This is a genomic window from Priestia sp. ST2, from assembly GCF_055810735.1.
The window spans coordinates 1-111854 of record NZ_JBVVNT010000005.1 but is presented as its reverse complement, the minus strand read 5'-3'; the positions used below and the strand labels follow the sequence as shown (position 1 = coordinate 111854).

127 protein-coding genes, 1 other RNA gene and 2 riboswitches (1 of these 130 running past the window's edge) are annotated in these 111854 nt (G+C 38.5%); of the genes, 84 read left to right on the top strand and 44 right to left on the bottom strand.

The window, feature by feature from the left end; genetic code table 11:
• Positions 1–248, top strand: the 3' portion of a protein-coding gene (gene smpB, locus AC0KUU_RS22025) for an SsrA-binding protein SmpB (RefSeq protein ID WP_034648422.1). 220 nt of this gene lie to the left of the window's left edge; 248 of the gene's 468 nt are visible here — the last part of the coding sequence; its start codon lies off the left edge, out of view; its stop codon occupies positions 246–248.
• Between the two features lie 137 nt (positions 249–385).
• Positions 386–747, top strand: a transfer-messenger RNA (tmRNA) gene (ssrA, locus tag AC0KUU_RS22020).
• Between the two features lie 155 nt (positions 748–902).
• Here the strand turns inward: ssrA and modB are convergent.
• The 4 genes from modB to fdhF form a co-directional block, all read right to left on the bottom strand.
• Complete coding sequence (gene modB, locus AC0KUU_RS22015; protein ID WP_043977308.1) at positions 903–1559, bottom strand: molybdate ABC transporter permease subunit; 657 nt, start codon at positions 1557–1559, stop codon at positions 903–905.
• A gap of 7 nt (positions 1560–1566) precedes the next feature.
• Complete coding sequence (gene modA / locus AC0KUU_RS22010; protein ID WP_034648423.1) at positions 1567–2364, bottom strand: molybdate ABC transporter substrate-binding protein; 798 nt, start codon at positions 2362–2364, stop codon at positions 1567–1569.
• 124 nt (positions 2365–2488) lie between these two features.
• Positions 2489–2968, bottom strand: a complete 480-nt coding sequence (locus AC0KUU_RS22005; protein ID WP_013085382.1) for a helical membrane plugin domain-containing protein — start codon at positions 2966–2968, stop codon at positions 2489–2491.
• A gap of 11 nt (positions 2969–2979) precedes the next feature.
• On the bottom strand, positions 2980–5919 hold the full coding sequence (gene fdhF, locus AC0KUU_RS22000) for a formate dehydrogenase subunit alpha (RefSeq protein WP_097824878.1): 2940 nt from the start codon (positions 5917–5919) through the stop codon (positions 2980–2982).
• Between the two features lie 364 nt (positions 5920–6283).
• On the opposite strand from fdhF, the gene AC0KUU_RS21995 reads away from it, so the two are divergent.
• From AC0KUU_RS21995 to moaA, 3 genes are all read left to right on the top strand, one after another.
• A complete protein-coding gene (locus tag AC0KUU_RS21995; protein WP_013085380.1) occupies positions 6284–6628 on the top strand; it encodes a Na-translocating system protein MpsC family protein in 345 nt (114 codons plus the stop codon).
• Positions 6629–6694: 66 nt separating this feature from the next.
• Positions 6695–7441 carry a formate dehydrogenase accessory sulfurtransferase FdhD gene (gene fdhD / locus AC0KUU_RS21990; RefSeq protein WP_370506938.1) on the top strand — a complete coding sequence of 249 codons (747 nt, stop codon included), beginning with the start codon at positions 6695–6697 and terminating at the stop codon, positions 7439–7441.
• Positions 7442–7487: 46 nt separating this feature from the next.
• Entirely contained in the window at positions 7488–8504 is a 1017-nt protein-coding gene (moaA, locus tag AC0KUU_RS21985) for a GTP 3',8-cyclase MoaA (protein ID WP_098967033.1), read from the top strand.
• A 12-nt stretch (positions 8505–8516) separates the two neighbouring features.
• Here the strand turns inward: moaA and mobA are convergent, their stop codons facing one another.
• On the bottom strand, positions 8517–9086 hold the full coding sequence (mobA, locus tag AC0KUU_RS21980; RefSeq protein WP_098333930.1) for a molybdenum cofactor guanylyltransferase: 570 nt from the start codon (positions 9084–9086) through the stop codon (positions 8517–8519).
• A 161-nt stretch (positions 9087–9247) separates the two neighbouring features.
• Here mobA and AC0KUU_RS21975 point away from each other — a divergent pair, with 161 nt between their 5' ends.
• From AC0KUU_RS21975 to moaD, 5 genes are read left to right on the top strand one after another with little or no spacing between them, the layout of a single operon-like run.
• Positions 9248–10264, top strand: a complete 1017-nt coding sequence (locus AC0KUU_RS21975) for a molybdopterin-synthase adenylyltransferase MoeB (protein ID WP_043977293.1) — start codon at positions 9248–9250, stop codon at positions 10262–10264.
• A 17-nt stretch (positions 10265–10281) separates the two neighbouring features.
• Positions 10282–11547, top strand: coding sequence for a molybdopterin molybdotransferase MoeA (locus tag AC0KUU_RS21970; RefSeq protein WP_322552533.1), 1266 nt, complete (start codon positions 10282–10284; stop codon positions 11545–11547).
• A complete protein-coding gene (gene mobB, locus AC0KUU_RS21965) occupies positions 11535–12062 on the top strand; it encodes a molybdopterin-guanine dinucleotide biosynthesis protein B (protein ID WP_237075057.1) in 528 nt (175 codons plus the stop codon). Before AC0KUU_RS21970 ends, mobB begins: the two co-directional genes overlap by 13 nt.
• Positions 12059–12523: a molybdenum cofactor biosynthesis protein MoaE gene (locus tag AC0KUU_RS21960; protein ID WP_013059682.1), complete on the top strand. Its 465-nt coding sequence runs from the start codon at positions 12059–12061 to the stop codon at positions 12521–12523. Before mobB ends, AC0KUU_RS21960 begins: the two co-directional genes overlap by 4 nt.
• 2 nt (positions 12524–12525) lie before the next feature.
• Entirely contained in the window at positions 12526–12759 is a 234-nt protein-coding gene (gene moaD / locus AC0KUU_RS21955) for a molybdopterin converting factor subunit 1 (RefSeq protein WP_013085372.1), read from the top strand.
• Between the two features lie 33 nt (positions 12760–12792).
• On the opposite strand, the gene AC0KUU_RS21950 is transcribed toward moaD, so the two are convergent.
• The 4 genes from AC0KUU_RS21950 to AC0KUU_RS21935 all read right to left on the bottom strand — a co-directional run bounded on the left by AC0KUU_RS21950 (position 12793) and on the right by AC0KUU_RS21935 (position 14996).
• Complete coding sequence (locus tag AC0KUU_RS21950; RefSeq protein WP_013059680.1) at positions 12793–13434, bottom strand: nitroreductase family protein; 642 nt, start codon at positions 13432–13434, stop codon at positions 12793–12795.
• Positions 13435–13461: 27 nt separating this feature from the next.
• The gene (locus tag AC0KUU_RS21945; RefSeq protein ID WP_013085370.1) at positions 13462–13899 is read right to left on the bottom strand and encodes a MarR family winged helix-turn-helix transcriptional regulator; all 438 of its coding nucleotides are present in this window, start codon (positions 13897–13899) and stop codon (positions 13462–13464) included.
• A gap of 68 nt (positions 13900–13967) precedes the next feature.
• Positions 13968–14207: a hypothetical protein gene (locus tag AC0KUU_RS21940; RefSeq protein ID WP_372482337.1), complete on the bottom strand. Its 240-nt coding sequence runs from the start codon at positions 14205–14207 to the stop codon at positions 13968–13970.
• Between the two features lie 162 nt (positions 14208–14369).
• Positions 14370–14996, bottom strand: coding sequence for an undecaprenyl-diphosphatase (locus AC0KUU_RS21935; RefSeq protein ID WP_043977288.1), 627 nt, complete (start codon positions 14994–14996; stop codon positions 14370–14372).
• Between the two features lie 162 nt (positions 14997–15158).
• Here AC0KUU_RS21935 and AC0KUU_RS21930 point away from each other — a divergent pair, with 162 nt between their 5' ends.
• From AC0KUU_RS21930 to AC0KUU_RS21920, 3 genes are all read left to right on the top strand, one after another.
• On the top strand, positions 15159–16286 hold the full coding sequence (locus AC0KUU_RS21930; protein WP_034648446.1) for an MGDG synthase family glycosyltransferase: 1128 nt from the start codon (positions 15159–15161) through the stop codon (positions 16284–16286).
• A gap of 158 nt (positions 16287–16444) precedes the next feature.
• Positions 16445–17170: a response regulator transcription factor gene (locus AC0KUU_RS21925; protein WP_162215074.1), complete on the top strand. Its 726-nt coding sequence runs from the start codon at positions 16445–16447 to the stop codon at positions 17168–17170.
• On the top strand, positions 17148–18503 hold the full coding sequence (locus AC0KUU_RS21920; RefSeq protein ID WP_097824871.1) for a sensor histidine kinase: 1356 nt from the start codon (positions 17148–17150) through the stop codon (positions 18501–18503). The genes AC0KUU_RS21925 and AC0KUU_RS21920 overlap by 23 nt, the downstream gene beginning before the upstream one ends.
• A gap of 30 nt (positions 18504–18533) precedes the next feature.
• On the opposite strand, the gene AC0KUU_RS21915 is transcribed toward AC0KUU_RS21920, so the two are convergent.
• On the bottom strand, positions 18534–19247 hold the full coding sequence (locus tag AC0KUU_RS21915) for an FTR1 family iron permease (RefSeq protein WP_043977283.1): 714 nt from the start codon (positions 19245–19247) through the stop codon (positions 18534–18536).
• Between the two features lie 218 nt (positions 19248–19465).
• On the opposite strand from AC0KUU_RS21915, the gene AC0KUU_RS21910 reads away from it, so the two are divergent.
• The 3 genes from AC0KUU_RS21910 to AC0KUU_RS21900 all read left to right on the top strand — a co-directional run bounded on the left by AC0KUU_RS21910 (position 19466) and on the right by AC0KUU_RS21900 (position 21768).
• Positions 19466–20095, top strand: coding sequence for an FMN-dependent NADH-azoreductase (locus AC0KUU_RS21910; RefSeq protein ID WP_473453060.1), 630 nt, complete (start codon positions 19466–19468; stop codon positions 20093–20095).
• Positions 20096–20306: 211 nt separating this feature from the next.
• Positions 20307–21200, top strand: coding sequence for a LysR substrate-binding domain-containing protein (locus AC0KUU_RS21905; RefSeq protein WP_230183992.1), 894 nt, complete (start codon positions 20307–20309; stop codon positions 21198–21200).
• 136 nt (positions 21201–21336) lie between these two features.
• A complete protein-coding gene (locus AC0KUU_RS21900) occupies positions 21337–21768 on the top strand; it encodes a carboxymuconolactone decarboxylase family protein (protein ID WP_016765843.1) in 432 nt (143 codons plus the stop codon).
• Between the two features lie 37 nt (positions 21769–21805).
• Here AC0KUU_RS21900 and AC0KUU_RS21895 read toward each other — a convergent pair whose 3' ends face one another.
• Together AC0KUU_RS21895 and AC0KUU_RS21890 are read right to left on the bottom strand one after the other, a co-directional pair.
• A complete protein-coding gene (locus AC0KUU_RS21895; protein ID WP_162215072.1) occupies positions 21806–23008 on the bottom strand; it encodes an MFS transporter in 1203 nt (400 codons plus the stop codon).
• A 129-nt stretch (positions 23009–23137) separates the two neighbouring features.
• On the bottom strand, positions 23138–23932 hold the full coding sequence (locus tag AC0KUU_RS21890) for an SDR family oxidoreductase (protein ID WP_322552531.1): 795 nt from the start codon (positions 23930–23932) through the stop codon (positions 23138–23140).
• Positions 23933–24103: 171 nt separating this feature from the next.
• On the opposite strand from AC0KUU_RS21890, the gene AC0KUU_RS21885 reads away from it, so the two are divergent.
• On the top strand, positions 24104–24688 hold the full coding sequence (locus AC0KUU_RS21885) for a DUF502 domain-containing protein (RefSeq protein ID WP_043977273.1): 585 nt from the start codon (positions 24104–24106) through the stop codon (positions 24686–24688).
• Between the two features lie 24 nt (positions 24689–24712).
• On the opposite strand, the gene AC0KUU_RS21880 is transcribed toward AC0KUU_RS21885, so the two are convergent.
• A complete protein-coding gene (locus AC0KUU_RS21880; protein ID WP_013085359.1) occupies positions 24713–25585 on the bottom strand; it encodes a TetR/AcrR family transcriptional regulator in 873 nt (290 codons plus the stop codon).
• 269 nt (positions 25586–25854) lie between these two features.
• On the opposite strand from AC0KUU_RS21880, the gene AC0KUU_RS21875 reads away from it, so the two are divergent.
• Both AC0KUU_RS21875 and AC0KUU_RS21870 read left to right on the top strand, forming a co-directional pair.
• Positions 25855–28965 (top strand): efflux RND transporter permease subunit, encoded by a 3111-nt coding sequence (locus tag AC0KUU_RS21875; protein WP_043977269.1) that lies wholly within the window; start codon positions 25855–25857, stop codon positions 28963–28965.
• A gap of 36 nt (positions 28966–29001) precedes the next feature.
• Positions 29002–29139: a hypothetical protein gene (locus AC0KUU_RS21870; protein ID WP_014457868.1), complete on the top strand. Its 138-nt coding sequence runs from the start codon at positions 29002–29004 to the stop codon at positions 29137–29139.
• A 33-nt stretch (positions 29140–29172) separates the two neighbouring features.
• Here the strand turns inward: AC0KUU_RS21870 and AC0KUU_RS21865 are convergent, their stop codons facing one another.
• Together AC0KUU_RS21865 and AC0KUU_RS21860 are read right to left on the bottom strand one after the other, a co-directional pair.
• The gene (locus tag AC0KUU_RS21865; protein ID WP_013085357.1) at positions 29173–29346 is read right to left on the bottom strand and encodes a YozQ family protein; all 174 of its coding nucleotides are present in this window, start codon (positions 29344–29346) and stop codon (positions 29173–29175) included.
• A gap of 111 nt (positions 29347–29457) precedes the next feature.
• On the bottom strand, positions 29458–30444 hold the full coding sequence (locus AC0KUU_RS21860) for an ABC transporter substrate-binding protein (RefSeq protein ID WP_034648466.1): 987 nt from the start codon (positions 30442–30444) through the stop codon (positions 29458–29460).
• A 177-nt stretch (positions 30445–30621) separates the two neighbouring features.
• On the opposite strand from AC0KUU_RS21860, the gene AC0KUU_RS21855 reads away from it, so the two are divergent.
• The 6 genes from AC0KUU_RS21855 (at position 30622) to AC0KUU_RS21830 (ending at position 35624) form a co-directional block, all read left to right on the top strand.
• Positions 30622–31626: a FecCD family ABC transporter permease gene (locus tag AC0KUU_RS21855; RefSeq protein WP_043977266.1), complete on the top strand. Its 1005-nt coding sequence runs from the start codon at positions 30622–30624 to the stop codon at positions 31624–31626.
• Complete coding sequence (locus tag AC0KUU_RS21850) at positions 31623–32672, top strand: FecCD family ABC transporter permease (protein ID WP_043977265.1); 1050 nt, start codon at positions 31623–31625, stop codon at positions 32670–32672. Before AC0KUU_RS21855 ends, AC0KUU_RS21850 begins: the two co-directional genes overlap by 4 nt.
• Before the next feature lie 26 nt (positions 32673–32698).
• Positions 32699–33526 (top strand): ABC transporter ATP-binding protein, encoded by an 828-nt coding sequence (locus AC0KUU_RS21845; protein WP_013059664.1) that lies wholly within the window; start codon positions 32699–32701, stop codon positions 33524–33526.
• Positions 33516–34283, top strand: a complete 768-nt coding sequence (locus tag AC0KUU_RS21840) for an IucA/IucC family C-terminal-domain containing protein (RefSeq protein WP_322552530.1) — start codon at positions 33516–33518, stop codon at positions 34281–34283. The genes AC0KUU_RS21845 and AC0KUU_RS21840 overlap by 11 nt, the downstream gene beginning before the upstream one ends.
• On the top strand, positions 34276–34533 hold the full coding sequence (locus AC0KUU_RS21835) for a YusU family protein (protein ID WP_322552529.1): 258 nt from the start codon (positions 34276–34278) through the stop codon (positions 34531–34533). The genes AC0KUU_RS21840 and AC0KUU_RS21835 overlap by 8 nt, the downstream gene beginning before the upstream one ends.
• A 173-nt stretch (positions 34534–34706) precedes the next feature.
• Positions 34707–35624, top strand: a complete 918-nt coding sequence (locus AC0KUU_RS21830; protein WP_043977260.1) for a proline dehydrogenase family protein — start codon at positions 34707–34709, stop codon at positions 35622–35624.
• Positions 35625–35703: 79 nt separating this feature from the next.
• Here the strand turns inward: AC0KUU_RS21830 and AC0KUU_RS21825 are convergent, their stop codons facing one another.
• Positions 35704–35853, bottom strand: coding sequence for a YuzL family protein (locus AC0KUU_RS21825; protein ID WP_013059660.1), 150 nt, complete (start codon positions 35851–35853; stop codon positions 35704–35706).
• A 184-nt stretch (positions 35854–36037) separates the two neighbouring features.
• Between AC0KUU_RS21825 and AC0KUU_RS21820 the strand changes: the two genes are divergently transcribed.
• From AC0KUU_RS21820 to AC0KUU_RS21715, 22 genes are all read left to right on the top strand, one after another.
• Positions 36038–38419 carry a 3-hydroxyacyl-CoA dehydrogenase/enoyl-CoA hydratase family protein gene (locus tag AC0KUU_RS21820; RefSeq protein WP_322552538.1) on the top strand — a complete coding sequence of 794 codons (2382 nt, stop codon included), beginning with the start codon at positions 36038–36040 and terminating at the stop codon, positions 38417–38419.
• Between the two features lie 12 nt (positions 38420–38431).
• On the top strand, positions 38432–39610 hold the full coding sequence (locus AC0KUU_RS21815; protein WP_028409611.1) for an acetyl-CoA C-acetyltransferase: 1179 nt from the start codon (positions 38432–38434) through the stop codon (positions 39608–39610).
• A 23-nt stretch (positions 39611–39633) separates the two neighbouring features.
• Entirely contained in the window at positions 39634–41418 is a 1785-nt protein-coding gene (locus AC0KUU_RS21810) for an acyl-CoA dehydrogenase family protein (protein ID WP_043977255.1), read from the top strand.
• 115 nt (positions 41419–41533) lie between these two features.
• The gene (locus tag AC0KUU_RS21805) at positions 41534–41890 is read left to right on the top strand and encodes an arsenate reductase family protein (protein ID WP_013059656.1); all 357 of its coding nucleotides are present in this window, start codon (positions 41534–41536) and stop codon (positions 41888–41890) included.
• A 135-nt stretch (positions 41891–42025) separates the two neighbouring features.
• Entirely contained in the window at positions 42026–42409 is a 384-nt protein-coding gene (gcvH, locus tag AC0KUU_RS21800) for a glycine cleavage system protein GcvH (protein ID WP_013059655.1), read from the top strand.
• Between the two features lie 79 nt (positions 42410–42488).
• On the top strand, positions 42489–42734 hold the full coding sequence (locus AC0KUU_RS21795) for a YusG family protein (protein WP_013059654.1): 246 nt from the start codon (positions 42489–42491) through the stop codon (positions 42732–42734).
• Positions 42735–42915: 181 nt separating this feature from the next.
• Positions 42916–43266, top strand: a complete 351-nt coding sequence (locus tag AC0KUU_RS21790; protein ID WP_025752660.1) for a toprim domain-containing protein — start codon at positions 42916–42918, stop codon at positions 43264–43266.
• A 14-nt stretch (positions 43267–43280) separates the two neighbouring features.
• Positions 43281–43580 carry a thioredoxin family protein gene (locus tag AC0KUU_RS21785; RefSeq protein ID WP_043977253.1) on the top strand — a complete coding sequence of 100 codons (300 nt, stop codon included), beginning with the start codon at positions 43281–43283 and terminating at the stop codon, positions 43578–43580.
• 180 nt (positions 43581–43760) lie between these two features.
• Positions 43761–43868, top strand: a riboswitch (SAM riboswitch).
• Positions 43869–43999: 131 nt separating this feature from the next.
• Complete coding sequence (locus tag AC0KUU_RS21780; protein ID WP_043977252.1) at positions 44000–45025, top strand: methionine ABC transporter ATP-binding protein; 1026 nt, start codon at positions 44000–44002, stop codon at positions 45023–45025.
• Positions 45018–45686 carry a methionine ABC transporter permease gene (locus tag AC0KUU_RS21775; RefSeq protein WP_013085342.1) on the top strand — a complete coding sequence of 223 codons (669 nt, stop codon included), beginning with the start codon at positions 45018–45020 and terminating at the stop codon, positions 45684–45686. Before AC0KUU_RS21780 ends, AC0KUU_RS21775 begins: the two co-directional genes overlap by 8 nt.
• 17 nt (positions 45687–45703) lie before the next feature.
• A complete protein-coding gene (locus AC0KUU_RS21770; protein WP_014457885.1) occupies positions 45704–46540 on the top strand; it encodes a MetQ/NlpA family ABC transporter substrate-binding protein in 837 nt (278 codons plus the stop codon).
• Between the two features lie 122 nt (positions 46541–46662).
• Positions 46663–47028: a carboxymuconolactone decarboxylase family protein gene (locus tag AC0KUU_RS21765; RefSeq protein WP_013059648.1), complete on the top strand. Its 366-nt coding sequence runs from the start codon at positions 46663–46665 to the stop codon at positions 47026–47028.
• 239 nt (positions 47029–47267) lie between these two features.
• The gene (gene sufC / locus AC0KUU_RS21760; protein WP_013059647.1) at positions 47268–48053 is read left to right on the top strand and encodes a Fe-S cluster assembly ATPase SufC; all 786 of its coding nucleotides are present in this window, start codon (positions 47268–47270) and stop codon (positions 48051–48053) included.
• 17 nt (positions 48054–48070) lie between these two features.
• Positions 48071–49378 carry a Fe-S cluster assembly protein SufD gene (gene sufD / locus AC0KUU_RS21755; protein WP_043977250.1) on the top strand — a complete coding sequence of 436 codons (1308 nt, stop codon included), beginning with the start codon at positions 48071–48073 and terminating at the stop codon, positions 49376–49378.
• Positions 49378–50598 (top strand): cysteine desulfurase, encoded by a 1221-nt coding sequence (locus AC0KUU_RS21750; RefSeq protein WP_322552528.1) that lies wholly within the window; start codon positions 49378–49380, stop codon positions 50596–50598. Before sufD ends, AC0KUU_RS21750 begins: the two co-directional genes overlap by 1 nt.
• Positions 50588–51022, top strand: a complete 435-nt coding sequence (gene sufU / locus AC0KUU_RS21745) for a Fe-S cluster assembly sulfur transfer protein SufU (RefSeq protein WP_013085338.1) — start codon at positions 50588–50590, stop codon at positions 51020–51022. Before AC0KUU_RS21750 ends, sufU begins: the two co-directional genes overlap by 11 nt.
• Positions 51023–51067: 45 nt before the next feature.
• A complete protein-coding gene (gene sufB / locus AC0KUU_RS21740) occupies positions 51068–52465 on the top strand; it encodes a Fe-S cluster assembly protein SufB (protein ID WP_322552527.1) in 1398 nt (465 codons plus the stop codon).
• A 102-nt stretch (positions 52466–52567) separates the two neighbouring features.
• The gene (locus tag AC0KUU_RS21735; protein WP_013059642.1) at positions 52568–53422 is read left to right on the top strand and encodes a DUF72 domain-containing protein; all 855 of its coding nucleotides are present in this window, start codon (positions 52568–52570) and stop codon (positions 53420–53422) included.
• A 131-nt stretch (positions 53423–53553) separates the two neighbouring features.
• Positions 53554–53856 carry a YunC family protein gene (locus AC0KUU_RS21730; RefSeq protein ID WP_013059641.1) on the top strand — a complete coding sequence of 101 codons (303 nt, stop codon included), beginning with the start codon at positions 53554–53556 and terminating at the stop codon, positions 53854–53856.
• 89 nt (positions 53857–53945) lie between these two features.
• The gene (gene yunB / locus AC0KUU_RS21725; protein WP_013085335.1) at positions 53946–54698 is read left to right on the top strand and encodes a sporulation protein YunB; all 753 of its coding nucleotides are present in this window, start codon (positions 53946–53948) and stop codon (positions 54696–54698) included.
• 248 nt (positions 54699–54946) lie between these two features.
• A complete protein-coding gene (locus AC0KUU_RS21720) occupies positions 54947–56461 on the top strand; it encodes a sodium-dependent transporter (RefSeq protein WP_043977246.1) in 1515 nt (504 codons plus the stop codon).
• Entirely contained in the window at positions 56461–56577 is a 117-nt protein-coding gene (locus tag AC0KUU_RS21715) for a methionine/alanine import family NSS transporter small subunit (RefSeq protein ID WP_016765823.1), read from the top strand. Before AC0KUU_RS21720 ends, AC0KUU_RS21715 begins: the two co-directional genes overlap by 1 nt.
• Positions 56578–56607: 30 nt before the next feature.
• Here AC0KUU_RS21715 and AC0KUU_RS21710 read toward each other — a convergent pair whose 3' ends face one another.
• Complete coding sequence (locus tag AC0KUU_RS21710) at positions 56608–57609, bottom strand: M23 family metallopeptidase (RefSeq protein ID WP_043977245.1); 1002 nt, start codon at positions 57607–57609, stop codon at positions 56608–56610.
• A 316-nt stretch (positions 57610–57925) separates the two neighbouring features.
• Here AC0KUU_RS21710 and lipA point away from each other — a divergent pair, with 316 nt between their 5' ends.
• Positions 57926–58825 (top strand): lipoyl synthase, encoded by a 900-nt coding sequence (gene lipA, locus AC0KUU_RS21705; protein ID WP_013059637.1) that lies wholly within the window; start codon positions 57926–57928, stop codon positions 58823–58825.
• A gap of 341 nt (positions 58826–59166) precedes the next feature.
• On the opposite strand, the gene AC0KUU_RS21700 is transcribed toward lipA, so the two are convergent.
• On the bottom strand, positions 59167–59808 hold the full coding sequence (locus AC0KUU_RS21700; RefSeq protein ID WP_162215064.1) for a YhcN/YlaJ family sporulation lipoprotein: 642 nt from the start codon (positions 59806–59808) through the stop codon (positions 59167–59169).
• Between the two features lie 196 nt (positions 59809–60004).
• Here AC0KUU_RS21700 and AC0KUU_RS21695 point away from each other — a divergent pair, with 196 nt between their 5' ends.
• Positions 60005–60280, top strand: coding sequence for a YutD family protein (locus AC0KUU_RS21695; RefSeq protein ID WP_013059635.1), 276 nt, complete (start codon positions 60005–60007; stop codon positions 60278–60280).
• 48 nt (positions 60281–60328) lie between these two features.
• Here AC0KUU_RS21695 and AC0KUU_RS21690 read toward each other — a convergent pair whose 3' ends face one another.
• The gene (locus AC0KUU_RS21690) at positions 60329–60595 is read right to left on the bottom strand and encodes a DUF3055 domain-containing protein (protein WP_013059634.1); all 267 of its coding nucleotides are present in this window, start codon (positions 60593–60595) and stop codon (positions 60329–60331) included.
• Between the two features lie 162 nt (positions 60596–60757).
• Between AC0KUU_RS21690 and AC0KUU_RS21685 the strand changes: the two genes are divergently transcribed.
• Together AC0KUU_RS21685 and AC0KUU_RS21680 are read left to right on the top strand one after the other, a co-directional pair.
• Positions 60758–61195 (top strand): DUF86 domain-containing protein, encoded by a 438-nt coding sequence (locus AC0KUU_RS21685; RefSeq protein WP_208757463.1) that lies wholly within the window; start codon positions 60758–60760, stop codon positions 61193–61195.
• A gap of 74 nt (positions 61196–61269) precedes the next feature.
• Positions 61270–62040, top strand: coding sequence for a TIGR01457 family HAD-type hydrolase (locus tag AC0KUU_RS21680; RefSeq protein ID WP_013059632.1), 771 nt, complete (start codon positions 61270–61272; stop codon positions 62038–62040).
• 36 nt (positions 62041–62076) lie between these two features.
• Here AC0KUU_RS21680 and AC0KUU_RS21675 read toward each other — a convergent pair whose 3' ends face one another.
• A complete protein-coding gene (locus AC0KUU_RS21675; RefSeq protein WP_013059631.1) occupies positions 62077–62577 on the bottom strand; it encodes a phosphatidylglycerophosphatase A family protein in 501 nt (166 codons plus the stop codon).
• Between the two features lie 176 nt (positions 62578–62753).
• On the opposite strand from AC0KUU_RS21675, the gene yutH reads away from it, so the two are divergent.
• The 5 genes from yutH (at position 62754) to thrB (ending at position 68374) form a co-directional block, all read left to right on the top strand.
• Complete coding sequence (yutH, locus tag AC0KUU_RS21670; protein WP_013059630.1) at positions 62754–63755, top strand: spore coat putative kinase YutH; 1002 nt, start codon at positions 62754–62756, stop codon at positions 63753–63755.
• 117 nt (positions 63756–63872) lie between these two features.
• The gene (locus tag AC0KUU_RS21665) at positions 63873–64862 is read left to right on the top strand and encodes a 2-hydroxyacid dehydrogenase (protein WP_322552526.1); all 990 of its coding nucleotides are present in this window, start codon (positions 63873–63875) and stop codon (positions 64860–64862) included.
• Positions 64863–65103: 241 nt separating this feature from the next.
• The gene (locus AC0KUU_RS21660; RefSeq protein ID WP_013059628.1) at positions 65104–66405 is read left to right on the top strand and encodes a homoserine dehydrogenase; all 1302 of its coding nucleotides are present in this window, start codon (positions 65104–65106) and stop codon (positions 66403–66405) included.
• A complete protein-coding gene (gene thrC / locus AC0KUU_RS21655; protein ID WP_025752680.1) occupies positions 66405–67466 on the top strand; it encodes a threonine synthase in 1062 nt (353 codons plus the stop codon). The genes AC0KUU_RS21660 and thrC overlap by 1 nt, the downstream gene beginning before the upstream one ends.
• Positions 67460–68374: a homoserine kinase gene (gene thrB / locus AC0KUU_RS21650; protein ID WP_162215061.1), complete on the top strand. Its 915-nt coding sequence runs from the start codon at positions 67460–67462 to the stop codon at positions 68372–68374. Before thrC ends, thrB begins: the two co-directional genes overlap by 7 nt.
• An 89-nt stretch (positions 68375–68463) precedes the next feature.
• Here thrB and AC0KUU_RS21645 read toward each other — a convergent pair whose 3' ends face one another.
• Complete coding sequence (locus AC0KUU_RS21645) at positions 68464–68694, bottom strand: NifU family protein (RefSeq protein WP_013059625.1); 231 nt, start codon at positions 68692–68694, stop codon at positions 68464–68466.
• A gap of 193 nt (positions 68695–68887) precedes the next feature.
• Between AC0KUU_RS21645 and AC0KUU_RS21640 the strand changes: the two genes are divergently transcribed.
• Complete coding sequence (locus AC0KUU_RS21640) at positions 68888–69214, top strand: YuzD family protein (RefSeq protein ID WP_097824853.1); 327 nt, start codon at positions 68888–68890, stop codon at positions 69212–69214.
• Positions 69215–69257: 43 nt separating this feature from the next.
• Here the strand turns inward: AC0KUU_RS21640 and AC0KUU_RS21635 are convergent, their stop codons facing one another.
• Entirely contained in the window at positions 69258–70322 is a 1065-nt protein-coding gene (locus AC0KUU_RS21635) for an NAD(P)/FAD-dependent oxidoreductase (protein ID WP_097824959.1), read from the bottom strand.
• A 382-nt stretch (positions 70323–70704) separates the two neighbouring features.
• On the opposite strand from AC0KUU_RS21635, the gene AC0KUU_RS21630 reads away from it, so the two are divergent.
• From AC0KUU_RS21630 to AC0KUU_RS21615, 4 genes are all read left to right on the top strand, one after another.
• Positions 70705–70944 (top strand): YuzB family protein, encoded by a 240-nt coding sequence (locus AC0KUU_RS21630; RefSeq protein ID WP_025752683.1) that lies wholly within the window; start codon positions 70705–70707, stop codon positions 70942–70944.
• Between the two features lie 301 nt (positions 70945–71245).
• On the top strand, positions 71246–72100 hold the full coding sequence (gene dapF / locus AC0KUU_RS21625; protein WP_322552525.1) for a diaminopimelate epimerase: 855 nt from the start codon (positions 71246–71248) through the stop codon (positions 72098–72100).
• A 74-nt stretch (positions 72101–72174) separates the two neighbouring features.
• Positions 72175–72540 carry a HesB/IscA family protein gene (locus tag AC0KUU_RS21620; RefSeq protein WP_043977231.1) on the top strand — a complete coding sequence of 122 codons (366 nt, stop codon included), beginning with the start codon at positions 72175–72177 and terminating at the stop codon, positions 72538–72540.
• Positions 72541–72689: 149 nt separating this feature from the next.
• Complete coding sequence (locus AC0KUU_RS21615; RefSeq protein WP_322552524.1) at positions 72690–73208, top strand: hypothetical protein; 519 nt, start codon at positions 72690–72692, stop codon at positions 73206–73208.
• Positions 73209–73235: 27 nt separating this feature from the next.
• On the opposite strand, the gene AC0KUU_RS21610 is transcribed toward AC0KUU_RS21615, so the two are convergent.
• Entirely contained in the window at positions 73236–74228 is a 993-nt protein-coding gene (locus AC0KUU_RS21610) for an NAD(P)/FAD-dependent oxidoreductase (RefSeq protein WP_013085323.1), read from the bottom strand.
• 493 nt (positions 74229–74721) lie between these two features.
• Between AC0KUU_RS21610 and AC0KUU_RS21605 the strand changes: the two genes are divergently transcribed.
• The 3 genes from AC0KUU_RS21605 to AC0KUU_RS21595 all read left to right on the top strand — a co-directional run bounded on the left by AC0KUU_RS21605 (position 74722) and on the right by AC0KUU_RS21595 (position 77111).
• Complete coding sequence (locus tag AC0KUU_RS21605) at positions 74722–75936, top strand: NAD(P)/FAD-dependent oxidoreductase (RefSeq protein ID WP_322552523.1); 1215 nt, start codon at positions 74722–74724, stop codon at positions 75934–75936.
• Between the two features lie 122 nt (positions 75937–76058).
• Positions 76059–76382 (top strand): YuiB family protein, encoded by a 324-nt coding sequence (locus AC0KUU_RS21600; protein ID WP_074681648.1) that lies wholly within the window; start codon positions 76059–76061, stop codon positions 76380–76382.
• 81 nt (positions 76383–76463) lie between these two features.
• Positions 76464–77111, top strand: coding sequence for a 3D domain-containing protein (locus AC0KUU_RS21595; protein WP_322552522.1), 648 nt, complete (start codon positions 76464–76466; stop codon positions 77109–77111).
• A gap of 42 nt (positions 77112–77153) precedes the next feature.
• Here the strand turns inward: AC0KUU_RS21595 and AC0KUU_RS21590 are convergent, their stop codons facing one another.
• Positions 77154–77630 (bottom strand): divergent PAP2 family protein, encoded by a 477-nt coding sequence (locus AC0KUU_RS21590; protein WP_013059614.1) that lies wholly within the window; start codon positions 77628–77630, stop codon positions 77154–77156.
• Between the two features lie 245 nt (positions 77631–77875).
• Between AC0KUU_RS21590 and AC0KUU_RS21585 the strand changes: the two genes are divergently transcribed.
• Together AC0KUU_RS21585 and AC0KUU_RS21580 are read left to right on the top strand one after the other, a co-directional pair.
• Positions 77876–79369 (top strand): leucyl aminopeptidase, encoded by a 1494-nt coding sequence (locus AC0KUU_RS21585; RefSeq protein WP_043977222.1) that lies wholly within the window; start codon positions 77876–77878, stop codon positions 79367–79369.
• Between the two features lie 267 nt (positions 79370–79636).
• The gene (locus AC0KUU_RS21580) at positions 79637–80956 is read left to right on the top strand and encodes a Na+/H+ antiporter family protein (protein WP_162215060.1); all 1320 of its coding nucleotides are present in this window, start codon (positions 79637–79639) and stop codon (positions 80954–80956) included.
• A gap of 51 nt (positions 80957–81007) precedes the next feature.
• Here AC0KUU_RS21580 and AC0KUU_RS21575 read toward each other — a convergent pair whose 3' ends face one another.
• The 3 genes from AC0KUU_RS21575 to AC0KUU_RS21565 form a co-directional block, all read right to left on the bottom strand.
• Entirely contained in the window at positions 81008–81199 is a 192-nt protein-coding gene (locus AC0KUU_RS21575; RefSeq protein ID WP_013059611.1) for a hypothetical protein, read from the bottom strand.
• A gap of 116 nt (positions 81200–81315) precedes the next feature.
• A complete protein-coding gene (locus tag AC0KUU_RS21570) occupies positions 81316–81852 on the bottom strand; it encodes an HD domain-containing protein (protein ID WP_028409590.1) in 537 nt (178 codons plus the stop codon).
• Positions 81853–82028: 176 nt separating this feature from the next.
• The gene (locus AC0KUU_RS21565) at positions 82029–82397 is read right to left on the bottom strand and encodes a YuzC family spore coat inner layer protein (RefSeq protein ID WP_162215059.1); all 369 of its coding nucleotides are present in this window, start codon (positions 82395–82397) and stop codon (positions 82029–82031) included.
• A gap of 106 nt (positions 82398–82503) precedes the next feature.
• Here AC0KUU_RS21565 and AC0KUU_RS21560 point away from each other — a divergent pair, with 106 nt between their 5' ends.
• Together AC0KUU_RS21560 and kapD are read left to right on the top strand one after the other, a co-directional pair.
• The gene (locus AC0KUU_RS21560) at positions 82504–82887 is read left to right on the top strand and encodes a hotdog fold thioesterase (protein ID WP_013059608.1); all 384 of its coding nucleotides are present in this window, start codon (positions 82504–82506) and stop codon (positions 82885–82887) included.
• 348 nt (positions 82888–83235) lie between these two features.
• Positions 83236–83850 carry a 3'-5' exonuclease KapD gene (kapD, locus tag AC0KUU_RS21555; protein WP_013059607.1) on the top strand — a complete coding sequence of 205 codons (615 nt, stop codon included), beginning with the start codon at positions 83236–83238 and terminating at the stop codon, positions 83848–83850.
• 36 nt (positions 83851–83886) lie between these two features.
• Here kapD and kapB read toward each other — a convergent pair whose 3' ends face one another.
• The gene (gene kapB / locus AC0KUU_RS21550; RefSeq protein ID WP_013059606.1) at positions 83887–84267 is read right to left on the bottom strand and encodes a kinase-associated lipoprotein KapB; all 381 of its coding nucleotides are present in this window, start codon (positions 84265–84267) and stop codon (positions 83887–83889) included.
• An 85-nt stretch (positions 84268–84352) separates the two neighbouring features.
• Here kapB and AC0KUU_RS21545 point away from each other — a divergent pair, with 85 nt between their 5' ends.
• Positions 84353–84550 carry a hypothetical protein gene (locus AC0KUU_RS21545; RefSeq protein WP_078082210.1) on the top strand — a complete coding sequence of 66 codons (198 nt, stop codon included), beginning with the start codon at positions 84353–84355 and terminating at the stop codon, positions 84548–84550.
• A gap of 103 nt (positions 84551–84653) precedes the next feature.
• Positions 84654–85178, top strand: coding sequence for a superoxide dismutase family protein (locus AC0KUU_RS21540; RefSeq protein WP_013059604.1), 525 nt, complete (start codon positions 84654–84656; stop codon positions 85176–85178).
• A 35-nt stretch (positions 85179–85213) separates the two neighbouring features.
• Here AC0KUU_RS21540 and AC0KUU_RS21535 read toward each other — a convergent pair whose 3' ends face one another.
• Both AC0KUU_RS21535 and AC0KUU_RS21530 read right to left on the bottom strand, forming a co-directional pair.
• Complete coding sequence (locus AC0KUU_RS21535; protein ID WP_322552521.1) at positions 85214–86386, bottom strand: MalY/PatB family protein; 1173 nt, start codon at positions 86384–86386, stop codon at positions 85214–85216.
• Positions 86387–86554: 168 nt separating this feature from the next.
• The gene (locus AC0KUU_RS21530) at positions 86555–87403 is read right to left on the bottom strand and encodes an alpha/beta fold hydrolase (protein ID WP_013059602.1); all 849 of its coding nucleotides are present in this window, start codon (positions 87401–87403) and stop codon (positions 86555–86557) included.
• Between the two features lie 158 nt (positions 87404–87561).
• Here AC0KUU_RS21530 and AC0KUU_RS21525 point away from each other — a divergent pair, with 158 nt between their 5' ends.
• The 3 genes from AC0KUU_RS21525 (at position 87562) to yugI (ending at position 89831) form a co-directional block, all read left to right on the top strand.
• Positions 87562–88062, top strand: coding sequence for an Lrp/AsnC family transcriptional regulator (locus tag AC0KUU_RS21525; protein ID WP_013059601.1), 501 nt, complete (start codon positions 87562–87564; stop codon positions 88060–88062).
• A complete protein-coding gene (locus AC0KUU_RS21520) occupies positions 88062–89222 on the top strand; it encodes an aminotransferase (protein ID WP_043977208.1) in 1161 nt (386 codons plus the stop codon). The genes AC0KUU_RS21525 and AC0KUU_RS21520 overlap by 1 nt, the downstream gene beginning before the upstream one ends.
• 207 nt (positions 89223–89429) lie before the next feature.
• Positions 89430–89831: a S1 domain-containing post-transcriptional regulator GSP13 gene (gene yugI, locus AC0KUU_RS21515; RefSeq protein ID WP_013059599.1), complete on the top strand. Its 402-nt coding sequence runs from the start codon at positions 89430–89432 to the stop codon at positions 89829–89831.
• A 36-nt stretch (positions 89832–89867) separates the two neighbouring features.
• On the opposite strand, the gene AC0KUU_RS21510 is transcribed toward yugI, so the two are convergent.
• Positions 89868–90098: a DUF378 domain-containing protein gene (locus AC0KUU_RS21510; RefSeq protein WP_013059598.1), complete on the bottom strand. Its 231-nt coding sequence runs from the start codon at positions 90096–90098 to the stop codon at positions 89868–89870.
• Positions 90099–90318: 220 nt separating this feature from the next.
• Here AC0KUU_RS21510 and AC0KUU_RS21505 point away from each other — a divergent pair, with 220 nt between their 5' ends.
• Positions 90319–91482, top strand: a complete 1164-nt coding sequence (locus AC0KUU_RS21505; protein ID WP_043977206.1) for an iron-containing alcohol dehydrogenase — start codon at positions 90319–90321, stop codon at positions 91480–91482.
• 44 nt (positions 91483–91526) lie between these two features.
• Here the strand turns inward: AC0KUU_RS21505 and mnhG are convergent, their stop codons facing one another.
• From mnhG to AC0KUU_RS21470, 7 genes are read right to left on the bottom strand one after another with little or no spacing between them, the layout of a single operon-like run.
• On the bottom strand, positions 91527–91889 hold the full coding sequence (mnhG, locus tag AC0KUU_RS21500) for a monovalent cation/H(+) antiporter subunit G (protein ID WP_013085304.1): 363 nt from the start codon (positions 91887–91889) through the stop codon (positions 91527–91529).
• The gene (locus AC0KUU_RS21495; protein ID WP_013059595.1) at positions 91873–92157 is read right to left on the bottom strand and encodes a Na(+)/H(+) antiporter subunit F1; all 285 of its coding nucleotides are present in this window, start codon (positions 92155–92157) and stop codon (positions 91873–91875) included. The genes mnhG and AC0KUU_RS21495 overlap by 17 nt, the downstream gene beginning before the upstream one ends.
• Positions 92158–92634 (bottom strand): Na+/H+ antiporter subunit E, encoded by a 477-nt coding sequence (locus tag AC0KUU_RS21490; RefSeq protein ID WP_013059594.1) that lies wholly within the window; start codon positions 92632–92634, stop codon positions 92158–92160.
• Positions 92635–92640: 6 nt separating this feature from the next.
• Positions 92641–94125: a Na+/H+ antiporter subunit D gene (locus AC0KUU_RS21485; protein WP_043977204.1), complete on the bottom strand. Its 1485-nt coding sequence runs from the start codon at positions 94123–94125 to the stop codon at positions 92641–92643.
• Complete coding sequence (locus AC0KUU_RS21480; protein ID WP_013059592.1) at positions 94115–94456, bottom strand: Na(+)/H(+) antiporter subunit C; 342 nt, start codon at positions 94454–94456, stop codon at positions 94115–94117. Before AC0KUU_RS21480 ends, AC0KUU_RS21485 begins: the two co-directional genes overlap by 11 nt.
• Positions 94456–94878 (bottom strand): Na(+)/H(+) antiporter subunit B, encoded by a 423-nt coding sequence (locus AC0KUU_RS21475; RefSeq protein ID WP_013085301.1) that lies wholly within the window; start codon positions 94876–94878, stop codon positions 94456–94458. Before AC0KUU_RS21475 ends, AC0KUU_RS21480 begins: the two co-directional genes overlap by 1 nt.
• Entirely contained in the window at positions 94875–97280 is a 2406-nt protein-coding gene (locus tag AC0KUU_RS21470) for a Na+/H+ antiporter subunit A (protein WP_322552520.1), read from the bottom strand. The genes AC0KUU_RS21475 and AC0KUU_RS21470 overlap by 4 nt, the downstream gene beginning before the upstream one ends.
• A 214-nt stretch (positions 97281–97494) precedes the next feature.
• Here AC0KUU_RS21470 and AC0KUU_RS21465 point away from each other — a divergent pair, with 214 nt between their 5' ends.
• The 3 genes from AC0KUU_RS21465 to AC0KUU_RS21455 all read left to right on the top strand — a co-directional run bounded on the left by AC0KUU_RS21465 (position 97495) and on the right by AC0KUU_RS21455 (position 100097).
• Positions 97495–97743: a hypothetical protein gene (locus tag AC0KUU_RS21465; protein WP_230183979.1), complete on the top strand. Its 249-nt coding sequence runs from the start codon at positions 97495–97497 to the stop codon at positions 97741–97743.
• 245 nt (positions 97744–97988) lie between these two features.
• Positions 97989–99338 carry a glucose-6-phosphate isomerase gene (locus tag AC0KUU_RS21460; protein WP_013059589.1) on the top strand — a complete coding sequence of 450 codons (1350 nt, stop codon included), beginning with the start codon at positions 97989–97991 and terminating at the stop codon, positions 99336–99338.
• 354 nt (positions 99339–99692) lie between these two features.
• On the top strand, positions 99693–100097 hold the full coding sequence (locus AC0KUU_RS21455) for a YugN-like family protein (RefSeq protein ID WP_322552519.1): 405 nt from the start codon (positions 99693–99695) through the stop codon (positions 100095–100097).
• A 9-nt stretch (positions 100098–100106) separates the two neighbouring features.
• On the opposite strand, the gene AC0KUU_RS21450 is transcribed toward AC0KUU_RS21455, so the two are convergent.
• From AC0KUU_RS21450 to cdaS, 3 genes are all read right to left on the bottom strand, one after another.
• A complete protein-coding gene (locus AC0KUU_RS21450) occupies positions 100107–100895 on the bottom strand; it encodes a potassium channel family protein (RefSeq protein ID WP_043977198.1) in 789 nt (262 codons plus the stop codon).
• A 67-nt stretch (positions 100896–100962) separates the two neighbouring features.
• A complete protein-coding gene (locus AC0KUU_RS21445) occupies positions 100963–101346 on the bottom strand; it encodes a VOC family protein (RefSeq protein WP_322552518.1) in 384 nt (127 codons plus the stop codon).
• 97 nt (positions 101347–101443) lie between these two features.
• Positions 101444–102070 (bottom strand): sporulation-specific diadenylate cyclase CdaS, encoded by a 627-nt coding sequence (cdaS, locus tag AC0KUU_RS21440; protein ID WP_043977196.1) that lies wholly within the window; start codon positions 102068–102070, stop codon positions 101444–101446.
• 313 nt (positions 102071–102383) lie between these two features.
• Positions 102384–102486, top strand: a riboswitch (SAM riboswitch).
• A 253-nt stretch (positions 102487–102739) separates the two neighbouring features.
• On the opposite strand from cdaS, the gene AC0KUU_RS21435 reads away from it, so the two are divergent.
• The 7 genes from AC0KUU_RS21435 (at position 102740) to AC0KUU_RS21405 (ending at position 108609) form a co-directional block, all read left to right on the top strand.
• Entirely contained in the window at positions 102740–103453 is a 714-nt protein-coding gene (locus AC0KUU_RS21435) for a phosphoadenylyl-sulfate reductase (RefSeq protein WP_025752724.1), read from the top strand.
• A gap of 19 nt (positions 103454–103472) precedes the next feature.
• Positions 103473–104552 (top strand): inorganic phosphate transporter, encoded by a 1080-nt coding sequence (locus AC0KUU_RS21430; RefSeq protein WP_080781573.1) that lies wholly within the window; start codon positions 103473–103475, stop codon positions 104550–104552.
• A gap of 52 nt (positions 104553–104604) precedes the next feature.
• A complete protein-coding gene (gene sat / locus AC0KUU_RS21425; protein ID WP_097824843.1) occupies positions 104605–105756 on the top strand; it encodes a sulfate adenylyltransferase in 1152 nt (383 codons plus the stop codon).
• Between the two features lie 12 nt (positions 105757–105768).
• On the top strand, positions 105769–106368 hold the full coding sequence (gene cysC / locus AC0KUU_RS21420; protein ID WP_322552517.1) for an adenylyl-sulfate kinase: 600 nt from the start codon (positions 105769–105771) through the stop codon (positions 106366–106368).
• 91 nt (positions 106369–106459) lie between these two features.
• Positions 106460–107239, top strand: a complete 780-nt coding sequence (cobA, locus tag AC0KUU_RS21415; RefSeq protein ID WP_043977191.1) for a uroporphyrinogen-III C-methyltransferase — start codon at positions 106460–106462, stop codon at positions 107237–107239.
• A 13-nt stretch (positions 107240–107252) separates the two neighbouring features.
• Positions 107253–108020, top strand: coding sequence for a sirohydrochlorin chelatase (locus tag AC0KUU_RS21410; protein ID WP_097824842.1), 768 nt, complete (start codon positions 107253–107255; stop codon positions 108018–108020).
• The gene (locus tag AC0KUU_RS21405; RefSeq protein ID WP_043977187.1) at positions 108001–108609 is read left to right on the top strand and encodes an NAD(P)-binding protein; all 609 of its coding nucleotides are present in this window, start codon (positions 108001–108003) and stop codon (positions 108607–108609) included. Before AC0KUU_RS21410 ends, AC0KUU_RS21405 begins: the two co-directional genes overlap by 20 nt.
• Before the next feature lie 26 nt (positions 108610–108635).
• On the opposite strand, the gene AC0KUU_RS21400 is transcribed toward AC0KUU_RS21405, so the two are convergent.
• From AC0KUU_RS21400 to AC0KUU_RS21390, 3 genes are all read right to left on the bottom strand, one after another.
• A complete protein-coding gene (locus AC0KUU_RS21400) occupies positions 108636–109313 on the bottom strand; it encodes an MgtC/SapB family protein (RefSeq protein ID WP_013059577.1) in 678 nt (225 codons plus the stop codon).
• A gap of 119 nt (positions 109314–109432) precedes the next feature.
• Positions 109433–111019, bottom strand: a complete 1587-nt coding sequence (locus AC0KUU_RS21395; RefSeq protein WP_043977184.1) for an AMP-binding protein — start codon at positions 111017–111019, stop codon at positions 109433–109435.
• 238 nt (positions 111020–111257) lie between these two features.
• Positions 111258–111452, bottom strand: coding sequence for a hypothetical protein (locus AC0KUU_RS21390; protein WP_025752735.1), 195 nt, complete (start codon positions 111450–111452; stop codon positions 111258–111260).
• Positions 111453–111854: the final 402 nt, after the last annotated feature.

Below are 111854 nucleotides of genomic sequence, written 5' to 3'. Positions count from 1 at the left end.
ACAATCATGAGCCGTTGCGTACACGAAAGCTATTGCTGCATAAGCGTGAAATCAGCAAGCTAATTGGCTATTCAAAAGAAACGGGTTATTCATTAGTTCCTTTAAAAGTTTATTTAAAAAATGGATACGCAAAGGTTTTACTAGGGCTTGGTAAGGGTAAAAAGAAATATGACAAGCGTGAAGACTTAAAGCAAAAAGAAGCGAAGCGCGATATCGAACGAGCATTTCGTGATCGTCAAAAGATGTAACGTTACAAAATCTTACAATTGCAAAATGCTCATTTTGTGATATAATAAGTATTGTTATCAGTTAGATTTCATTTTGCACACTGAAGTCGCTATCTGATGTAAGATTTTTTCTTACACATTCCGACTCCCTTTTATATGGGGACGTTACGGATTCGACAGGGGTAGTTCGAGCTTAGGTTGCGAGTCGAGGAGATGGCCTCGTTAAAACATCAACGCCAATAATAACTGGCAAATCTAACAATAACTTCGCTTTAGCTGCATAATAGTAGCTTAGCGGTTCCTCCCTCCATCGCCCATGTGGTAGGGTAAGGGACTCACTTTAAGTGGGCTACGCCGGAGTTCGCCGTCTGAGGACGAAGGAAGAGAATAATCAGACTAGCGACTGGGACGCCTGTTGGTAGGCAGAACAGCTCGCGAATGATCAATATGCCAACTACACTCGTAGACGCTTAAGTGGCGATATTTCTGGACGTGGGTTCGACTCCCACCGTCTCCACCAATACATATTGTATGGTGGCTTACCTTACTTATAACAGGAGTTAATCAAATGTATGCTCTTCATTTGATTAGCTCCTTTTTAATTTATAATTTATGTAAAATTGAAAAAAGCAGGAAAGAAATAAAAAGATGCCTGTTACACAAAGAGGCATCCTTTTATTTTTGTTTAAGCTGAACAAAAAGCAGCATGAGAAAGGAAAGAAAGACGATTGAAATAACCCATAGCCAAGCGAGATTCATGTTTCCAGAGTCAATCGCTACGTAGATAGCGGTAGGCACAGTTTGAGTTTCACCTGGAATATTGCCGGCAAACATCAAAGTGGCTCCAAACTCTCCGAGTGCTCTTGCCAGACTTAGCACTCCTCCTGTTACGATGGCTTTAGAAGCTAAAGGGATAGAAATAAAGAAAAAGACTTTCCATTCGCTTGCACCATCTACTCGAGCTGCGTCTTCAATTTCGTAATCAACGCCTTGAAAGCCTGTTTTGGCAGATTGATACATAAGCGGAAACGCAACGACAACGGAGGCAATAACAGCTGCCCACCATGTGAAAATAACGGGTTGTTGAAAGACCCATTCAATTGCCCGGCCGAGCAGGCTGTGTTTCCCGAATAGGACAATCAATAAAAATCCAACAACGGACGGAGGGAGCACCAACGGGAGCATTAACGCCGTTTCAATCATCACTTTTCCCTTAAAGTGTTTCCTGGATAACAGTTTTCCTATAACAGTGCCTAAAATAATAACGACAAATCCTGCTACTAACGCAATTTTAAGCGATAGCTGAAGAGGAGATAAAAATTCTTGAATCATAGCGGCCTCAATTTGCAGTGAAACCGTATTTCTTTAAAGTGTCAAGAGCCGTCTTACTTTGTAAAAATTGATAAAAAGCTTTTGCTTCTTGTGGATGTTTCGAATCCTTAATAACGCCTACAGGATATACAATTGGTTTGTGAGTGCTATTATCTGCAGTAGCGACAATCTTCACCTTTTTTGAAATCAAGGCATCGGTTTTATAAACCACCCCAGCTTCAACGTTTCCTGTCTCTACATAGGAAAGCACCTGGCGTACGTCTTTCGCATAGACGGTTTTTGGCTCAATGTTTTTCCAGAGGTTCATGTGTTCAAAAGTCTCCTTCGCATACTGTCCGGCAGGAACGGATTCTGGTATTCCAAGTGCAATTTTTTGAACAGTCGGCTTTGATAGATCTTCAAAATTTGTGATAGCAGACGTATTATTCTTTGGCACGATAAGCACAAGGTCATTGCCAACCAAGTCAGCACCATTCTCTTTGGAGATAGCTCCTGCTTTTACTAGTGCATCAAACTTGTCTTCCGCTGCTGAAAAAAATAAATCAACAGGTGCGCCGTTTGTAACTTGCTGTTGCAGCGAGCCTGAAGCTCCAAAATTAAATTTCAAGTCTATATTTGGATGCTTTTTTTCATATTGCTTTTGAATATCAGTGAGCGCATCTTTTAAGCTGGCCGCAGCGGATATCGTTAAGCTGATGTTTTTGTGCTGAGCTGCGGATTGATCGGTATTTGTTTCGTTCGAACAAGCAGCAGTAAACATAATTAAAAATAATAGTGCGAATAAGGGTTTAAAGTATTGTTGCATCGTGTCACCTCAGTTAGTTGTAGTAAAGCAATTTAGTATAACTATATCACGTTCATTTTAAATTTGACTTCCTAAAAAGAAAACAGCGACTTGAAAGGGGAAAGCTTTCAAGTCGCTGCTTCATTTATTCTTCCAACGCTTTGCCCATTCCTTTTAAAAAGTGAAGCCCAAATCCAATTGCACGATTGACATCTGGATCGTTTAGCGCTTTTATAAGAGCTAATGCACTTACTTTTTTTCCGGTTTTTACATATTCATTCGCTTCGTTCATACCAGCTGTTGCGCTATTTACAAGTTTAGCAGTTACCTCTGGATCTGCCTTCATCAAACCGCTGCTTGCACCCATAAGAGTATTAATTAAATTGGTTACCGGTTCTCTGGAAATTTGATGAAGCGCAATTTTTGAGATTTTTTCTTTCGCTTGAATCATTGAATCAGCAGCTTCAAGAACACCCATGTCGTTAAGTTCGCCAACAATACCGAGAATACGGTTCAATGCTTCTTCATTATCTGCCAGCAGAGAAGTTAAATCTTCTAATTTTTGTTGTTTTTCTTCTTCCTCGCTTAGAAGAGGTTTCTTAATTTCTGTAATAGGTTGTGCCATCTTTTCTCCTCCTATTTACTTGTTAAATGGACGTAGCCAGGACGGTTCCATTTACGCTGAACCTCGACCCCATTTTGAGGATGACGTTTTTTGTTACGCGGATTTGTAGACGGTAAAGGCGTTTCTCCACCTTTACTTAATACTTCCATCCGTACTTTTGTTTGTTTGTAAGCCGGCGTATTTGTTCGTTGGTCGACTGCAGGTCCGGTCAAGAAGTTAATAGCCGAATCTTTATGAACAGAGTGCATTGGAAGATACAGCTCATTTGCTTTTACTCGCTCTGTAATTAATGCCTGTACTTTTACTGCTCCAAACGGTGAGATTAATCTGACAAGCGAACCTTCTTCAATTTCACGCTCCTTGGCAAGCTGAGGTGAAATTTCTACAAATACTTCCGGTACTTTTGATTGGATGCCGCTCGATTTATTGGTCATATTCCCTTCATGAAAATGTTCTAACATTCTTCCATTATTAATGTGTAGATCATATTCTTCTGGGAATTCGGCAGGAAGTACCCAATGTGATAAAGCAAAGCGCGCTTTTTTATCTGGGAAATTAAACCCATCGACGTAAAGTAACGGCGTGCTTTTTCCCTCTAAGCTCCCCCATAAGAAGCTATTCCAGCCTTCAAGATTTTCGTAGCTGGCTTGGCTGAATAAAGGTGATAGACTAGCCATTTCTGCAAAGATATCACCAGGATGTGTATACGTCCAGTTCGCACCTAAGCGGTTGGCAATCTCTTGAACAATCCACCAATCCGGCTTTGAATCACCGAGCGTTGGTAATGCTTGATACAATCTTTGGACACGTCGCTCCGTATTGGTAAATGTTCCGTCTTTTTCAAGAGAAGGAACAGCAGGAAGTACAACATCAGCATATTGAGCCGTTCTCGAAAGGAAAATGTCTTGGACGACAAAAAAATCTAAATTTGATAATATTTCGTGTACATGGTTAGCATTTGAATCAACAAGAGCCATATCTTCTCCGACAAGGTACATGGCCTTCATTTTTCCTTCATCAATTGAATGCAGCATTTGAATATTATCAAGCCCTGGCTTATCTTTAATTTTTACACCGTATGCTTTTTCAAATTTCGCTCGGGCGACTGAGTCTGTGACGTGCTGATAGCCTGGAAGCCAAGCAGGAAGAGTTCCCATATCACATGCTCCTTGGACGTTATTGTGGCCTCGGAGCGGATAAGCGCCCGCTCCAGGGCGTCGATAGTTTCCAGTAGCAAGCAACAGGTTTGAGATAGCCGCTGATGTATCAGAGCCTCCCGTATTTTGCGTTACGCCCATGCCCCACAGCACACAGGTTCCATCGGCGTCTCGAATCATTTCAGCTATTTGAATGAGCGTTGCTGCTGGAATACCCGTAATTTGTTCAGCATATTCAAGCGTGTACTTTTCAAGCAAAGAGTGAAAGTCTTCAAAATAGTTGACGTTTTCTTGGATGAATTTTTCATTGTGCCATCCTTGGTCAATCATGTATTTTGTTACAGCCATTAGCCATACTTGGTCCGTACCTTGTTTTGGACTGATGAAAATGTCAGAGCGTTCAGCCATTTCGTTTTTGCGCAAATCTGCGACGATTAGTTTTTGGTCATGAAGCTTGTGCGCGCGTTTGATGCGAGTTGCTAATACAGGATGACCTTCAGCAGGGTTAGCTCCAACGATGATAACCAGTCCAGCTTTTGCGATGTCTTTTATCGTGCCGGCATCGCCTCCCATTCCCACTGTTCGAAATAATCCATCAGTTGCAGGAGACTGACAGTAGCGAGAGCAGTTGTCTACGTCATTTGTTTCAAACATTTGGCGAGCCAGCTTTTGAATAACATAGTTTTCTTCGTTTGTAATCTTAGAAGAAGAAATAAAACCAACTGATCCATGTCCATACTGCTGATTAATAGAGCTTAACCTGCTTGCTACTAAGTCGAGGGCTTCTTCCCATGACGACTCTACAAATGCACCATTTTTTCGGATTAAAGGCTTAGTAATACGTTTTTCAGAGTTTACAAAATCCCAGCCGAATTTTCCTTTTACACAGGTTGAAATGGCATTTGCGGGAGCATCAGAGCTAGGCTGAACTTTAAGGATTTCACGGCCTTTTGTCCATACTTCAAATGAACATCCAACTCCGCAAAATGTACAGACAGTTTTTGTTTTTTTTGTGCGTGTTTCGCGCATAGCGGCTTCCACTTCTGAAACAGCAAAAATTCCGCTGTATCCAGGTTCTACTTCTTTAACTAAATCAATCATTGGATTTAAAACGTCTTTTGGAAGCCCAGTCATAAATCCAGCTTCTCCAAGCATGGATTTTTCCATCAAGGCATTACAAGGGCATACGGTTACACATTGACCGCAGCTCACACAAGAAGATTCATTGATTGCTACACCGTCATCCCAGAGAACGCGGGGACGTTTTGCTTCCCAGTCGATAGAGAGTGTTTCATTAACTTGAAGATTTTGACAAACCTCTACGCATTGGCCACAAGCGATGCATTGATTAGGGTCATAACGGTAGAACGGATGAGACATATCGACTTCATTCTCTGAGGCCTTTGGCGTATAGGGGTATTTTTGATGTTCAATCTCCATCATTTCGGCTGTGTTATGTAATTTACAGTTTCCGTTGTTATTGTCGCAAACGGTGCAGTATAGCAAATGATTTTCTAATAAACGATCCATTGCTTCCGTCTGTGCCGCTTTTGCGGGTGCTGATTGTAATTCAATCTTCATGCCGTTTTCAGCTTTTGTAGAACAAGAACGAACTAACTCGCCATTCATTTCAACGATACATGTGTCACAAGTTTGAATAGGATCCACTTCAGGAACATAACAAATCTGAGGGTGCTCAATGCTTTGCTGATTAATAATTTCGAGTATGGTAGAGCCTGAAGCTGCCTTGTATTCGTTACCATTTATATGAACAGTGATGATTTCACGACTCATTTGTTTTCCTCCTTTATATAAAAACAAAAAACCACCATGAATACACACGCCTAATTAAATAAGGGAAGTGCAATCATGGTGGAATAGTTTACTAGCAGGTCTTACTAATATGCCAATCCGGCCCATTTATATCGTTAAGAAAAAGTGATAGAGTAATAACAATTCATTATTATTATTCCATCTCGGTTATTTATAATTATATCGCTACGTTTTTAAATGCACAACTTTTTTAAATACCCAACTCTCTTCAAAAGTTTTGCTGCAAAGATTTTAGGCTTTTATTTTTTGAAGTGTTGATTTATGATAAAAAAACTGTAGGAATAAAATGCACAATTTAATTTTAATCGGTGGGAGAGCGTTGATTATGTCAAAAACTATTCATGAATTTAATGATATTATTCGGAAGCTTCGAAAAGATTTATTTGGAAAAGGACCGGAAAGAATACATACGGTTTTTGTTGAAAATATGGCTGTCTCAACACTGTATGGAAATTTAACTCCGACAGAAACATTTATTGCAAGCACTGCTGAAGGATGTGACATGGTTCATCTAGCTCGAACAAAAATGATCCAAGATGTATATGCATCGAATCCGCCGGAAGGGTTAGAAGAATTGGTAGGAGCAAAGTTGGTTAATTTATTTTCAGATATGAAAATAAAAGAAAATATAGCGGTTTCCGTATTCGTTTTTGATAAAAACATTATTTAAAAAAGGAGACATCACATGAACTCGACCGTTAAGAAGCGTACAGTTCTTAGATTTAAAAATGGTCAAATGGAAAGCGTGGAAGATAAAATTGTAACGGAGTTTCCTGTGACTGTGAAAATTAATGAAGAAGAGTTTGTCACGATGGTATGTAGCCCACAATACATTGAAGATATGGTAATTGGCTATTTAGCATCTGAAGGGGTTATCCGAGCATACACAGACATTAAAAACATATGGGTTCAAGAAAAAGAAGGGTATGTTCATGTTACAATAGATAAATTAAACCCGTATTTTCAAAACCTTCAAAATAAACGATATATCACGTCTTGCTGCGGGGCGAGCAGACAAGGGTTTGTCTTTATAAATGATGCACTGACTGCTAAAAAAATGAACGATATATCGGTAGAACTTTCAATTAAGGATTGTTTTCAATTGATGAATAAGCTGCAGCAATCTGCTGCTACGTTTCAAGAAACGGGTGGCGTTCATAACGCTGCTATTTGTGATAAAAATGGCTTTATGCTTAGCAGAATGGACATTGGTAGGCATAATGCTCTAGATAAACTATACGGGTATTGCTTAAAACACCATATTTCAATTAGAGATAAAGTAGTCGTTTTCAGCGGCCGTATTTCTTCAGAAATTTTGTTGAAAGTAGCGAAGATCGGGTGTGAAGTGGTTCTTTCAAAATCCGCCCCGACTGAACTTGCTTTAAATCTAGCAGAAGAATTGGGAATTACAACGGTAGGGTTTATTCGAAATGATTCGTTGAATATTTATACATGCCCGGAAAGAATTTTAAGAGAGAGTTAATCTGCTGTGGAGAAGCTGACAGCTAGAGAGAGGAGAGATGAGGCAGATGTCATACGCTATAGTTGATACTTTAAAGCGTCCTTTACGAGACTTGCGTTTATCAGTAACAGATCGCTGTAACTTTCGCTGTCGATATTGTATGCCTGAAGAAATTTTTGGGGCAGACTATCCATTTTTACCTGCCGAAAACATTCTTTCGTTTGATGAATTAGAGAGACTCACTAGATTATTCGCATCGCTAGGAGTAAAAAAAGTGCGTATAACGGGAGGAGAGCCGCTGCTAAGAAAAGGCTTGCCAGATCTAATCAATCGTCTGAAGCAAATTGAGGGTATAGATGATATTGCCATAACAACAAACGGCTCACTGTTAAAGAAGCATGTAGAAGCCTTATCAAAAGCGGGATTATCAAGAGTAACCGTTAGCTTAGACTCGCTTGATGAAGTGAGATTTCAAGAGTTGAATGGAAACCGAGGAAGCGTAAAACGAGTATTAGAAGGAATAGAAGCAGCAGCTCTTGCGGGGATTTCAGTCAAAATAAACATGGTTGTCCAAAAAGGCAAGAATGAGCAGGATATTCTTCCGATGGCCCACTATTTTAAAGACAAAAAACATACGCTGCGTTTTATTGAATATATGGATGTTGGAAATTCAAACGGATGGAAAATGGATGAGGTTATAACAAAGAAACAAATTCTTGATATAGTTGGACAAGAAATGCCTCTTGAAGAAATTACACCTCATTATACGGGAGAAGTAGCCACCAGGTATCGATACGTCGGGACAGAAGAGGAAATTGGTATCATTTCATCTGTCACAGATTCATTCTGTTCCACTTGTTCACGCGCAAGAGTATCGGCTGAAGGAAAGCTCTATACCTGTTTGTTCGCGTCAAAAGGATATGACCTCCGCACACTGATACGGTCAGAAGCCTCTGATCATACTGTTTGTGACACCATTTCTGATATCTGGAATCATCGGAAAGATCGTTACTCAGACGAACGAGCTAATGGAAGACAGGTCCAAGGCGCTGAAAAAGTGGAAATGTCTCATATTGGTGGATAATTCAAAGAAGCTTTATACTTCCCAATCACTGCGATGATTCACATTTATAAAAGTGGGATCTTCTGCTGAAAAAGGCACGCGAAGGACGTTTGTCTGATTCAACAATTGCGTAAGCCTTCTTTCACCTTGTGTAACGAGTTGTTCAATAAGAGGAAGCGTTCTACGGTGATAGAGTGCTAGAAGCGGGTGAATGTGATCAGGCTGAACAGGAAGAACAATGTCAGGTGAGTCCGTTTGGGTCAGTGTGATCATGTGATGAACAAACTCAGCATTAATAAAAGGAATATCGCAAGAAAGAATAAAGAACCATTCAGCGCAGCAATCGATCGCAGTTAAAGCGTGATGAATTGCATACAAAGGACCTTGATACGGGCATTTTTCAACTGCAAATGCAACATCCTTTCTTTGAAAATAAGGGAGTAAATCTTGGTTGGTAGACACAAGTATAGGTGTGACGTGATTTTCTTTTAATGCATCTATACTATATTCGTAAAATGATTTCTTGTTATAGGTTTCAAACATTTTTGGTTTACCGTAGCGAGAAGATTTTCCTCCTGCTAATACAATGCCTGCAATGGACATTTATTAAATACCTCCATCAAAATATATTTGTATATTTATGCAAAAAAGTCTCTGTAAAGCAGCGTAGCTTTATGTGTATAATAGCATGTTTCTAAAGAAATATCTTTGACGAAGGAATAGATAGTGAAGTCAGAGATTGAATGAGAAAGGGAGAGAAAAGAGTGACAGAACGTTATTCACGTCAGCAGCTTTTCCAGCCCATTGGAAACAAAGGGCAGCAGCAAATTAGAAGTAAGCATGTTTTAGTTGTAGGTGCAGGGGCTCTAGGCAGCGCTAGCGCAGAAGCCCTCGTGCGTGCTGGAATTGGAAAATTGACTCTTGTAGATCGTGATTATGTAGAATGGAGTAATCTACAGCGTCAGCAGCTTTATACAGAACAAGATGCGCAAAACAAACTACCTAAAGCTGTAGCAGCAAAAAATCGTTTGCGTCAAATAAACACGGAAGTGAAGATTGAAGCGCTGGTGATGGATGCTCAGCCTGCTAATTTAGAAAGTATCGTCCAAACAGCCGATGTGATCATCGATGCGACAGACAACTTCGACATCCGTTTTATTTTAAATGATTTGTCACATAAGTATGAAGTTCCTTGGATATACGGCTCATGTGTAGGGAGTTATGGCGCCACTTATACTGTTATCCCAAATGTAACCCCTTGTCTGCACTGCATATTGAAAAAAGTGCCTGTCGGAGGAGCAACCTGTGAGACAGCAGGAATTATTAGTCCCGCTGTTCAAATTGTGGCAGCCTATCAAATAACCGAAGCATTAAAAATTTTAGTCGAAGATGTTGAAGCTTTGCGCCACACATTTCTAACCTTTGATGCCTGGAATAATCAGCATGCTGAATTTAAGACGGGCAAAATGAAAAGTGATAAATGTTCTTCTTGCGGATCAACCCAAACTTATCCGTACTTAGCGTATGAAAATCAGCTTAAAACAGACGTTCTGTGCGGCAGAGAGACGGTTCAAATCAGGCCCTCGCAGCGCCATTTGTACAACTTCGATGAATTGGAAAAACGGTTAAAAAAACAGGGGAAAGTGGACCGCAATCCATATCTTCTGTCATGTCAGCTTCCAGAGCAGCGCTTTGTAATTTTTCAAGATGGCCGTGTATTTATTCATGGAACGAATGATATTCAATTTGCGAGAAGCTTATATTATCGTTTACTAGGATGAGTAAAGGAGTGAAAAGAATGAGAGAAAAGCGAACTCCTATCCCTGTCGGAGAATGCGTTGGACGAGTGATGCAGTATGCAAAAAACAGAAAGCAAGAAATCATTGCGCTTGAAGAAGCTCACGGCAGATTTTTAGCTGAAGATTTAATAGCAGATCATGACATTCCTGCTTTTGATCGTTCTCCATATGATGGTTTTGCCATTCGGTCGCAAGATACGAAAGAGGCATCATCACTTCATCCAGTAGAACTGGCTGTTCGAGGAGAAATAGGAGCGGGTTCTATTTTTGAACATACAGTCAGCGCGATGCAGGCTGTGCGTATTATGACAGGAGCTCCTATTCCCAAAGGCTGCGATGCGGTTGCCATGCTTGAAGTAACAAAAGAATATACGAAAGACAATCAGCCGATCGTTCAAATCAAGCGTTCGTTTAACAGCGGAGATAACATTTCTTTTCAAGGAGAAGAAACAACAAAAGGAACTGTGTTAGCTTCGAAAGGAACGTATATCACTCCGGGAGTAGCTGCTCTTTTAGCCACATTTGGCTATAGTAACGTAGCTGTCTTCAAAAAACCTGTAGTTGGATTACTTGCAACTGGAAGTGAACTAGTGGAAGTGAGTGATCCTGTTGAACGGGGCAAAATTCGTAATAGCAATACTCATATGCTGCGTGCGCAAATTGAAAAAGCTGGAGGCGAAGTGAACTATTTTGGTATCATGCCCGATGATTTAAGTGAGTGCTACAATGCGGTAAAATCTGCACTATCAGAAGTGGACATGCTGATTACAACGGGCGGCGTTTCAGTAGGAGACTATGATTATCTACCAGATGTTTATAAGCAATTACAAGCCGAAGTTCTTTTTAATAAAATAGCGATGAGGCCAGGCAGTGTAACAACGGTTGCTCGTATGGAAGAAAAGCTTTTATTTGGCCTCTCGGGAAATCCTACAGCGTGCTATGTCGGTTTTGAACTTCTGGCTCGTCCGGTAATCAGTACATATGCGGGTAAGAGCGCCCCTCATCTTCGGAAAGAAAAAGCTTTGTTAGGAAAAGACTTTTTAAAGCCAAATCCTTTTATGCGATTTGTATCTGGCAGGCTTTCATACAGGGAAGGACAGCTCATTGCTTCTCCATTAAGCTTTACAAAATCTAGTGCTGTTTCTTCTTTAGCTCATGCAGATACATTAATTATATTTCCTGGAGGGACGAGAGGATACAAAGAAGGAATGCTGGTTGACGTCTTATTGCTAGATGACGTGCGGGGAAGTGAATGGCCTTGGTAGCTTGTTGTACCGTTTTACAAGTAGTTGGATTTCAAAACAGCGGAAAAACTACTTTAGTGGAAAAGCTCATTAAAAGAGCGAAGCAATTCAATCTATGTGTAGGTTCTATTAAGCATCATGGACACGGCGGACCTCCAGATAGCAGCAGTGAGCTAAAAGACAGTCATCGCCACCAGCAAGCAGGTGCCGATGTGGCAGGTGTAGAGGGAGGTGGAATCCTTCAGCTTACGGCAGCTAGTAAAGACTGGAGCCTAAAAAAGCTGATTGATTTTTATCAATTTTTCTCGCCAGATGTCATTTTTGTTGAAGGATATAAAAAAGAATCCTATCCAAAAGCAGTCTTGATTCGAAGTGAAGAAGATCTTGTTCTGCTTTCCTCTCTAACCAATATTATATGCGTGATTAGTCACGTTCCGCTAAAAAAAGAAGTGCAGGGAGCATATCCAATATTTCACTTACAAGAAGACGAACTTTATCTTAATTTTTTATTGAAAGAAGTGGGGGAAAGAAGATGAACCAGCACTTATTTGAAGTAGTAAATCAGCCAATTGCCGTAGATGAAATAATTAAAAAAGTTTCTAGAAGAGACGCGGGAGCTATTACGACATTTATTGGAACGGTAAGAGAATTTACAAAAGGCAAGAAGACGCTCTCTCTTGAATATCAAGCCTATGTGCCAATGGCAGTGAAAATGCTTAGCCAAATTGGTGACGAAATTCAGGAAAAGTGGCCCGATGCGTTGACAGCTATTACTCATCGAATCGGGAAGCTTGATATAACAGAAGTCGCAGTAGTTATTGCCGTTTCTTCTCCGCATCGCAAAACAGCTTATGAAGCAAACGAGTATGCTATTGAACGTATTAAGCAAATTGTGCCAATTTGGAAAAAGGAATTTTGGGAAGACGGAACAAAATGGATTGGAGATCAGTTAGAAACGAAAGAATATCCTGAAGGAAAGCCAATGAAGGAGATGTGAAAATGATTAACGTCTTATTTTTTGCTGCTATACGTGAAGAGGCTGGAGTGGAACAAGTAACAGTTGATAAGCAAGATATAACAGTGAAGGAATTAAAGGAATATGTGCAAAAAACGTATAAGTTGTCCTCTCTGAAGCAAACGATGACCGCAGTCAACGAAGAGTTTGTAACAGATGAAGAAACCATTGGAACGGGAGATACCGTCGCATTTATTCCGCCCGTTAGTGGAGGATAAAAAAAGGTGCTGAATACACAGCACCTTTTTTTATTATCTAAATTGAGCTACTTTTTCGATTGGTAAACGTACAGACGGGTAACCGCTATTTGCTGCTTTGCCGATTGAAAGTAACATAACCGGCGCATAGCGCTCTTTGTCTAAACCGAATGCTTCGGCAATTTGATCTTTTTCATAACCGCCAATAGCGTTTGTATCATAACCGTGAGCACGTGCAGCAAGCATTAACTGCATAGATACTAAACCGCCGTCAATTAATACTGTTTCTTTATTTAATTCTTCAGAAGCAGCTGCGTAGTGCGCTTTAATTTTAGGAATTTGCATATCTCTAATTTCTTGTGGCATATAGCCTAGTTCAACAGCTTTATCGTAAATTTCATCTAAATTTTCTTCACTTTTTAAATCGCCGAAAATCGCAATAACAGCTGCTGATGTTTCTACTTGTGATTGATTAAATTTAGCAAGCGGAGCTAATGTTGCCTTTCCTTCAGGGCTATCAATTACTAGAAAGCGCCAAGGCTGTGCATTAACAGAAGATGGAGCTAGCGTCGCTTCTGTTAAAATTTCTTTCATTTCTTCACGGCTGATTTTGACAGATGGGTCGTAATAACGAATAGATCTGCGCCCTGTAATAATATCTTGGAAATCATTGTTTAGTGTTTTTGTTTGCGTCATGATGAACTCTCCTTTATGTTAAAAATGTTATGACCGTTCAATGGCCGAAATGTTTACTTTTAAACGCTCAAGCATTTTGGAAAGCAGCAGCTGTTCTTCTTCGCTGAAATCTTTAAATGCTTCATCAATAAAGCGAGCTTTTTCGTTTCGAAATGCACCGATTTTTTCATGTCCGCTTTTCGTAAGCTTTACAAATGTTACGCGGTTGTCATCAGGGTTTTTACGGCGTGATACAACATCTCTTTCTTCGAGCTGCTTTAAATGCCTTGTAATTGCAGCATTGTCAATGTTTACTTGCTGTTGAAGCGCCTTTTGACTCATTTCACCTGTTTCATAAAGCTGATGTAAAATATCAAGACGTGATTGGCTAACACCGGTACAATGCTCAAACTTTTGATTAATTTGTTTATTAACTTCTTGCAGAGCATACAGAACATTTGCTTTTTCAGAACATGAATGTGACAAGAAAGTCGCTCCCTTTTTCTATGATATTTATTGATGAATTAATATTTGATACATCAATGTTTGATACATCAACTAATATAAAATAAATAAAAGTGAAAGTCAAGAAAGTGAACTTTGTTTTTTAAAAATAATAAAAAAAGAGGCTGAGACGTAACGAAATGAATCCCATTCAAAGGTGAACAATCTGGATATGTAATCTGGACTGCTTGCTCGACCGCAGTTGATTTCCGTGCAAGGCTTCGCTTTCCGCGAGCGGCCGCTGAGCCTCCTCGTCGCTTGCGCTCCTGCGGGGGTCTCACCTGTTCCACTGTTCCCGCAAGAGTCTTCGCCTTGCCCTCCAATCAACTGCTGGAAGGAACGAAACAGATAAAATCTACGTTCACCATAACAAAAAAAACGAACCACTAATCAAACTGTTTGATTAGTAATTCGTTTTTCATTTCAGCTAAACTATTTTTGCCTCAGCCTCTTTAAGCTGAATGATTTTTTTTGCTAATTTGTTCATGCGTATAGGAAGATAGAAACGGAATACGCTTGATAATCAAATCGTGAATCCAGAATAATCGCTGAATAAGAGGAGTTGTTTTAGCTGAAACGTATATAATAAAGCATCCGATAGCTCCCGCAATCACCATGCCTCCAAGTACATCTGCTGGATAGTGAACGCCTACGTAAATACGTGAAAGGCCAGAAATGACAGCCCATATAAAAATGATGCTTCTCCATTTGTTTTTTCGTAACCACATGATCCAAGCAGCAGAAAAGACTAAAATCGAATGATCACTCACAAAAGATGAATTAGCCGGGTGCGGAATCAGCTTATGAACGTGATGAGTCACAAACGGACGTGGGTGGTAATACACCAGGTGAATGACCTCATTGATACATAGAGAAAGTACAATTGTAAACAACATGTATAAAGCCGTATAACGGTGATAAATTGTTCTTTCTGTTTTTCCGCTAAACCAAAGCAAAAGCAAACAAGCCATTATAAAATAAGGAACGCTATTCGTGATGATAATCATTACAGAATCCATTGCGCTGGATTCACCAGCAAACGAATTAATCCATTGAAATACTTCGTAATTGAGGTTCATTTGTTTTCTCCTTATGCAGTACTTTTCACTCTTAGTTTAGATTGACACTCTAAAAAAACGATGAATTTCACATTAAAAATCAATTAAAATCCGAAATTTAAGGGCATTTAATGATATAAAAAGGAGAGGAAGAAACTGCTTTTAGAATAGGAGATGAAACAGTTGAAAAAGGTTTTATTTTTACCTCTTCTAAAAATGCCTTCTGGCCATCATCAAGTGGCAGAGGCGTTAATGGATATATTGGAAAGAAGAACAACAAATATTTGTTATAAAAAAATAGATTTATTAAGCTATACAAACGAACTATTAGAAAAAGTGGTCACAGGCACATATTTGAAATGGATTCGTTATGCTCCAGAAACGTACAATATGGCATACAAACATCTCTTTTATGAACCGCCTGTTCATTCATTCAAATGGTATCATCACGTATTCGCAAAAAAAATGGAGCACTTAGTTAAAGAAGAAAATCCGGATTTAATTATATGCACACATGGGTTTCCTTCTTATTTGCTCAGTCAATTAAAAGCAAAAGGCAAGTGCGATGTACCTATTATAAATGTCTACACGGATTTCTTTATTAATAATTTATGGGGAAAAGAAGAGATTGATTTTCACTTTCTCCCTAGTGAAGAAGTAAAAAAAGGACTTCGTGCTCAAAGTGAAATTCCACTTCAAAATATGATGGTCACAGGAATACCGGTACATGAAGAAATAACAAAAACAAGAACATTTAAGCATCCTGGTAATCGAAATATTTTAATTGCTGGAGGCAGCAGCGGTTTAGGCAATATTATGGATTTCTACAATGATTTAAAAGATGCGAGCCATTTTCATTACTTTGTCTTATGCGGCAAAAATCAAAAGTTATATGAAGAAATCAAGGGATGGGAATTACAGCACGTTACACCGATTCCGTACATTTCATCACGCACAGAAATGAATGAACTGTATGAACAAGTGGATGCTATTGTAACAAAGCCAGGTGGTATCACGGTCAGTGAAGCTCTTCGCAAGAATTTACCGATTTTTGTTCATTCTGCTTTACCAGGTCAAGAAGAAGTGAATTTACGCTATTTAACAGAACGAAACTTAGTTCAAGAACTAAAGGCAGATCAATCGTTAGAAAGTCAGCTGCAGGCAGTGCTGCAGGATGCTGATAAAATGAGCACATTATATAACGCGATTGCTGCTTACCATAAAGAAATCGAAGCACAAACGCCTGAAGAACTTTTAGCAGTAGTCAATTGGATTTTAGGCGAAAAGCAAACGATTGGTCTTCATGCGTAAAACATTCATGTTTACAAACAATAAGGATAAGCTAAAAGACAAGTATGTTGAAAAAGTAGGGTTTAGATAAAAAAACAAACATCTTTTGAAAAAGGTGTTGTTTTTTTATCTAAAGAAGCTATTCTTTCACTTAAGACATGTGGTGAGAGGTGTATAACATGAAAGAGAAAATTTTAATTGTGGAAGATGAAGCGCAAATTGCGAAAGTGTTAAAGATTGAATTGGAATTTGAAGATTATGAAGTAGATGTTGAGTACGACGGGAAAGCGGGGTTAGAGACGGCAACATCCGCTCAATATGACCTCATTTTGCTAGACGTGATGCTTCCAAGTCTGAGTGGTATTGAGGTGTTAAGAAGACTTCGGAAAGCGGAAGTATTTACGCCAGTTATTTTATTAACTGCCAGAAATACGACGCTGGATAAGGTAATGGGCTTAGACCAAGGGGCTAATGATTATGTTACAAAACCGTTTGAAATTGAAGAACTGTTAGCACGGGTTCGCTCTTGTATTCGCTATCGTTCGCTCGTAGAAGCATCAGGAACGAAAGAAGCTGAAGCGGAGCTCTTAACGATAAGTGATTTGACCATTAATCTTGAAACAAGGGAAGTCCTAAGAGACAATGAATCCATTACGTTGACACCGAAAGAGTATGATTTAGTCGTGTATTTGCTTACGAATAAAAATAAAATTGTCACGAGAGAAGGAATTCTCACAAACGTTTGGGGCTATGAATATGAAGGAGAAACGAACGTAATTGATGTATATATTCGCCACTTAAGAAAAAAAGTAGATGAAGGTTTTTCTACTTCTCTCATTCATACGGTGCGGGGCGTAGGATATATGATGAAAGAGGAGAAACATGAAGATCACGACGAAGATTAATTTACTGACAACAGCATGGCTAGTGGTTATTTTATTAATCATGAACATCGTTGTTTTTTTCTCCTTTACTAAATCTACCGTGAATATGGAACAGGACATTTTATTCGAAAAAGCACGCGAGATTATTCAAAAAGGTCAGCAAGATCATTCCGTGGAGCTCTCGCCGGAGTTACTAAAATTTTATTTGACCAACCATTCATTTATCCGAACAGTCTCAGAAAATTCTACGGTCATTAACCAGGTATCAAATGACCCTCATCTGGTGAAAATTAAGCCCGAATTTTCAAAGAAAAAAAAGGTGAAACTTCGCAAAATCAGAGAAAAGCAAGTATTGGTTATTCGCATGCCTGTCAAAGTCAATAATCAAGTCGTTGAAACGCTTGAGATTGGTGAGCTCCTGACTGGTTTTGAAACCCGTAAAGATATTTTGCTATCAATTTTGATTTTTTGTTCGCTTGTGTCCATTTTACTGTCTCTTTTAGGAGGAAGATGGTTATCACGCGTCATTATGCATCCTATTAAAAATATGGTCACAACGATGAAAGAGATCGAAGAGAGCGGTGTTCCTAAAAAAGTCCTCATTCAAACCGAAACGAGAGATGAACTGCAGGGGATGACCGTTACCTTTAATCATATGATTGACCGCTTACGAGAAAATATTGAAAAGCAAAATCAGTTTGTTTCCGATGCTTCTCATGAATTAAAAACCCCTCTAACCGTTATTCGCAGTTATTCTAATTTATTAAGAAGAAGAGGGATTAAAAATGAAGAAATTACGCTCGATGCGATCGACACTATCTATGCCGAAGCAACCAAAATGCAAAAAATGATTGAAACGCTGCTTGATCTGGCAAGTGTGGAAAAAGAACAAACGCTTGATCTGAAGCAAACAGATCTTGTTCTTATTTTTGAACAAATCGTTAAGCAGCTGCAGCAGGTATACAAAAGAGAATTAGTTCTTCATTATGATCAAACGCCCATTATGATTGAAGTGGATGAACTAAAAATGAAGCAAGTATTGATTATTTTGCTTGATAATGCAATTAAATACAGTACGGATAAAATTGAAGTGACCGTTGAAAAAAAGCAGGAAGATGTCATTATCAAAGTAAAAGACTATGGAATTGGCATTCCAAAAGAAGATCTTGCACATATTTTTGAACGTTTCTATCGAGTCGATAAAGCCAGAAGCAGAGCTACGGGAGGAACGGGGCTTGGACTGTCGATTGCACAAACTATTGTCCGTCAGCATAAAGGCGAGATTTTTATTAAAAGTGAAGAAGAACAAGGGACGGAAGTTGTGATTCACCTTCCCGTTTCATCTACAAACTGAGAAAGCCGCCGTTAGGCGGCTTTTGTGTGATTATGATGCTGATTTTTGTTTTCTTACTCTTAATTTTTTTAACTCCGTTTGGAAGAATAGATACAGTGATGCAACTGTAAATACACTAAATCCAATTATTTCAAGGGGTTCTCCACCAGCTTCAAATAGCTTAACCAAGCCTTCACCGCATAACTCTCCTCCAATAAAAATAAGGAAAACACCAAGCGCTTTAAAAATAATCCACAGGTTCAGCTTAATAGCTGTTTTGAACAGAATGTATGTAATAACGATGGCCAGCAAAATGCCACTTATACTGCCGAATACAATAGAAGAGGCGTGTTGATTCACTTGTGTCAGATTAAAAATAATTAGTTCTGTTCCTTCACGAAAGACGGATAAAAAGGCTAAAACGATTAATCCCCATTTGGAAGAGCTTCTGGAAATTTTTGATGTAACCGAAGATGTCATTTCTTTGCTCCGATGCAACCACAGAATAAAGTAAGCGATAAGACCTGCAGCTAAAAGCATCATGACTCCTTCAAAAATTTCTTCTGACTCTTCTTCTAACTCTCTCGCCTCATTAAAGCCAATAAAGCCAAATACTAAGCTGAAAATAAGGCCAGCAGCAGCGCCAATGAAGACGGAATACTTTAAGTCTTTTCGGCCAATTTTTGTAACATGAGCTAAAATAATTCCAATAATAAGTGACGCTTCTAAACCTTCACGAAGCGACAAAGCCAAACTCGACCACATAAAAAGCTCCCCTTACTTTAAATGATAGTAATAATTAAATTCTCTCTAATTTTAATGATAATGATTATCGTTGTCAATTTGTTTTTTTTGCTCTTTAATAAAAATCTAATATAGGATTTTTCAGACTAAAGTATGAAGGTATTTCATTATAAAGTCGTTCGAAACGCACGAAAAAAGCGAATAAAATAAGAGTATGAACAATCAGTGGAGGTTTTAGTATGAGTTATACTCTTTTTATAAAAGCAAATGACAGATCGGCAAGTGAAGCGGTTAGCATGAAATTATATGATGCATTTTTAAAAAGCTATCAACAATCGCATCAAGATGAAGAAATAATAGAGCTAAATTTGTTTAAAGAAGAACTTCCTTATTTAGGTGCCGACATGATAAACGGTCAGTTTAAATTAGCAAGAGGGCTAGAAGTGACGGCAGCGGAAAACAAAGCAGCAGCAACTGCTAATTCCTACTTAGAACAATTTGTGAGAGCAGATAAAATTGTTATCGCCTTTCCGCTTTGGAATTTTACTGTGCCAGCCGTGCTTCATACGTACCTTGATTATTTAAATCAAGCAGGCAAAACGTTTAAGTATACGCCCGAAGGTCCGGTGGGATTACTAGGCGATAAAAAAGTGATGTTATTAAACGCGCGAGGCGGAGTGTATTCAGAAGGTCCAGCAGCTGAGGTCGAAATGGCCGTTAAATATGTCAGCAGCGTACTTCAATTCTTTGGAATCACGGATGTGAACTCTGTTATTATTGAGGGACATAATCAGTTTCCAGATCGTGGGCAAGGCGAAGACTCCTGCCGGAAAAGCGGAACAGGTGAGACACCGCAGGAGCGCAAGTGAAGAGGAGGCTCAGCGGTCGCCCGCGGAAAGCAACAGCGGTGTCACAAGCGGTCCATACCAGCGCCTTTATCCCATTTGTCCTTATTTAGATTAAATTGATTTATTATGTGTCCATCTTTTCTTTATATTTTTACTGTATATCCTAAAAAATAATAGGTAAAATGAATAAAAAATATAAAAGATATTCGCCTTATCTATAGGAGGAGCAGAGATGGATATTCGTCAGCTTAATTATTTTTTAGAAGTCGCTAAATTAAGGAGCTTTACTAAAGCATCTCAAAGTCTCCATATTTCACAGCCGACCTTGAGCAAAATGGTGAAAAACTTAGAAGAAGAATTGGAAGTAGAATTAATTGATCGGTCCGCAAGACAGATTGATTTAACGGATGCCGGGGAAGTGGTGTATGCGCAAGGACAAAAAGTCATGGCATCCATTGATGAGCTATCGACTTATTTATATGATGTGATGAATCTGAAGAAAGGAATGATTAAAATTGGAATTCCTCCATTGATTGGAGTTCTGTTCTTTCCAAAGATTATCAAAGGGTTTCAGCAGCTTTATCCAGATATTACGATTAAACTTATTGAATACGGAGCCAATCGTGTTCAAAAAGCAGTAGAAAAAGGAGAGTTAGACTTAGGTGTAGCGGTGCTTCCGGTAAATGAACATCTTTTTGATATTAATCCTTTTATCTCTGAAAAAATGCTTTTATATGTTCACCATTCCCATCCTTTAGCCTCTAAAACTCATGTGGAAATTAATGAATTGGCCCAAGAGAAATTTATTTTATTTAATGAAGATTTTACGCTTCACGACCGGCTTATTCATGCATGTCAACAAGCAGGATTTGAACCTAACGTAGCTTACGAGAGCTCTCAATGGGATTTTATTGGTGAAATGATTGCCGAAAACTTAGGAGTATCTATCTTTCCACAGTCCATTGCGGCAAAAGTAGATTCCTCTATTGTAAAAGCAGTTCCTATTACTAACCCTTCAATTTCATGGGATTTAGGATTGATTTTAAAAAAAGATAAGTATATTTCATATGCCTCTAAGCAATTTCTTCACTATATGAATGAACAGCATTCTGCTTTATATAGATAAAATGCATATGTTGTATTGAATATATGTATTTTACGAAAGAGAGAACGTGCGTTAAAGTAGATAGTGTAGAAAACATACAAGAAAACAAACATTGATTCCGCGCGGTGTCAGTAAAAAATACGGAGGTTGATTTTACATGGCACAAGATAGTTATCAAAAAGGTTTAGATAAATTAATGGAATATACATTAACGAGTAACGATGATATTTCAACTCATTTAAAAATTACAGAAGACTTAAAAGACCTAGCTCCTGACGTTGGGAAATATATTATTGAATTTGCCTATGGAGACATTTATTCACGGCCGGGTCTAACCAATAAGCAACGAGCATTAGTTACCATTTCATCATTAGTCACTCAGGGTACAGAGCCTCAGCTTGAGCTGCATTTAAATACAGGTTTAACAGCTGGACTAGAGCCGAAGGAGATTGTGGAGAGCATTATTCAATTAATCCCATACACAGGCTTCCCTCGCGTGTTAAATGCTTTAAGCGTAGCCAAGAAAGTATTCGCTCAGCGTGACGTGGAAGTAGAGGCAGATGAAAAAGAGCTGGTAGAAAATAAATAATAAGCACAACAAAGACGCTCTAAAAGAGCGTCTTTGTTTATACGAGCTGCTTTTGTTTGGTTTCTTTTCCTAGAAAAACAACCGAACCAACACCGATTAAAATAGCTCCACAAAAGATTGAGAACGTAACGGTTAAAGACGTACCTTGCGTTGACATATATCCAACTAACAGCGGCCCTAAAATTCCTCCAATTCGTCCAAAAGAAGCAGCCATTCCAGCTCCTGTGCCTCGGATAGATGTCGGATATTGCTCAGGTGTATACGCGTATAAAGCACCCCAAGCACCTAAGTTGAAGAAAGACAACAGCATACCTGCTGTTAGCAGCAGCCAAAGTGACTCCGCATTTCCGAAGATATATGCGCTGGCAGCCGTACCTAACAGATATGTGACCAATACGAATTTTCGGCCCATGCGTTCAATAAACCAAGCAGCCGTATAATAGCCAGGCAGTTGAGCTAATGTCATAATCAATACGTATTCAAAGCTTTTGATCAAGCTAAAACCTTTAATGACCATGACGCTAGGTAGCCATAAAAACATGCCGTAATATGAAAATACAACGCAAAACCACAGAACCCAGAGCATAATGGTAGATTGACGATAAGGCTTAGACCACACGCTTCTTACATTGTCCGCAATCGACGGTTTCTTTTCTTTTGTCGCTTCCACAAACTGAGGAGAATCGGGCAGTTTAATGCGCAAATAAATGGCATAAAACGCTGGAATAGCCGTTAGGATAAGCGCTAGCTGCCACCCGTAAGCTGGGATTACAAAATAAGAAATAAGCGCTGCCAGTAGCCAACCGAACGCCCAAAAACTTTCTAACAGCACGACCACTTTACCGCGTTTTTCCGGCGCCACGGTCTCAGAAACAAGTGTAGAAGCAACAGGCAGCTCTCCTCCTAAACCCATTCCAATTAAAAATCGAAATACTAAAAAAGCAGCAAGGGTAGTAGTAAGAGCCGAAAGGCCGCTTGCCACTGAAAAAAGAACAAGAGTTACAATAAAAACAGTTTTTCGCCCAATTCGATCAGCCAGTAACCCAAACACCAAAGCTCCAACCGCCATTCCGATCGAGTTAACGCTGCCTATCCAACTCATTTCAGTAGGGGAAAGTCCCCATTCAGCGTGAAGAGCTGCAATGATAAAAGACAAAATGCCAACATCCATTGCATCAAAGAGCCACCCGAGCCCTGCGATGCCAAGAAGCTGACGTTCTGATAATTGTTTTGTTTTCATGTCTTCCTCCTAGAAGCAAAGAATTTTGCTTTAAGTTTACACCTGTCTTGACATAATGTCACGTCTATTTTAAAGAAAAAATTCAAACGGAAAAGCTCTATACCTACTGGTATAGAGCTAATTTTATTCTCACATTTTATCGTAAAGCATTTTTCCAGGCCACGTATACGCCATATGACCGCCGTCTACAGTAATGCAATCACCTGTCACATATGAGCTGTCATCAGATGCTAAAAATAATACAGCACCGGCTACTTCTTCCGGTTTTCCTAGACGCCCCATCGGATCGACCCATTCATATGCTTTTCTGAATTTTTTTCCTTCTTCAGCGCCTGATAAATCATCAAGAAGAGGTGTTTCGATTGTTCCAGGAGCAATTGAGTTAACGCGAATACCTTCACGAGCGTAGTCAATTGCCATGGTTCTTGTTAGGTTGGTAATAGCACCTTTCGCCGCGTTATAGCCAGAACGATCTAAGTCTGCTGCCAGTCCGGACACAGATGAATTATTAATAATCGATCCGCCATTTTCTAACATCAGCGGAATAACGTATTTGCTTACAAGAAACGTTCCGCGTAAATCTACCGACATTAAGCGATCCCAAAGTTCTACTGGATATTCGTGAAGCTTGCCGCCTTCTGTGTCTGTACCGGCATTATTAAAAAGAATGTCCACTTTACCAAATTTCTTTTCAATTTCTGCTGTCAATTCTTTTACTTTTTCTTCTTCAGCTACATCGATATAGTAGGCGTAGGCTTCACCGCCAGCATCTTTAATTTCTTGTGCTACTTTTTTCACACCGTCTAAATTAATATCGGCACAAATAACAACCGCGCCTTCTTTCGCGAAGCGCTCAGCGGTTGCTTTTCCTATGCCAGAGCTTGACCCTGTAATAACAGCAATTTTTGATTCTAAACGTCCCAATTGTATCCCTCCGAAAAAATAAATATATAAGTATGTATGTTCATGTACCCATCTATTATTTTGATAAAACGTCGCTAGTTTATACGTATGTGAATAAGAATAAAGAGGGGCAGCGAAAATAAATCCATTGTATAATGAACAGCAGTATGTTAGAAAAAATGAGGTGTTTGCATGAAAGCAATCATAAAAAGTTTTATTAATGGGCTCTTAACGATTGTTCCTATTATCCTCGTTATTTATATTTTGGTAAGAGTGTTTAATTTTTTAGACAGCATTTTAGGAAACGTATTGAAGCCCTACATGAAGCAGGATTATATACCGGGGGTTGGGATCTTAGCGACTCTTGTCTTAATTACGTTCTTAGGATGGTTATCAACTCGTTTTTTTGCAGGGAAAATCATTAACTTAATTGACCGGTTGTTAGAAAGAATACCGCTTGTTAAAACGCTATATATCGTCATTAAAGATACGCTTCAATCTTTTCTTGGAGAAAAAAAGTCCTTTTCAAAAGTAGTTTTAGTGATGATGCCCGGCACGTCAATGAAAGTCATAGGGTTTGTGACCTCTGAAGAAGTAGAAGAGGTGATTCACTCGTTAAAAGACCACGTAGCCGTCTATGTTCCGCAAACTTTTCAAGTAGCTGGTTTTACTTTTTTGATTCCAAAAGAAGAAATTGAATGGTTAGATATTAAGCCGGAAGAAGCAATGAAGTTCGTGTTATCTGGGGGAGTATCTAGTTCAAAAGCAGAAAAATAACAGAAGGCTTGTTGAAGCCTTCTGTTATTTTTGTTGGAGTAAGGCTGTTAAAAGATTAAGCGGTTCTTCCAACGGTTTAAGTTCCGTTAAATTTCCAACCATGCCTTTTACAATAGCAGCGGTAGGCTTATCTTTTTTTAGCTCCGTTTGTAAAATGTGAAAGCTGTCTGCGTGTTCATCAGAAATATGATCGCTGGTGTCTAGCAGATGTTTAATTTCCTCAAGAGCTTGTTTTACCTGCTCATTTTTACTGAGAAAAGTCGTTCTTTCCTTTCCATATATATCTTCACCAAAAGAAGCAGGAATAAGGGGACGAGGTTTTCTAGCTAATAAATCTTCTACTAATACATCAACTCGATCCATTATGTACTGTGCTACTTCTTTAAATGTAAGTTCGAATTGATTGAAGATAATAATTTCTAAAAAGGAATGATGAATACCTTCAATCATTTTCGTTAAATCCGAGATATAAGGAGTTACGTCTTCTCCGTATACGCTAACGAGGCTTTTGCGATGAAAGTAAAACGTTTCTCGCTGCATTTTATGAACAAAGGTCTCCACTTCTTTGTTAAATGGAATAGATTTTTCACGAATTTGCATGATAATAAAATCTCTGTGCTCCGTAATAAATTCATAGAAATAGATGAGCTGATTCATATAGCGGCTGCGGGCATCGTTTACTTCCTCGTCGAGAGCATAAACAGAGCTAAACAGCTTTTCATAGTAAAAGTTTAGAATTGATAATAAAAGTGCATCCTTAGATTTGAAGTGCAGGTAAAATGCACCTTTTGAAATGTTGCATTCATCTACAATTTCTTGCACAGAGGTAGCATTAAATCCTTTTTTTGCAAAAAGCTTAATCGAAGCTTCAATTATTCTCTTTTCTTTTTCTTTCATGTATTCTACCTCCTTTATTGAACAATTTAGCCATTCATTTCGTTAGATAATAGTATCATACACTAAAAAAGATAAAGGTATATATCAAAGTTAAAACCGGGAGTCAGTTCCTTTAAAAAACGATTTATCGTAAATATGTCTTTATTATGAACATGTTAGGAGAAAGCCTGCTTAGGGTTGACACTGACCGGTTAGTCATTTATATTTTAAGTTGTTGTGACCGATCAGTCAATTTTATTAGTATACATATATTTGAAGGAGGATATGCATTGGGGAAGTTTATTAAATTTTCATTGAAAAATAAATTTGCAGTATGGCTGTTAACACTCTTTGTCATTATTGCAGGGCTGTATTCAGGGTTTAATATGAAGCTAGAGACCATTCCTGATATTTCAACGCCTGTTGTAACAGTCAGTGCAACTTATCCGGGAGCCACTCCGGAACAAGTGGCAGATAAGGTGAGTAAGCCGATTGAACAAAAGCTTCAGGGACTGAGCGGCGTTGACACAGTTAGCTCATCTTCTTATGAAAATATGGCTACTATTCAAGTTGAATATAGCTTTAGTAAAGATATGGAGAAGGCAGAAGACGAAGTTAGACGAGCTCTTTCAAACGTAGATCTGCCAGATGATGTAGAGGAACCAAATGTTTCAAGACAAAGCATTAGTGATTTTCCGATTATTTCATTAAGCGTTTCAGATGATAAAAAATCATTAGAAGAATTAACGAAGTATGTAAAAAATACTGTTGTTCCACAAGTTGAAAAAGTGCAGGGGATTTCTTCGGTCAGCGTGTCAGGAGAACAAGTTGAAGAAGCAGAACTTGTATTCAAACAAGACAAGCTCAAGCAGCTGGGACTCGATGAAGATACGGTGAAAAAGCTTATCCAAGCATCTGATGCAAAAGTGCCGGCTGGTACGTATACGATGGATGGATCTCAAAAATCTGTTGTGGTAGACGGAAAGATGACAACAGAAAAAGATTTGGAAAACTTAGAGATTCCAGCTGTGCCTAGTCAAGGAGCTGCTCGAGATCAGCAACAAGGAATGAGCCAGCAGCAGACACAAGGAGCCGTTCAGCAGGCGCCGTCCGCAGCTTCTATTCCCACTGTGAAATTAAAAGAAATTGCGGATATTAAAGTGACGGGGAAAGCAGAATCTATTTCTCGCACGAATGGAAAACCTTCAATTGCTGTACAAGTTGTCAAAGCGAAGGATGCGAACACAGTAAATGTTGTAAATGATATTAAAGAAAAAATGAATAGCCTAGAAAAGAAAAACAAAGACCTTCATGTTGACAATATTTTTGATCAAGGTAAACCGATTGAAGATTCTGTTCATACGATGCTAAATAAAGCTATTATCGGTGCGGTCTTTGCGGTTATTATTATTCTTTTATTTTTACGTGATATTCGTTCAACGATTATTGCCGTTATTTCGATTCCGCTTTCGTTATTAATCGCCATTTTAGCGCTCAAATCAATGGATATCTCTTTAAATATTATGACGCTCGGAGCGATGACTGTAGCCATTGGAAGGGTTGTAGATGATTCCATTGTCGTTATTGAAAATATTTACCGCCGCATGGCTTATCAGGAAGAAAAGCTTAAAGGAAAAGATTTAATTGTCGCGGCAACGAAAGAGATGTTTGTTCCAATTTTCTCTTCTACAATCGTAACCGTGGCCGTATTCTTACCGTTAGGTCTAGTAGAAGGACCGGTAGGAGAGCTATTCTTACCGTTTGCGTTAACCGTTGTTTTTGCACTGTTAGCATCACTGCTAGTAGCGGTAACACTCGTGCCAATGCTTGCTCATTCGTTATTTAAAACAAATGTAAAAGTAAAAGAAGAAAAACCAAGCAAACTAGCGCACGGATATAAGCGAATTTTGAACTGGACGCTAAACCATAAGCTTATTTCCTTTGGGTTAGCCGTACTACTGTTAGTAGGAAGTTTATTCTTAGTTCCTTCTATTGGCGTGAGCTTCTTATCATCCGATCAAGAAAAAACGCTGACGCTTACGTATACACCGAAAGCCGGACAGTCTCAAAGCGACGTAGAAAAAGCAGCAAATCGCGCAGAAGCGTACTTGATGAAGCGAGATGGTGTCAAAACGGTTCAGTATTCGTTCGGTGAAGGTAACTCTTTTAATCCGGGAAGCAAAAATAACGTTTTAACATTTGTGCAATATGACGAGGATACACAAAACTTTGATAAAGAGCAGGATAAAGTATTAAAAGCTCTTAATAAACAAGCGAATCAAGGTGAATGGGGCTCAATGAATACGGCGTCTAGCGGTAGCAATAATTCATTAAACGTCCTTATTTACGGAGATAGCTTAGATGAAATCAAACCTTATGCTGATAAAGTTCAGCATGTTTTAGACAAGCATAAAGAACTGAAAAATGTCGATTCTACGCTTTCAGATACGTTTGATGAATATACGCTAGTACCGAATCAAAAGAAAGCCGCTAAACTGGGCTTGTCTGCTAGTCAAATCGGCATGCAAATTTCGAACCTTGGCCAGCGTGAAGTATTAACGACTATCCAAAAAGATGGAAACGAAATTAACGTATACCTTCCAAAAGAAAAAGAGGATTTCTCTACTTTTACCGAACTTTCAAGCACAAAAGTGACCTCTCAAACTGGACAGGAAGTTACATTAAATGAAGTTGTCGATATTAAAAAAGGTAAAACATCGAATACGGTAACTCGCCGTGATAATAAAATTTATGCAGAGGTAAGTGCCGATATTAAGAGTGACGATGTAGGCGGCGTTTCTTCTAACGTTCAAAAAGAAGTGAAGAAAATTGATTTGCCAAGTGATATGGATATTAACTTTGGCGGAGCATCAGAGCAAATTAATGACTCATTTAGTCAATTAGGAATTGCTATGCTCGCAGCCATAGGTATCGTGTACTTCGTACTAGTACTGACATTTGGTGGAGGGCTAGCACCGTTTGCTATCTTATTCTCACTTCCATTTACACTTATTGGTGCACTAGTGGCGCTGTTAATATCTGGAGAAACAATCAGCATTTCTTCGATGATTGGAGCTCTTATGCTGATTGGAATTGTGGTAACCAATGCAATTGTTCTGATTGACCGCGTGATTCATAAAGAGCAAGAGGGTCTGTCGACGCGTGAAGCGTTACTAGAAGCTGGAATGACCCGTCTTCGCCCGATCTTAATGACAGCTATTGCAACGATTGGTGCACTGCTTCCATTAGCGTTTGGATTTGAAGGTGGAGGCCTTATTTCAAAAGGGCTAGGGGTTACGGTAATCGGAGGACTAACAAGTTCTACGCTGCTTACGCTCATTATCGTTCCAATTGTCTATGAGTTTTTTATGAAGTTTAAGCGCAAAAAAGTAAAAAAGTAGAAGCAAAACAAATTTCCGCTTTTGAGGTGAATAGCGATGAAGTCAATTGATAAACTAATGAAACAGCTGATTCAACAAGGAATTAAAGCAAAGAAAGTAACGATTGATAAATCAAAGCGCCAGCAGTGGATGTCCATGTCATTGCCTAAAACGGCATGGCAGCATTCAAAATAAAAAAGAGCTGACTTAGAGTCAGCTCTTTTTTTATTAACGATCTGTATCTTCAAATGATCCTTCTTGATAGGCGTCGCTTACTTGCTCATGTGTTTCTGCTAGGCCTTGTGAGAGTGCATCTTGTCGGTTATAATCTTCTGTTTCGAACTGACGGTCAGCCATTTCATTTGTATCAGGCTGCTTTTTAGGCTGTTTTTTTGAATTCATTTTCACCACTCCTATTTAATAAAGTGAGACCACGGTTAGTGTGCGATGAAAGGAAATACATTATACATGCAAAAAGAGCTTCGGTTCGTCGAAGCTCTTTCTTTCATATTATTATTGTTTTTTATCTAAGAAGATTTTTTCAATATCATCAAGTACGATATTAGCTGCTAACACACCGCCTGCTGTATTCCAAGTAGCATCATCTACTTTATGAACATGGTCTTCTTGAGCTACTTTTAACTTTTTGAAAAGCGGATCGTTTATCCATTCTTTTTCAAGCTTTGTTGCTTCGCCGTCTCCCGTTTCATAAGAGAAGTAGAATAGCTGATCGCCGTCCATTGCCGGAATGCGTTCTTTTGTTGCATTCATTTCAGCAAAATCATTTTTGTCTTGAGATTCAGGGCGAGCAAAGCCAAGCTGATCTAAAATAACGCCTGAGAACGAATCTTTATGATAGATACGAACGTCTCCAGCTGTAAAGCGTACAACTGAGATTTTTTGTTTTAACTGATCACCAAGACGTTTCTTTAAATCTGCTACGCGATTGTCATAGTCAGCTAATACTTCTTTACCTTTTTCTTCTTTATTCACAGCTTTTGCATATAACTTAAAGTTTGATTTCCAGTCTCCGCGCAGCTCTTCAGAAAATACAGTCGGAGCAATTTGACTCAGCTGATCGTATACTTTTTCTTGGCGCATCTTATTTCCGATAATCAAGTCAGGTTTTAAAGCTGCGATTGCTTCTAAGCTTGGTTCGCTTTCTGTACCTACACTTTTAACGCCTTTCATCTGACCTTTAATATGGTCATACCACGGATTTCCTAACCATGATTGAACAGCACCCACAGGCTTTACACCCATTGCAAGAAGAGCTTCAGTACCTTCGTTTGTTAAAACGACCACTCGTTTAGGTGTTCCTTTAATCTCTGTTTTATCCATTGCGTGTTTTACTGTATAAGTTTCGCCAGAACCCTCAGTTTTTTCTTTTTTATTATCGTCAGCGCTGTTTGAATTACCGCAGGCTGCCAGCACAAGCAGTGTCATAATGGTAAGAATAGATAACAAATATGACAACTTGCCTTTAGAATATGTATTCACATCTCTTCCTCCTCTTAAGTGATAATGATTTTCATTAACAATTAAGATAATATTCTAACTTTTAAGCGGTGTCAATTAAAAATTGAAAATGATTCTCAAAATCATTGACACTTTTTTCAATGTTTCCTAAACTAAAGGTTAGATATATAGGAATCATCTTAGAGGAGAGCAATGAAAATGATGCTACGCAGTGTTCAAATGAAAGTAATGGGGCTCATCATTGGAATCATGCTGCTTTTAATCTGTATTGGATTAAGTATCGTACTCGGATACACAGATACAAGTATCAAGACAGCATTTGAAGCTTTTCAAGCGTTTAACGGTTCGAATGAGCACATAGTTATTCAAAATATTCGATTGCCGCGCGCTATAATCGGTGCTGTGGTAGGTATTTGTTTAGGAATTGCAGGAGCAATGATGCAGGCGTTAACGAAAAACCCACTTGCTTCACCAGATATTATTGGTGTGAACGCTGGGGCCAGCTTTTTTATTGTTGTTGCAGTGATGATTTTTTCGGTCAATTCACTTCAAGCTTTTACATGGATTGCATTTTTAGGAGCGGCATTAACCGTAGTGGTTGTCTATTTTCTTGGGTCCATCGGAAAAGAAGGATTAACGCCTATTAAATTGACGCTCGCAGGAGCGGCTATTGCAGCCTTTTTCTCTTCTTTAACACAAGGTCTGCTGGCTGTCGATGAATCTTCACTTGATCAAGTTCTCTTTTGGCTGGCTGGGTCTGTTCAAGGGCGCAAGGTGGAAATGCTGTATGACATACTGCCTTATGTAGTGCTAGCAATTATTGTCACGTTTTTTATTGCTTCAAAAATTAATATTTTAACGATTGGTGAAGATGTAGCTAAAGGATTAGGTCAAAGAACAGCTCTTGTGAAAATTATAAGCGGGATCATTATTGCCATTTTAGCTGGTGGAGCCGTTGCAGTAGCCGGTCCGATTAGCTTTGTTGGAATCATTGTTCCTCATGTTGTAAGAGCAATTGTAGGACAAGATTATCGCTGGGTATTTCCCTATAGTGCGGTTGCCGGCGGGATTTTAATTTTATTAGCTGATGTTGCGGCTAGATATGTCATTATGCCTCAAGAAATCCCTGTTGGAGTCATGACTGCTGTTATTGGTACACCTTTCTTTATCTACATGGCAAGGAAAGGGGCCAAGGCGTCATGAAAACATACTTATCTCTTCGCTTAAAGCGGATTTCATTTTTAATTAACATAAAAGCAGCTTTGATTATCACTGGTTTTTCAGCTGCACTTATTGCTCTTTTTTTATTAAGTGCAGGTACGGGTGACTTATTTATCAATCCCTTTCGTGTGATTAACATTTTAGCGGGTCATGGACTGGAGTTTGAACGGTTAGTTGTTACCTCCTTTAGACTTCCGCGCATTATCGTTGCCATTTGTGCCGGTATTTGTTTAGCCATTGCAGGTGCTATCTTGCAGGGGCTTGTGCGAAATCCGCTTGCTTCACCAGACTTAATTGGATTAACAGGGGGAGCGTCAGTCGGTGTAGTGTTATTTTTGACACTATTTAGTGATAAAAGCAACTCGTTAACCGTAAGTATTAATTGGATGCCTGTTAGCGCATTTTTAGGTGCATTGGCAGTGGCGCTTTTACTTTATGTGTTTGCCTGGAAAAATGGCGTCTCTCCTATTACACTAGTATTAATAGGAATTGGATTAACAGCGTTAACGAAAGCTATGACCACGCTGTTTATGATTATGGGTCCTATCTATCGCGCAAGCCAGGCAAATATTTGGATTACAGGAACGGTGTATGGCTCAAACTGGGCCAGTGTTTCCGTACTAGTTCCTGTTACAATAGGGCTGGTTATAATCACGATTTTAATGATTCGAAATTTAAATGTTCAAGAATTAGGTGAAGAAATTGCGACTAACGTTGGAAGTCGCGTTCAAAAAAATCGATTGGCACTATTACTGATGAGTACAGCTTTAACAGGAAGCGCCGTTGCATTTGCCGGCGGGATTAGCTTTGTAGGATTGCTTGCTCCACATATTGCCCGAAAGCTGGTAGGTTCTTCGTTCGGAGCTTTAATACCGCTATCGGCACTAATCGGAGCGATTTTAATCACAGCAGCAGATTTAATTGGCCGAACATTTTTCTTGCCAATCGAAGTGCCAGCAGGTGTATTTACAGCTGCAATTGGCGCACCGTACTTCATTTATTTACTATACAAACAAAGAAACGTATAGCATTCTTTGTAGAAGGAGCGATTCGCATGCATTCGTTAGAAACAAAATCGCTAACATTATCATATGGAGAAGCGATGATTATAGATGAGCTTGACGTTACCATCCCAAAGGGTGAGATTACGGTTTTTATCGGCAGTAATGGATGCGGAAAATCTACGCTGCTGCGTTCACTAGCAAGACTATTAAAGCCACATGCAGGCTCTATTTTACTAGAAGGCTCTAAAATTTCCTCTCTTCCGACCAAGGAAATTGCAAAGCAGCTAGCAATTCTTCCGCAAGGTCCTGTTGCACCTGAAGGGCTGACAGTGCTTCAGCTTGTTAAACAAGGGCGCTATCCGTATCAAAATTGGTTCCGTCAGTGGTCTCAAGAAGATGAAGAAAAAGTACAAAATGCACTCGAAGCAACAGGGTTAGCAGACTTGGCTGATCGTCAAGTTGATTCGCTTTCTGGAGGACAGCGTCAGCGCGCATGGATTGCTATGACATTAGCACAAGATACGGATATTATTTTACTTGATGAACCGACAACGTATTTAGATATGACGCATCAAATTGAGATCTTGGACTTGTTGTTTGAACTGAATGAAAAAGAAAATCGTACCATCGTAATGGTGCTACATGATTTAAACTTAGCCTGCCGCTATGCTCATCATATTGTGGCGCTTCAAGATAAAAAAATCTATGCACAGGGAAGACCAGAAGAAGTCATTAACTGCGATTTAGTACAGCGAGTCTTTAATATGAACTGTGAAGTGACGGTGGATCCGTTATTTGGAACGCCTCTTTGTATTCCTCATGGGCGCGGACGATGTATTGTGAATAAGCTGCGCGTTGAAACGCAGCATGCTCAATAAGAAAGAGCAAAGCGAGTTAGCAGAAAAATTCCGCTGTACGTTTAAAGATAACTCGCTGTATAGGTTGTCTCCCTCCAGCTGCATGGATGAAAGCACGCTGCGGATGCAGCTGCTATGGATTCAACAGACGATGGAGGCTGATAACTTGAGAGCAGCTGCCTCCATGTTAGCTAAGCGGTATAGCTTTGTTGTGGTGGCGGCTTTGTATTCATTTATTGTGTTTCAAAAAAAGATAAATGCATCGACTAAAAATGTTTCGTTGCATACAGAAGACGCTGAAACGATGTGGCTCCCAAAAGTGTTCATCTCAGAAACTGAGACGAAAGAAGTAACAGAGGACAATCGGAAAATTCTTCTTGATGAACTTCTTGATGAATTGTTTGCTCATCACATTGAGCAGATATGGTCATCACTGCGTAAAGTGACAAAAATCTCGAAGCTGACGCTGTGGGAAAACGTAGCTGTTTATATCCACTGGCTTTGTGATTTGCTTTTAGCAAATAAAGAAATAGAAAATGTGCAAGTACAAAAGAATTTACGATATGTGTTGGAAGAAGCTGAGGGTCATCACTTTGGTTCATACCATCATAATCCGTTTGCTAGGTACAGTTCACCTCTTCAAGTAGAGAAGCAAAAGCAGGAGATAAGAGGTCGGCAAACGTGCTGTTTGTCTTACCAAACAGGAGATAAAAAGACTTATTGTCGAACGTGTCCGGTTATTTGTAAACCAAAGAAAGGAGTGATTGTGCATGAGTAAAACCTTTCAAGAGCAATTCGACGGTTTAATTGAAAAGTATACGGAACTAATGGTTGGTCAAGGTGACGAGCAGCTACAAGAAAAAGTAAAAATGTGGGCACTTTACAACCATATCTCAAAATCCATGCCGCCTTTAACCAAGCATTGGAATCAATTATATCCAGAAGCAAAAGCGGAAATGGTCGAGATTGTGAAGGAAATAAAAGAGCTGAATGAAGCGCATCGAGCGTCACAGCGAAAACCAGAATAAAAACATTCATCACAAAGCTGATGGATGTTTTTTTATCCAAAAGCTCTCGGTCGCTTTTTGGTTTTGTGTGCATACGTTAATAAAGGGTGCCTATCTAGTTTGAAAAATGGTAAAATTAATGATAATTAAATAAAATTTGTGAGGCGTATGACAAGTGAAGGCGGGGGGTTGCTTTGGAACAAACGATAAGAAACTTTTTTTTATTGTTATCAAAAAGCAAAAAGTTAACAAAGCTGGCTAAGCGCTATGGCTTACGTTTTGGAGCAGCACGTTTTGTTGCAGGGGAAACCATCGATGAAGCTGTTAGTGTGATAAAAAAGCTAAATGAACAGGGATTAAAAGTAACGATTGATTATCTTGGCGAGTTTGTGGAAAGTGAAGTTGAAGTGGATCATGCTGCAGCTCAATGCATAAAGGCCATTCACCTTATACACAAAGAAAGATTAGATTCAGAAATTTCTTTAAAATTAACGTCTATGGGACTAGATATTTCAGAAGATTTGGCGCTTCATCATATGCGGCGTATTCTTGAAGAAGCGGAAAAACATAGCGTATTTGTGACGATTGATATGGAGGACTATAAGCGATGCAGCAAGACGATTAAGCTATTTAAACAATTAAAAAATGAGTATGAACACGTAGGGACGGTGCTTCAAGCATACTTATATCGAACAGAAAGTGACATCCGTGAATTAGATGCTTATGCTCCTAAATTAAGGTTAGTGAAAGGGGCGTACAAAGAAGCAGCAGACGTGGCGTTTCCTGATAAAGAAGACGTGGACGAAAACTTTCAAAACATCATTGGACTTCACTTATTAAACGGTCACTACACAGCAGTTGCTACTCACGATGAACGAATCATTCAGTATACAAAAGAGTTTGTTAAAAAGCATGGAATTTCAATGAATCAGTTTGAGTTTCAGATGCTATACGGGATTCGATCAGAAAGGCAAGTTCAGCTCGTAGCAGAACAATATAAAATGAGAGTGTACGTTCCTTATGGAACGGACTGGTATGGGTACTTTATGAGGCGCCTTGCAGAAAGACCTGCAAATGTCGCATTTGTCTTAAAAGGAATTGTAAAAAAATAATAATGAAATGGTCGTGATGACAAAGTAAGAAATAATCAAAAATCGAACATGATTCGATTACTCATGTTCGATTTTGAGGTTAATGTCCTTGAGTGTTATGCTTTGTGTACTGTTGGTTTTGAGATGTCTTTTTGCCGCGTCCGTGCGGTTCATTGACCGGTCCAGCATTTCCTTTAACGCTTGCTGCGCTTACGCCTGCTGACGATGGATCCTTCTTTAATTTGCTCACAAAATCACCTCCTGTGTATTAAGATAACCAAACACATTAAAAATAGTTAGAGATAATATTGTGAATATATTGCGAAAATTTAAAAAATGTTTTATAGTAAAAACAGAGATTAACAGTGACTCTCTTTTTTTACGCATAAAATGAATGATCATTCATTCAATATATTAAAGGGGATGTGGGGATAATTATGAACATAAAAAAAGCCGCCGTTTTAGGTTCAGGAGTTATGGGCTCTGGAATTGCAGCTCATTTAGCAAATGTAGGAATTCCAACACTTTTGCTAGACGTGGTTCCAACTTCATTAACAGCAGACGAGGAAAAAAAACAGCTAACGCTTGAAGATAGACAAGTGAGAAATCGGTTGAGTACAACTGCTCTAGCTAAATTAACGAAGCAAAAACCGGCACCTTTAACGTCGAAGTCATCACTATCGTTAATTACGCCAGGAAATCTTGAAGATCATTTACAGCAGTTAAGCGAGTGTGATTGGATTATTGAAGTAGTAGTGGAACGTCTTGATATTAAACAGCAGTTGTTTGAAAGAATTGACAGTGTACGAAAAAAAGGAAGTATCGTAAGTTCAAATACTTCAGGAATATCGATCCACGAAATGGCTAAAGGACGCTCAGAAGATTTTAAAGCGCATTTTTTAGGAACGCACTTTTTTAATCCACCGCGTTATTTAAAGTTATTAGAAATCATTCCAACTCATGACACAAAATCAGAAATTGTTGAATATATGAAAACGTTTGGTGAAGATGTATTAGGTAAAGGAGTAGTTATTGCAAAAGATACGCCTAACTTTATCGCCAACCGTATCGGTACGTATGGTTTACTTGTGACCGTTCAAGAAATGTTAAAAGGCAATTACAGTGTGGGAGAAGTTGACTCTGTGACGGGCCCCTTAATTGGAAGACCAAAAAGCGCAACGTTTCGAACACTAGACGTAGTGGGGCTAGACACATTTATTCATGTGGCCAACAATGTATTTGACAAAGTAGAAGGCAAAGAAAAAGAAGTGTTCGATGTCCCTTTATTTATGAAACAAATGCAGGAAAATGGCTGGCTGGGAAGCAAGTCAGGGCAAGGCTTCTTTTTGAAGAAAGGAAAGGAAATTTTGGAACTTGATCCTAGTACACTTCAATACGTCGAGAGAAAGAAGTTAAAAACAGCTTCTACCGAATTAAGCAAGCAGGCAAAAGGGCTGCAAAATAAAATGAAAGCGCTTATATATTCTGATGATCGTGCCGGACAGCTTCTTTGGAATGTGATCAGTCCCGTTCTTGTATATGCAGCACAGTTAAAAAATGAAATCGCCGACGATATCGTGGCCGTTGATCAAGCTATGAAGTGGGGATTTGGCTGGAAAATGGGTCCTTTTGAGACGTGGGATGCAATTGGTTTAGAAAAGTCAATTGAGAAGATGGAGCAGTCTGGTTTAGCAATTCCGCAGTGGGTAAAACAAATGCAGGAAAATGGATTTACAAGCTTCTATAAAGAAATGGAAGGTCAAACGCTTTACTACGAAGATGAAGAGTATAAAGCGGTAAAAGAAAATAAAAAGGTGATTCACCTGTCATCTTTACGTTCTCAAAATAATGTCATTTTAGAAAACAGCGGAGCGAGTTTAATTGATTTAGGAGATGATGTGGCGTGCCTGCAGTTCACCTCTCCTAACAATGCAATCGGGCTAGATATTATTAGTTTATTAAATCAGTCTCTTGAAGAAGTGAATAAGAACTATAAAGGGCTGGTCATAGGAAATCAAGGGAAAAATTTCTGCGTTGGCGCTAACTTAGCTATGATTTTAATGGAAGCACAAGATGACAATTATTTTGAAATTGAATTTGTCATTAAACAATTTCAACAGGCAATGATGAAGGTGAAATACAATGAAAAGCCGGTTGTTGCAGCTCCATTTGCGATGACTCTTGGAGGCGGAGCAGAAATTTGCTTACCGTCAGCTAAAATTCAAGCTTCTGCTGAAACTTACATGGGCCTTGTAGAAGTAGGAGTCGGACTCATTCCTGGTGGAGGAGGTAATAAGGAGCTTTATATCAAACAGCTAAATGGTTTACCTAACGGTGTAACGCTCGATCTTCAGCAAATTGCCAATAAAACATTTGAAACAATTGCTACTGCAAAAGTATCTGCTTCTGCTGCAGAAGCTAGACAGCTAAACTTTTTAAATCGTCATGATGGCATCAGCGTAAACGGAGATCACTTGCTGAATGATGCGAAGAACTCAGTCCTTGCTTTACATGACACGGGCTATAAACCACCTGTAAGAGCTAAAATTCCTGTGGTTGGAGAAACAGGATATGCAACGTTGCTGCTAGGAGCTCAATCCATGAAGTATTCAGGGTATATATCAGAACATGATTATAAAATTGCTAGTAAGTTAGCATTTGTGTTAGCTGGAGGACGTGTAGCGTTTGGTTCGGAAGTTGATGAAGAGTATTTGCTGGACTTAGAGAGAGAAGCGTTTTTAAGCCTTGTTGGAGAAGCGAAGTCTCAAGAACGTATGCAGCACATGTTAGTTAAAGGAAAACCACTGCGTAATTAAGGGGGAGAAAAAATGAGAGAAGCAGTTATTGTAGCAGGTGCTAGGACACCGGTTGGAAAAGCAAAAAAAGGTTCACTGGCAAGTGTTAGGCCTGATGATTTGGGAGCCATTGCGGTTAAAGAAACTCTTCGCCGAGCAGGCGGATACGAAGGACCAATTGATGATTTAATTATTGGTTGTGCGATGCCTGAAGCAGAACAAGGTTTGAATATGGCTCGAAATATTGGCGCTCTTGCGGGTTTGCCTTATACGGTGCCAGCAATAACGATTAATCGTTATTGTTCATCAGGTTTGCAAAGTATTGCCTACGGTGCAGAACGAATTATGCTAGGGCAAGCCAAAGCAGTGTTAGCTGGAGGAGCAGAATCAATGAGTTTTGTTCCGATGTTTGGAAACGTAGCGCGTCCAAATGTTCAGCTGGTTGAAAATGCGCCGGAATATTATATGGGCATGGGACATACAGCAGAACAAGTAGCGATGAAATACGGCATTTCACGTGAAGACCAGGATGCGTTTGCTGTACGCAGCCATCAAAAAGCAGCAAAAGCACTTCAAGAAGGGAAGTTTAACGACGAAATTGTTCCGGTGGAAGTGACGCTTCGAAAAGTGGATGAAAACAATAAGCTCCGTGAACAAAAGCTGATGTTCTCTCAAGATGAAGGAGTTCGTCCTGGCACAACTGCGGATGTATTAGGAAAACTTCGTCCAGCTTTTTCAGTTAAAGGATCCGTAACAGCTGGAAACTCTTCGCAGACAAGTGACGGAGCTGCATCCGTTTTTCTAATGGATAAAGAGCAAGCTGAAGCAGAAGGGTTAAAGCCTTTGCTTAAGTTTCGCTCATTTGCAGTTGGAGGAGTTCCGCCTGAAGTAATGGGGATTGGCCCGATAGCTGCCATTCCTAAAGCTCTTAAACTAGCAGGGCTGGAGCTTTCTGATATCGGATTGTTTGAATTAAATGAAGCATTTGCTTCTCAAGCACTTGGCGTTATTCGTGAATTAAATATTAATGAAGATAAAGTAAATGTAAACGGAGGCGCTATTGCCTTAGGTCATCCATTAGGCTGTACCGGAGCTAAGCTGACTCTTAGCTTAATGCACGAAATGCAGCGTCGAAATGAGCAGTTTGGAATTGTCACGATGTGTATTGGCGGAGGAATGGGAGCTGCTGGTGTATTTGAATTGTTAGCATAATCATTTCAAAGGGGGATATGAACATGTCAAATAAAACAAAACAAATGATTAAAGGTGGAAGCTTTTTAATTGAAGAAGGCGATGCAAGCCGCGTCTACACGCCGGAGGATTATACATCTGAACAAAAGATGATTGCCAAGACGACAGATGAATTTGTAGAAAATGAAGTCCTTCCACAAGTGGAATATTTAGAAAAGCATGAGTTTGACCGTTCTGTAAAGTTATTAAAACAAGCTGGTGAATTAGGTTTGCTTGGTGCAGATGTACCGGAAGAATACGGTGGACTCGGTTTAGATAAGATTACCTCGGCTTTAATTGCTGAAAAAATGTCTCGAGCAGGCGGATTTTCCATCACTCATGGTGCTCACGTAGGAATTGGGTCATTGCCAATCGTCTTATTTGGAACAGAAGAGCAAAAACAAGCATATTTACCTGCTTTAGCAGTTGGGGAAAAAATAGCAGCATATGCGTTAACAGAACCTGGTTCTGGTTCCGATGCCCTCGGTGCTCGCACAACAGCTCGCCTTAACGCAGAAGGCACACACTATGTGTTAAATGGAGAAAAGCAGTGGATTACAAATGCCGGATTTGCTGATGTGTTCGTCGTGTACGCGAAAATCGACGGCGATAAATTTTCTGCTTTTATCGTTGAACGCGAATTTCCAGGCGTATCGGTTGGACCGGAAGAGAAGAAGATGGGAATCAAGAGTTCATCAACAAGAACGTTGATTCTTGAAGATGCACTTGTTCCAAAAGAGAACGTGTTAGGTGAAGTGGGAAAAGGTCATGTGATTGCTTTTAACATTTTAAATATTGGGCGCTACAAGCTTGGAGTTGGAGCAGTTGGAGCAGGGAAACGTGCGTTAGAAATCACGTCTCAATATGTTAACCAGCGTCAGCAGTTTAAAACGCCAATCGCTAAATTTTCATTAACCCAAGAAAAATTAGCAACAATGGCTTCTAAATTATATGCAACTGAAAGCTCCGTCTATCGTACGGTAGGACTTTTTGAAGACCATATGGGCCAGCTTTCAGAAGAACAGCAAAAAGACGGAAAGCAAATTGCCGCTTCCATTGCTGAATATGCGATTGAATGCTCATTAAACAAAGTGTTTGCCACGGAATCTCTTGACTACATCGTAGATGAAGGCGTCCAGCTTCACGGAGGCTATGGTTTTATGAGTGAGTATGAAATTGAGCGCCTGTATCGTGATTCCCGCATTAACCGTATTTTTGAAGGAACAAATGAAATTAATCGACTCTTAGTACCAGGCACATATTTACGCAAAGCGCTAAAAGGAGAGCTTCCGCTGCTTCAAAAAGCACAAACGCTTCAAGAAGAATTGATGATGCTTATGCCGCAGGAAGTAGGAAATGAGCCGTTAGATCAAGAAAAAATGCTTGTGCAAAATGGAAAGAAAATTGCGCTCTTGCTTTTAGGTCTAGCTGCACAGAAGTATGGGAAAGAATTAGAGAAAGAACAAGAAATTCTCGTTAATATTTCCGATATGATTAGTAACGTATATGCAATGGAATCCACTGTTTTACGTACTGAAAAAGCGATTTCCAAAACAGGTGCAGATCAAAACAGCTTGAAGGTAAAATATACGCAAGTATTTTGCCAAGAAGCATTTAATCGAATTGAAGCAGATGCAAAGGAAACGTTAATTGGCGTTGAACAAGGTGATACGCTTAGAGTCATGCTTTCGTCTCTTCGCAAGTTAACTCGCTATACACCAATTAATGTAATTAGTGTAAAGCGCGAGATTGCAAAAACGCTTCTAGAAGTAGAGAAGTTCACAGTTTAAGGGAAAAGGAGCTCGTTTTACGAGCTCCTTTTTGTTTAAGAAGCCTCTATCTAGGTAAATGATAAAGGATGTGTTAAAATACGAAAAAAGCTTAAAATAAAGGGTGGTTGACGAAATGTCATTATTTTTTTATTCATATCCAAAGTGTGGTACGTGCCGAAAAGCCAAGAAGTGGCTGGATGATAACGGAGTAGCGTATGAAGAAATCCATATTGTAGAAAACCCGCCAACAAAAGAGCAGCTGCAATCTTATTATCAGAACAGCGGCTTAGAATTAAAAAAATTCTTTAATACAAGCGGTAAAAAATATCGCGAATTAGGACTTAAAGATAAAGTAAGCAGTGCGAGTGAAGATGAACTTCTGTCGATTCTTGCGTCAGATGGCATGTTAATTAAGCGTCCGCTGCTAACAGATGGACAAAAAGTAACGCTTGGTTTCAAAGAAGAGCAGTTTGAGGACGTGTGGAAGTAAGTTTTCAAATAGAAAATTTTTACCTTTTACGTTACACTGTTAATAGGAAGTTATTTTAGGTTGTAGAAAGTGTTCTCCACGTTGAAGGCGCTTTTTATATAAACAAATTACGATACATATTTTGGAGGGATTAAGATGAGTACACCAAAAGATTTGCGTTATTCTGAAGAGCATGAATGGGTAAAAACAGAAGGAGACGTTGTCCGCGTAGGTATTACGCATTTCGCTCAAGCTGAGCTTGGCGACATCGTATTCGTTGAACTGCCAGAAGTAGGAGCAACAGTAGAAGCTGACGAGCCGTTTGGCAGCGTTGAATCAGTAAAAACAGTTTCTGAGCTTTACGCACCAATTAGCGGTGAAGTTGTAGCAGTAAACGACAACTTAAGCGATAGCCCTGAACTTGTTAATGAATCTCCATACGAAGAAGCATGGATGATTACAATCAAACCGTCTGATGCTTCTCAAGTAGATAAGCTAATGACAGCAGAGCAATACGAAGAAATGACAAACGAAGGATAATATTCCTCCATAAATTGTCTTTATGAAAAGTTTTTGACTGGACACTCTATTAGTAAACAAGCTAAAGGAGTGTCTTTTTATGTTTGAAAAACAAAAAATGGACGTTACAGATCGCGTTACAGCTAAATTTCATGACGGCGGTATGAAATTATATGTTGATAAGCAGCCAATTGGTGAAGTTAGTTACGGAACAAGCGGCAATGAATACCGCTTTGAAGAAGGTTATTCGCAAGAAAATAATAAGTTCTATCAATATACGGATGTACAAAAACAAGGTGAAACGCAAAAATATACAGACTGCGACGAAGAAGCAGGATGGTGCTAAACAGTGGCAACTGCCACTGTTTTTCTTGTCTTATGGAAACAATATGGCCTAAGCTGCTTTTTAAAACAGTTCTTTCTTGCAAATTTCTTTTAAAAAACAGGTGAACTGTGATACATTAACGAATATTGTATAGCATAAAGAAATGATGTTACTATACAACTGACGATTATGGGTGATGAAAATGGGGCTAATTGAAATTGAAAAAGTAATTATTGTCGAAGGGAAATCAGATAAAAAGCGTATCCAAGATATCATTCGAGAACCAATTGAAATTATCTGTACAAACGGTACGATTAGTTTATCAAAGCTGGATGAAATTATTGACTGTACGTTTAACAAAGAGGTATACATACTTGTTGACTCTGATGATTCAGGGAATAAGCTAAGAAAACAATTTAAACGAGAGCTTCCGGAAGCAGAGCATCTATATATTGATAAAATGTACCGAGAGGTTGCTGCCGCCCCTAGACATCACATAGCAACAGTATTACTGAGTGCCAATATCGATGTTAATGCAGAATTTTTAACATAAAAGGAATGAGCAACATGCAAGAATGGAGCGAAAAACAGCTTGAAGATCAGTTAAAAGAAGGACAAAGAACGTTTATCTTTTTCCATACACCTTTTTGCGGGACATGTCAGCTGGCAAAAAAAATGTTAACCGTAGCAGAAGCGATGCTGCCCGGTGTGACCATCGGAATGAGCAATTTAAATTATATGCCTTCAAAAGCAGAAATATTTTCAATTGAAAGTGTACCTTGTTTGATTGAAGTGAAAAATGGCGAAATGGTAAAAAAACTCTATGCGTTTCATTCCATCGAGCACGTACTTGAAGAGCTTCGATAATCAAACGTTTGTTTAAAATGAAGAAATTGAAAGAGAGTGAACCGTTGGGGCTGTTGGAATCTTGGGATATTATCCCAAGAACAAAACCTGTTGACAGCCTATCTGACACATGCTAAAATCACACTCATGAATGTTCATAAATGAATGAATATTTCCCAAAAACAAAATAATTGTTGCGAACTCTTATCAAGAGAGGTGGAGGGACTGAGCCCTGTGAAACCCGGCAACCGTCAGACTAACTGAAATGGTGCCAATTCCTGCAAAGCTATGTGCTTTGAAAGATGAGAGAAAGGATTAAATATCGAGCCTTTCTGTCATGCGCAGAGAGGCTTTTTTGATGGGGAAAATTGTTTTACGGCTTTTTCATCCTATAGGGCAACCTAACATAATTAAGTTTTTACTAAAGAAGGTGAAGAAATATGATTACATTAACAGACGTTACAAAAATTTATCAGGCCAAAAGTGGTCAAATAACAGCTGTTGATAATGTGAATCTAACCGTTAACCAAGGTGAAATTTACGGAATTATTGGTTATAGCGGAGCGGGGAAAAGTTCTTTAATTCGCTTGCTAAACGGGTTAGAAACACCAACGACAGGAACGGTCGAAGTAGCAGGTAATGATATTGGAAAAATTAAAGGCGGAAAACTCAGAAAAGCTAGACAAGAAATTAGTATGGTATTTCAGCACTTTAATATCTTGTGGTCGCGTACGGTGCGAGAAAATATTGCTTTTCCGTTAGAAATAGCAGGGATCTCAAAAGAAAAAAGAATGAAACGAGTAGACGAGCTTATCAAGTTAGTCGGGCTTGAAGGGCGTGAAAATGCTTATCCATCACAGCTTAGCGGTGGACAAAAGCAGCGTGTTGGTATTGCTCGAGCGCTAGCCAATAACCCAAAAGTATTGCTGTGTGATGAAGCAACATCAGCGCTTGATCCTCAAACGACAGATTCCATTTTAGATCTGTTAGTAGATATTAATGAGAAGCTAGGGTTAACCATTGTATTGATTACTCATGAAATGCACGTTATTCGTAAAATTTGTCATCGGGTAGCCGTTATGGAAAATGGGGCAGTGGTAGAAGAAGGACAAGTGCTAGAAGTATTCAGAAAACCTAAGCAGCCGATTACAAAACGGTTCGTTCAACAGATTTCTGAACCAGAAGAAACGTTTGAAACAATTGAACAAGTACAGGGGTTATATCCAAGCGGGCAAATTATTCAGCTTACGTTTGTTGGCGGAAAAGCAGAGCAACCGCTCATTACAACGATTTTAAAACAGTTTGATGTAACGATTAATATTTTGCAAGGAAAGATTTCTCATACACAAACAGGTTCATACGGGACGTTGTTCGTTCATTTAGACGGAGAATTAACAGAAGTTGAAAAAGTCATTGCATACATTCATGAGCAGCAGGTAGAAGTGGAGGTAATGACAAATGCTTGAGAAACTATTTCCGAACGTTATTTTAGATGATTTTATTCAAGCGACAAATGAAACACTATATATGACGGCTATTTCAGTTATAGCCACGTTTGTTCTAGGTATTTTATTGGGCTTGCTTTTATTTTTAACGTCCAAAGGACAGCTCTGGCAAAACAAACCTTTATATGCCATTGTGTCAGCAGTTGTAAATATCTTTCGTTCCATTCCATTCATTATTTTAATTGTTTTACTGATTCCATTTACCAAAGCATTGGTAGGAAGTATTTTAGGCGCTAATGCAGCGTTACCTGCTTTAATTGTGGGAGCAGCACCATTTTATGCGCGTCTTGTAGAAATTGGTCTGCGTGAAATTGATAAAGGTGTTATTGAAGCTGCTAAATCAATGGGAGCAACAACAAGCACTATTATCTTTAAAGTGCTGTTACCTGAATCGCTGCCAGCTTTAATTTCTGGTTTGACGGTAACGACGATTGCGCTAGTCGGCTATACGGCAATGGCGGGTGTGATTGGAGCTGGAGGTCTTGGGAACCTTGCATATTTAGAAGGATTCCAGCGCAGTCATAATGATGTAACGCTAGCTGCTACGATCTTAATTTTGATTATTGTATTTATTATCCAACTTATTGGAGATGCGATTACTGCAAAAATTGATAAAAGATAAAGGGAGGATTATTTATTATGAAAAAATGGCTTTCGGCTTTAGCACTAACATCTGCGCTAGTAGTAGGATTAGCTGCATGTGGATCTAACAATGGATCAAAAGATGAAAAGAAAATTGTTGTGGGTGCATCTAATACGCCTCATGCTGAAATTTTAGAACAAGCAAAACCGATTTTAGAAAAACAAGGAATCGACTTAGAAATTAAAAAATTCCAAGATTACATCTTACCGAACACAGCTCTTGCAAACAATGAAATTGATGCAAACTACTTCCAGCACGTTCCTTATATGAATTCAGTGCTGAAAGATCACAAGGGTGAAAAAGGGTATGATTTTGTAAGTGCCGGTGCCATTCACATTGAACCAATCGGTATCTACTCTAAAAAATACAAAAGCTTAAAAGATCTTCCGAAAAACGGCACAGTTATTATGCGTGATGCAGTAGCAGAGCAAGGACGTATTTTATCGATTTTTGAAAAAGCCGGCGTAATCAAATTAAAACCAGGCGTAAAGAAAACAGATGCACAAATTAAAGATATCGTAGAAAACCCGAAGAATTTAAAATTTAAAGCCGATGTTGAAGGCGGATTGCTACCTCAAATGTACAAAAATAATGAAGGTGACGCTGTTGTTATCAATGCTAACTATGCTATTGATGCTGGTTTAGATCCAGTAAAAGATCCAATCGCAGTGGAAAGCAAAGAAAATAACCCTTATGCAAACATCATTACGGTTCACAAAGGCGACGAAAATAAAGATACAGTGAAAGCTTTAGTGAAAGTTCTTCACTCTAAAGAAATTCAAGACTACATTAAAGAAAAATACAAAGGCGGAGTACTGCCGGTAAATAAATAATAGAAGAAAAGCGCTTGCCCACTCTGGGCAAGTGCTTTTTTTGTATGCGGGAAAACGAATAACTCTTATTTTTCTCACGCATACTAACCGTGAAAACTTTACTGATGATGGGAGCTGACGTTATGCAGCAAGAAGCACGTCATTCAACTGAGCAAGCACTTCATGATTATAAAATGGGTGTTGGGAAATTTAGCGAAAAATTGCCGGAAGTAACAAAAACGTTTAATGCGTTTACTGAAGCATGTTTTGGGGAAGGTTCTCTTTCTAAAAAAGAAAAGCAGTTAATCGCGTTAGGAATCAGCGTAGTAGCTCAAGACGAGTACTGTATGATTTATCATACAAAAGGCTGCATTGATCAAGGTGCAACTGAACAAGAAATTTTAGAAGCATGCGGAGTGTCAGCAGCATTTGGCGGAGGCGCAGCGATGAGTCAGTCCGTTACGCTTGTCCAAGAGTGTATTTCAGAACTGACTAGCCACACGCACTAAGTAAATAAAGAGGGTAAAAAAGCTTGTCTTAGAAGGCTCTATGGAGTCTTTTAAGGCAACTTTTTTATGAGTGGATTTAGTCTTGAAAAATGTACATAATGGTTTAAAACCTTTTGGGTCAAAAGGTTGCTATAAGTTTTCATTTGTTATAAGATTGTAATGAGAATAAAATGAGAATAATTAAAAAGATATAGGTATATCGTTTTTTACTATATACGTCTATAACTGGAGGTTTTAATATGGCAGGGTCAACTTTAACAATTAAAGATCTTCATGTTGCAATTGAAGGTAAAGAAATTTTAAAAGGTGTTAATTTAGAAGTTAAGGGCGGCGAAATCCATGCAATCATGGGACCAAACGGTACTGGTAAATCAACATTATCTTCAGCAATCATGGGACATCCTAAATACGAGGTTACACAAGGAAGCATCACGCTAGACGGCGAAGATGTACTTGAGATGGAAGTAGATGAGCGCGCTCGTGCAGGTCTATTCCTAGCTATGCAATATCCAAGTGAAATCAGCGGGGTAACAAATGCTGACTTCTTACGTTCAGCAATTAATGCTCGTCGTGAAGAAGGCGAAGAAATTTCACTAATGAAATTCATCCGTCAATTAGACAAAAACATGGATTTCTTAGAGATGGATCAAGACATGGCTCAGCGTTACCTAAACGAAGGTTTCTCTGGCGGTGAGAAGAAACGTAATGAAATTCTGCAATTAATGATGCTTCAACCAGGAATTGCAATTTTAGATGAAATCGACTCTGGTTTAGATATCGATGCGTTAAAAGTTGTATCAAAAGGTATTAATGAACTGCGCGGCAGCGAGTTTGGTTGCTTAATGATTACTCACTACCAACGTTTACTAAACTACATTACACCAGATAAAGTTCACGTTATGATGCAAGGTCGCGTTGTAAAATCAGGCGGACCAGAATTAGCACAGCGTCTAGAGGCAGAAGGTTATGACTGGATCAAACAAGAATTAGGTATTGAAGACGAAACTGTAGAGCAAGAAGCTTAAGAGTTAGGAGGATCTCTATGACTATTGATACGAAATTACCATTTGATCAAGAGTACATCAGCAGCTTTTCAAAAGAAGCTAATGAACCAAGTTGGCTGCTAGATCTTCGCTTACAAGCTCTTGCGAAAGCAGAAGATCTTGCACTTCCAAAGCCAGATAAAACAAACATTTCGAAATGGAACTTTACTGCATTTGACAAGCACACTTCACAGGCAAGCACAATCTCATCTGTAGACGAGCTTCCAGAAGTGGTTAAAGCATTGATTGATACAGAAGCTGTTAAAAATCTATATGTTCAGCGTGACCAAACAGCTGCATATTCAACATTAACAGAAGAGCTAAAGTCTCAAGGCGTTATCTTTACAGATATTCAAACAGCTGCTAAAGAGCATAGCGACCTTGTCGAGAAGTACTTCATGAAAGACGGAGTTAAAGTAGATGAGCACCGTTTAACTGCATTAAACGCAGCGTTATTAAACGGCGGTGTATTCGTGTACGTTCCTAAAAATGTAGAAGTACAAGAGCCGCTTCAAGCTGTATTTGTCCGTGAAGATGAAGAAGCTGCTTTATTCAACCATGTGATTGTTGTAGCTGAAGACAACAGCTCAGTAACATATGTAGAAAACTACATTGCTACTGCTGAAGAGTCAAAAGGTGTTGTCAATATCGTGACGGAAGTATTTGCTAACAGCAATGCAAAAGTAACATTTGGGGCTGTTGACTACTTAGCTAAAGGCACAACTACTTATGTGAACCGCCGCGGCGTAGCGGGCAAAGATGGTCGCATTGAGTGGGCTTTAGGCTTAATGAGTGAAGGAAATACAGTTTCAGAAAATACAACGTATCTAATGGGCGACGGTTCATATGGAGATACAAAAACGGTAACAGTTGGACGTGGAGAACAGTCTCAAAACTTAACAACAAGTATCGTACATTTTGGAAAACATTCTGAAGGCTACATTTTAAAACACGGCGTTATGAAAGAAAGCGCGTCTTCAATCTTTAACGGTATCGGTAAAATTGAACACGGTGCTTCTAAATCAAACGCTGAGCAAGAATCTCGTGTGTTAATGTTAAGTGAAAAAGCACGTGGAGACGCAAACCCAATTCTTCTAATTGATGAAGACGATGTAACAGCAGGACACGCTGCATCTGTTGGACGCGTAGATCCAATTCAGCTTTATTACTTAATGAGCCGCGGTATTCCGCAAACAGAAGCAGAACGTCTAGTTATCCACGGGTTCTTAGCACCAGTTGTAAACGAGTTGCCAATCGAAACGGTTAAAAAGCAATTAACAGATTTAATTGAAAGGAAAGTTCGATAATGAATATCTCTGATATTCGTAAACAATTTCCTATTTTAGACCAAGAGGTAAATGGCAGCCCGCTCGTTTATTTAGACAGTGCAGCAACTTCACAAAAGCCGCTTGCTGTAATTGAAGCAATTGAGAAGTATTATAAAGAATATAACTCAAACGTACACCGAGGTGTTCACACGCTTGGTACAAGAGCAACAGACGGATATGAAGGCGCTCGTGAAAAGGTTCGTAAGTTTATTAATGCAAAATCAACGGAAGAGATTATCTTTACGCGCGGTACAACGACAGCTCTTAATACAGTAGCTGCAAGCTATGGCCGTGCTAATCTCAAACCTGGTGATGAAATTGTGATTACTTATATGGAGCATCACAGCAACATCATTCCTTGGCAGCAAGTTGCCAAGGAAACAGGTGCAACGTTAAAATATATTTCATTAACAGAAGATCATGCACTTTCACTAGAAGAGGTAAAAAGCACGATTACATCCAACACCAAAATTGTATCGATTATGCAAGTATCTAACGTATTGGGCACGATTAACCCAGTAAAAGAGATTGCAGAAATTGCACATGCTAACGGTGCAGTAATGGTTGTGGATGGTGCGCAAAGTACGCCTCATATGAAGGTGGATGTACAAGATTTAGACTGTGATTTCTTTGCTTTCTCTGGACATAAAATGGGCGGACCGACTGGAATTGGCGCTCTTTATGGAAAGAAAGAGCTTCTTGAAAAAATGGAACCAATCGAGTTTGGCGGCGAAATGATTGACTTCGTAAACCTATACGAATCAACGTGGAAAGAGCTTCCTTGGAAATTTGAAGGAGGTACGCCAATCATTGCAGGTGCAATTGGTTTAGGTGCAGCGATTGATTTCTTAGAAGAAGTTGGTTTAGATAATATTCAAGCACATGAGCACAAGTTAGCGCAGTATACACTGGATCGCTTATCGCAAGTAGATGGAATTACGATTTACGGACCGAAAGAGCGAGCGGGTGTTGTGACGTTTAATATTGAAGATGTGCATCCCCACGACGTTGCAACAGTAGTAGACGCTGATGGAATTGCGATTCGTGCAGGTCATCACTGTGCGCAGCCGCTGATGAAATATTTAAACGTATCTTCTACTGCACGTGCAAGCTTCTATTTGTATAACACGGAAGAAGAAGTAGATAAATTGGTGTCATCATTAATAAAAACGAAGGAGTATTTTACAAATGGCTTTTAATAATTTAGATACTCTCTATCGTCAAGTAATTATGGACCATTATAAAAATCCGCGTAATCGTGGAACGTTGAATGAAGATACTGTGAACATTCATATGAATAACCCGACTTGTGGAGACCGCATTGAACTTTCTTTAAAAGTAGAGGACGGCAAAGTGGTGGATGCAAAGTTCGAAGGCGAAGGATGTTCAATTTCAATGTCATCAGCTTCAATGATGACACAAGCAATTAAAGGTCAAGAAGTAGACAAAGCGTTTAAAATGGCCCATATCTTCTCTGACATGATGCAAGGTAAAGAGTATGATGATAGTATAGATTTAGGAGATATTGAAGCACTTCAAGGTGTAGCAAAATTTCCTGCGCGTATTAAATGTGCAACACTAGCGTGGAAAGCGATGGAAAAAGGTCTTAACGAACAAAAATAAGACCTTCATTCATTCCCAATCCTATCAAGTAGGGGGTAATAAAAGATGGCTAAAAAAATGCCAGAAATCGGCGATTATAAATATGGATTTTCCGATAAAGACGTATCAATTTTCCGCTCAAAACGCGGTTTAACGAAAGAAATCGTAGAAGAAATTTCTCGTATGAAAGAGGAACCACAATGGATGCTTGACTTCCGTTTGAAATCTCTAGAGCACTTCTACAACATGCCAATGCCACAGTGGGGCGGAGACATGGCAAGCTTAGACTTTGATGAAATTACGTACTACGTAAAACCATCTGAGAAGTCTGAACGCTCTTGGGATGAAGTTCCTGAAGAAATTAAACAAACGTTTGATAAACTAGGTATTCCTGAAGCAGAGCAAAAGTATCTTGCGGGTGTATCAGCTCAGTACGAATCTGAAGTTGTTTATCACAATATGAAAGAAGATCTTGAAGCACAAGGTATCGTATTTAAAGATACGGATACGGCGCTAAAAGAAAACGAAGATATTTTCCGTGAGCATTTTGGAAAAGTTATCCCGCCAACGGATAACAAATTCTCTGCACTTAACTCGGCGGTTTGGTCTGGTGGATCATTCATTTACGTACCAAAAGGCGTAAAAGTAGATACACCATTACAAGCTTATTTCCGTATTAACTCTGAAAATATGGGACAGTTTGAGCGTACGTTAATTATTGCTGATGAAGGCTCACACGTTCACTATGTAGAGGGCTGTACAGCACCTGTTTATACAACAAACTCTCTTCACAGTGCCGTTGTAGAGATCATCATCAAAAAAGATGCGTATTGCCGCTATACAACAATTCAAAACTGGGCGAACAACGTATACAACCTTGTAACAAAACGCGCGGTTTGTGAAGCAAATGCAACAATGGAATGGATTGATGGAAACATCGGTTCTAAGTTAACAATGAAATATCCAGCTGTTATCTTAAAAGGTGAAGGTGCACGTGGTATGACATTATCTATTGCCCTTGCTGGTAAAGGACAGCACCAAGATGCTGGTGCAAAAATGATTCACTTAGCACCGAACACATCTTCAACGATCGTATCAAAATCAATTTCAAAACAAGGCGGTAAAGTAACATACCGCGGTATCGTACACTTCGGCCGTAGAGCAGAAGGTGCACGTGCGAACATTGAGTGTGATACGCTGATTATGGATAATCAATCAACTTCTGATACAATTCCGTACAATGAGATTTTAAATGACAACATCTCACTTGAGCATGAAGCGAAGGTATCGAAAGTATCTGAAGAACAATTATTCTATCTAATGAGCCGCGGTATTTCTGAAGAAGAAGCAACAGAAATGATTGTAATGGGCTTTATTGAGCCATTTACAAAAGAGCTTCCAATGGAATATGCAGTAGAAATGAACCGTCTAATCAAATTTGAAATGGAAGGTTCAATCGGTTAATAATAGATCAAAACTCGTTTGCTGTTTATGCAAACGAGTTTTTTTGTATCGTTTGTATTAAAATAAAGAAAAGCGAAGCTAAGAACATAGAGGAGGAGTGGCATGATTTATATTGGAGTTACAGGCTGGGGAGATCATGATTCATTATATGAAGCGGGGGTTTCATCAAGAGACAAGCTTGCCGTATATGCAGGCCATTTTCCAATTGTTGAAGTCGATTCATCTTTTTATGCAATTCAACCAACATCAAATGTAGAAAAATGGGTGAACGATACACCGGAATCTTTTCGTTTTGTGGTAAAAGCCTATCAAGGTATGACAGGCCATATGAGAGAAGGAAATCCGTTTGATAGCAAAGAAGAAATGTTTCATGCGTTTTTAGAATCAGTGAAGCCTTACGTAACATCGAATAAGCTTGGTATGATTTTATTTCAAATGCCACCCTGGTTTGACTGTACAAAAGAAAATGTAGCCTATTTGAGATATAGCCGCGAGAAGTTTGGCGATTTGCCAGTAGCGCTTGAGTTTCGAAATCAATCTTGGTTTAAGCCATTTTTCTACGATAAAACGCTGACGTTTATGGAACAAGAGAAGTGGATTCACGGTATTTGTGATGAACCGCAGGCAGGAGAAGGCTCTATTCCTATTGTGATTCATGCTACAGATAAACAGAAAACACTTATCCGTTTTCACGGACGAAACGTACACGGTTGGAATAAGCCCGCAGAAGGCAATTGGCGAGCAGTAAGGTTTTTGTATCGTTACAATGAAAAAGAGCTCCTAGAGTGGAAAGAACGGCTTGAAAAGCTACAAAAACAAACGAAGGACATTTACCTGTTATTTAATAATAACTCGGGCGGAGATGCTGTACATAATGCCAAACAGCTCATGAGTTTATTAAATATTGAATATGAGAATTTAGCTCCTAAACAATTAGATTTTTTTAATGAATTTTAGAACTGAGTCCTATAAAAGTTTATATAAATAAGGAAGAAGGAATATAAACGTCAAATAGGTAGAAAAGTATATGTAAAACCTCACTTTTTTCTTTCAAAATCATAAATTGATTAAGAAAGGAGTGAGTTACTATGATTACCTTAGCGCCTATCGTAATTGAAGGTCATACGTTTAATGCAGTTACCGTATTGCTGCCAAAAACAACTCTGTTAACAATCTCATCAGATAAAGGGTACATTATGTGCGGAGCACTAGACGTAGGTCTATTAAATGATAAATTAGCTGATCGTCAAATAATAGCTGGAAGAGCTGTAGGTGTACGTACAATTGAGCAGCTTCTTGAAGCGCCTCTTGAATCTGTAACGCTTGAAGCTGAAAAAAGAGGGATTTTTAAAGGGACAATTGGTAAAGATGCTTTATTGAAAATGCTTTAATATAGTGGAAAATTTAAGATAAAACTTTTTAAAAGAAGCGTGAACCTCCTTATACATGCATACATATAGCTTGTAAGGAGGGATTTTTTTTGGTTAAACTTCGTCGGAAATTAACAAGAAAAGGCCCGCTTCCTTTTCGCTACGTTCTGTTGCTCACCTTTCTTTTTTTTATGCTTTCCACAGGGGTAGGATTATGGCTAATTAATAGAGGGATTGAACCGACGTTAATGAAATATGCTGAAGCACAAACAAAAGAGATTGCAACTTTAGTTATTAATAAAGCGGTGAATAAACAGGTACTTGATCAACTGGACGTAGATGTTATTAAAGTGGAATCCACACCTAACGGTCAAGTAGCCAAAATTGACACAGCGCTTGTAAATCGGGTCAGAGCTCAAACTACGTCATTTGTCCAGGCTAACTTAAAAGAAGCAGAGAAAGGGAATTTAGATGCACTTGAACTTCCAACAGATATTCGTATTGAAAAAAGTGAAAAGTTGCGGAATCAAGGAATTGTATACCAAGTTCCGCTTGGGCAAGCGACTAATAATGCGCTGCTTGGAAATCTAGGTCCGCTGATTCCGGTTAAATTTCATGCTATTGGTGACGTTCAAACAGACGTAGTGCGAAAAATCGAAGAGTATGGAATAAATAATGCGTTTCTTGAAGTATCTATCAAAGTAAAAGTAAACATGCAAATCATTATCCCATTTGCAACTAAAAAAACAACCGTTACGGCTACAATCCCGGTCGGAGGCACCGTTATTCCTGGAAACGTTCCTGACTATTTTAACGGTGGAAACTCGTCTTCTCCGGCGATTGAACTTCCGAAGAAAAATTAACAATATTATATTAACGTGATAAAGTATTATTAAAAAAGCAGGTGCGGAAGTTCAAAAAGACTTTCATACTTGCTTTTATTCATTAGAAAATTTGTCTGAATTTTCTATAAAAAATATTTTGACATACTATCTTCTCCCTTCTATAATTTGAGATAGGAAGTTATAGAAAGAATAATCTAAAAATTATAAAAATTCTCGGTGATCTACGATAAAAAGAGAGTAGGGAGAGAACAAGAGGGGGAATTACAGTGGAAAATAGGCCGCAGTGGGGATCAAGAGCAGGGTTTATTTTAGCAGCAGCAGGTTCAGCAATTGGACTAGGGAATATATGGAGGTTTCCAGCTACTGCATATGAAAACGGAGGAGGAGCATTTTTTCTTCCCTATTTATTTGCTTTGTTGACGGCAGGAATTCCTATTTTAATCATGGAGTTTGCTATAGGTCATAAATATAAAGGTTCTTCTCCTTTATCATTAGCGAGACTAAGTCCAAAGGCTGAGTGGCTAGGCTGGTGGCAAGTAGCTATTTCCTTTTTTATTTCAGTTTACTATTCCGTTATTATCGCGTGGGCGATGTCGTATTTTATCTTTTCATTTAAGTTAAGCTGGGGAAAGGATACGGAAGCGTTTCTATATGGAGATTACTTAAAGTTAGCTGAAGCACCAGGACAAACAGGAAGCATCGTATTACATGTTTTAATTCCGCTTGTACTTGTATGGATTGTCACGTTAGGTGTGTTATTAAAAGGAATCAAAAAAGGAATTGAAGCGGCAAACAAAATCTTTTTACCAACACTAATTGTTCTATTTTTAATCATCGTTATTCGAGCAGTAACATTGGACGGAGCAATGGAAGGTCTGCACGCTTTCTTTAAACCAAACTGGAGCGCAATTGGAGATGGAAAGGTTTGGATTGCGGCATATGGTCAGATTTTCTTTAGTTTATCTGTTGGTTTTGCTATTATGATCACTTATTCCAGTTACCTTCCAAAAAAATCTGATTTAACTAATAATGCGTTTATTACTGGATTCGGTAATTCCGCTTTTGAATTACTAGCAGGAATCGGTGTGTTTAGCGCACTTGGTTTTATGGCTACTCAGCAAGGTATCCCAATCGATAAGGTGGTTCAGGGAGGGGTAGGACTAGCCTTTGTTGTTTTCCCGCAAATTATTAATGAATTTCCGGCCTTTAAACAGCTGTTTGGAATGTTATTCTTTGCTTCCTTAACATTAGCAGGATTAACGTCGCTTATTTCAATTATTGAAACCTTTGTAGCAGGCATTCAAGATAAATTTACTATCTCACGTACAAAAGCTGTATTAATAGGCGGAGGAATCGCTTCAATTTGCTCGCTGTTATTTGCAACACAAGGCGGACTTTATTTCTTAGATGTGGTCGACTATTTCATTAATAACTTCGGAGTTGCTTTAGCAGGCTTAGTAGAAGTTGTATTAGTTGCTTGGGTATTTAAAAAGCTGAGCAGCCTTCAGCAGCATGCAAATGAAGTCTCTGATATCCGAATCGGATCATGGTGGAAGATATGTTTAGGAGTCGTTACACCACTTGTACTTGGGTATATGATGTTTGATAACTTCCGGAAAAATATTTCGGAAAATTACGAGCAGTATGCAACGACTTTTGTAGGTCCTTTTGGTTGGGGCGTGGCAGCTCTGGCTGTTATTTTAGGAATTGTTTTCTCTTTTGCACGATGGAAAGATGGGACGATCCGTTTGTCAGTTAAAGAGAAGGGGGTTTCTAAATAATGGATGGAAGTTCAATTACAATGATGGTTGTAGGAATGGTCATCATATGGGGCGGCTTGGCCGCGAGTATTGCTCATGCTGTGAAAAAAGCAAAAGAAAGCAAAGCGTCAGGATAAAAAAACAGGAAGCGTCGGCTTCCTGTTTTTTTATTTTTTCTTTAGTTCTAAACGATCATTTCTTTCCCACGTTCTTAACTGAGGATATGGGTCAAACGACCACTCATTTTTGCCGTTATCTTTATACATTCCATAATGCAAGTGAGGAGGGAATTTCCCAGAAGTCCCAGGAGGTCCATAACCGGAACTTCCTACTCCGCCAATGAGCGTTCCTGGTTCTACAATTTGTCCTACTTTTAAATTTTTTGCAAATCCGCTTAAATGAGCTAAATAGTGATAGTTATTATGAAGGTCACGAATACCGATTCGCCAGCCTCCATATTTATTCCATCCTTTAAGCTCAATAATGCCATAGCAAGGGGATTTTACTGGAACTCCGTAATCTGCAAAAATGTCTGTTCCTTCATGAATTCGTTTGCCACCCCAGCCGCGCGCATCTCCCCATGTACTTCGATAACTGTAGTTCGCACGGAGAGGCACCGGAAATGAAGAACCTTTTAAATCAATCCGACCGTAATGGCGAAAAATTTTGGCATTCCCTAAAATAATATCAACTGCTTTAGCCCGGTGATAATAGTTCCAAAGCGCAATTTTAATATAGTCTTCGGACACCCCGAACGTCCGAATATAATCTGCCATTGTAAAAAGCATATCTTCATCATTAAATTGGTCTGCTTTTTTGTCTCCGTTCCCATCTTTGCCCATTCCCCCGAGCAGAGAAATAGTAAGTGGGTTTGTATCTTCCAAATTTGGATTTAAAGAACCTGACCATTTTTCTGGAGGATAATAAATGGCGATCGCGCCTTTTTCTCTTGGAATATCTTTATGAGAGCGTCGAATATTTCGTTCATACTGGTCAATCCCAGCAAAGTAGTACCAAGGAATTGTAGTAGCGGCTTCCATTTGTTTATACAGCTCTAATCTCTTTTGAATAAGCATTTTTTCTTGATCTGCTGAAGATTCAGCTATTACATGGTGCCATCCTGTGAATATAGACATGAACATAAAAAGTAAGATAATCGTTTTGCGCATCGTGTTTCCCCCTTTCTAAAGATAGTGTGTAATACTAGTTTGCAGCGAGAAAAAAGATTTCATAAATATTAATTAATGGAAATCGCTTCAAAACTTTTTTAAAGAATTTTATTCAGAAGATAAATGGAAATTATACGGAGGATGAAAACGCACACATTTGAATGGGAAATAGAAGAAAACTGAGGAAAATAAAGAGCAGACAACTTGTCGAATCTCACTTTTTTATGATAAAGTGACATATAGTTATGTTTTTAATATGTAGTTAAAATTAAGCATATAGGTTATAGACATTTTCTAGATTGGTGGAGTTGATAATATGGCAACAAAAGAAGAGCATGTCCGCAAACCCGAGTGGCTGAAGATTAAGCTAAACACAAACGAAAATTACACAGGCTTAAAGAAAATGATGCGTGAGAAAAACCTTCATACAGTTTGTGAAGAAGCAAGATGTCCGAATATTCATGAGTGTTGGGCTGTTCGTCGTACGGCAACTTTTATGATTTTGGGAGAAGTATGTACACGTGCCTGTCGTTTTTGCGCGGTTAAGACAGGTTTACCAACAGAATTAGATTTAGAAGAGCCAGAACGCGTAGCGGATTCTGTTCAGCTAATGAACTTAAAACATGCGGTTATTACAGTAGTAGCTCGCGATGATTTAAAAGACGGAGGAGCAAGCGTATTAGCTGAAACAATTCGTGCGATTCGTCGTAAAAATCCATTCACAACAATTGAAGTATTGCCTTCTGATATGGGCGGTGTGGAAGAGAATTTACGTATTGTAATGGACGCGCGTCCTGATATTTTAAATCATAATATTGAAACAGTGCGCAGCCTTACGCCTCGTGTTCGTGCTCGTGCTAAATATGAGCGTTCTCTTGAGTTCCTTCGCCGTGCAAAAGAAATGCAGCCGGATATCCCTACGAAATCAAGTATCATGCTTGGTCTAGGAGAAACAAAAGAAGAAATTATTGAAACGATGGATGATTTGCGTGCAAATAATGTAGATATTATGACGCTAGGCCAATATCTACAGCCAACTAAAAAGCACATAAAAGTTCAAAAATATTACCATCCAAATGAATTTGAAGAGCTAAAAGAAATTGCATTATCAAAAGGATTCAGCCATGTTGAAGCAGGTCCTCTTGTACGTTCTTCTTACCATGCAGATGAGCAAGTTAACGCTGCTGCAAAAAACAAAGCACAAGAAAGTAAATAAGGTAAAAAGAGGCTGGAACAAAAGTAGTTTAGCCGAAGTGAAAAACGAACCACTAATCAAACTGTTTGATTAGTGGTTCGTTTTTTTGTTACGGTTAACGTAAAATTTATCTGTTTTGTTCCTTCTAGCAGTTGATTGGAGGGCAAGGCGAAGACTCCTGCGGGAACAGCGGAACAGGTGAGACCCCACAGGAGCGCAAGCGACGAGGAGGCTCAGCGGCCGCCCGCGGAAAGCGAAGCCTTGCACGGAAATCAACTGCTGTGTCACAAGCGGTTCAGCTCATGTGTCTCATTTCTTCGTCTTTCGATTACATTCTTTTAGTTACGCCTCAACTTTTTTGTTTATTCCACCATATCTTTGTCCGTCATCGGTTCATTCAATTCGTTTTTCTCTCTTCCATTTGCATCTTCTCCGCTGTTCATGTTACGCCCTTGGGGAGATTTTAGCATTTGTTGAATAACGGCATCGATTCGTTTTCTAGCATCATTTGTTTGTGTATTCATTTCACTGATATTTTCGATTTGGTCCATATGTTTCGGATTATCTGAGACGTATACATGATAATAACGAGGGACTACAGACATAGCTGTACGTTTTACCTGATCGGCTGCGTTATTCCTATTTTTAGCATCTGTTTTATAAGCAACAAGCACATCTTTATCCGTTACTAGCGTAGCGGCTTGTTTAATATTTGGGATAGCGGTGCTCAGTTTACTAATATTGTCGGCTGCTTCTTCTCGATTAAATGTTCCTACTTGGTTCATATTGGAATTTTGCTCATTTGTGTTTTTAGTGTATCGGACATATCCATAATTTGTGCCGCCATTATTATTTGGATTATAATAATGATTAGGCTCGTTTACATTAATGGCATCTGGGTTGTTTGGTGATAAATTTTCATTTTCAGCTGTGTTTTTATTTTGACAGCCAATGGTTAAAATACTTGTTATCAAAGCGATTCCAAGAATAGATTTCTTCACCATTTCCACCTCCTGTAGTTAAATATCGTACGCCAGGTAAACCGGCGAACCTTCATGTGGAGCATAAAAGATCAGTAGGTATACCGATAAAACTCCTACAGGATTAGAGTGCTGCTTATACGTGAAAAATTTCATGTTAATTGATGGTTTCATCATCATAATTATGGTATGGTAAATTTTAAGAGAAGAGGTGTGAGCAATGGTCTGTATCAATAATATTTGTTATGAAGTATTAAAAGATGAGCGTGAGGCATTTAATGAAGAGGCATTTAGAGGTCGCTTTATTGATGTGCTGAGCCGCTATGACTATATTGTGGGAGATTGGGGATACAATCAGCTTCGACTGCGAGGCTTTTTTGATGACCGAAATCAAAAGGCAACGTATGATACGAAGATTAGTACGCTTCAAGACTATTTACATGAATATTGTAATTTTGGCTGTGCGTATTTTGTCTTAAAAAAAGTCCATAAGTAAAAAAAGGCAAGCCGAAGACACTAATTGTCCTTCACGCTGCCTTTTTTTTTAGATGATTTCATATAAAAATTCGCGAAGTTCCTGACCGTCTTCACTGTTTAATTTAAATACTTCTTCAAGATAGTTTGGTTCTTCAAGGTCATCTTGTCCAATGATGGCAAAGCGTCCTCCTTGAATATCAAGAACAACTTGTTTGCCATAATAACGGTCGGTTTGGATAATAGCTAAATCAAATCGTTGATTTTCGCCCATAAAGCTGACAAACCGGGTCTTTGTAGATACAACATCGTCATATAGATAAAAGCGTTCGCTCATAGGTATACTCCTTTCATAGGTTGTATTTGTATCATATCAAATAAGGTCAAAAACAAAAATGAATTTATCAAATGGATAATGGGTCATGATAAAATAGAACAGGAACCCCGTTTGTTTATGAAAAAAGATTTATAGAGAGCTGACAACTAGGGAGGAAATAATATGTACTTTGTAGATCGTGAAAAAATAGAAGCCACGCTTGTTTTTTTTGATGAACATGTTCGCTTGTTTACTGAGCATTCGAGCTGGAACACAGAAATAGAGAAAAAAGCATTAGAGAGAATTGTACACCTTTTAATTGAAAACGTTTTAGATGTAGGAAATGCAATGATTGATGGGTTTATTATGAGAGATCCAGGCAGTTACGACGATATCATTGACATTTTAGTTGACGAGAAAGTGGTTAAAAAAGAGGAAGAAACGCCATTAAAAGAGATCGTTCAATTGCGTAAAAGCGTTGTTCAAGAATATGTGGATGTTAATCATCAGGATATTTATCAAAAAGTGATGCAGCATAAAGACGTACTGGCAGCATTTTCAGAGCGCGTAAGGACATATCTAGAGACAGAGTTAGGGCCTGTGTCTGCTTTTCGTAACTAAAGGCAAGCAAGTTGTAGTTGTATAAAAAATAAGCTATGATTTCAAGTATGAGACTTGAAAGGAGATCACACAACATGAAGGAATATAAAGGATATTTGATTGATTTAGACGGAACAATGTACAAAGGAACAGAGCTAATTGCCGAGGCGCGTGATTTTGTTATTAAATTAAAGGAAAAAGGAATTCCTTATTTATTTGTAACAAACAACTCAACAAAAACGCCTGATAAAGTAGCTGAAAAGCTAGAGGCATTTGGCATTCCTGCAACAGAAGAGCAAGTTTTTACAACGAGCCAGGCAACAGCTAATTATTTACACGAACGCAAAGCAAACGCTTCAGCTTATGTAATTGGTGGAGAAGGAATCCGACATGCGCTGCTTGAAAAAGGATTTACCATTGAAGAGGAAGATACGGATTTTGTAGTTGTTGGTTTAGATCAAGAAATTACATATGAAAAATTAGCAAAAGCATGTTTAAACGTTCGAAACGGCGCCTTTTTTGTTTCAACGAACGGAGATATTGCGATTCCTACTGAAAGAGGCTTACTGCCCGGTAATGGATCTATCACGTCTGTTATTACGGTTTCTACTCAAACAAATCCAGTATTTATTGGCAAACCAGAAAGTATTATTATGGAGCAAGCCCTTGAAGTCATCGGTACGCCAAAAGAAGAAACAATCATGATTGGTGATTACTATGATACAGATATTTTAGCAGGGATGAATGCAGGCTTAGATACATTATTAGTCCATACAGGTGTAACAACAAGAGAGTTACTAGAAGGATATGAGAAAAAGCCAACATATACGGTAGATTCACTAAAAGAGTGGATGGAGCGAATTTAAAAAGCTGTCAATTGACAGCTTTTTTTGTTTTTTAACCTATTCTTGACTGGCAGCCCGATGCGCTAACCGGCTAGAAGCAGCGGCGGCAATTGCGCCTACTAAATCATCTAAGAAAGTGTGGCACTCTCCAGTCGATTTATCGTTTAATCGTTCTAGAATACCCGGCTTTTGTTTATCAATATACCCGTAATTGGTAAAGCCGATTGATCCGTACACATTTACAATCGATAATGCTAAAATCTCGTCGATACCGTATAAACCTTCGTCTTTCTCAAGAATATCCAACAGAGGCGGCTCAATCACTTTTTTTTCTGTGAGGACGTCTAGTTGAATACCCGTTAAAATAGCATTTTGAACTTCTCGTTTAGAAATGACGCGCTCAACGTTATATAAACAGTCTTCGATTGTTAAGTTTGGGTGATACTTTTTTTGCAAGTAATAGACCAGTTCAGCAATGTCTGTAAGAGCCACGCCGCGTTCTATTAACCATTCTCTTGCTTTTTTTTCTAACTCACTTTGTGTATGTTTTTTCTCCAAGTATCATCACCTGTTTTCTATATATTTTTAAGTCTAAAGTTGTTTCATACTACTAACCCGGAGTAAATAACTATAAATGGTGTATTTCTAATCTATTCATTCCTCCGTAAATATTATGACAAGTAATGTTGTTTTCCATCATATAATTTCTTGAATGAATGAAGAGAGGGATTAAAATGATACAAACCATTTATGAGCATTACGGATTACGTCCAAATGAATTTATGCCCGTAGGTAAATTTGAAGGTTTTCAGTATCGAGATATTTTATATACAATCATTAATGTAAAACAAATGGAACAAGACGAGTTAAATGAACTATATCAAATGAGTCAATTTCTGATGGGCCAAGGTGATCGCCATGTGGCAACATTTATGCCTAATTTGAATGGTGAAATGATTACAGAAACTGAAACTGAAAAATTTATCATTTGCCGCTGTCTTGCGGAAGAGAAAAACCCCAACTTTTCACCTGGGCACGAGCTAGCTGTTTTTCATCAAAAAGGGAGACTGTTTCCTTATGAAGTGGAAAAAGCAAACCGGCTAGGGCAATGGAAGTCCATGTGGGAGAAGCGTCTCGACCAGATGGAGCAATTTTGGTATGGAAGATTACGTGCTTTGCCTAATCAAGAGATGGAAAAACGTTTTTTAGAAACTTTTCCTTATTACCTAGGATTAACGGAAAATGCTATTCAATACCTAGTAGACACGGAAATTGATGATTTGCCTCGTTCAGTTGACGCTGCGACGATTTGTCATCATCGGTTCGGGCAAAAAACATGGGGGGAAGACTACGTTTACAAGCTCCCAGCAGATTGGGTCTTCGATCATCCGAGCAGAGATATAGCTGAATATATAAGGGAACAATATTTATTAACATACGCTGTCGATGAAAGGCACATGCATCAGTTTTTAAGTGAATATGAAAAGGTAAATCCGCTTTCTTCTTTTTCATGGAGACTGTTATATGCTAGACTTCTTTTTCCCGTTCATTATTTTGAGGTCATTGAAGGGTATTACAGTGTACAAGATGAGAGGCAAAAACAAAAGTATTATGAGAAGCTGGAAGGAGTATTAGCTCATTCTTCTCACTACGAAGCTTTTCTGAAGCGCTTTTACCAGTCGGTGGGTATTTCAACGTCTCGTTATCACATTCCTGAATTAACATGGATTCATTAAAAAGCGATTACTATAGAATATGATAAAATAGAAAAATAGGTGTTGGATAATCCAAACCTGTTTTTCTATTTTGTTTTTGTGCATGCAGTTTAAAAAGGATAAAGAGGTGGCGTACATATGGACAAGCCGTTTGTATTTATTACGAGAAAAATACCGAATGAATTAATCGAACCTTTAAAGGCAGTAGCGAATGTGGAAATGTGGGATAAAGCAGATGAGGCAGTCCCTCATGAGCTGCTTTGTGAAAAAGCTAAGCGCGCACATGCTCTATTAACAATGCTTTCAGATCGTATTGACAGTGAATTGCTTACGCAAGCTCCTCATTTAAAGCTTGTAGCTAACTTGGCGGTCGGATTCGATAATATTGATGTAGAAGCGGCAACTGAACGAGGAATTATCGTTTCTAATACCCCCGATGTTTTATCTGATACAACAGCAGATTTAACGTTTGGTTTATTAATGAGTGTAGCTAGACGTTTAGTAGAAGCTGCTGGATATGTGAAAGAAAATCAGTGGAAAAGCTGGAGTCCATTTTTGTTAGCGGGTAGAGATATTCATCATAAAACATTAGGTATTGTTGGAATGGGGAAAATTGGAGAGACGCTTGCGAAACGTGCTACAGGTTTTGATATGGAAATCTTGTACCACAATCGAAGCCGCAACCTTCAAGCAGAAAAAAAGCTCAATGCAGTTTACTGTGAGTTAAATGAGCTGCTTGAACGATCTGATTTTGTTGTTTGTTTGACACCGTTAACGGACGAAACCAAACATTTATTTAATGTTTCAGCATTTGAACAAATGAAAACAACTGCGATTTTTATTAATGCTTCAAGAGGAGCAGTGGTTGATGAGCAAGCATTGTTACATGCGGTTCAATCCGGTGAAATTGCTGGAGCTGGCTTGGATGTATTCGATCAAGAGCCTATTTCTGCTTCTCACCCTCTTCTTCAGTTGCCTAATGTTGTAGCTCTTCCTCATATCGGCAGTGCGAGTATCGAAACGCGCACGGAAATGATTTCTTTATGTGTTAAAAACATTAAAGCAGTACTTACAAACGAGTCTCCTATTACAATTGTAAATAAAGAAGCGTTTGCGAAAAAATCATAACAGAAAAAGGCAATTTCATTTCCGTGAAATTGTCTTTTTTTTGTTAAAAAACAGTGGGAGCCATGTTATGATAATAAAATGAAATATTTTAAAAATTTACATTTATCTTTATATACCAATTTTTTTAACGAATTTACGAGAAAAGATGGCAAGTAAACCTTGTAAAAAAGAAAAATAAGGTCTATAATGTCCTCTATAAGAGAACAAATGTATACGTAGAAAGAACACAGAGGTGAGGAATATGACAAAAAGTATTTCAGTAGGATTATTAGGGTTAGGAACGGTAGGAAGCGGAGTAGTCAAAATTATTGAAAATCATCAGGATAAATTAAGTCATCAAGTCGGGTGTCCTGTAGAAGTTAAAAAAGTAGTAGTTAAAGATATTGATAAGAAACGTGACGTAGAAATCAGCGAAGATAAATTAACAACGAATGTTGAAGACGTTTTACATAACGCGGAGATTGACGTTGTCATTGAGGTAATGGGTGGCGTTGAAGAAACAAGAGACTATATCTTAACAGCCCTTCGTAATAAAAAGCATGTTGTAACGGCAAACAAAGATTTGATGGCAGTTTACGGCTCAGAATTGTTAACAGTAGCTTCTGAAAATAACTGTGATTTATTTTATGAAGCAAGTGTAGCAGGCGGTATTCCAATTCTTCGTGGATTAGCAGATGGATTAGCATCTGATCGTATTACCAAAATGATGGGAATTGTAAATGGTACAACAAACTTCATTTTAACGAAAATGACAAAAGAAGGAAGCGCTTATGATGAAGTGTTAAAAGAAGCGCAGGATTTAGGATATGCTGAAGCGGATCCAACTTCTGACGTAGGTGGTTTAGATGCTGCTCGCAAAATGGCAATCTTGGCTACACTAGGATTTTCAATGAAAATTGACTTGGACGATGTTCGTGTTCAAGGTATTACAGAAGTAACGGAAGAAGACTTGCAATATAGTAAACAATTAGGCTATACGATGAAACTGATTGGATATGCACATCGTGACGGCGACAATGTAGAAGTGAGTGTTCAGCCAACTCTTTTAGCAGACACACATCCTCTTGCTTCAGTAAGCGATGAGTACAATGCTGTATATGTATACGGAGAAGCTGTTGGAGAAACGATGTTTTATGGACCGGGGGCAGGAAGCCTGCCAACTGCCACTGCTGTCGTATCAGATTTAGTAGGTGTTATGAAAAACATGCGTTTAGGTGTGAATGGTAAAAGTGCGGTAACGCCTCAGTATCCAAAACAGTTAAAAGCAGAAGATGAAATGTTCTCGAAGCATTTCTTACGTATTCATGTTAAAGATCAAGTTGGAGCATTTGCAAAATTAACAACGCTATTTTCAGAGCGTGGCGTGAGCTTCGAAAAAATTATTCAACTTCCTGTGAAAGGAAGCGAATTAGCTGAGATTGTTGTTGTTACACACAAAACATCTCAAAAAGATTATGAGGAAATCCTTCAGCAGCTTCGGGATTTACCAATTGTAGAAAATGTAAAAAGCAGTTACCGCGTAGAGGGAGTTGGCACAGTATGATGTGGAAAGGTCTATTAGCTGAATATAAAGAGTTTTTACCTGTAACAGAGAAAACACCTATGCTTACACTACATGAAGGAAATACACCTTTAATTCATCTTGCTCATTTATCAAAAGAGCTAGGCATTGATTTACATGTGAAAGTAGAAGGGTTAAATCCAACGGGGTCATTTAAAGACCGCGGAATGGTAATGGCTGTAGCAAAAGCCAAAGAAGAAGGAAGCAATACGGTTATTTGTGCATCTACAGGTAACACATCCGCAGCTGCAGCAGCTTATGCATCACGCGCTGGCATGCGCTGTATCGTTGTTATTCCAAATGGAAAAATTGCGATGGGGAAATTAGCTCAAGCTGTTATGTATGGTGCAGAAATTGTAGCAATTGAAGGAAACTTTGACCAAGCACTTTCTATGGTTCGTAAGCTGAGTGAAACATCACCGGTTGCACTTGTAAACTCTGTAAACCCATACCGTATTGAAGGGCAAAAAACAGCTTCTTTCGAGATTTGTGAACAGCTTGGAAAAGCGCCTGACGTTTTAGCTATCCCAGTGGGGAATGCAGGAAATATTACAGCTTACTGGAAAGGCTTCAAAGAATACAGTGAGCGTCACCAAACGTCTCTTCCTCACATGCACGGGTTTGAAGCAGAAGGTGCAGCGGCGATCGTGCGTAATCAAGTTATCGAAAATCCAGAAACAATTGCAACGGCTATTCGAATCGGAAATCCAGCAAGCTGGGATTATGCTGTAAACGCAGCAAAAGAATCAAACGGGAAAATTGATGAAGTAACAGATGAACAAATCTTAGAAGCATATCGTACAATTGCACGCAAAGAAGGTGTATTTGCAGAGCCAGGTTCTTGCGCTTCAATAGCTGGGGTGTTTAAAGATGTAGCTTCTGGTAAAATTGCAAAAGGTTCAACGGTTGTAGCTGTACTAACAGGTAACGGATTAAAAGATCCAAACGTAGCAATCGATGCTCATAACGTAAAGCCAGTGGTTTTACCAAATGATGAAGAAAAGGTATTTGAGTATATCCAAGGTGTCGTTGCTTCATGCTAGAAAATGAGCGTTTTGTCATTACGGTCCCAGCTAGCTCTGCTAATTTAGGGCCAGGATTTGATTCCATTGGAGTGGCTTTATCTCGCTACTTAAGATTAACAGTAGAGTGTCATGAGGAATGGATTTTTATCCCTGAAACGAAAGAAGTGCAAAGTATTCCTACAGGTACAGATAACTTAATGTATGAAGTGGCACAAGACGTGGCTCGTCAATTTAACATTGACCTTCCAAGTGCGAAGGTCAATGTTTGGAGCAACATTCCATTAGCAAGGGGACTTGGAAGCAGCGCATCGGCTATCGTAGCTGGAATCGAGCTGGCTAATGTACTGTGTGACTTGCGTTTATCAAAAAGAGAAAAGCTTCGCATCAGCAGCTTAATGGAAGGACATCCTGATAACGTCAGCCCGTCTATTTACGGCGGCATCGTTGTTGGTTACCATCATGAAAATGAAACATATATTGCTCAAATACCTGAATTTGATGTCGATATCGTGATGGCCATTCCAGAATATGAATTAAAAACAACCGATGCTCGTGATGTGCTGCCTTTGGATATTAATTATCGCCACGCAGTAGAAGCTGGGGCAATCGGGAACATGCTAGTAGCAGCCCTTTTAAATAAAGATTTACCTCTGGTAGGCGAATTTATGGAGAAAGATTTATATCACGAACCTTATCGTATGAGACTCGTGCCAGAGCTTTCTCTTGTGCGAAAAGAAGCAAAAGCTCTCGGCGCATACGGTGTGTCACTAAGTGGAGCCGGTCCGAGTGTATTATGTTTAGCACCAAAAGGAAAAGGCAAAGCGATTGCCGAACATATGTATGCTTTACTGCCGAGCTGCGAAATAGATGTTTTACAAATTGACCGCAAAGGTGTATTTGTAGAAGCTGAAGTCACAACGAGTTAATAAAAAAATCCTCATTCATTTGAATGAGGATTTTTCATTCGCAAGCCCCAATAAAATGGGAGGTTGCTTTTATAATAAAATCAAAGAGATTAGAATACTTGTTCTACTTCAACTACACCAGGTACTTCTTCTAAAAGGGCACGTTCGATACCAGCTTTTAGCGTGATTGTTGAACTTGGGCAGCTTCCGCAAGCGCCTAAAAGACGTAACTTTACAATACCATCCTCTACGTCTACTAGCTCACAGTCTCCACCGTCGCGAAGTAAAAACGGACGAAGTTTTTCTAATACTTCTTGAACTTGCTCGTGCATTTCTGACATAACTATCGACTCCTTTCTTCTACTCTTATTATAAACGGTCTTTCATGAAAAATCTATTGGAGTATACATCGTAATGTTACCTTAAAAGAAAAAGATGTGCAATGAATCAGTTTTGTGTAAAATAGTATTCATAATGAAGTAAAAGTGTGAATAATCGTACAGTTTGAATGTAAAGATTTAAGGGGGATGTGCTATGCAATCAACTGAGGTAGAAGTGTGTATTTATGGAGCTGAAATTGTTTGTGCAAGCTGCGTTAACCTGCCGTCTTCAAAAGACACCTATGATTGGCTAGAGGCAGCTATTTCTCGTAAATATCCGAATCAGCCGTTTGCTATCACGTATGTAGATATAAACGAGCCGCATACGGATCCGGAAAAAACAGCTTTTGCCAAGCGTGTGATTGAAGAAGATTTATTCTATCCTGTAGTGGTCATTAACGGAGAAATTGTTGGGGAAGGCAACCCGAAATTAAAGCGCGTATTTGAGGAAATGGAAAAGTATGGTTTCTGCGCATCATAATGAAAAAAGCCGTTAGATTGTCAGTCATCTAACGGCTTTTATTTTATCCACTATGGTGTTTATACATCCAAAGAATACCTGATTTTAATAATCGAGCTACGCGTCCTGTAATTGGACGTTCGGCAACTAAGCCAAATCCATGCTTTTTGCCTAATGAACCAAGTATGCCTTTTAATTTAATAGTTGGCAATTCATCCGGAAGCGCTTCGCCTTTCCAGCGGTGAAGAAGTACTTGCACGATTTGTTCAGCTTGACCTTCTGCCAGCTGAGCGCTTGGTGCATGCGGTAGGCTTGCACAATCACCTAAAATGTAGACATTTTCGTCGTCAGGCAAGTTATGGTATTTCGTTAAAACGACGCGTCCTTGAGGGTCTTTTTCTACGTCTAAATCGCGTACCACTTTATTTGGCTGGATACCTGCTGTCCACACGATTGCATCGCTTTGAATGGGCTCATCATGATTATAAAGAATGTTCGGTTCTACTTTTGTAATATTAGCACTATTTACGATTTCAACACCGTTTGAAGTAAACCAAGTTTGAACGTAATTACTTAAACGTTCTGGGAAAGCAGACAAAATTAATTTACCGCGGTCAAATAAGATGATTTTTAAATCCGGGCGGCTTTCTCTTAGCTCGCTTGCTAGTTCTACTCCGCTTAATCCAGCTCCTACAATTGAAACAGTAGCGTGGGCTGGCAAGTTGTTTAATGTCTGATAAGTTGCTCGTGAAGCATCAATGGATTGAATGCTGTATGTATGCTCAAGAGCTCCGGGAACTCCATGATATTTATCTTCGCATCCGAGTCCTACAATCAGGTCATCATAAGCGATCATTTGATCATCCACATAGACACATTTCTCTTTTAGGTCTATGCGTTTTACACAGCCGTAGTGAATCTTTAAGCGAGGGTGTTCAGGAAAAGCAACACGAACATGCTGATCAGAAATTGTTCCAGCTGCAAGTGCATAGAATTCAGTTTTTAGTGAGTGATAAGGTGCTTTGTCAATAAGTGTTACTTCTACATCGTTAGGCAATTGATTCGGAAAAAGGCGCTGCAAAACGCGCATACCACCGTATCCGCCGCCCAGTATGACAAGGTTCTTCATGTGAATTTCCCCTTTAGCTTCATGCATTTTTGTTTTCTCTCTATTATTCTTGCTTTTAAGAATAGGAGAGTACAAATTACCGTTAATAAGGATGGTTGCCAAAAAGATATGAAAGGCTATATAAGATAACATATTTTACTTAAATAATAATTTAATATAACCTCGTTTGGTTTTCTATACATAAAAGTATAACTAAATTAATAAAAAACCACAATATGTTTCAACATAATTTCAAGCTATCCCTATAATAAAGCTTTATTTATACGTTTTTTTGAAAAAGTCTGTGAAGCTAAAAAGCGTGCGCAAAATGAACGTGAATTTCCAAAGTTGACGTTGAAAATGAAAGAAGATAGGATAAACTAATAGTAGAGAGGTGAAAAACGTGATACAGCCAATTATTGAATTTTGCGTTAGTAATTTAGCCAGTGGTTCTCAAGCAGCTTTAGCAAAGCTTGAAAAAGATCCAAATCTAGATATCATTGAATACGGATGTTTAGGTTATTGCGGGAAATGTTCACAATCTTTATTTGCCTTGGTAAATGGAGAGATTGTTACAGCGGAAACACCTGAACAGTTAGTGGATAATATTTACATTCATTTAGAAGAAAATCCAATGTTTTAAACTATCCCCGCTGTCGTATCTCTTTTTATCAGGAGAGGGACATGAGGCTAATAGAATAGATGATGTAAGCACGGCTGTCTTGCCGTGCTTTTTTATGCGTTTTTGCGCAAATATCTGCGCTTTAATCATTCTCTTTGCAATCATAATGCTTCTTGTGTTTTTTAATACTCCAAATGAGGACAAAATAAAAAACCCCTTAATCTTTATGATTAAGGAGCTAAAAAAACGGGGGATGATATTATTGTGTACAAAAGAGAATCACTTTATACTAGAGCTACATAAAAAAATAATGGGTGATAATATGAAAGAATTTCAGTTTACAAAAATGCATGCACTTGGCAACAACTATATCTACGTAAATATGTTTGAAGAACATATAGAAGAGCAAGAGTTAGCACCGCTTGCTGTAAAAGTCTCAAATGTTTATACGGGAATTGGATCGGATGGAATGATTCTTATTTGTCCATCTGAACGTGCAGATGTGAAAATGCGCGTATTTAATAATGACGGCTCGGAAGCAAAAAACTGCGGAAACGGTTTAAGATGTGTAGCTAAATATGCATATGAACATAATTTAGTAACAAGCGAAAGATTTTTTATCGAAACGCTTTCTGGAGTTGTAGAAGCAACGGTGCATCCGCAGGGAAATGAAGTTCCAGAAGTGACAATCGATATGGGAGCGCCTATTTTAGCTAGAGAACAAATTCCAATGACGGGAGCAAGCCAAGACCAAGTCGTTAATGAAGAGATGGAATTTGGAAAAGAACGGTTAAAAGGGACGGCTGTATCAATGGGAAATCCTCACGTTGTCTTTTACGTAAATAATATTGAACAAGCGCCTCTTACTACATTAGGGCCTGTGGTTGAAAAAGATTCGCGTTTTCCAGAAGGAGTGAACGTTGAATTTGTTGAGGTAGTGAACGAAAGAGAGCTGAATTTTCGTGTATGGGAAAGAGGTTCGGGTATCACTCAAGCATGTGGAACAGGAGCATGTGCTGCTGTTGTTTCGTCTGTATTAAATGAGAAGACGAAAAAAGATGTTCCTACTGTCGTACACCTCGCTGGAGGAGATTTAACGATTGTTTGGCAAAATAAAGGCAATGTATTAATGACAGGTCCAGCCAATGTGATTTGTGACGGCACGTATTATTATTAGAAACGAAGAAGCAGACGATTTGTCGTCGCAGACATTTCGTCGTATACTAAACAAAAAAGGAGGTCTGTTTAAAAATGAGTCAAGATATCCTAACAATTACAGAAGCTGCAAGCTTTCAAATAAAAGATATGATGAAAGAACATGAAGAAGAAAATGCTTATTTACGTGTTAATGTAAATGGAGGAGGCTGTTCAGGTCTTTCTTACGGCATGGGTTTTGCTCACGAAGTAAATGAAAACGATATGTTGTTTGAACAACATGGCATTAAGATTCTTGTAGATAGCGAAAGTGCTCCAATTTTAAAAGATGTAAAAATTGATTACAAGCAATCTATGCTAGGCGGAGGGTTTACAATTGATAACCCGAACGCCATTGCAGCATGCGGCTGCGGCTCTTCTTTCCGTACAGCAAGCAACGCAGGTGCTCCTGAAGAGTGCTAAGTATATTTTTATAAAAAAGCTTTCTTCACCTCATCTGGTGAAGAAAGCTTTTTTAGTGAGAAATTTTTGTATGTTACATCATCTGTCAAACTTGTTGACTGAATAATCAGTCTTTTTTATACTCAATAAAAAAGAGGAGATGAACGGATTTGATAGATGCGACTCGTTACGAAGCGGAACAAGTAGGAGGGTACGGAAGTTTTCGCAAAAAAAACACCCTGCCTATTCTATGGAAGGGGTTTATAAACTGGTTAAAACTTGAAAGTAGGAAAATGGAGTCTAAGGATGCAAAAAGTATTCACTTCAGTGAATCGCATTTATTTGTTCAACATTTGCCTTTTTCCTCAGGTGAAGCCTGTCATCAAAACTCGTCCTCTGCGCCTCTTAACCATTCTGAACCTTACATTCGCTATTATGAAAATGTTCACGCATCTCTGGCTGAAAGCTACGGAGCAGTTGAAGGAGAGCATATTCTGCTGATTGAACGTATTGCCGGTCAATCAGAGGTAGTAAAATATTTAAGTAAGCTCGAAGGTTTGAAGACCTACAGAATGAGCGTAACTAGTCAAGAAGGAAACCATTCCTTTTATGAAATCTGTTTAATAAGCAGTGATGCGGAAATGATGAGTGAAATCATTCATCGAATGGTTACACCAATCCAGCAATGAAAAAAAGCAGGCGAGAGCCTGCTTTTTTTATGAGAACATTGACGTACTGTGCATAGGCTGTAAGCGAGCCTTTGGATCAATGTATGCCTTAGCGTTATTCACGGCAGTCGGACCTTCGCCAAATCCTGCCACGATGAGTTTTACTTTTCCATCATATGTGCAGACATCACCTGCTGCATAGATGCCAGGAATGTTTGTTTCTTGCTTTGAGTTAACAACAATTGCATTTTTCTCTAAATCTAAGTCCCATTCTTTAATTGGACCTAGAGAAGAAACAAATCCAAAGTTTACAATAACATCATCTACGTCTACTACTGTCTTTTCTTCACCTTTTGTGTTTTCTAACACAACTTGTGTAATACGGTCATCTCCAACAAATTCAACCGGTACATACGGTGTTTTAATATCAACTGATGAATTATGCAAGTTTTCTACGCTGTGTTCATGAGCGCGGAACTTGTCTCGGCGATGCGTTAACGTTACTTTTTCTGCGATCGGCTCTAACATAAGAGACCAGTCTACAGCAGAATCCCCGCCCCCGCATACTAATACTTTGCGGCCTTTGAATTTATTCATATCATCCACAAAATAATGAAGGTTCGTTTGCTCGAACTGTTCTGCGTTTTCTAGCTCGATTTTACGGGGCTTAAATGCACCGTTTCCAGCCGTAATAATAATTGTTTTTGAATAGTGAACTTCAGAATTAGTAGTTAATCGAAATACGCCGTCCGCTTGTTTTTCTACCTTTTCTACGGCTTGCTCTAGCGCAACTGCAGGTTTAAATTGATCCATTTGCTCTTTTAGGTTATTGACTAATTCTTGAGCGCGTACTTTTGGAAAACCAGCTACATCATAAATATATTTTTCAGGATATAAAGCAGAAAGCTGTCCACCAAGCTGTGGTAAGCTTTCAATAATTTTTACGCTCGCTTGACGCATACCGCCATAAAATGCTGTAAATAAGCCTGTAGGGCCGCCTCCGATGATGGTAATATCATATACTTGTTTATCTTCTTTCATTTATAATCACCTCTAGATTGTTCTGTGCCAATGCATATTCTACTTTATGATAGCATAGTAAATTATAAAATATCATTAAAACACGCTGAAATGTTTGAGAAACTTTCTCAACTTAAAGATCAGTATTTGTAATCATTAACATAACCACACGTTTTGGTCAAATATAAAACTGGGTATACAGGAAAGTAATTGAAAATTAAAAAGCTTGTAAATACAAAGTGAAGGGTTGAAAAACCGATTAAAAAAGCATAAGATGTTTGTGTAAATCAAGCTAGGACTTACGCTTACATTTTTTTGAAAAAGAAAAAATGTATTTTTTTAAAAAAGAACGTGAAGTGATTCACATTATTTTTCTTATGTGAATAATAAATGGATAGCGATGATCGTTCTTGCTCAAACTAACATAAAAAAGCAAACCAAATAAAATTGCTCTTATCATTATATTTGTAAGACATACTTGTGACTATAACTAAAAAAGGTGGATGACATTCCTATGAAAAAGCCTAAAATCGTCATTTTGGGTGCCGGGTATGGCGGCATTATGACAATTGTTAATTTACAAAAAAAACTGGGTGCTAGTGATGCGGAAATTGTTTTGGTAAATAAAAACGATTACCATTACGAAACGACATGGCTTCATGAAGTATCAGCAGGTACAATTCATCAAGATCGCTCTCGTGTTCCTGTTAAAAATTTAATTAACACAAATAAGGTTACATTTATCAAAGACACGGTCGTAGATATTAAGTTAGATGAAAAGCGTATTCTTCTTGAAAACAGTGAGCTAACGTACGATTATTTAGTTGTTGCTTTAGGGTATGAAGCAGAAACTTTCGGAATTAAAGGTTTAAAAGAACATGCATTTACCATTACGAGCATTAATGCAGCACGTCAAATTCGTGAGCATATTGATTATGTGTTTGCGACGTACAACAATGAAGTGGAAAAAAGAGACGAACTTCTGACCATTATTGTTGGGGGTGCTGGCTTTACCGGCATTGAATTTGTGGGAGAATTAGCAAATCGAGTCCCTCAGCTTTGCAAAGAGTTTGATATTCCTCGTGAAAAAGTACGCGTTATTTGTGTAGAAGCAGCGCCTACGGCTTTGCCAGGTTTTGATCCAGAACTTGTAGAATATGCGGTAACACAACTAGAACGAAAAGGAATCGAGTTCAAGATCGGAACAGCCATTAAAGAGTGTACAGAAGAAGGAATTATTGTATCAAAAGATGACCAAGTAGAAGAAATCAAATCAGCAACAGTTGTATGGGCTGCGGGTGTTCGAGGCAGTCATGTGATTGAAAAAGCTGGATTTGAGAACATGCGCGGACGTGTAAAAGTAAGCAATAGCTTGCTGGCACCAGGGCATGAAGATGTGTTTGTTATTGGAGATTGTTCGCTAATGATTAACCCTGAAACAGAACGTCCTTATCCGCCAACAGCTCAAATTGCTATGCAGCAAGGCGGTACCTGCGCTGAAAATATTAGCCGTTTGATGAAAGGTCAAAAAGAATTAAGCGAGTTCAAACCAGATATTAAAGGAACGGTATGTTCGTTAGGGCATGATGACGCAATTGGCGTTGTATACGGTCGAAAACTATTTGGTTCAAGCGCATCTTTTATGAAAAAAGTTGTTGATAATCGCTCGCTTTTCCTTCAAGGCGGAGCAGGTCTTGTATTGAAAAAAGGAAAATTTAATTTCTTTTAAAACAAAAAGCAAAAGGTCTTTAAGCCTTTTGCTTTTTTGGTATTAACTTACTTTTCTGTGATTGACGCTTTCATTACTCTTAAGTAAACTGAGAGTATAAAGAGTAACGGAGGCGAAAAGCAATGGAAATGAGTGTGCCTGTACTAATTATCTCCATCTTGTTGTTTTTTGTTTTGTTTTTTGGAATCGGTTTCTTATTGAATATGCTGCTTCGCATGTCTTGGATTATGGCCATTATTTATCCCGTGATTTTTATTTTTATTATTGATGATGTAAGAGCGGTGGATTACATTCAACATCCCGCTCACTCCTTTCAGCAGCTAGGGACAAAAGTGCTGTCTTTAGCCACAGCTGACATTGTGATTTTAATGGCTGGTTTTATAGGTGCACTAGCTTCAGGCATTACCATTAAATCTTTACGAACAAGAGGGTACCAAATGTTTTAAATGTAAATTCTTCTCGCAAACGAATAATTTGTTTTTATGTTGGAAACAAATAGATTCGTGAGAGGAGTTGTGGAAATCACAATGATTGGAAAAATAGCAAAGCGATTCATTATGTGCCTACTACTGGTCGGAGCGCTGTTTACAACATATGAAGCAATTACCGGCGTCCCAATAACCACAGTCATCAAATATATGCCTTTTATAAACAGTACAGGGCATCCTCTAATGAATAAAAGGCTCTTGCCATCATTTCTAAAACCACTAAGAGCTAAAGCGGCTAGCAATGACAAAGAGCGTCTGACGATTGAAGAAGCATTTGATTGGTCGCGTTATCCAACTAAGAATGTATTGGCTACGGGTTACACAGCTGGTTACGAATCAACTGGGAAAAATCCCAATCATCCAGGGTATGGTATTACATATTCGGGCGTTAAAGTAAAACGTGACTTGTATTCAACCATCGCTGCTGATTTAACCATATTTCCAATCGGCACGATCTTGTTTATTCCGGGCTATGGCTATGGAGTGGTAGCAGATAAAGGTGGGGCTATTAAAGGCAATCATCTTGATTTATATTTTGAGACTGTTTCCGATGTGTACAACATATGGGGTAAAAAAGAATTAAACGTCTATGTAGTAAAATCAGGGGACGGCCGCTTAACTGAAGAAGAGTTAACAATGCTGAATGAAAAAAAGTCGATGCAAGTTTTTCGCCAGCAGGTAAAATAAACGAGAAACACATGAAGAACTCTTCATGTGTTTTCTTATGTTTTATGGCCATACATAATACGTTACAAAAGCAACTGCTATCCCGGTTAAGGCCCCAAAGAAAACTTCAATAGGCTTATGTCCAAGTAGCTCTTTTAGCTTCACTTGTTTTTCGTCTTCTTCATTGGTCGTCCACAGCTTTGCCTCTTTTACTGCGCGCTGAAAGTCTTCAACCAAACGATTTAAAACCGTTGCTTGCTCTCCTGCATGTCTTCTTACTCCTTTAGCATCGAACATGACAATAATGGCAAAAATAGCGGAGAGAGCAAAAATAGGGGATTTAAGACCTTCTGCTAGCCCAATGGCAGTTGCTAAGGAAGTTACTGCTGCGGAGTGGGAGCTTGGCATGCCTCCCGTACTAAAAAATAAGCTGCCGTCTATTTTCTTAGTAGCTACAAAAGAAAGGGGAATCTTAATAAATTGAGCAAAGAAAATAGCGATTAATGAACTCCAAAGTGGAAAATTTGAGAATAAATCCATTGAGACGTCCTCCCTCAACTTAAAATGTCTGAAAAGCTAAACCCGTATGATGAAAAAAGCGGTAGATGAAAGTATATGTGTGAAACTAAGGTTTTTGAACTGTGATTAAAAATTGTATTTCTGCTATCATATGTATATAGATGAAAACAGTGGTGAATATGATATATATTCCACTTGCTGAATAGATTAAACAAAGCAGATGATAAATAAAAATAAAATCTCTATACGTAAAAGGGAGGAATTTTATGTTTTCGCATGTAGAAACATTTGGTGCTGATCATCAAACAGAAGCGCTCGTAATCGGGTTATTTAATCAAAATCAACAATTTGAAGGCCTTCTAAAAGAAATTGATGAAGCTTTAGGTGGACAGCTCATTCATTTGATTAAAGAAGGGGATATACGTGTACAAGAAAAACGTATATCAACGATTCATACACTAGGAAAATTAGGAGCAAAACGTCTTTATTTTGTGGGACTCGGACGAAAGCAAGCGCTAACTAAAAATGGGCTCAAAGAGAGCTTTGGGCTGTTATTTAAAAAGTTAAAAGAAGCGAAGATTTCAAACGCATCGGTTGCCCTTTCTACATTTGATACGGGAGCGTGGTCAGAGCAAGAAACTGCAGCTTTATTAGGAGAAGCTCAACAGCTTGCTATGTACGAGTTTGAAAACTACAAAAAGAAATCAAACGAACCTGACAAGCAGCTTGAGAAAATTGAACTGTTTTCTTTTTATAAAGACGTGGTACAATCTGCTTTGGTTGGATATACGTATGGAAAAGCAACAAACTCAGCGCGCACCCTTGTTAACTTACCAAGCAACATGCTAACGGCTACAGATTTAGCTAATTATGCAGTAGAAATGGCACATACATATGGTTTTGAATATGAAATTTTAGAAAAAGAAGAGATGGAAACATTGGGAATGGGCGCACTGTTAGCAGTTAATCAAGGTTCCGCAGAGCCTCCTAAAATGATTGTCCTGAAATATCAAGGAAAAGAAAAATGGGAAGACGTTATTGGGTTAGTAGGAAAAGGGATTACCTTTGACACAGGTGGTTACTCTATTAAATCTAAAGACGGGATTGTAGGTATGAAAACAGATATGGGCGGAGCTGCATCTGTTCTTGGTGCAATGGAAGCGATTGGAGAATTAAAACCTCATCAAAACGTAGTAGCTGTCATTCCATCAACTGACAACGTTATTAGCGCGCGTGCTTTTAAGCCAGATGACGTAATTACAGCAATGAATGGAAAGACAATAGAAGTACTGAATACAGACGCTGAAGGGCGTTTAGCGTTAGCTGATGGTATCTCCTATGCCAAACACCACGGAGCAAATTATTTAGTAGACGTGGCGACATTAACGGGTGGTGTAATTGTAGCTCTTGGTACACATACAACGGGGGCAATGACGAATGATTCTGCTTTATTGCAGCAAATAGAAAAAGCGAGCATTGAGACAGGCGAACCGATTTGGGAGCTGCCTATTACAGAACGAGACAAAAAGCGTGTTCGGGGAAGTAAGGTAGCAGATTTAAATAACTCTCCTGGACGAGAGGGGCACGCAATTATGGCAGGAACTTTTATTGGTGAGTTTGCAGAGCAAACACCATGGGTTCACTTGGATATTGCTGGAACTGCAACATCCGCTGCTTCTCATGAGTTAGGACCTTCAGGTGCAACAGGCGTGATGGTGCGAACACTAGCTGCAATGGTTTGTTTATTTGAAGCCAATTAATGAAAAAAGTATAGCAGTGATAGAAAAAAACGTAAAAAGAAGCATCGATGATGCTTCTTTTTTAATATGTTTACATAATGTTTTTTCTTTTTAGTAAGAAAAGATTATTTAGAAAAATCCTTATATCGTTAAGGGTGTAGAGAAGTTAAACAAACGTTTATTTAGTAAGATGATTGACTTTTTTTCTATACTTAATATAATGAATATGTTGTTTATCTCTCTAATGTTTTAATGAGATAAAGTAAAAAGAAAAATGGAGGTTTCAAAATGAATGCAGTATTAATAGCTGTGCTCGTGATGCTGATTTTGAGCTTAATGCGCATCAACGTTGTCTTTTCTTTAGCAGTAGGAGCGCTAATTGGAGGACTTGTTGGCGGTATCAGCCTCACAGATACAGTAAGTATATACACAGATGGTCTTGGAAATAGTGCTTCTGTTGCATTAAGCTATGCTTTGCTTGGAGGATTTGCAATGGCTGTTTCGCGGACAGGGCTGCCTGATGCCGTTGTTCAACTAGCGTTAAAAATAGTAGGGAAAGAAGGAGAAACGAAAAAGAAGTCACTGTCAAAAGTACTGATCTTATTGATCATCCTTATTATTTCATGTTTTTCTCAAAACGTTATTCCGGTTCACATTGCATTTATTCCGCTTTTAATTCCACCTCTATTAAAAGTATTTAATCAGTTAAAAATCGATCGCCGATTAGTCGCAACCGTTATTACGTTTGGACTGGTTACACCTTATATGTATTTGCCGGCAGGATTCGGTAAGATTTATCACGACATTTTATTTACTAACATTAAAGAAAGTGGACTAACGATTGATAAAGGAGATATTACCGCAGCGATGGCTCTGCCAGCTTTAGGAATGATAGCGGGCTTATTGTTTGCTGTTTTTATTTCATACCGCAAACCACGTCGGTATGAAGACATTGATATTGATCAAGGTGCAGAAGAGAGTACAGGTTATACAACAAGAGGCATTATTATAGCTTTGGTTGCGATTGTAGCAGCTTTAACTGTGCAGCTCTTAGTAGATTCTATGATTTTTGGCGCGCTGGCAGGAATTGTTGTACTTTACTTCAGCGGAGCTTTGAAGTGGAGTGAAGCAGATCCAGTATTAACAAACGGAATGAGAATGATGGCTTTCATTGGATTCGTTATGCTGTCAGCCTCTGGTTTTGCAAAAGTTCTTCAAGAAACTGGAGATGTAGAAGCGCTTGTAAAAGATTCTGTTGCTCTTATTGGAGGGAATCAAATGCTGGGGGCATTTCTTATGCTTGTCATCGGGCTTTTAGTGACAATGGGCATTGGTTCTTCTTTCTCTACTATTCCAATTATCGCGACGATTTTCGTTCCTCTTTGCTTAGAACTTGGTATGAGTCCAATGGCAACGATTTGTATTGTTGGTACAGCAGGAGCGCTTGGAGACGCTGGTTCACCAGCTTCAGACAGTACGCTTGGACCCACATCTGGATTAGCAGTCGATCGTCAGCATGATCATATTTGGGATACGTGTGTACCAACTTTTCTTCACTATAACATTCCACTTATTATTTTTGGGTGGATTGCCTCGGTTATCTTGTAAATAGAGGCCCGATAATGAAAAAAAGCAGCCGATCAAAACCGGCTGCTTTTTTCATGCTTGAGAAAGAGTAGAAGCAGTACTGTCACAAGCTCCTAATGCTTGCTCTACAGCCTGAAGAGATTGTTCAATACGTTCACGATTTGAATCTTTCTCTACTGTTTGAAGAGCTTGTTCAAGGCTTGCTTTTGCCTGATTTAATGATGTGCAAGAATCTTGCACGTAACCTCTAGCGTTTTTAGACATTCTTCTTCCTCCTAACTAACCAAAAATGAGAATCAATAAGTAGTATGAGTAATTTGCAGGGAATTATGAGGAGAAATAATAAAAAGGATTAACTCTTATGAAAGGAGTTAACCCTGTCAGCCTAACTGTTTAAATTGGTTGGAATGTAGAAGTTCAAGCACTTTCTTATCAAGCTCCTTAATTTTCTTTACAGCCAGATTATATTCCAATTCACGGTAATGGTGTTTGCCGCCTGGCTCTTCATCAGCTTCGTCAGCTAGTTTGACTACTTTTTGAAGAGGGCGTTGTTGAATTGTTCCTTCAGGCAAATATGAGTCTGTGTGTAGTAAAATAGCTAAAGCAATTTCTTTTGCCGCCTGAGGTTCCTCACCCAAACGAATGAGTAATTTATGTGCACGTTCAGCCCCTTTAATAGCGTGAATATCATTTTGACGATACTTCTCATAATCCCACTGACCATTTGTGTACCACTCGTAGTGGCCAATATCATGAAGTAGCGCTGCTTTTGTAGCTAAATCCGGGTTTACATTATGCTGTACGGATAGACGAAACGCATGATAGGCGACGGATACAGCATGCGCAACGCCAGATCGAGTTAAATATTTTTGAGCGATAGGATGCGTGAAAATTTCTACTAGCGTAACATGTCTCATCATGTCATCCCTCCTAAAGAAAAAATATATTTCCAAATACAATATCATATTTGTATCCTAAATACAATTATCGTGTAATTTGTTTTTACATACAAAAATGGCATATATTATAATATTCGAAACGAAACAACATGTACATCTTTTTTTGAAGAAAATAAGACTTTTTTCCTTGTATTTTACCATCTAATATTTAACGATACGTGACAGCAGTCAAATTGGTTATCGGGATGAATAAACGTAATTTTAATATAGTCTGGAGTATAAAAAACATCGATTTTTGTCTTAACACCAGTGGAAAGAATGAGTCTTTTTACTTCACTCATTTTGGATTCTTGAGCAGCAGCTTTTATTTTTTTTATTAAATTTGGCGAAGTATTAGCTCTTTGAATAAATATAGTAGCGCTTTGCATCGTAGAGGGAATAACTTTAAGAGATTGCTGAAATGTCGCGATGTCCGCCTCAGGTAAGTTAGGTACCCTGTATGTATAAGGGTGAGGCATGTAGTACGGTAGCCAATAGTAAGACAAGGGAGCAAATGATTTCATATAAGAACCCTCCTAGAAAACGGATTTTTATTATGTATATGTAGAGGGTTCGTATATGTTGTAGCAAAACCGTTATTGTATACTAGATACAAAGGGAGGTATGGATATGAAAACAAAAGATACGCTGTTAGAAGCATTAGGAATTGAGATTATTAGTGCGAGTGAACAAAGAGTGGAGGCGACGATGCCTGTTGATGAACGAACGCGTCAGCCATTCGGGCTTTTACACGGAGGAGCATCGGTGGCGTTAGCTGAAACTGTGGCTAGTCTAGGTGCCATTAAAAGTGTAGATCTCGAAAAAGAAATCTGCGTAGGTTTAGAAATTAATGCCAATCATATCAAAGGGAAAAAAGACGGAATCGTTACAGCTATAGGCGTTCCTTTACATAAAGGAAAAAAAACAGCGGTTTGGGAAGTGAAAATTCAAGATGAAGAAGAGAATTTAATCTGTATATCCAGATGTACGCTTGCTATTCTGCCTAAAGCTTAAACATAAGAATGCTTACTTAGTCTAGAAGGTGTGAGGTATGCTTTTAGAGCCAGGAGGAGCCACCTCACACACTTGAGTTAGAGTTTAAAGAGAATTTGGAAGAGCGGATACGTAAAAAAGTGAAAAAATAGGTAAAAAAATAAGCGAAATTATGTCTATTCGTGACAGTTACCCTGCGCATAGAGACATGCTCTAGAATATAGTAGTAGTAAAGTATTCTTTTTATTCAGCAACTAGAATATTCATAATATTAAAAATAAGAACAGAAAATAGACCTTCCGATTGTTCAATCGTGCTATAATAGCATTAATATAGTAGGGCGGTTTATTTTACAAAGGGGTGATAATATTGGATAAGAACTCTCAGTATTTATTCATTGATTTTGAATTTACAATGCCAGAGTATAAGGGTTTTCCAAAAGGCTTTTTTCCGGAAATCATTGAAGTTGGTTTGGTGTTTGTTAAAAATCAAGAAATCATTGATCGTTTCTCCTCTTACGTACAGCCTACACACTTTACAAAATTAACTGAGCGCTGTAAATCATTTCTCCATATCGAACAAAATCAAGTAAATGAAGGCATTACGCTAGAGCAGCTTGTACAGCGACTGGGCATGTATAAACACAGCACGATCATTACATGGGGGAACATGGATATGAAAGTATTAAGGCAGTGCTGTCAAAAAAATAAGGTGCCATTTCCTTTTGCAGGTAAAGAAATTGATCTTTCAATGGAGTATAAGCGCTTTTTTGGAGATCAAAATCAAACTGGCCTTTGGAAAGCTGTGCAAGAGTACGGTAAAGAAGGAACTGGAAAGCACCACTGCGCGCTTGATGATGCGATGACGACACTCAACATCTTTAAGCTTGTAGAAAAAGATAAGCGGTACCTTCAAAAACCAGAGCCAACGACCATAGGAGATCGAATCGATTTTTCAAAAGTATTAAATAAATTTGCATTATAAAAGCCAAATCACTTCTACGTGAATTTGGCTTTTTACTTAATGAATACCGTACTCTTTTTTTAACTCTTCTAAACAGGCAATACTTGCTTGAGCAAAAGGGCTATCTTTGGCTTGTTGCTCAGCTATCTTTAATTCAAGCGCTTTTTTTAGTGAATTTTTATAATCGGGAACGCTGTCTTCATAGAGATGAACCATTTTTTGAGGAATATTGGCCTGCTCTCGAAATGCAAGTGCTTTTCGCTCATGAAAAAAAGGTACGTCCACTTGTCCAGGGTTATGTAAGTCACCTTGTTCTGGATGCTTTAACACAGCTTGAATCCGCACAACATAATGCAGGTCTCGAACTTGTGTAATTTCACCGATGTATTTCCCAGTTTTATAAAGTGCCGTAACGGTTTGACCAATTGTAAATGTCATATTGCCAGATCTCCTTTAAGTAAATTGTTTGTTATCACCAGTATAAATCAAAACCCTCTACCGTTTCTATGAAAGGATGTTGTACATGATGTATTTAATGTTTTTGCTTTATTTTCCGGAAGATAAAAGAGAATATATTCCTGCTTTTGCTACTATGGCGATTTTTGTACTAGCAGCAGTTGCAGTATGGCGTTTAATCATTAAGATTTCGAAAAAAGAAGAAGAAAAAACGAAGGAGTTAGAAGCAAAGCTAAAAGAACAGGATAATAAGAAATCACTGTAATGAAATGCAAATAAAATGTAAGCGTTTAAAATATTATGTTGCTGGACAATCTATGGAAAGACATCTAAAACTTTCGCTAGTGCATATGCGATTGGAGGGCAACATGAAAAAACTACTACTCATTGGAACCGTGCCTTTTTTCTTGTTAACGGGGTGTATGGAAAAAGAAATATCCAATAAAGAAGTCAAAGTCTATAACGCAGATGGAGATAGCATCGGTACAGTCAAGTTGAAAGAACAGGCCGATGGAATTGAGTTTACGTACAATTTAAGTGGACTTCCACCTGGCGAACACGGCGTACATATTCATGAAATGGGAATTTGCAAAGCTCCTAACTTTAAAAGTGCGGGCAATCACCTTGATCCTGATAAAAAGAAACACGGACTGTTAAATCCAAAAGGACCGCATTTAGGCGATATGAAAAATATTGTGGTAGAAGACGATCAGACGTATACAGGAACAGATATGGTTCCTCAAGTCACGTTAAAAGAAGGAAAGACATCGCTTGTTAAGCGTATGGATGGTTCATCTCTTGTTATTACCGAACAAGGGGATGACGGAATGACAGAGCCATCAGGTAATTCTGGAAAGAGAATCGCCTGCGGGGTTATTTCAAAAAAACATTAAAAACAGCGTTCTTTCGTGAGAAAGAACGCTGTTTTTTACGTTAAAGCTACTTTTAAGCGATTCAATCCTTCTTGAAGTTGTTCATGTGAACAGCCAATGTTCAAGCGAATAAAGCCTTTTCCATATGTGGAGCTGTATTTTTCACCTTTTTCTACGGCGATTTTACCTTTTTTTAATAAGCGTTCATGTAATTCTTCTTCTGACAAATGCAGCGTGTTGCAGTCAATCCATAGTAAATAAGTTCCTTCTGGCTGAACCACTCGCAGTTCAGGCAAGTTATCACTTATAAAACGCGTCACGAGATCTACATTTTTCTTCAGATACACAAGCAGTGCTTCTAGCCACTCTTCACCTTCGCTGTAAGCCGCCTCTAATCCAATTATTCCGAATGTGTTTAAATTAGAAAACCCTTGCTTTTGCTGCTGCTGAACATACTGTGTGCGCAGTTTCTCATTTGGAATAATAACAGCTGAAGCCTGAAGTCCCGGTATATTAAATGTTTTGCTAGGGGCCATACACGTAATGGTTCGATTGGCCGCATCTTCACTCACCATGCTAATGGGAATGTGTTTATAAGGCTGGTAAATTAGATCAGAATGGATTTCATCTGAAACAATTAATACATTGTATTTTTCACAAAGATCGGCAAGCTTCTTCAGTTCTTCTTTTGTCCACACGCGTCCTACTGGATTATGAGGGCTGCAAAGAATCATTAATTTTACACCTTCTGCAAATTTTTGCTCTAAATCTGCAAAATCAATTTCGTATTTATCGCCTGCAAGTTTTAACGGATTTTCAACAACTTCTCGATCATTTACCTTTATCATGTTAAAAAATGGAGTATAGACTGGAGGCTGAATTAAAATTGAATCTCCGGGTTCCGTAAATGCTTGAATAGCCATACTTAAGGCAAATACAACTCCTGGACTGTATGTAATCCATTCATGATCAATGGTCCACTGGTGCTTTTTTTCTATCCAAGATGATAAAGCATTTGCCGTAGATTCAGTAGGGGAAGTGTAGCCGAAAATACCGTGTTTGACACGCTCATTAATGGTTTGAAGAACATTAGGCGGCGCTTGGAAATCCATATCAGCTACCCAAAAAGGCAGAACATCTTTTGCTCCAAAAACAAGATCAGTTTTGTCCCACTTTACGGACTGCGTACCTGTACGGTTAATTAATTGATCAAAAGAATAAGTAGACAATAAAAGTACCCCCTTTTTTAATATAATAGTTTGCTTATTTTTAATACGTTTGTCAACGAAGTTAACTTGTGAAGTCAATAAAGAAAGTGAAAAAATTGCTAAAGCACGACTAATGAATTTTTTATTAAAGTTAGCGCCTCGTGTGCAATATACGAACCCGCCCCGTCATTATTGAGACAGGGCTTTTTCACCGTACAAGAAATCGACCATATGAGATTGCACAATGTCAGGACACTCTTCTGGTAAAAGGTGCCCAATTTCCTTTAAAGAGATAAAGGTAGAGTCTGTTAAATCATCTTTTAACTTACGTCCGAGATGCAAAGGAACAACCCGGTCTTCTTCTCCCCAAATGAGTAAACTTGGTTTTTTTATGTGCTGCAAATCCTTTGAGGATAGGTCTCCTTCTCGATCGCGAATCATTCTTGTTAAAGCCATAAACGTACGGTCATCCAAAAATGGTTCAGTATAGCCATCAATCATTTCTTCGTCGATTAACTTATGATCAAATACGACATTTTGCAAGTTGCCTAATACACCTTTGCGAGAAAGCCACGTTTTTACCCACAGATAAAAGAAGGGAACATAAGAAGACATAACCAATCCATAATGTGAGGGGCCTAAATAAGCTGAGCTGCACAGAAGAACTAGTTTTGATACGCAAGAAGGCTTTAACTTTGCTACGTTTAAACAAACTTGTCCTCCCATTGAGTGTCCCGATAGTACAACATCTTTCAACTTTAAATATTCAATCAACTCGATGACAATTCTGGCTAAATTTTTATACGAGTATTGAAAGGTTAACGATTTTTCACTTCGCCCAAATGGCGGAAGGTCCAGCGTAATGATAGAAAACGTATCTTCAAATAAAGGAATTAAACGTCGAAAGCTAAAACTCGATGATAAAAAGCCGTGAATAAATACAATGGCGGGTTTATCAGGGTGATAGTTATGGCATTCGTAGTAAACATTGACTCCATTAAAAGTACGCTGGTGGCAAGTAATTTTAGATTCAGTCAATTTGTTTCACTCCATCTTTTTCTTTCTAGTCTGTCCTAATTTCCAGCAATCTATAAAATGAAACTCAATTAACGGTATAGATTTCACATTAAAGATGTGTTTAAATTTGATATAATGGAAAAAGTGAAAAAATTTAATCGTTGTAGGAGGGGAACGCGGTGTTCTTAGAAGAAAAAGAGTTAGAAATTTTAGAAATTCTAGAAAAAAATAGCCGTATTTCGATAGATAGTATTTCAAAAATGGTGGATTTAACGTTTGAAGAAACCTCTAATATTGTTAAAAAGCTAGAGAGAGAAAAAGTAATTGTGCAATATTCAGCTGATATTAACTGGAGACGAGTAGATGGACATGAGGGCGTCACAGCTATGATAGATGTAAAAGTTGCACCAAAGCGAGGAGTAGGCTTTGATGAGATTGCGGAGCGCATCTATCGTTTTCAAGAAGTGAAATCCGTGTACCTAATGTCAGGAGCATATGATTTGTCTGTTATTATTGAAGAAAAATCAATGTCTGAAGTAGCATTTTTTGTTTCTGAAAAGCTTTCTACGCTAGACTCTGTTTTATCTACAACGACTCACTTTATTATGAAAAAATACAAGCACGATGGTACCATCTACGACCAAGGCGATGAAGATCGCAGAATCGTGGTGTCTCCGTAATGAAAGAGCGCTTGTCAACAACTGTACAACAGCTGAAACCTTCAGGTATTCGCCGCTTTTTTGATTTAGCAGCAAGTATGGATAACGTCATCTCTCTTGGAGTAGGTGAACCTGATTTTGTCACATCTTGGGCTGTTCGAGAAGCGAGTATTTTATCGTTGGAAAGAGGATATACCTCTTATACAGCAAATGCGGGGCTTTTAGAGCTTCGCTTTGAAATTATGAAGTATATGAAAAGAAATTTTAACGTCTCGTATGATTATAAAGATGATATTATTGTGACCGTTGGAGGAAGTCAGGCTTTAGACATTACAATGAGGGCTTTGATTAACCCTGAAGATGAGATTATTGTCGTAGAGCCAAACTTTGTGTCCTACAGCCCGTTAATTTCGCTAGCAGGAGGAGTTCCTGTGGCAATTGAAACAACAGCAGAAACAGAGTTTAAGCTGCAGCCTAAGCAGATTGAAGAAGTGATTACAAGCAACACAAAAGCTCTTCTTTTATGCTCTCCTAATAATCCAACAGGAAGCTCACTCTCTAAAGAAGAGCTGCAGGCTATTGCGGATATTGTCATAAAGTATGACTTGCTTGTTATCACGGATGAAATATATGCAGAATTAACATATGATGAAGAATTTACATCTATTGCTTCTTTAGAAGGGATGAAAGAACGCACTATTATTATTTCTGGCTTTTCTAAAGGGTTTGCCATGACTGGATGGCGTCTTGGATACATATGTGCACCAACTGAGATTGCTAAAGCAATGCTGAAAATTCATCAGTATACAATGATGTGTGCGCCTACCATGGCACAATATGGAGCAATTGAAGCACTACAAAATGGGCAGCATGACGTAGAAGAGATGAGAAAAAGCTATCGCAGAAGACGGAACTATATGGTGAAGTCATTAAATCAAATTGGTCTGGAATGCCATTCTCCCGGAGGAGCGTTTTATGTGTTCCCTTCTATCGAGAAAACTGGATTGTCATCGGAAGAATTCGCTGAGCAGCTTTTGCTTGAAGAGCGAGTAGCCGTGGTGCCAGGCAATGTATTTGGAAAAGGCGGAGAGGGACATATTCGCTGTTCATACGCCTCTTCAATGGAATCATTAGAAGAATCCATAAAACGGATTAGCCGTTTTGTTGAAAATAAGTTATAATAAAAATAAGATATTATGTCATATCCTATAGACGGTTTGATATAATATCTTTTTTGCTATGATGAAATGTAGTGTTAGTTTATATTTGTGACGAAATTGGTAAATAATAAATATAGTATAACTACTTTTTGATTCAATCTATGAACTGTGCTATAATTTTAAATTGGCTATAATGGTGAAAATAATAAGGTATCTAGGAGTGTTTATATGTCAAAATTTGAAATCGGTACTGTTACAAAAGGTAAAGTAACAGGAATTCAACCATACGGTGCATTCGTTGCATTAAATGAAGAAACTCAAGGATTAGTTCATATCTCAGAAGTAAAACATGGCTTCGTTAAAGATATTAACGAACATTTATCAGTAGGAGACGAAGTAAACGTTAAAGTTTTATCTGTTGATGAGTCAACTGGTAAAATTGGTTTATCTATTCGTGCTACTGAGCCAGCTCCAGAAAAAACTGAAGCTTCTGCACCTAAAAAACCTGCTAAAAAGCGTCAAGGTCAAGCAACAGTTCATACTGAATCTACTCAAGGATTCAACACATTAAAAGAAAAATTAGAAGAGTGGATTGAGCAATCAAACCGCGAAGATCTAATTAAGAAATAAGAAAAAAAGAAGGATAGCTTAGCTATCCTTCTTTTTTTAATGTTCCGTTCTAGGTTCTGTACGCTCTACTTCAGCAGAAGGTTTAAATAATAGACCTAGGTTAATCAGTCCTGCGATTCCAACCAATCCATAGATAATGCGGGAGAAAGCAGATGTTTGACCGCCGAAGATTGCTGCTACTAAATCAAATTGAAAAAAGCCAATAAGTCCCCAGTTAATTGCTCCAATAATCGTTAATACGAGCGCAATACGTTGAATACCACTCATGATGAACCCTCCTTGTTTTGTAGTTCACTTATTAGCCTGCTTTTTTTAGAGGGAAATATGCATATTTACTTTTGGAAGATACAGACAAATAAACGTTCATTTGGATGGGGTGAGCATCTAGCCAACAGGGAATAATCTTTAGGAAGTCAATTTTCTTTACAATCAAAAAGTTGTTCTTCATAATGATGCATGTAATCAAGCTCGTAAGGAGGAGTTTATAGTGAACAATTTTACATTTTATAATCCTACAAAATTAATTTTTGGTAAAGGTCAATTAGAGCAGTTAAAAACAGAAGCAGGGCGCTTTGGCAAAAAGATATTATTAGTATACGGCGGAGGAAGTGTAAAACGCAGCGGTTTATACGATCAAGTAATGGATGTACTGAATGACATGAATGCAGAAGTACATGAGTTAGCGGGAGTAGAGCCGAATCCTCGTCTGACAACTGTTCGCAAAGGAATCGATATTTGTAAAGAAAACGGTATTGAATTTTTACTTGCAGTTGGTGGAGGAAGCGTAATCGATTGTACAAAAGCAATCGCAGCAGGCGCAAAATATGATGGAGACGTATGGGACATCATTAACCGCGACGTATTCGCAGCTGAAGCTCTTCCATTTGGAACAGTGCTGACATTAGCAGCAACAGGTTCAGAAATGAATGCTGGTTCTGTTATTACAAATTGGGAAACACAAGAAAAATACGGCTGGGGCAGTCCGGCAACATTCCCTCAATTCTCTATTTTAGATCCTGTTAATACATTTACTGTACCAAAAAATCAAACAGTTTATGGCATGGTCGACATGATGAGCCACGTATTTGAACAATATTTCCATGCTGCAACAAATACGCCGCTTCAAGATCGCATGTGTGAAGGAGTACTGCAAACGGTTATTGAAACGGGACCAAAATTATTAAACGACCTAGAGAACTACGAGTTACGTGAAACGATTTTATACAATGGGACAATCGCATTAAACGGTATGTTACAAATGGGACACCAAGGCGATTGGGCTACTCACAATATTGAGCATGCGGTATCAGCTGTATATGACATTCCACATGCAGGTGGATTGGCAATTTTATTCCCGAACTGGATGAAACACGTAATGGATGAGAACGTAGACCGCTTCAAGCAAGTAGCTGTACGCGTATTTAACGTAGATACGGAAGGCAAGACGGATAAAGAAGTAGCACTTGAAGGTGTTGATAAGCTTCGTGAATTCTGGTCAAGCCTAGGTGCACCAACTCGCTTAGCTGATTATGATATTGGTGAAGACAAATTAGATCTTATGGCTGATCGTGCAATGGCTAAAGGTGAATTTGGCAAATTTAAAAAATTAAACAAAGAAGATGTACTAGCAATCCTACGCGCTTCTTTATAAGATTTTCGATAAAAAACGCCGTGCAAACCGCACGGCGTTTTTTTCTATTCATGATGGGTAAGTTTTTTCTGCTGTTTGGTTTTCAAATCATCCCGAACGGTTTTATCAGAAAGAGGAACTCCGCTGTAATAAGCCGCTCTTCCTAGTAAATGCCCAGCAATAGGAGAGGTGATAAACACAAAGACAATCGCTAAAATTAACCGTGCACTAATATGGCCGGTATCAATCCAAAAGTAGAGTAAGCAGCCCACTAATATAAACAGGACGCCTAAGGTGGCACTTTTGGAGGCAGCGTGACTTCTTGTGTACGTATCAGGCAAGCGAATAAGCCCAATCATGGTCACAACTGTCAGAAGAGACCCTATTAGTACTAAAGCTCCTACAATGATTTCACTGATCACGTTCATATTCGATCACTTCTCCTTTCTCTAAAAACTTAGAAAAAGCAACGGTACCTACAAAGGCTATGATGCCTAGCAGTAAAATGACTTCGAAAAAAGCCTGGGTTCGAAAAATAATCGAGATGATGGCCGTAATGGCAATGATGTTAATTCCAATAGCGTCAAGGGCCATTGCTCGATCAGCAGTTGACGGACCTTTCACCACTCGATAAACAAACCCAATAGTTGAAGCAGAAATGAGAATGAGCGAAACGTTTAAAAAAATATCGAGCATCTAACGACTCACCTCCATAATGGCTTTTTCGAATGTTTGCTGAATATCTGTAATAATGTCATCAATATCGTCTGTATTGATTGCATGAATATAGATAGTAGAATTATCATCTGACACATCCATCACCAGTGTACCTGGCGTTAGCGTAATTAAAAGAGAAAGAATGGTAATTTCCCATTCACTCTCCAGACGGGTTGGCATTGCAAAGATGGCTGGCTGAATATTTAATTTAGGGCGCAATACGTCCTTAGTCACTGCAATATTGGCTTTGAATAATTCTCGTATAAAAATAAACAGCAGTTTAATGATCGCATACACTTTATGCAAATAAAAACGTCTGTGAAAAAAACGGCGGAAAACAAACAGCAGTACCGCTCCCCAGAAAAAACCTATAATAAAGGAAGGGAGTGTCCAAATCCCTCTCAAAAACATCCATGTGAATGCAATGATTACGTTTAATAATAGTTGAAATGACATGCAGATCTACTCCTTTAACACTGATTGGATATAAATTGAAGGATCCATAAGCGTTTGAGCGGCTGTTGACACATAAGGGATAACAGCTTCTGCACCTAGTCCTAAAAAGACAGAAACAGCAAGTAAGATAGCGGATGGGTATAGAATACCTTTAAGGGATACTTTTTCATGCTCAGAAGAAAGCTTAGGTTCACCCCAGAAGCAGCTCATGAAAATCTTAATGGCAGAATATAAAACAAGCAGGCTTGAAACTAGTAAAACTCCTACAAACGTGTAGCTCTCTGATTCTAAGCCGCCCTGAACTAAAAGGAATTTTCCAATAAAGCCGCTTAGGGGAGGAATTCCTGCCAAAGAAATAGTAGCGATAAAAAACATCCAGCCAAGCAGCGGATAGTCTTTAATTAATCCACCCATTTTCTTTAATTTTGTTGTTCCAGTTATTCGAACGATGCTTCCAGCAAGAAGGAATAGAGCTGCTTTAATAATCATGTCGTGAATTAAATAATAAATAGCTCCTTCAAAACCTGCGTTTGTTGTCAAGGTCACCCCGTAGACAATGACTCCGACAGCAATAATAATGTTATAAATTAAGATTTTATTTACATCCGAATAAGCAATGGCACCCACTGCACCAACAACAATAGTCAAAAGCGCAACGTAGCCGATAATTTGATGAGTAAATTCAGGATGATGGTAAAACAGTAAAGTGAAAGTCCTGAAAATCGAATAAACGCCTACTTTTGTGAGCAAGGCACCAAACAACCCGATAATAACGGGTGGAGGCGCACTATATGAACCTGGAAGCCAGAAATACATTGGAAATAAAGCTGCTTTTAAGGCAAAGACGATAAATAAAAGCATGCCAATGGTTGTTAAAATTCCCGGCTGGTTCGCCTCAGCAATTCGCTGTGAAAGGTCCGCCATGTTGAGAGTTCCTGTTACAGCATATAAATAAGCAACGGCAATGACAAACAAAGCGGATGAAATGACATTGACTAAAATATACTTAAGTGACTCTCGAAGCTGTGCTTTTGTACCGCCAATTACAATAAGAGCGTACGAAGACATAAGCATGACTTCAAAAAAGACAAATAAGTTAAAGATATCACCTGTTAAGAAGGCGCCGAATACGCCTACTAATAAAAACTGCACAAACGAATAAAAGTAAAAGCGTTCACGCTTTTCCCCAATTGTATGAAAAGCAAAAAGAACGCAGCATAGTGTTACCACACTAGCAGTAAGTACGAGAAGGGACGCGAACATGTCCGCTACTAGAATAATTCCGAAAGGAGGTTTCCAGTTCCCAAGCTCGTGAGTTAAAACACCTTTTGATTGAACCAGTTGTACTAAATAGGCAGCAAAAGCAGTGGTGGTGATTAATGATAAAACACTGATTATCCTTTGAAGTTTAATATTGTCTTTGAAAAAAATGAGCACAACACCTACAACAAACGGGATAAGCAGTGGGATGATTACAAAATTACTCGTCATGTTCATTTCCCCTTAACTTGTCCATATCGTCTGTTCCGAGTTCCTGATAAGCCCTGTACGCTAGTACAAGGAAAAAAGAAGTGACGCCAAAGCTTATGACAATGGCAGTTAAAATTAGAGCTTGAGGTAAAGGATCTGTATAAGAAGAAGCCTTTTCTCCCAGAAGGGGAACACTCCCCCCTTTTAATCCGCCCATCGTTAAAATTAACAGGTGAACACCGTGGCTTAATAAGCCTGTTCCAATAATAATTCGCAGTAAACTGCGGGATAACATGAGATATACAGCGGCAGTGAATAGAATCCCTGCCACTATGGACATTAATATTTCCACTATTCACTCTCTCCAATCGTTTGAATAATGGTCATCGTAACACCAACAACTACTAGATATACACCTAAATCAAACAGTACAACGGTAGCTAAAGATGTTTTCCCGAGAAGGGGAAGGTTAAAGTAGCTATATGTGTGAGTTAGAAATGGGACTTTGAAAATAAATGACCCAAGCCCCGTTAAAATAGCTAGCAGCAGTCCAGAAGCCGCGACCTTCTTATAATCAAATGGGATGACTTTCGATACGGTTTTTATATCGAAAGCCAGCAGTAATAATACAAGAGCTGCTGAGGTAGTAAGTCCCCCAACAAATCCTCCCCCCGGTGTATAATGACCTGCAAAGAAAAGATGAATGGCAAAAATGATAATAATAAACGTGACTACTTTCGTTGTGGTTTGTAGTATCAAATCATTTTTTTTCACTCTTCTTCCTCCTTTGTTAACCGAAGACGAATCATGCCATAGATAGCAAGAGCTGCTATACAAAGTACGGTAATTTCAAATAATGTATCAAATCCGCGGAAGTCCACAAGGATTACGTTCACCATGTTTTCGCCGCCTGCTTTTTCATAGCTGTTTTCAATAAAGTAATGTGAAATCGATTCAAATAGTTTCGTACTGTTTGCTGATATGCCAAGCAGTGTAACAGTCGTTCCTACAAGAAGAGCGACCAGTAAGTTTGGCAGCTGAAACTTCACCCTTACTTTTCGCTTCCGAAACTCCGGCAAGTAGTAGAAACATAGTAAAAACAGTGATACCGATACAGTTTCAATCACTAATTGAGTCAAAGCTAAGTCAGGAGCTTGGAATAATACGAAAAATAAAGAGAGTGTATACCCGACAACTCCGAGCGAAATAATGGCTGTGAGGCGTGATTTTGCCAATAAAGTTGTAATAGTAGCTGCAACCATTACGACTGCTAATATGGCTTCATAAACGCCTATAGAAGAAGTATCTTTTAAATCAATCGCAAAGGCATTCTGAGAAAAGAGCGTCAAGAGAAGTAAGATGCCTATGAAAGTAAAAATGATTAAAAGATAGTCTCTAATAAATCCTGTCATTAATGTTTTCATGATACGTGTTGACCCTTTTTCTATCCCTTTAATTCCATAATTATAGCCGTTATTAAGCGTTAAAGAAGAAGGGAATCGTGTATAAATTTTTGACCATTTTTGAACCGTCATAAATAACAAAATACCAAATATGATGACCCCTAGCGTCATAAATAATTCTGGCGTAAAGCCATGCCAAAATTTAATATGCACTTGATATTCTTTACCTTCAGCTAGCAGGCTAGGTGCGATAGAGGCCATTGTTGGCTCAATAAGGGTCGATTCTAATAAATTAGGAGCAAAGCCAAAAATAACAACCAGTGATGCTAAAATAACAGGTGAAATAAGCATGCCTACGGGTGCTTCATGAGGTTTCTTCTCTAACTTTTCGGGCTGGTATTTGCCTGTAAAGGTTTTAAAGACAAGAATCATACTATAGATGAAAGTGAAGATACTTCCTAACCAAGCGATGATAGGCAGCAAAATTCCCCACGTCTGCATGCTATACATATCCATTTTTGTCACGTTTACCATGCCTGTAAAAAACATCTCTTTACTTAAGAATCCATTAAAAGGAGGCAGACCCGCTATTGAAAATCCCCCGATGATAGCAATGGTAAATGTCACAGGCATAACGCTCATTAACCCGCCTAACTTTCTAATGTCACGCGTGCCTGTTTCATGATCGACAATACCTACTACCATAAACAAGCTGCCTTTGAAGGTAGCGTGGTTAATCAAATGGAAAACCGCTGCAGTAAGAGCTACTAAGTAGATATTATCGTCTAAAAAATCATAGTGAATAGCTGCGCTACCTACTCCTATAAGTGACATAATCATCCCCAGCTGACTAATAGTTGAAAAAGCTAAAATCCCTTTCAGGTCTTGTTGCTTTACTGCTGAAAATGAGCCCCAAAACAGTGTAATTAGTCCTATGATTGAAATAGCAAAAAACCAAGTGGCGCTTATAGCAAAAACAGGGCTGAGTCTTGCTAAAAGATAAATTCCCGCTTTTACCATTGTGGCTGAATGAAGGTATGCACTCACTGGGGTTGGAGCTTCCATTGCATCTGGCAGCCAAATATGAAAAGGAAACTGAGCAGATTTTGTAAAGGCCCCTAATAAAATGAGGACTAGAGCTGGAATGAATAGATGACTTGATGTGACTACATCTACGTTTGAGATAATTTCGCGTATGCTGAAAGTACCTGTCATAACGTATAAAAGCACAATTCCTGCTAAAAGGGAAAGTCCTCCGAATACGGTAATGAGCATAGATTTTAAGGCTCCGTATTGAGATTTCTCTCGTTTGTACCAATAACCAATCAATAAAAAAGATGAAAGGCTTGTTAATTCCCAAAAGCTGTAAAGGCTCATTAGGTTGTCTGATAATACAACTCCTAGCATCGACCCCATAAAAAGAAGCAAATAGACATAAAACGAATGCAGTGCTTCTTTTGTCTTAGAAAGATAATAAATGGAGTAAAGAATAACAAGTGTCCCAATTCCGGTGATTAATAGAGAAAACAGAAGACCAAGTCCATCCACATAGGCATCAAAGTTAATGCCCAGACTAGGTATCCATTTCATTGAATGTAGATATGTTCCCCCCTTAGAAACACCACTGATATATTGTGTGAAATAAATGAACAACACAAGTGGAAGAGGTAAAACGAACCACCCTGTATGAATACGCTGGAATTTCCTATACAGAAGGGGGACAAAAAAGGCTAATAAAAAAGGCGATAAAATCACCAAGTGCAACCACGACAAAAGACAAACCTCCTTGTGATATTCAATTCTGTAACCGATTATATAATAATTTAATTATGCATGCATCCATGCTATTTCTTAGTATCAGCAGATTTTTCAAACCTTATTAAATAAATAGAAACTCGTCACAAAATCCATAAAAAAAACATAAAAAAATTTTTTTGGACGTATAAAAATCACTCAAAATTGTCACTCTAAGAGTGAGGTGATGGAAATGTATAGGAAACAAATAGCCATCAGTTTTCTCATTTTTACTGCATTATGTATGGGCGGATTTGTGCTGAATAATCACTTGGAAATGAAAGAAGAAAACAGGATGTTCCTCACTTCTAAAAACCAAGCTGAAAATTCCATTTCAATAGACTCTTCCCTTTTAAAAGCCTCTTATAAACCGAGACAATATGTGAAGATAGGTGAAATGAACTATATTGCACCATCCGATAAGCAAATAAAAAACGATTGAAGACCAATCTTTAGTCGTTTTTTATTTGCTTATTATTTGCGTAATTGTGCATGAATTACGTCCTGTAATCAAAGAACATTAGTTGACTTCACAACTGAATTTATCGTTAAATAAAAAGGTACATACAATGATTGCAGTTTCAACAAACTATAATGATTGTGTCAAATTGTAAGTGGATTCACTTGAATTCAGCTAACAGTTTCGATAAAGTGAAAAATAAAGATATTTTAATGGAGGAACAGACTATGACACATGTTCGTTTTGATTATTCAAACGCGTTATCATTTTTTGGTGAACATGAACTTACATACTTACGTGATGCCGTGAAAGTAGCTCACCATTCAATTCATGAGAAAACAGGTGCTGGAAACGACTTTTTAGGATGGGTCGACCTTCCTACAGAGTATGACAAAGAAGAATTTGCACGCATTCAAAAAAGTGCAGAAAAAATTAAATCTGATTCAGATGTATTAATTGTTATCGGTATTGGAGGATCTTACTTAGGTGCTCGTGCTGCTATTGAAATGCTTCAGCATTCATTCTATAACACATTATCAAAAGAACAGCGTAAAACTCCGCAAGTTATTTTTGCTGGTAACAACATCAGCTCAACGTACATGAAAGACTTAATGGATGTTTTACAAGATAAAGATTTCTCTATTAATGTTATTTCAAAATCTGGTACAACAACAGAACCGGCGATTGCTTTCCGTATCTTCCGTAAATTATTAGAAGAGAAATATGGCAAAGAAGAAGCACGCAAGCGTATTTATGCAACAACAGATAAAGCGCGTGGCGCATTAAAAACATTAGCGGACGAAGAAGGCTATGAAACATTTGTTATTCCAGATGATGTAGGCGGCCGTTATTCAGTATTAACAGCGGTTGGCTTATTGCCAATTGCCGCTGCGGGTCTTGATATCGAACAAATGATGAAAGGGGCAGCTGATGCTCAAGAAGCATTCTCATCATCAGAGCTAGAAGAGAACCCAGCTTATCAATATGCTGTAGCTCGTAATGTTCTTTATAATAAAGGAAAAACAATTGAAATGCTGATTAACTATGAGCCAGCTCTTCAATACTTTGCTGAGTGGTGGAAACAGTTATTTGGCGAAAGTGAAGGAAAAGACCAAAAAGGTATTTACCCTTCATCAGCTAACTTCTCAACGGATCTTCATTCTTTAGGTCAATATGTACAAGAAGGTCGTCGTGATATTTTTGAAACAATTGTACAAGTTCAAGATTCTCGTCATGAGCTAACAATTGAAGAAGATGCAGCGGACTTAGATGGATTAAATTACTTAGCTGGTGAAACAGTTGACTTTGTAAATAAAAAAGCCTTCCAAGGTACAATGCTTGCTCACACAGATGGGGGCGTTCCAAACTTAGTTGTGAACATTCCTGCGCTAGATGAGTATACGTTCGGATATGTTGTATATTTCTTCGAAAAAGCATGTGCAATCAGCGGCTATTTATTAGGCGTAAACCCATTCGATCAGCCGGGAGTAGAAGCATACAAAGTAAATATGTTTGCTCTGCTTGGAAAACCTGGTTTTGAAGAGAAAAAAGCAGAATTAGAAAAGCGTTTGAAATAAATAAAAAGAGGGCGGTACAAAAGTATTTTAGCCCAAGTGAAAAACGAACCATTGATCAACATGTTTGATTAGTGGTTCGTTTTTTTTGTTATGGTGAATATAGTTTCATCTGTTTAGGTCCTTCTAACAGTTGATTGGAGCGCAAGTGACGAGGAGGCTCAGCGCCCGCCCGCGGAAAGTGAAGCCTCGCACAGACATCAACTGCGGTGTCGCAAGCGATTTATATGAGCTGCTTTATCCAGTTTGTTCGTCTTTAGGTTGGATTCATTTAGTTATGTCTCACCCTCTTTTTTGCTTTTGAGATAAAGGATAAAACGCTGGAAAAAGGACATGTTAAAACAGAGGAGGGATAACATGATTGAATTATCTTCAAGATTAGAGGGAGCATTATTCACGCTTTACGAATTAGAAAAAACGCTTAAGGCGCTTGGGTATAACATTGGAGGAAATTGGGATTACGACCATGGTTCATTTGACTATAAGATGAACGATGAAGTCGGCTATCAGTTTTTACGTATCCCGTTTACAGCTACGAATGGAGAGCTGGATTCTAAAGGAACAACCGTACAGATTGGCACGCCATTTTTACTTTCACATAAATATCAAATTGGTCTAGATGACGATGTTCACAATGGAAATGTTAGTGCTTCATTTAATCAGTTTGCAGAGCCCCAAGACGCAGACGCTTCATTTCCAGAAAAGTATATCAGCTTAGGAGAAGAGCTAATTAGAGAGGCAGAAAATGCGCTGCTTCAGTAATTGAAGGAACTATTCTTTTTTTAAACTCTCTAATTTTTTCACAAAAATATGTTCGTACATGACTTGACTAATCAACTCGTTTGTTTTAATCATTTCATTCACCCCCAAGTTTTGTGCATTTTGAATATGCTTTTTTGTTAAAAGTTCAACGATGCTGTAAATAGAAGGGTTCAATCCTTGCAGAGCGACTAACGTAACAATAGTATTCATGTCTGCATATTCTTCTGTCTTATGCTGATCGGCAGTAATCAGCACTTTTTTTGCGTACCGAGCGTTGGCAAGTTCTAATACTTCATAATGAGAGGGACTTCCTTTAATAAAATGAACGCGATCACAAATCATGGGATTTTTAGTCAGAGAGTCGTCGATAAGCACAATGTCTTCTTTATGAAATGCGTCGCGATAATACTCTAACACGAGTTTGGCGCGCTCATTCCACCCAACAACGATGAAGTGATCTTTTCCATAAAATTTTAAATTCCCTTCCAAATAAGCGCTCTCAGCAGAAACAGCAATTTTAGAAAGCGTGACAAAATAAGTAGTAATAAATCCCGTTCCGATCAGAACTAAAATAATTGCAGCTAACCTTCCAATCGTAGTGGTCGGAGCAAAATCACCGTACCCTATAGTAGAGATTGTAATAATAACCCACCAAATTCCTTCAAACACATTCCCAAACGTTTGCGGCTCTAGGAAATGTATAAGCATGCCAAAAAACAGAACAAGGCAGCCGATAATAAAAAGAAGCCGCACTAAAATAGAACGACGAAAAAGTCGAAATAATAGCCATTCCATCATAAAAAAACCTCCAGTGATTAGTCATAGCCACAGTATGACCATTTTTCACTGAAGGTATAAGATATCTTTATCTTTTTACTTCGTAATATTCAATCCATTCTTTGTCTGGACCGTAGAAAAATAAGTATCTTGCTCCATTTGGCAAAGTTACAATGTTTTCTTCCACAAATGAAACGCCTGCTGATTTTAAACGCTCAAACTCCTCTTCAATTCCGTCTACTGCCAGCGCAAAATGATGAACTTTACCTTCGTTAGGTAAGCTTGAGTTATACCCTTGAATTAACTCTACGATTACATTGCCTTCTAAACCTAGAAAAGCTAGCTTCAAAGACGGATCGGTATGTGGTAGTTTTTCGATGAGCTCTAATCCCGCTTTTTGCGTATAGAACTCAATCGATTCTTCTATATCCTTTACTTGAACGCCTACATGTTCAAATTTTAAAATTGTCATATGCATCACCCGTATCTATAGTATGTAAAAACTATGAAATATATTAAAGAGAAAGGATATAGAAGTCAAGATAGGGCTGCTTATCAGGAAAGGGCTCTTAAATCATATTTTTGCTGGAGTGAATAGGGTAGAGGCTTCCATCAAGAGCAAACGAAATTTTGCCTGTTTCTTCAGATACAACTAAAATTAATGCATCCGATTTTTCCGACATTCCAATGGCTGCACGGTGACGTGTTCCCAATTTTTTGTTCGTTAAAATAATAGACGAAAGAGGTAAAACATTAGCAGCTGAAATAAGCTGATTATTTCTAATTAGGACGGCTCCGTCATGTAAGGGTGTCCCTGGATAGAACAGTGTCTCAACTAGCGTAGCGCTGACAGGAGCTTGAATAGGCATTCCTTTTTGAATAAGAGGGTCTACATTTTGTTCCCGTTCAATGACAATTAAAGCGCCGTGACGTTTCTCCGAAAGGTTATGAATAGCTAAAGACAGAGCAGCATATTCAAATGTATAAGGCGATAAATAATGGCGCAAGTAATAAGAGGCAGCCGTAGCTTGAACATCTTGAAATAACCTTCTCATCTCCTCAAAATCACATAGGATACAATGATCACTCGTGTCTAAATGTTTAATTAAATTAGAGGCTTCAGTTGAAATCTGCTGTAAATATGTTCGCACATTATTTTTAATTGTATCGTCTAATTGAAAAGGTTGTCTCTCCATCTTATATAGCTCCTATCTGTCAGTCAGTGTTATCTGTAATGTGTGCTAATGTGGGTGAATTATCCGTAAAGCTTATAAATCCCTTATTAATTTTATAGAGAGGTTTTGTGTTTTATTTAGCAAGAGAATATAAAAAGTTGGAGAAAAAAGAAAGCGTTTTATAAATTGATATGTTCACATTTGGGTTAAATTTACATATGTTGTTTTAAATAAAAGTATAGATATTTCTGTGAATTTAAAGTATAGTTTTCTTATCGGATATATGATTTTTAATGTTGACAAATATTCTAAATATGCTAAAATTTTTAAAAAATGCTTATCAAGAGTGGTGGAGGGATCTGGCCCGCTGAACCCCGGCAACCTGCTTAGCAAGGTGCTAATTCCAGCAAAGTGTGTATCATTTTGAAAGATAAGGTGAAAATTTATTGCCTACCCAGTCTTTCAATATGGAAGACTTTTTATTTTGATATAGCGCAAGCGATAATTTGAGGAGGACACCAATGACTGTAACCCCCGACTTAAAACAAATTTTTGAGCATGTCGAAGCAAAGTAAGAATTAAATAGTTTCGCTGACTAGACACACTAGAGGCGGTTTTATCCAATTCTAGTGGGTAAAACCGTCTTTTTTTATTGGATAACGCGGATAACTAAGAATTGGAGTGAAGAAAATGGCAGACTTATATACGTACGAAAACTGGAGTGATACATTTCCAGAGTTCGACAGTGAAGATGAAACAAAAGGAGCCCTTTCAGCATTGCAGTGGGCGTATGATACCTACGGAGATTCAATTATTTACGCATCAAGCTTTGGTATCGAAGGAATCGTGTTAATTGATTTAATTTCAAAAGTGAAAAAAGATGCTGAAATTGTCTTTTTAGATACGGGCGTTCATTTTAAAGAAACATATGAAGTAATTGACGCAATTAAAGAACGCTTTCCTGATTTGCGTATTCATATGAAAAAACCGGATTTAACGCTTGCAGAACAAGCTGAGAAACATGGAGATGAGCTTTGGAAGAGTCAGCCTAACCTATGCTGTCAAATTCGAAAAATCATCCCGCTAAGGGAATCTCTTGCTCCTTATGATGCGTGGATTTCTGGTTTGAGACGCGAGCAGTCTGAATCTCGTGCCAACACGAATTATTTTAATAAAGATGAGAAATTCAAGAAAGTGAAAGTCTGCCCGTTAATTCATTGGTCTTGGAAAGAAGTTTGGCGCTATGTGTATAAGCATGATTTACCATATAACAAACTTCATGATCAAGGCTACCCAAGTATCGGCTGTGAGCCCTGTACCGCACCTGCCTACAATGTAGACGATTTACGTTCAGGAAGATGGGCAGGTACACAAAAAGTTGAATGCGGATTACACGAATCTTAAATACGAAAGAGCTGAATAAATGATGCTTTTATATGTTGCCTTTATCATTGCGCTTTTTTTTGCAATGAATATTGGGGCAAGCGGTGCAGCAGCAGCTATGGGCGTTTCATACGGCTCCGGTGCGATTAAAAAGAAAAGAGTAGCCCTGTTCATCTGTGCTGTAGGTATTGTGCTCGGAGCCATTATCGGAGGCGGCGAGGTGGTAAAAACCATCAGTTCAGGTATCATACCTGAAAAATTGCTGTCAGTAGAATTAGTTATTATCATTCTGGCTGCTGCAACGCTGTCACTCTTTTTCGCGAATTTAATTGGTATTCCTCTATCAACAAGTGAAGTAACGGTTGGTTCAGTTGTTGGAGTAGGCGTAGCTTATCAATCTCTGTATGTGGAAAAACTTTTAGTTGTCATGTCTTTTTGGATTATTGTTCCGCTGGTTTCATTTGTCATTGCTTTTTTGATTGGAAAAGTGATAAAACGCGGAGCGCATAAAAAAGAAGCAAAGGGAACGTGGAAAAGAGTTTTAACGATTTTAGTTATAGCGACGGGATTCTTTGAAGCCTTCTCAGCTGGAATGAATAACGTGGCAAATGCTGTCGGTCCTCTAGTAGGAGCTGGATTAATGGATGCCACAACGGGTGTCATAGCAGGAGGATTGGCAGTGGCGCTCGGAGCTCTTTTACTAGGAGGCCGAGTTATTGAAACAAACGGGAAAAAAATTACTCGCTATTCTGTAGGGGAAGGGTGCATTATCTCGGGTACTGGTGCTTCTCTTGTCACAGTCGCTTCACTGTTTGGTTTGCCAGTACCCCTTACACAGGTCACTACGTCTTCTATTATTGGAATAGGAGCAGCGAAAACGGGATTCACGAAAGAACAGCGCGAAGTTGTCATTCAAATGTTAAAGGTTTGGGTGGTCTCCCCTGTATTTTCACTCGTAATCTCATATGTTCTTGTGAAATTAGTACTTGAAAGCGACTTATATTCATTTGTGGTGCTAGCTAGCGGATGTATTGCCACAGCAGGTGTTCTAAGCTTAGCTAGAGCGACTAGAAGAAAAAGAGCAAGCTTGCAGTCGGAAAAAGAAAAAATGACTGCGTGATTCAAGTGCTTTTTATTATATTGTGTTAATTATTTAAGGAGGATTTTACAAAATGACAACAATTCAAGCACACGGTGGAGAATTAATTAATTTATATCAACCAACATATGACTACACGTCACTAACAAAAGAAATCGAAGTAGATAACATGGCCCTAAGTGATTTAGAACTAATTGGAATTGGTGCTTACAGCCCAATTACAGGATTTTTAGGAGAAAAAGATTATCAATCAGTTGTTGAAAATATGCGTTTAGCAGATGGAACAGTATGGAGTATTCCTATCACTCTTCCTGTAACAGAAGAGCAAGCTAAAGAATTAAACATTGGCGACAAAGTAAAACTTGTTCAAAACGGCGTAACGTATGGTGTTTTAGAAGTTTCTGAAGTATATACGCCAAATAAAGAAAAAGAAGCGGAGAACGTGTACCGCACGGCAGAACTTGCTCATCCTGGCGTGAAAAAAATGATGGAACGCCCAAATGTATATGTAGCAGGTCCAATCGTACTTGTAGAACGTACACCTAAAACGCGTTTTGAAAAGTATTACCTAGATCCTACTGAAACAAGAGCAGCATTTGAAGAACGCGGTTGGAAAACGGTTGTTGGATTCCAAACTCGTAACCCTGTTCACCGTGCGCACGAATATATTCAAAAAACGGCATTAGAAATTGTAGACGGCCTGTTTTTAAATCCACTTGTAGGAGAAACAAAGTCAGATGATATCCCAGCAGATATCCGTATGGAAAGTTATGAAGTACTTTTAGAGAACTATTATCCTAGCGATCGTGTAGCTTTAGCAGTTTTCCCTGCTGCGATGCGCTATGCTGGACCTAGAGAAGCTATTTTCCATGCAATGGTTCGCAAAAACTTTGGATGCACACATTTCATTGTAGGCCGTGACCACGCTGGTGTTGGTGACTACTATGGAACATATGACGCACAAAAAATCTTCAGTAACTTTACAGCAGATGAATTAGGAATTACACCTTTATTCTTTGAACACAGCTTCTATTGCAAGAAATGTGAAGCGATGGCATCAACGAAAACATGCCCTCACAGCAAGGAAGATCATATGATTCTATCTGGAACAAAGGTACGTGAAATGCTTCGTAACGGAGAAGTGCCACCAAGCACATTCAGCCGTAAAGAAGTAATTGAAGTGTTAATTAATGGATTAGCAAAACAAAAAGTATCTTCAAAATAAGGAGCGGTTGAAGTGAGCAAATCAACAAACATTACGTGGCATGATGCTGGAATTACAAAAGAGGAAAGACGCGATCAAAATAATCATCACAGTTTTGTACTATGGTTTACAGGTCTTTCGGGTTCAGGTAAATCTACCGTAGCAAACGCAGTGGCAAAAGCGCTTTTTGATAAAAATATTCGCAACTATGTATTAGATGGTGACAATGTTCGTTTCGGCTTAAATAAGAATCTAGGGTTTTCTGCTGAAGATCGTACAGAAAATATTCGCCGTATCGGTGAGGTTTCTAAGCTGTTTGTAGACAGCGGTCAAGTGGTACTAACAGCATTTATCTCTCCATTCCAAGAGGACCGAGCTCAAGTGCGTGAGATCTTAGAGGGGAATGAATTTTTGGAAGTATACGTGGAGTGTCCGTTAGAAGAATGTGAAAAAAGAGATCCAAAAGGCCTTTACAAAAAAGCAAGAAGCGGAGAAATTCGTGATTTTACAGGAATTGATTCTCCGTATGAGTCACCGGCTAATCCTGAATTAACAATTAATACAAGCACACAGTCTGTAGAAGAATGTGTACAAACTGTTATTGAATATTTAGCTAACCGAAAATTTATCTAAATGACAGCGGACTTTGTCCGCTGTTCTAATTCAAATTAAAATGTGGGAGCGCTGCGGAGACGTGGAAATGATGGAAGGGTGAAAGGCATTCATGGGGAAAGTATATCTAGTCGGTGCAGGACCGGGAGATCCAGATTTAATTACATTAAAAGGGTTGAAAGCAATTCAGCAAGCAGATGTTATCTTATATGATCGTTTAGTGAATAAGGACCTGCTGGAGTATGCTAAAAGTGATGCAGATATCATTTACTGCGGAAAGCTTCCGAACTACCATACCCTCAAGCAAGAAACAATTAACAACTTTTTAGTGAAATTCGCTAAAAAAGGAAAAATTGTAACGCGCTTAAAAGGCGGAGATCCATTTGTTTTTGGACGCGGAGGGGAAGAAGCAGAAGCTCTCGTGCAGCAGGGCATTTCATTTGAAATTGTTCCAGGGATTACATCAGGCATCGCAGCCGCTGCTTATGCAGGAATCCCTGTCACTCACCGGGAATACAGCGCAAGCTTTGCTTTTGTAGCGGGTCATCGTAAAGATAGCGAGCATGATGCAATCAAATGGGATAGCCTAGCCAAAGGTGTAGATACTCTTGCAATTTATATGGGGGTGCGGAACTTACCGTACATTTGCCAACAGTTAATGAAACACGGAAAAACCTCAGCTACGCCAATTGCATTGATTCACTGGGGAACATGTGTGGACCAGCGCACTGTAACTGGAACTCTTGGTACAATTGTTGATATTGTTAAAGAAGAACAAATTGAAAATCCAAGTATGATTATCGTTGGTGAAGTTGTGAATTTTCATGACCGATTAAATTGGTTTGAGAAGACTGGACAGCATTACTATTCGTTTGCACAAGAAGCTTACTAAAGAGGTTGATTATATGGATGCAGTTTTATATGTTTGCCATGGCAGCCGCGTAAAAGAAGGCGCTGATCAGGCAGTTGCTTTTATTGAAAGATGTAAAAAAAATCTAGATGTACCGATTCAAGAAGTTTGTTTCCTAGAACTAGCTTCCCCCACTATTGAACAAGGATTTGAAGCATGTATTGAACAAGGTGCTACTCGTATTGCAATTGTGCCTCTTCTGTTATTAACAGCTGCGCATGCAAAGCATGATATACCCGAAGAAATACACAAAGTATATGAACGTTATCCCCAGGTAGAGGTGCTGTACGGAGAACCGTTCGGCGTAGACGAACGAATTGTTGATATCTTGGTAGAGAGAATCAATGAAACCAATGTGGATAAGCATGAAGATTCGATGGTATTGTTGGTCGGCAGAGGAAGCAGTGATCCTGCTGTAAAAAAAGATTTTAACGAAATAGCTCAACTGCTAAAAGGGAAAGGTGCTTTTAAAGAAGTGAGCACATGCTATTTAGCTGCAGCTTCTCCTAATTTAAAAGAAGGCCTGCACCTTGCTAAACGAACTTCGTATAAGCAAGTATTCGTTCTTCCATACCTTTTGTTTACCGGTATTTTAATGAACGAAATTAAGGAAGAATTGGAGCAGCTATCAACAGATGCCCAGCAGTTTATCTTAGCCAACTACCTAGGTTATCATGATGGACTTGCACACATTTTAAGTCACCAAGTAAAAACGTTATTATCCAGCAAAGGAAATCAATACGATGTATACCGTTATGCTTGATTTAAAGGGTCGTTCGGTCTTAGTAGTTGGGGGCGGAACAATCGCAACTCGTAGAATTAAAGGTTTTTTACAAGAAGGAGCAGCCATTACAGTGGTTGCTCCAACTGTTTCAGCTGAAATAAATGAATGGGAAGCTAAAGATCAGCTGCGTGTAAAAAGAAAAAAAGTAGGAGAAGAAGACTTACTTAATGTCTTTTTAATTGTTGTGGCTACAAATGATCAAGCTGTGAATAAGTTTGTTAAGCAGCATATTAAAAATGATCAGTTGGTTAATATGGCCAGCAGTTTTTCCGATGGAAATATTCAAATTCCTGCACAGTTTTCTAGAGGGAGATTATCGCTAGCAATATCCACAGATGGCGCTAGCCCTTTGTTGACAAAGCGAATCAAAGAAGACTTATCCTCAAATTATGATGAGAGTTACACACAGTATACACAGTTTTTGTATGAATGCAGAGTTCTTATCCACAGATTAAATGTGTCAAAGAGCCGTAAACATGAGTTATTAACAGAAATTATCGATGATCAATACCGGCTGTCTCTAGTAAAACAGCGGGAATTTTTACAACAGATTAAAAAATACAAATAAAAAACGGCCAACTGGCCGTTTTTTATTTATACATTTTCAACTTCAATGCTTCGAATACCGCTGATTTTTTGAATTTCGTAATACACTTCTGTAGTAGGGCGCTGGTTATTAACTGACACTTTCATTCGTATATACAATTCATTGGTGTCTAAATCTTTGATTCGAATATTTTTAATTGTAATATTCTTTTCTCTAATGCTATTAGTTGTATCAAAGATATTGTGCTTATCCGCCAGCTTGAGTTGAAGAATAAGCTCTTTCTCGCGCAGTTGCCTAGGCCCCAAAATAGTAATAAGGAAGGGAAGAAGTTCAACGCTGATAATGAGCAGTACAACTCCGGTAATAGCTTCAGGATAAAACCCTGCACCTACAGCAATGCCTATACCTGCTGCTCCCCAGATAATAGCCGCTGTTGTAAGCCCTGAGATGCTGTCATTTTCTTTTCGTAAAATGACGCCCGCCCCTAAAAAACCAATTCCAGAAACAATTTGAGCGGCCAGACGAAGCGGGTCCATTGTGATATGATCACCTTTATTAAAAATTTGAGAAGACTCAATCGAAACAATTGTGAGTAAACAGCTAATAATGGAAATTACGAGAGATGTTTTTAAACCAACAGGCTTTCGTTTTAGTTCCCTTTCGATTCCAATAATAAGACCAAGTACAGCGGAAATACCTAATTTGAGCAACATTTCATTTTCCATTATTTTCACCTATTTCAATAAACATTGTTGTTTATATCTGTATGAAAGAAGAAAAACAGATATGTATCAGTATAGTAAACTTTTCTTCATAATAACAGGTGGAATTCGAAAAAATCTGATTATTTATAAAGCGCTGCGATCTTTTCTTTCAATTTATATTTTTGAATCTTGCCGGAGGCCGTCATGGGAAAGTCGTCTATAAAATAAATATGTTCCGGAATTTTGAAATGAGCAAGCTTACCTTTGCAAAAGTCTTTGATTTCTTGAGCGGTAAGAAAAGAATGTTGCTTGAGTTTAATGCATGCAGCAACTCGTTCTCCATACTTTGGATCAGGAATACCGACAATTTGCACATCTTCTACCTCGGGTATTCTATATAAAAACTCTTCAATCTCTCTTGGGTAAATGTTTTCTCCGCCTCTAATAATCATATCTTTTAGACGTCCTGTAATTTTTACATAGCCACCCTTATCGATGGTAGCTAAATCTCCTGTATGTAGCCAACCTTCTACAATTGTTTTTTCTGTTTCTTCCGGCATTTTATAATACCCTTTCATTGTTAAATATCCTTTTGCACAAAGTTCTCCTTGTTCTCCGAAAGAAGCTGGTTTACCTGTAACTGGATTAATAATTTGAATCTGTACATGATTATGAACTTTGCCAACCGTTTGTACTCGCCGCTCGATAGAATCAGTTGGTGTTGTTTGGGTGATTACAGGAGATGTTTCGGTTTGACCATACGCGATCGTAATTTCATTGATGCCCATGTCATGTATGACTCGTTTCATTACTTCTGCTGGACAATTAGAACCAGCCATGATTCCTGTGCGAAGAGTAGATAAATCATATTGATTAAACTCAAGTGCATTTAATTCCGCAATAAACATAGTTGGTACACCGTGAAGAGCTGTACATTTTTCGTTCTCTACGGTGCGTAAAACAGAGGCAGGTTGAAATTCAATAATCGGTAGCATAGTAGCACCTACAGATACGCATGCTAGAACACCCAGCACACATCCAAAGCAATGAAAGAAAGGAACTGGGATGCATAAGCGGTCTTCGTTAGTCAGTTTCATAGACTGAGCAACTAAAAAGCCGTTGTTTACTATATTATGGTGACTTAGCATAACTCCTTTTGGAAAACCTGTTGTTCCGGAAGTATATTGCATATTGATAACATCATGGATATGTAGGGATTGTTCATGCTTATTGAGAACCTCATCCGATACCGTTAAGCTACTCATTAAAAACTCGTTCCAAGATGTATGTTCGCTTGATCCACTTAAGTTTATAAGATGTTTTAGTTTGGGAAGATTATGTTCAATACTAGTGATAATAGACGTATAAGAAGTGCTTTTAAATTCATCAATGAAAAATAGCGCTGTTGTATCAGAATGACTCAATACATACTCTAATTCAGAGGATTGATAACTTGTATTAAGGGTAACCAAAACAGCGCCTATTCTAGCTGCTGCAAATTGAAGAAGCAACCATTCCGGCACATTGGTAGCCCAGATAGCGATATGGTCGCCTTTTTTGAGACCAGTGGCTAGAAGTGCCTTTGCAACTCGAGAGGTTTCTTGATAAAATTCCGCGTACGTATAGCGAATATTTTGTTCAGAGTAGATAACCGCTTCTTGATGCCCAAACTTTTTTGTACTTTCTTTTAAAAGTTTTCCAACCGTTAATTCAAGCAATGGTTTCATTTGGTTTCCTCCTTGAATAATGTTAAAGTATATATGAAAGCGTTTTCTAAAAGTAGTTTATCAAATTTAAAGAAAGTGTTCCAAAAAATCATTCGACAAATTCCTTCACTGTCCATCGTACGTATGAAGAAGAGAAGTGACTGAAGTTATCACATTGATTTCAATAAGTAAGTGTACTGAATGCGAATATTGTAATAAAATAAAGAAATGTCTCCTTTTTATAAGAAGACAATGCATGTTAATAAAGAATGGTATAAAAATATGAAGTAAACAAACAAAAAATCATGCTGAATGTTGAAAGTGAAATAAATGAAAGGCCGTTGACTTTGCCTTCTTTATTAGACATTTGAATTGATTCCCAATAAGCAAGTGAAATTAAGAGAATAGACATGCAAAAGGACAAATAGAGTGCAGCTGCAATTAAGGTACCCAAGTGAACGCCTCCTTGGCGGATAATGATTTAATAGACATTATGCTAGTGTGGCTCTAGATATGCTAGTATCTATTAATTGGCTAACGTTTCGTTTGCAAGAAAATAGTTTTTAAAAATATATCGAAAAACTATTGCACAATAAAAGAAGGCATGGTATATTATTAAATGTCGCTAAGATGAACTGCTAAAGCAAACATCGAAGCGATAAACAAATAAAAAACTTGTTGACAACTAGGTTGCAACTTGTTATGATGGTAAAGTCGCTTAAGAGCGGCGGTTGAACTTTGAAAACTGAACAAAGCGACAAACGTCAACGTTAAATTTTATTTTTTAATTGAGCAAGTCAAACATTTCTTCGGAGAGTTTGATCCTGGCTCAGGATGAACGCTGGCGGCGTGCCTA

Excerpts from the sequence above, each read along its gene's own strand:
- modB (WP_043977308.1), bottom strand. The coding sequence starts at position 1,559 with ATGATTCAAGAATTTTTATCTCCTCTTCAGCTATCGCTTAAAATTGCG.
- modA (WP_034648423.1), bottom strand. The coding sequence starts at position 2,364 with ATGCAACAATACTTTAAACCCTTATTCGCACTATTATTTTTAATTATG.
- AC0KUU_RS22005 (WP_013085382.1), bottom strand. The coding sequence starts at position 2,968 with ATGGCACAACCTATTACAGAAATTAAGAAACCTCTTCTAAGCGAGGAA.
- fdhF (WP_097824878.1), bottom strand. The coding sequence starts at position 5,919 with ATGAGTCGTGAAATCATCACTGTTCATATAAATGGTAACGAATACAAG.
- AC0KUU_RS21995 (WP_013085380.1), top strand. The coding sequence starts at position 6,284 with ATGTCAAAAACTATTCATGAATTTAATGATATTATTCGGAAGCTTCGA.
- fdhD (WP_370506938.1), top strand. The coding sequence starts at position 6,695 with ATGGAAAGCGTGGAAGATAAAATTGTAACGGAGTTTCCTGTGACTGTG.
- moaA (WP_098967033.1), top strand. The coding sequence starts at position 7,488 with ATGTCATACGCTATAGTTGATACTTTAAAGCGTCCTTTACGAGACTTG.
- mobA (WP_098333930.1), bottom strand. The coding sequence starts at position 9,086 with ATGTCCATTGCAGGCATTGTATTAGCAGGAGGAAAATCTTCTCGCTAC.
- AC0KUU_RS21970 (WP_322552533.1), top strand. The coding sequence starts at position 10,282 with ATGAGAGAAAAGCGAACTCCTATCCCTGTCGGAGAATGCGTTGGACGA.
- mobB (WP_237075057.1), top strand. The coding sequence starts at position 11,535 with ATGGCCTTGGTAGCTTGTTGTACCGTTTTACAAGTAGTTGGATTTCAA.
- AC0KUU_RS21960 (WP_013059682.1), top strand. The coding sequence starts at position 12,059 with ATGAACCAGCACTTATTTGAAGTAGTAAATCAGCCAATTGCCGTAGAT.
- moaD (WP_013085372.1), top strand. The coding sequence starts at position 12,526 with ATGATTAACGTCTTATTTTTTGCTGCTATACGTGAAGAGGCTGGAGTG.
- AC0KUU_RS21950 (WP_013059680.1), bottom strand. The coding sequence starts at position 13,434 with ATGACGCAAACAAAAACACTAAACAATGATTTCCAAGATATTATTACA.
- AC0KUU_RS21935 (WP_043977288.1), bottom strand. The coding sequence starts at position 14,996 with ATGAACCTCAATTACGAAGTATTTCAATGGATTAATTCGTTTGCTGGT.
- AC0KUU_RS21925 (WP_162215074.1), top strand. The coding sequence starts at position 16,445 with ATGAAAGAGAAAATTTTAATTGTGGAAGATGAAGCGCAAATTGCGAAA.
- AC0KUU_RS21920 (WP_097824871.1), top strand. The coding sequence starts at position 17,148 with ATGAAGATCACGACGAAGATTAATTTACTGACAACAGCATGGCTAGTG.
- AC0KUU_RS21915 (WP_043977283.1), bottom strand. The coding sequence starts at position 19,247 with ATGTGGTCGAGTTTGGCTTTGTCGCTTCGTGAAGGTTTAGAAGCGTCA.
- AC0KUU_RS21910 (WP_473453060.1), top strand. The coding sequence starts at position 19,466 with ATGAGTTATACTCTTTTTATAAAAGCAAATGACAGATCGGCAAGTGAA.
- AC0KUU_RS21905 (WP_230183992.1), top strand. The coding sequence starts at position 20,307 with ATGGATATTCGTCAGCTTAATTATTTTTTAGAAGTCGCTAAATTAAGG.
- AC0KUU_RS21900 (WP_016765843.1), top strand. The coding sequence starts at position 21,337 with ATGGCACAAGATAGTTATCAAAAAGGTTTAGATAAATTAATGGAATAT.
- AC0KUU_RS21895 (WP_162215072.1), bottom strand. The coding sequence starts at position 23,008 with ATGAAAACAAAACAATTATCAGAACGTCAGCTTCTTGGCATCGCAGGG.
- AC0KUU_RS21885 (WP_043977273.1), top strand. The coding sequence starts at position 24,104 with ATGAAAGCAATCATAAAAAGTTTTATTAATGGGCTCTTAACGATTGTT.
- AC0KUU_RS21880 (WP_013085359.1), bottom strand. The coding sequence starts at position 25,585 with ATGAAAGAAAAAGAAAAGAGAATAATTGAAGCTTCGATTAAGCTTTTT.
- AC0KUU_RS21870 (WP_014457868.1), top strand. The coding sequence starts at position 29,002 with ATGAAGTCAATTGATAAACTAATGAAACAGCTGATTCAACAAGGAATT.
- AC0KUU_RS21865 (WP_013085357.1), bottom strand. The coding sequence starts at position 29,346 with ATGAATTCAAAAAAACAGCCTAAAAAGCAGCCTGATACAAATGAAATG.
- AC0KUU_RS21855 (WP_043977266.1), top strand. The coding sequence starts at position 30,622 with ATGATGCTACGCAGTGTTCAAATGAAAGTAATGGGGCTCATCATTGGA.
- AC0KUU_RS21850 (WP_043977265.1), top strand. The coding sequence starts at position 31,623 with ATGAAAACATACTTATCTCTTCGCTTAAAGCGGATTTCATTTTTAATT.
- AC0KUU_RS21845 (WP_013059664.1), top strand. The coding sequence starts at position 32,699 with ATGCATTCGTTAGAAACAAAATCGCTAACATTATCATATGGAGAAGCG.
- AC0KUU_RS21840 (WP_322552530.1), top strand. The coding sequence starts at position 33,516 with ATGCTCAATAAGAAAGAGCAAAGCGAGTTAGCAGAAAAATTCCGCTGT.
- AC0KUU_RS21835 (WP_322552529.1), top strand. The coding sequence starts at position 34,276 with ATGAGTAAAACCTTTCAAGAGCAATTCGACGGTTTAATTGAAAAGTAT.
- AC0KUU_RS21815 (WP_028409611.1), top strand. The coding sequence starts at position 38,432 with ATGAGAGAAGCAGTTATTGTAGCAGGTGCTAGGACACCGGTTGGAAAA.
- AC0KUU_RS21810 (WP_043977255.1), top strand. The coding sequence starts at position 39,634 with ATGTCAAATAAAACAAAACAAATGATTAAAGGTGGAAGCTTTTTAATT.
- AC0KUU_RS21805 (WP_013059656.1), top strand. The coding sequence starts at position 41,534 with ATGTCATTATTTTTTTATTCATATCCAAAGTGTGGTACGTGCCGAAAA.
- gcvH (WP_013059655.1), top strand. The coding sequence starts at position 42,026 with ATGAGTACACCAAAAGATTTGCGTTATTCTGAAGAGCATGAATGGGTA.
- AC0KUU_RS21795 (WP_013059654.1), top strand. The coding sequence starts at position 42,489 with ATGTTTGAAAAACAAAAAATGGACGTTACAGATCGCGTTACAGCTAAA.
- AC0KUU_RS21790 (WP_025752660.1), top strand. The coding sequence starts at position 42,916 with ATGGGGCTAATTGAAATTGAAAAAGTAATTATTGTCGAAGGGAAATCA.
- AC0KUU_RS21785 (WP_043977253.1), top strand. The coding sequence starts at position 43,281 with ATGCAAGAATGGAGCGAAAAACAGCTTGAAGATCAGTTAAAAGAAGGA.
- AC0KUU_RS21780 (WP_043977252.1), top strand. The coding sequence starts at position 44,000 with ATGATTACATTAACAGACGTTACAAAAATTTATCAGGCCAAAAGTGGT.
- AC0KUU_RS21775 (WP_013085342.1), top strand. The coding sequence starts at position 45,018 with ATGCTTGAGAAACTATTTCCGAACGTTATTTTAGATGATTTTATTCAA.
- AC0KUU_RS21770 (WP_014457885.1), top strand. The coding sequence starts at position 45,704 with ATGAAAAAATGGCTTTCGGCTTTAGCACTAACATCTGCGCTAGTAGTA.
- AC0KUU_RS21765 (WP_013059648.1), top strand. The coding sequence starts at position 46,663 with ATGCAGCAAGAAGCACGTCATTCAACTGAGCAAGCACTTCATGATTAT.
- sufC (WP_013059647.1), top strand. The coding sequence starts at position 47,268 with ATGGCAGGGTCAACTTTAACAATTAAAGATCTTCATGTTGCAATTGAA.
- sufD (WP_043977250.1), top strand. The coding sequence starts at position 48,071 with ATGACTATTGATACGAAATTACCATTTGATCAAGAGTACATCAGCAGC.
- AC0KUU_RS21750 (WP_322552528.1), top strand. The coding sequence starts at position 49,378 with ATGAATATCTCTGATATTCGTAAACAATTTCCTATTTTAGACCAAGAG.
- sufU (WP_013085338.1), top strand. The coding sequence starts at position 50,588 with ATGGCTTTTAATAATTTAGATACTCTCTATCGTCAAGTAATTATGGAC.
- sufB (WP_322552527.1), top strand. The coding sequence starts at position 51,068 with ATGGCTAAAAAAATGCCAGAAATCGGCGATTATAAATATGGATTTTCC.
- AC0KUU_RS21735 (WP_013059642.1), top strand. The coding sequence starts at position 52,568 with ATGATTTATATTGGAGTTACAGGCTGGGGAGATCATGATTCATTATAT.
- AC0KUU_RS21730 (WP_013059641.1), top strand. The coding sequence starts at position 53,554 with ATGATTACCTTAGCGCCTATCGTAATTGAAGGTCATACGTTTAATGCA.
- AC0KUU_RS21715 (WP_016765823.1), top strand. The coding sequence starts at position 56,461 with ATGGATGGAAGTTCAATTACAATGATGGTTGTAGGAATGGTCATCATA.
- AC0KUU_RS21710 (WP_043977245.1), bottom strand. The coding sequence starts at position 57,609 with ATGCGCAAAACGATTATCTTACTTTTTATGTTCATGTCTATATTCACA.
- lipA (WP_013059637.1), top strand. The coding sequence starts at position 57,926 with ATGGCAACAAAAGAAGAGCATGTCCGCAAACCCGAGTGGCTGAAGATT.
- AC0KUU_RS21700 (WP_162215064.1), bottom strand. The coding sequence starts at position 59,808 with ATGGTGAAGAAATCTATTCTTGGAATCGCTTTGATAACAAGTATTTTA.
- AC0KUU_RS21695 (WP_013059635.1), top strand. The coding sequence starts at position 60,005 with ATGGTCTGTATCAATAATATTTGTTATGAAGTATTAAAAGATGAGCGT.
- AC0KUU_RS21690 (WP_013059634.1), bottom strand. The coding sequence starts at position 60,595 with ATGAGCGAACGCTTTTATCTATATGACGATGTTGTATCTACAAAGACC.
- AC0KUU_RS21685 (WP_208757463.1), top strand. The coding sequence starts at position 60,758 with ATGTACTTTGTAGATCGTGAAAAAATAGAAGCCACGCTTGTTTTTTTT.
- AC0KUU_RS21680 (WP_013059632.1), top strand. The coding sequence starts at position 61,270 with ATGAAGGAATATAAAGGATATTTGATTGATTTAGACGGAACAATGTAC.
- yutH (WP_013059630.1), top strand. The coding sequence starts at position 62,754 with ATGATACAAACCATTTATGAGCATTACGGATTACGTCCAAATGAATTT.
- AC0KUU_RS21665 (WP_322552526.1), top strand. The coding sequence starts at position 63,873 with ATGGACAAGCCGTTTGTATTTATTACGAGAAAAATACCGAATGAATTA.
- AC0KUU_RS21660 (WP_013059628.1), top strand. The coding sequence starts at position 65,104 with ATGACAAAAAGTATTTCAGTAGGATTATTAGGGTTAGGAACGGTAGGA.
- thrC (WP_025752680.1), top strand. The coding sequence starts at position 66,405 with ATGTGGAAAGGTCTATTAGCTGAATATAAAGAGTTTTTACCTGTAACA.
- thrB (WP_162215061.1), top strand. The coding sequence starts at position 67,460 with ATGCTAGAAAATGAGCGTTTTGTCATTACGGTCCCAGCTAGCTCTGCT.
- AC0KUU_RS21645 (WP_013059625.1), bottom strand. The coding sequence starts at position 68,694 with ATGTCAGAAATGCACGAGCAAGTTCAAGAAGTATTAGAAAAACTTCGT.
- AC0KUU_RS21640 (WP_097824853.1), top strand. The coding sequence starts at position 68,888 with ATGCAATCAACTGAGGTAGAAGTGTGTATTTATGGAGCTGAAATTGTT.
- AC0KUU_RS21635 (WP_097824959.1), bottom strand. The coding sequence starts at position 70,322 with ATGAAGAACCTTGTCATACTGGGCGGCGGATACGGTGGTATGCGCGTT.
- dapF (WP_322552525.1), top strand. The coding sequence starts at position 71,246 with ATGAAAGAATTTCAGTTTACAAAAATGCATGCACTTGGCAACAACTAT.
- AC0KUU_RS21620 (WP_043977231.1), top strand. The coding sequence starts at position 72,175 with ATGAGTCAAGATATCCTAACAATTACAGAAGCTGCAAGCTTTCAAATA.
- AC0KUU_RS21610 (WP_013085323.1), bottom strand. The coding sequence starts at position 74,228 with ATGAAAGAAGATAAACAAGTATATGATATTACCATCATCGGAGGCGGC.
- AC0KUU_RS21605 (WP_322552523.1), top strand. The coding sequence starts at position 74,722 with ATGAAAAAGCCTAAAATCGTCATTTTGGGTGCCGGGTATGGCGGCATT.
- AC0KUU_RS21600 (WP_074681648.1), top strand. The coding sequence starts at position 76,059 with ATGGAAATGAGTGTGCCTGTACTAATTATCTCCATCTTGTTGTTTTTT.
- AC0KUU_RS21595 (WP_322552522.1), top strand. The coding sequence starts at position 76,464 with ATGATTGGAAAAATAGCAAAGCGATTCATTATGTGCCTACTACTGGTC.
- AC0KUU_RS21590 (WP_013059614.1), bottom strand. The coding sequence starts at position 77,630 with ATGGATTTATTCTCAAATTTTCCACTTTGGAGTTCATTAATCGCTATT.
- AC0KUU_RS21585 (WP_043977222.1), top strand. The coding sequence starts at position 77,876 with ATGTTTTCGCATGTAGAAACATTTGGTGCTGATCATCAAACAGAAGCG.
- AC0KUU_RS21580 (WP_162215060.1), top strand. The coding sequence starts at position 79,637 with ATGAATGCAGTATTAATAGCTGTGCTCGTGATGCTGATTTTGAGCTTA.
- AC0KUU_RS21575 (WP_013059611.1), bottom strand. The coding sequence starts at position 81,199 with ATGTCTAAAAACGCTAGAGGTTACGTGCAAGATTCTTGCACATCATTA.
- AC0KUU_RS21570 (WP_028409590.1), bottom strand. The coding sequence starts at position 81,852 with ATGAGACATGTTACGCTAGTAGAAATTTTCACGCATCCTATCGCTCAA.
- AC0KUU_RS21565 (WP_162215059.1), bottom strand. The coding sequence starts at position 82,397 with ATGAAATCATTTGCTCCCTTGTCTTACTATTGGCTACCGTACTACATG.
- AC0KUU_RS21560 (WP_013059608.1), top strand. The coding sequence starts at position 82,504 with ATGAAAACAAAAGATACGCTGTTAGAAGCATTAGGAATTGAGATTATT.
- kapB (WP_013059606.1), bottom strand. The coding sequence starts at position 84,267 with ATGACATTTACAATTGGTCAAACCGTTACGGCACTTTATAAAACTGGG.
- AC0KUU_RS21545 (WP_078082210.1), top strand. The coding sequence starts at position 84,353 with ATGATGTATTTAATGTTTTTGCTTTATTTTCCGGAAGATAAAAGAGAA.
- AC0KUU_RS21540 (WP_013059604.1), top strand. The coding sequence starts at position 84,654 with ATGAAAAAACTACTACTCATTGGAACCGTGCCTTTTTTCTTGTTAACG.
- AC0KUU_RS21520 (WP_043977208.1), top strand. The coding sequence starts at position 88,062 with ATGAAAGAGCGCTTGTCAACAACTGTACAACAGCTGAAACCTTCAGGT.
- yugI (WP_013059599.1), top strand. The coding sequence starts at position 89,430 with ATGTCAAAATTTGAAATCGGTACTGTTACAAAAGGTAAAGTAACAGGA.
- AC0KUU_RS21510 (WP_013059598.1), bottom strand. The coding sequence starts at position 90,098 with ATGAGTGGTATTCAACGTATTGCGCTCGTATTAACGATTATTGGAGCA.
- mnhG (WP_013085304.1), bottom strand. The coding sequence starts at position 91,889 with ATGAACGTGATCAGTGAAATCATTGTAGGAGCTTTAGTACTAATAGGG.
- AC0KUU_RS21495 (WP_013059595.1), bottom strand. The coding sequence starts at position 92,157 with ATGCTCGATATTTTTTTAAACGTTTCGCTCATTCTCATTTCTGCTTCA.
- AC0KUU_RS21490 (WP_013059594.1), bottom strand. The coding sequence starts at position 92,634 with ATGTCATTTCAACTATTATTAAACGTAATCATTGCATTCACATGGATG.
- AC0KUU_RS21485 (WP_043977204.1), bottom strand. The coding sequence starts at position 94,125 with ATGACGAGTAATTTTGTAATCATCCCACTGCTTATCCCGTTTGTTGTA.
- AC0KUU_RS21465 (WP_230183979.1), top strand. The coding sequence starts at position 97,495 with ATGTATAGGAAACAAATAGCCATCAGTTTTCTCATTTTTACTGCATTA.
- AC0KUU_RS21460 (WP_013059589.1), top strand. The coding sequence starts at position 97,989 with ATGACACATGTTCGTTTTGATTATTCAAACGCGTTATCATTTTTTGGT.
- AC0KUU_RS21455 (WP_322552519.1), top strand. The coding sequence starts at position 99,693 with ATGATTGAATTATCTTCAAGATTAGAGGGAGCATTATTCACGCTTTAC.
- AC0KUU_RS21450 (WP_043977198.1), bottom strand. The coding sequence starts at position 100,895 with ATGATGGAATGGCTATTATTTCGACTTTTTCGTCGTTCTATTTTAGTG.
- AC0KUU_RS21445 (WP_322552518.1), bottom strand. The coding sequence starts at position 101,346 with ATGACAATTTTAAAATTTGAACATGTAGGCGTTCAAGTAAAGGATATA.
- cdaS (WP_043977196.1), bottom strand. The coding sequence starts at position 102,070 with ATGGAGAGACAACCTTTTCAATTAGACGATACAATTAAAAATAATGTG.
- AC0KUU_RS21435 (WP_025752724.1), top strand. The coding sequence starts at position 102,740 with ATGGCAGACTTATATACGTACGAAAACTGGAGTGATACATTTCCAGAG.
- AC0KUU_RS21430 (WP_080781573.1), top strand. The coding sequence starts at position 103,473 with ATGATGCTTTTATATGTTGCCTTTATCATTGCGCTTTTTTTTGCAATG.
- sat (WP_097824843.1), top strand. The coding sequence starts at position 104,605 with ATGACAACAATTCAAGCACACGGTGGAGAATTAATTAATTTATATCAA.
- cobA (WP_043977191.1), top strand. The coding sequence starts at position 106,460 with ATGGGGAAAGTATATCTAGTCGGTGCAGGACCGGGAGATCCAGATTTA.
- AC0KUU_RS21410 (WP_097824842.1), top strand. The coding sequence starts at position 107,253 with ATGGATGCAGTTTTATATGTTTGCCATGGCAGCCGCGTAAAAGAAGGC.
- AC0KUU_RS21405 (WP_043977187.1), top strand. The coding sequence starts at position 108,001 with ATGTATACCGTTATGCTTGATTTAAAGGGTCGTTCGGTCTTAGTAGTT.
- AC0KUU_RS21400 (WP_013059577.1), bottom strand. The coding sequence starts at position 109,313 with ATGGAAAATGAAATGTTGCTCAAATTAGGTATTTCCGCTGTACTTGGT.
- AC0KUU_RS21395 (WP_043977184.1), bottom strand. The coding sequence starts at position 111,019 with ATGAAACCATTGCTTGAATTAACGGTTGGAAAACTTTTAAAAGAAAGT.